This window comes from Tardiphaga sp. P9-11, from assembly GCF_008329525.1.
In the GTDB taxonomy this organism is placed as follows: Bacteria; Pseudomonadota; Alphaproteobacteria; order Rhizobiales; family Xanthobacteraceae; genus Tardiphaga.
In genome coordinates this window covers 115,344-230,686 of the sequence record NZ_NPKQ01000008.1, presented here as the reverse complement: position 1 = coordinate 230,686, position 115,343 = coordinate 115,344, and the positions used below count along the sequence as shown (strand labels likewise).

Genomic DNA, 115,343 nt, shown 5'->3' with positions numbered 1-115,343 from the left:
CAGCGCGTGATCCAGGTATGATGGCGCTGCGCGGCCGACGTGAAGAGCAGTTTCAGCGGCCATCCGAGCGCCTTCAGCAAGACGCCGACGATCATCTCGTTGTTGCGCCGCGCGTGCCAGATCACCGGTTTGCGGCGCAGCCACAATTTCATGAGGTCGCCGGTCTCCATGCGCGCAATGCCGGCAGGCGCGTCGGATCCGAGCCATGTTGCGTCGAACATATTCGCAAGTTTCGGCGCCACCATGCGATTGGTCGCCGTCACACCGGAGTAGCGCCAGTGCAGATTCGTGACGATCAACTGCAATTTATCGGCCATTTTGCCCGCAATCGGCACAGGTGACTCCATTTCGCCCGATTTCCTATACGCAACATTAAGCATAGTGGCCAGTTGCCGGCCGTCGAAACCCACTCTTCATCCCGGGCGGGATAGCGTTCCCAAAACGGGAGAGTGAGCAAATCCAATGACCGTCCTTGTCACCGGCGGCGCCGGTTATATCGGAAGTCACATGGTCCATGCGCTGGTGGAAGCCGGCGAGAGCGTGGTCGTGATCGACAACCTTTCGACGGGCTTCTCGACCTATCTCCCCGAAGGCGTTCCGCTGTTCATCGGCGATGTCGCTGACGAGAATCTCGTCGAGGGCGTGATCGTCGCGCATGGCATCGATGCCGTCATCCATTTCGCCGGCTCCGTCGTCGTGCCGGAATCGATGCGCGACCCGCTCAGTTACTATCGCAACAATACGATGACGACGCGCAACCTGCTCAGCGCGGCTGTGAAATGCGGCGTCAAGAAGTTCATCTTCTCATCGACCGCAGCCGTCTACGGTAATCCCGATTTCACGCCTGTGGCCGAGGATGCTCCGACGCGTCCGCTGTCACCTTACGGCTCATCGAAGCTGATGACTGAGATCATGCTGCACGACATCGCACCGGCCTACGGTATGGAGTTTGTCGCGCTGCGTTACTTCAACGTCGCCGGCGCCGATCCGCAGGGCCGAACTGGTCTCGCCACCATGGGCGCGACGCATCTGCTCAAGATCGCCGTCGAGGCCGCGACGGGCCAGCGCAGCAAGATCGACGTGTTCGGAACCGATTACCCGACGCCCGACGGAAGCTGCATCCGCGATTTCATCCATGTGAGCGACCTCGCTCAGGCCCACCGCGCCGCATTGAGCTACCTGCGCGAAGGCGGCACATCGACCACCCTGAATTGCGGTTACGGCCGCGGCTATTCGGTGCTGGAAACGATCGAAGCCGTGCGACGTGCATCGGGCCGCAATTTCGCCGTTCAACACGCGCCGCGACGCGACGGCGACATCATGACCATGATCGCCGATACGTCCCGGATCCGCGCGACGTTGGACTGGACGCCCCAATACGACGATCTCGAAACCATCGCACGCCACGCGCTGGCTTGGGAAGAGAAGCTCGCCCGCGAGCGCCATGGGATCGAATTGATGGCGAAATCGGCCTGAGTAGTCAGATCAGCGCCGGCACTGCGTCGGCGTCTCGCCGAAACGCCGACGAAATCGCTGATTGAAGTATGAGATCTCGTTGAAACCGCTGGCCAGTGCGATTTCACTGATCTTCAGCCGATCGCCCTGCTCGCTCGTCAGCAAACGCATCGCATGTTGCAGACGGCGCTCCAGAAGGCGTTGGGTGAAGCTCGATCCGGTATCTTGCAGGAGGTCCTGGAGATAGCGCGGCGACACATCCAGCCGGCGCGCGACCTGCCCCACCGAGAAACCCGGATCCGCGAAATGGCGATCGATCTCTGCGATGATTTCCTGCGTTCGCGACGCGCGTAGACCGCGCATCGACGCAAGTTGCGCAGCGTCGCCGCGGGCACCAAGTGCCAGCGCGGTGAGATCCAGCAAGGTCGTGCTGATATGGCTATCGAGCTGCGCATCCTGCGGATCACGCAGCAGATCGACCGAGATGTCGATATAGCGCCGCAAATGAGCCACAGCTGCGCGCCGTTCGTGGAGTGGGTGAACAAGGAGGTCATCGACATTGCCGATAAGGGGCAACAGGCGTTCCCTGCTGACGGTCAGCGTCGTCGACGAAAAATCCGCATTCGATCGCAAATCGGCCGGACGTCCGTTTGTGCCGAGAAACGCTCTGTCAGACGGCAAGGCCGTCTCGCGCCCGACCTGATCGACAACCAACGTCCCCTCGCCTCGATGAAACATCAGACAGAAATCATCGTCCGGCCCGCGCGAGATTGCCGTACTGGATCGCCGGATTCGACTGAACGTGCCGCCGAACCGGGTGACCCGCACATTCGAATAATCTGCCCAGTGCACGAAGGCCGAGAATGGCCGGTCTTCAGCACGTGTGATGTCCACGCAGCAGGTGAGCGCTTCCATATTTTCGCACCACAGCGCGAATTTTTGGTGATCCGGCAATTCCGGATCAAATCCATCTGAGACGAAACTGGCCTGATGCATGCGTCCAACTCATTTCCGAAAACAAGTGTAGCAGCAGCAGGCGACCACATCACCAACAAATATTCAGCATGACGACATCAGACGTCTGCAACCGCGCTTGTGTAGTGCGCATATATGCTGTTGCGACAACGCCACATCGACGCGAAGTTTAGTGGCAGTGCGCGAGAACTAAAATCTGTTACGCCCATGAACAAGACCTCTCCGCCAGCCGTGTCATTGTGCACGTGGAAGCCGCGAGTCCCGGCATCATTCGCAGATGCCTTAGCTCGACGACACTTCACATGCGATCGCTGATGATGGCGACGCATCGGACATCGCTTGCCGCGTGCAAGAAACTGAGGGGCCTGATCATGAAGAGAGTATTCGCCGGCGCAGCACTGCTTATCGGTGCAGCCGTTCCTGCCGTTGCGGCCGACATTTCCTATCCGGTGAAGGCGCCGGTCGCGCCCGTTCAGGCGTTCTCCTGGACCGGCTTCTATGTCGGCGCCAATGTCGGTTTCGGCGGCGACAAGTTCGACTATCCGTTTCAGGCTACACAGCGGCAGTTGCAGGCCGAGGCAGCCGCGCTCGTTGCCGGCACCGAAGGAAAATTCAGCCTGACCTCAAGCGGTTTCTTCGGCGGCGGACAGGCCGGCTACAACTATCAATACAATGGCGGCTTCGTCGTCGGCATCGAGACCGACTTCCAGTGGTCGGGCATCAAGGGCCGCTTCGAGGGCAATCAGACGCTGAACAATAACGGCGTGACCACGTCCGCGGCATTCGGCACCGGCTCCGAAGTCGAATGGTTCGGCACGATTCGCGGACGGCTCGGTCATGCATGGGACCGCGTGTTCCTATACGGCACCGGCGGCGGCGCCTATGGCCGGGTCAACACCAACGGGAACTTTACTCTGACCGGCCCGAATGGCGTGCTCGGCCAGGTTGCGGCGGTTTCCGTCGGTCAGACACAGTGGGGCTGGACCGCCGGCGCGGGCCTGGAATACGCATTCACCCCGCAGTGGTCGTTCAAGACCGAATATCTCTATGTTGATCTTGGCCGGAGCACGCTGTTCTCCACCGCCGTCAACGACGTCGCCAATGGCTTCTCCTCCAACTCCAGCATCTCGGTCGATACCAAGTTCCACACCATGAAAGCGGGCGTGAATTACCGGTTCTGATCGGGTTAAGTCCTGCCATCCGGAAGCACGGCGCGTACCCGTCGCGCGCCGCGCTTCCGAGAGATTCTGGGGCAAAATCGGCCCGAATCCGGCGGCGGACACCGCCGGGCCAACGGGTTAACAAAGTCTTGGCAAGCCCGAATTTGGCTTGAAAAACCGCGATTTAACGGGCAATCAGGCGGCTGTTTCGCAAGCTGACCCTGACGCCTCGGCAAATCCCTGCCCGGCGCCGTCGCTGGACCGCGGATGGCCAAGATTACTCGCAAAGTCACTGACGATCCTTACGGCGCCTGGGCGCTGATCCGCCGCTTGGTCGCCGAACAGGCGGTCACCTATTGGCGGCGCTACCTCCTGGCCTTCCTGCTGATGGCCGTCTCCGCCGCGACCACCGCGGGCGCCGCCTATATGCTCGGCGAGGTCATCAACCAGGCCTATGTGGACAAGAGCATCGAGCGTATCGCGCTGTTCTCGGGCTTCGTGGTCGTGATCTTCCTGATCAAGGGCGCGTCGACCTACGGCCATACCGTCATTCTGTCGAAGATTTCCAACGCCATCGTTGCCAACAATCAGCGCCGGCTGTTCGCCAAGCTGATGAACGAGAGCATCGGCTTCTTCTCGGAGCGGCATTCGTCGGAATTCCTGCAGCGGCTCACCGCCGGCGCCAATTCGGTGACGCAGGTGCTGAGCCTGCTGATCAACGCGGTCGGCCGCGACCTGCTCTCGCTGATTGCGCTGGTCGGCGTGATGGTGATGCAGGACCCCTATATGGCGCTGTTCGGCTTCCTCGTCGCGCCGCCCGCCATGCTGGTGCTGCGGAAACTGGTCCGCCGCATCAAGGGCCTCGCCCGCAACCAGTTTACCGGCACCACCGAGATTCTGGAAGTGATGCAGGAATCGCTCCAGGGCATCCGCACGGTGAAGGCCTTCACACTCGAAAAGACCATGCAGCAGCGCATGGAAGCGAGCATCACGGCCGTCGAGCAGAACGCCAACAAGATGGCGCGCGTCTCCAGCCGCTCCAGTCCACTGATGGAAACCCTCGGCGGTTTCGCCATCGCAGCGTCGCTGATGTATGGCGGCTATCGCGTGGTGGCGATGGGCGCGACACCCGGGCAATTCTTTTCCTTCGTCACTGCCTTCCTGCTGGCCTATGAGCCGGCGAAACGGCTGGCGAGGCTGAACATCGATCTCAACAGTCAGATCATCGGCGCTCATACACTCTTGGAGATCGTGGACAGTCCGGCGTCCGAGCCGAATGACGACCACAAGCCGGCGCTCAAACTGACCGATGCGCGCGTTGAACTGCAGGACGTGACGTTCCGCTATCGCCCCAATGAGGTGGTGCTCAACCGCATGAGCTTCGTCGCCGAGCCCGGCAAGGTCACCGCGCTGGTCGGCCCCTCCGGCGGCGGCAAGTCCACCGTGCTGGCACTGCTGCTGCGACTCTATGAGGTCAGCGAAGGCGAAATCACCATCGACGGCCAGTCGATCGGCCAGGTCTCGCGGCGCTCACTCCGCGGCCAGACCGCCTATGTCGGCCAGGACGTCTATCTGTTCCGCGGCACGATCCGCGAGAACATCGCCTTCGGCAAACCGGGCGCCACGGAAGACGAGATCGTCGCGGCAGCCAAGGCCGCCTGCGCCCATGATTTCATCATGGGCTTCCCGCTGGGCTACGACACCCCTGTCGGCGAGCATGGCGCACAACTCTCCGGCGGCCAGCGCCAACGTATCGCCATTGCGCGCGCGCTGGTGAAGAACGCACCGGTCATCCTGCTGGACGAAGCTACCGCAGCGCTGGATTCCGAATCCGAAAAATCGGTGCAGGAGGCCATCGAGCATCTCTGCCAGAACCGCACCACGATCGTCATTGCGCACCGGCTGCACACCATCATGCACGCAGATGCGATTCTTGTGGTCGAGGGCGGCGAGATCGTCGAACGCGGCCGCCACGACGACCTGCTGCGCCGTGGCGGACGCTACGCATCGTTCTTCCGCTTGCAGCATCGTGATGCCTCGCCGCTGGCACCGCTCGACGCGTCGGCGTAAGACTTGCTTCTGTTGTCTGCCGCGCAAGCGGCATCCGTTTTGATCCCAGCCTTCACAACCAGCCCGAGAGCCGTCCATGACCGCATCGTTCGTTATCACCCCTCCGCCGCAGGCCGCCGTCGCCGTTCAGGGCGAGACTACGAAATTCCCGGTGCGCCGCGTGTGGTGCGTGGGCCGCAATTATCTCGAACACATCCGCGAACTCGGCAATGACGAGCGCAACCCTCCCTTCTTCTTTGCCAAGCACGCCGACATGATCGTTCCGGACGGCAGCGAGATCCCCTACCCGACGCTGACCAAGGACATGCAGCACGAAGTCGAACTCGTCGTCGCGCTGAAGAGCGGCGGCCTCAACATCTCGCCGGAAAAGGCGCTCGACCATGTCTGGGGCTATGGCGTCAGCGTCGACCTCACCCGCCGCGACCTCCAGACCATCTCGCGCAAGAAAGAGCAGCCCTGGGAGATCGGCAAGTCGTTCGACATGTCGGCGCCCACCGGCGCGCTCGCCCCCGCTTCGAAGGTCGGCCATCCCTCCAAGGGCAAGATCTGGCTCTCGGTGAACGGCATCGAACGACAGAAGGGCGACCTGTCCGAAATGATCTGGAACATCGCCGAGATCATCTCCAAGCTCTCGCTGCAGGTCGAACTCGGCGCCGGTGATGTCATCCTGACCGGTACACCGGCCGGCGTTGCGGCGCTTCAGCCCGGCGACAAGGTCGAATGCGGCGTCGACGGCATCGGCTCCTTGAAGTTCGAAATCACCGCACCCAAGTAAGCCAGGCACACCTTTACCGCGAAAGGCCGCGCGTCACGCGCGGCCTTTGTCGTTTCAGCCTTCCCGGAGGAGAGCCCACGATGCAGCTTGAACTCGGCCTCGTTACACCACGTGGGGCTACGGATGATCTTCACGTAAGATCCAACGACGCTATAATCGTAAGCTCGACTGCCTAGGCCCGCACGCGGTGCGCGTGCGAATGTTCCACACCTTCCCTTACGGCACGCCGAGGACTACGAGCCGCTTTTCGGCTTCTTCTCCCATAGTCCGCACTTCTTCTGCCCACGCAATTGCCCGGCCGCTCGTCGCATCGATGATGTTCGAAAGTTTCTTGTCGTCGATCTTGATCCCCTTGCTTCCAATCGTATTCATCAATGACTCCGCTTTTCATTCGATGGCCGCAACGTTCGCGGCCACGCAAAAATGCTGAATGCAATTTTTGCAAGGCACAAGTCCCTCAATCCGATCGCTTTAATTTTCCAACGCCGCGATCAGAAAGTCGCGACAAGGCCAGAGGAACGCGATTTGTAAATGCCGTAGCAGCGGCCAAAGCCTCAGCCATCATCTTGAACACGCCATCGATTTCCATCCCGTCGTGATCGGTCTCACAGAGCCAATGATCGGCCGAGATGCGTACAGCGTCAGCTCGCAACGTAAGCCCCTTGACCTGATTACGCCGGAAGCCGCGACAATCCCGTCATCTTCGGCAAACATTCGGCGACCACGATCGAATTCATCCGTGACGTAACTCCATCACGAACCAGGCATCACCTCGATCGCGCCGTTCTCCTTCCGAGAGCGACGACATACTGCATCGATCGGATACCTTGCGCGAAACGCGGCGCGGATGGAGAACAAATCGAAGCAAAAGGATTCACAGCAAACGTGCGTTCACAACAAAGAAATGAAATGAATGCCCTTTTAAGGACTCGGGCTGATCTTCAAAGAATTGAGTGATCGCCATAAGGATTCGCCACGCGCCAAGGAAACTGCGATTGCAATCCCGATAACGCGAGGCTTTGTTGACTGACAAGGTTCGAATTCAACCGTGTTGTAGGGGAACACGCAGCCTGCCTGACAAGTAGCGGTAGTCCTGAAGCGATGCAGGTTTTCGAGAACGGCTTCGGCATAGCTTGCTGCGTCTCGGCGACAGCCGTTCCGCCTCTTCCGGATGTGAAGGCGCCGCGCCCGTCCGTCAGGGCGGTTCGGAGAAGCAGGCGCCGTGCGACCGGCAAGCAGTCGCTGCCTTGATAGGTGGCGATGACCCGAAACCTCCGAGGGGCTCGCTGCCACATCCCTCAGTCTCCTCCAGCGCCTATACCTATTTTTTCATCATGGACGGAATCAACTGATCAGCTCGAGGTGGCGGCACCTCGTTTTCGACATCTAGTAGTTCAGTCGAGAGGTGTCCGGCATGTAGAAACTACCGATTTCGACATCTAGTATGCCGTCCGATGTGCTTTCGACTTTGTGCTGCCCGCGGCGCAGCTAAGCGGCGAACCTGCAGGACGAGCATCCGCAATAATTTTTGCCCCGAACAACACTTAAATCACGTCGTCTATACCGGAATGCCTTGATGCAAAGGCCTCTAGCTCACCTTTTCAGGAAGCATTTTGAGTTTTTAGTTGTTCGGCTGTGAACCGGTGTGAATCTTCACCCCCGCGCATCCCGCTAGCCGCGAATGCCTGCCTCTCCACGTCCTTGCGACAAAGCGATCCGGTCTTCGCTCGAGCCTTCCGGATTGCTTCGCTACGCCCGCAATGACTGCCGAGCGGTCAGCGCTTACACCGCAAGCGAAAACATCCGAATAACAAAAAGCCCCGGATCGCTCCGGGGCTTTTCTCATTCAAACCATCAAGCCGAACTCAGTAGCGGTAGTGGTCCGCCTTGAACGGGCCTTCGGTCTTCACACCGATATAGGCAGCCTGTTCCTTGCTGAGCGTGCTCAGCTTGACGCCGATCTTGGCGAGATGCAGACGGGCCACCTTCTCGTCGAGCGACTTCGGCAGCACGTAGACTTCCTTCTTGTACTTGCCGTCCTTGTTGTTGGCGTAGAGTTCGATCTGCGCCAGCGTCTGGTTGGTGAAGGATGCCGACATCACGAAGGACGGATGGCCGGTCGCATTGCCGAGGTTCACGAGGCGACCTTCCGACAGCAGGATCATGCGCTTGCCGTCCGGAAAGGTGATCTCGTCGACCTGCGGCTTGATATTGTCCCACTTCAGGTTCTTCAAGGTCGCGATCTGGATCTCGTTGTCGAAGTGGCCGATGTTGCAGACGATGGCACGATCCTTCATCGCGCGCATGTGCTCGATGGTGATGATGTCCTTGTTGCCGGTCGCGGTGACGAAGATGTCGGCGCGCGGTGCGGCGTCTTCCATGGTCACGACTTCATAGCCTTCCATCGCCGCCTGCAATGCACAGATCGGATCGATTTCGGACACCAGCACGCGGCAGCCGGCCTGACGCAGCGAAGCGGCCGAGCCCTTGCCGACGTCGCCGAAGCCGGCGACCATCGCGACCTTGCCGGACATCATGACGTCGGTGCCGCGGCGGATGCCGTCGACCAGCGATTCACGGCAGCCATAGAGGTTGTCGAATTTCGACTTGGTGACGCTGTCGTTGACGTTGATCGCGGGCCACAGCAGCGTGCCGGCCTTCTGCATGTCGTACAGACGATGCACGCCCGTTGTGGTTTCTTCCGAGACGCCCTTGATGCTCTCAGCGATCGCCTTGAAGTAGCCCTTCGGCTTCTCCTTGAGCTGCTTCTTGAGCAGCGCGAAGAACACTTCCTCTTCTTCCGAGCCGGGCTTGTCCAGGAATGCCGTGTCGCCGTTCTCCGCCTTCAGGCCGAGATGGACATACATGGTGGCGTCGCCGCCGTCGTCGAGGATCATGTTGGGATGGCCGCCGCCGTGCCAGTCGAACAGTTTTGCGGTGTAGTCCCAATATTCAGTGAGGCTCTCGCCCTTGATCGCGAACACCGGGATGCCGGCCGCCGCAATCGCGGCAGCGGCGTGATCCTGCGTCGAATAGATGTTGCACGACACCCAGCGGATGTCGGCGCCGAGCGCCTTCAGCGTCTCGATCAGCACACCGGTCTGAATGGTCATGTGCAGCGAGCCGGCAATGCGCGCGCCCTTCAGCACCTGCTTCGGGCCGAATTCCTCGCGGGTGGCCATCAGGCCGGGCATCTCGGTCTCGGCGATCGAGAGCTCTTTACGGCCGAATGGCGCGAGATTGATATCCTTGACGATGTAGTCGGTGAAACCGTTGGGGGCGGTCATGTTTTAATCCTTGATGAGAGAGTGACTCCGCAGCGCTCGCGCCTTCGCGAGCGAACACGGAATCTCGATGTGATAGTCACTTCTGGGTTCCGGGTTCGTATGCGCGAAGATGCGCTCACGCTCCGGAACGACGAATTTGTGGTTAAACGTTGCGCTTCAGCGCATCGACGAGGTCGGTCTTCTCCCAGGAGAAGCCGCCGTCGGCGTCCGGCGTGCGACCGAAATGACCGTAGGCGGAAGTACGAGCGTAGATCGGCTTGTTAAGGTCGAGATGCTTGCGGATGCCGCGCGGCGTCAGATCCATCGCTGCAGCAACGGCCTTCTCGATGGCATCGTCAGCGACCTTGCCGGTGCCGTGGGTGTCGACATAGATCGACAGCGGGCGCGCTACGCCGATGGCATAAGCGAGCTGCAGCGTCGCCTTGTCGGCCAGACCAGCGGCAACGATGTTCTTGGCGACGTAACGCGCGGCGTAGGCAGCCGAACGGTCCACCTTGGTGGAGTCCTTGCCCGAGAATGCACCGCCACCATGCGGGGCTGCGCCGCCGTAGGTGTCGACGATGATCTTGCGGCCGGTCAGGCCTGCGTCGCCGTCGGGACCGCCGATGAAGAACTTGCCGGTCGGATTGATGTGCCAGATCGTCTTGTCGCTGATCCAGCCGTCCGGCAGCGCCTTGCGGACGTAGGGCTCGACGCGTTCACGCACCTGGTTCGAGGTCATGTCCTCGACGAGGTGCTGATGCGAGACGACGATTTCGCGCACGCCGACCGGCTTGCCGTTTTCGTACTGCACAGTGACCTGGCTCTTGGAGTCCGGACCGAGCACCTTTTCGGTACCGGCATGACGGGCTTCCGAGATCAGGCGCAGGATCTTGTGCGCGTAGAAGATCGGCGCCGGCATCAGCTCGGGCGTTTCGTTGGTGGCATAACCGAACATGATGCCCTGGTCGCCGGCGCCTTCTTCGGCATTGGTCGGCTGCTTGGCATCGACGCCCTGTGCGATATCGGCGGACTGCGGATGCAGCAGAATCTCGACGTCGGCGGTCTTCCAGTGGAAACCGTCCTGCTCGTAGCCGATGTCCTTGATAGCGGCACGGACGACGGCTTCGATGTGGTCGTTGGTGACGGTGGACGGACCGCGGGTCTCGCCGGCGATCACAACCTTATTGGTAGTGGCGAGGGTTTCGCAGGCAGCGCGAATATCCCATGGATCAATGCCCGCCTTCGGGCCTTCGCGGAAGAACAGATCAACGATCTCGTCGGAGATCCGGTCGCAGACCTTGTCGGGATGGCCTTCGGAAACCGATTCACTGGTGAAGAGATAAGACGCGCGCATCAACTGGTCCTCTTTATTTGCGCCGGGTACGGCAGCCTCGTCAGATTGTTCCGGAAATGTCAGTCGCGACGCCGCGAGATGACGTAGGATTCGTCGTAGAACCAGAGACCGTTGTGCTTGCGCAGAACCTCTCGGGTGGCATCCAGGTAACGGCCGCTCTGGGTCACTTCCGTCAAACGGTCATCCTCGATTTGAGCCACGTAAACCGCCGCGTTCCACGCCGCAAAAGCCGTCGAAGTTCCGATCGATCCGGTCACCTCGTTCGGCAGCGCCTCCATGGCGTAGCGAAAGATCGACCGCTGGTCGGAATAGGCATTGAAGTTCAGATCGCGGCCGGCTGAGCCCAGCTCGTATTTCACTGCGCGCAATAGCTCATGACGGCTCACGGCGAAAGGGTTTTCTTTGGGCCAGACGGCTTGGACGATCTCCATACCGGGGTCCTGCCCATGCGAGTGGATACCGATCAGTCGCCCACCGGCCCGCAGCGCCCGTGCCAGCGGCGCCATGATCCGTTTGGCCCGAAATTGCACCGAAGACTTCGCCCGATAGGGCTGGGAAGCGATAATCAGGTCGAAATTGGCCTCCGTGCGCCCTGCCCGCGGGATAATCGAATCCAGCAGGAACCGGTGATCTTCGCGATAAACCACCAGCGCCACAGGCCGTTCATAGGTCGGCATGCCTGATCGGGGGTTGATGCTGGCCCGCCAGTTGTCCTCAAGAAAAGCTCCAAGTCCGGCAATCTGGTCGGCGAATTCGCCGGACGAAGCCCCCCGCAGCGGAACTTCGTGCCAGATCATGGCGGCTGCGGCGGCCGGCGATGCCGGGGTCAGTGTGGGCGCCTCGGCATAGTGCATGTTGGTCAGGACGAAGACCGTGGCCGGATGTTCGAACAGCCGATCCGGCACCTTGTCCAGCGTCAGCCGGACGTCCTCAAGGCTGAGCTCCTTGCCGGCGATATAGAACGGCATATGCGGAAAACGGCCATGCATCGAGCGCATCACCCGCGCCAGCACCGTACCGTCGCCGACGCCCGCATCGAACACCCGCAGCGCCGGCGGGCGCGGATGGATGCTGGCCAGTTCGAGCCCGACGCGGTCGGCAATCACCCGCTTTTCCGAGCAGGTATGCACGAACAGCAGGTATTTCTGCCGATTCTCGAAGAAGCGGAAATTGCTGCGCGGATCGCGCCGCTCGATCGGAGGCTCCAGTCCGCGTGGCGGCGGCACGCCCTCCGGCATCGACTGGGCGATGAAGGCCTGGATCCGCTCCAGCGTGTCGATGGTGATACGTTTGCCCTCACGCAGCCGATTGACCAGCTTGCCGTCATTGACGGCCCGGCGACCGAAGGTCGACTCCGCCATCTCCGCCTGTCGGCAAAAATCGGAGATGATTCCGAGGATCTGATCGTTCTTCATGTGCGGAGATGTGACCGGAAGTGGGCAGAATTATGCTTGGCCCACTGTTTAGCACGGTCTGCCCACAGATGAAATACCCCCTCGGTCCGCCTGCCGTCGTGTGAAAGTCGCGCGCTTCTGTTAAGACGCGGCAGCTTCAACTTCTCGTCTTTCGACCACTCAGAACGGGCTATCTCCATGCGCATTGCGATGATCGGAACCGGTTACGTCGGCCTTGTGTCCGGCGCCTGCTTCGCCGATTTCGGCCACCACGTGATCTGCGTGGACAAGGACGACACCAAGATTGACGCTCTGCTCCGTGGCGAAATCCCGATCTTCGAGCCTGGCCTCGACGCACTGGTGGCCGGCAATGTGAAAAGCGGCCGGCTCGGCTTCAGTCTCGACCTCAGTGAAGCGGTGAAGACGGCGGATGCCGTGTTCATTGCGGTCGGCACCCCGTCCCGCCGCGGGGACGGCCACGCCGATCTCAGCTACGTGCACGCCGCCGCGCGCGAGATCGCCGCCAACCTGCGCGATTTCACCGTCGTCATCACCAAGTCGACCGTGCCTGTCGGCACCGGCGACGATGTGGAACGCATCATCAGGGAAACCAATCCGGACGCCGACGTGGCCGTGGCATCCAATCCGGAGTTCCTGCGCGAGGGCGCGGCGATCCGCGACTTCAAGCATCCCGACCGCATTGTCGTCGGCACCGATGACGAGCGCGCACGCACGGTGATCTCCGAGATCTATCGCCCGCTTTATCTCAATCAGGCGCCGATCATGTATACGGGCCGGCGTACGGCCGAGTTGATCAAATACGCCGCCAACGCGTTTCTTGCGACCAAGATCACCTTCATCAATGAAATCGCCGATCTGGCCGAGCGGACCGGCGCGGATGTCCAGGACGTCGCCCGCGGCATCGGGCTCGACAACCGCATCGGCGCGAAGTTCCTGCATGCGGGTCCCGGCTTCGGCGGCTCGTGTTTTCCGAAGGACACCCGCGCGCTGGTGAAGACCGGACAGGACTACGACGCGCCGCTTCGGATCGTCGAGGCAGTCCTCACCGTCAACGACAACCGCAAGCGCGCGATGGCCCGCAAGGTGTCGGCCGCGCTCGGCGGCAATCTGCGCGGCAAGACCGTCGGCGTGCTCGGACTGACATTCAAGCCCAACACCGACGACATGCGCGAGGCGCCGTCGATCCCGCTGATCACCGCCCTTCAGGATCTCGGCGCGACCGTGCAGGCCTACGATCCCGTCGGCATGGAACAGGCCAAGCACGAACTTCCGGATATCGCCTATTGCGACGATGCCTATGCCTGTGCGACCGGCGCCGACGCGCTCGTGATCGTCACCGAATGGGAGCAGTTCCGCGCACTGGATCTGGCGCAGCTGAAGGCGAAGATGAAGCAGTCGGTCATCGTCGATCTGCGCAACATTTACCGGCCCGAGGAGATGGAGAAAGCCGGCTTCGCCTATGAGAGCATCGGGCGCGGAAAGAGGTAGCACGACGTCACTGCATTGCCGCCGGACCCGCTCTCAACGGCTCGGGATGGTCCGACAGGTAAGGTCCGGTCGTCACCAGCTCCTGGATTTCGCGTTCGCGGGCGAGTGGAGCGACCGGCGAACACCTGTCCCTTCCGGAACATCGTCGTCTTAATCCGGCGCAACGCATCGTCATCTCGTGGAAGACGAACCGAGCTCGAAGCCGTTGCGCTATTTTGATTCAAACGTCGATATGGACGATTCAAAATCCATTATTTGCGTTGCAGACCCGACGCTGAGGATTCAAAACCGAGGAATATCGATTCAAAGTCCCGGATGAGCGTTACATTTTCAAACGGTGTGGGTTCCGGCCCCATTTACAGAGATCGGACGATCGCAAAGCGCGCATCGCGTCTCCGACCCATTGCGTGACTATGCTTCAACATCGTCTCGCGTTCCCGCAATCTGAATCACGTTGCACGAACGTCGAACCAAGTTGTCGCTCACACGAAAGCAGTTGCGCATTTTTGATTCAAACATCGAATTTTTCGATTCATAGCCCGATATCTTCGTTGCAATCTTCGAGATCGGTGTTGCGGAGTTCGAATTATTCGATTCAGAGAGGACGTGACGGCAACGCCGGTGAAGACTGTTTTGATCGGCATGCGTTTTCGAAACGATGAACGGACGAGGCGGGATACCGATTTCCAATGCCGCACTCCCTCGTGACAACACGTCTCCCGGCAGCGAGCGCGCGTCCGTGATTCAGTTGTCCGTGCTTCAGTCTCAGCCGACCCGCCAAACGGGCGAGCGTCCGTACCGTCATCCGGATCCATCTCGTGCGATGCAACGGTGAGCGCAGCTGCGATCGGCCCCGTTCACTGTGTCGTCGCCCCGAGCACTTCTGAAATTCCGTCCACGCCATCGCGTATGCCGCCGCGATCGGGTTTCGCACAGATCGAGCAGCATCGACCGTTTCCGTTACGAGCGGACGGATTGTGACCGGCGGGAGTTGTATCTTGCGAAGCCCAATCCCTGACTGGGAGGGCCGACACATATGCGTCGTGTTGGGCGGCGTAACCGGCATCACGGGAGGACAGGGAATGCGCAAATCGAAAGCTAAGCGCCTCAGCGAACAGGCAGATTATCAACGTGCCTATCGCATGCAGCAGAAGGCGCTGCGCAAACCGTCTCGCGACGACGTCGCGCGCGTGGCGCTGCACTTGATGATCGGTGAAGCGCTGAAACACAATCAGGATGGGAAGCTCGACGAATGGTGTGCGGCCCTTGTCGGCCGGTTGGCCGATCAGGGCTTCGACCGGGATGCCGCGCACCGGCGGGTGGACGAGCTTATCGAGCGCTACGCCGACGGCTGGGCTTTTCAGCGCAAGCCCCATCTGGATCTGCCCCAGGGCGGATCGATGCGCTCGCAGGGTCATCGGTTCCCCCCATTACTGCGCTAAACGGCGTTGACGATTGAATCGCTTCCGGATCTCTTTCGAAAACAATTTCCGGAGTGTCGTTTCGATGGTGACAGTATCGCTGCCTCGCGGAAGCGCTTCCCATCGGGTCCGAGAGAGGTCGAGAGCGGCCGACGCGATTGCAGATCGGACGGCAGCGTGCACGTCCGGAAGGTGGACATCGCCCGGATTGTTGACCGGGTCCGGCGCTGTCCCAAGATCCTGCCGGCTGTGGTTTCACGTCGGAAGGGCGGTACTGATGGGCAAAGCTCCACGCCGAATTTCGACCGCATCGTCGCGTCAAGGCCGGCCCAGCGCCGACCCGCCACATTTCTGGTCGGTCGACCGATCCCGGATTGGAATGTGCGGGGGCATGACACGATCGTCACCGTTCTGAAGAGCGCGGAACAGTTCGAAGATGACAAACTGTCCGGATGGCTGACGGCGATGCTGCAAGGCACGTCCGGAACATCAGCCGTTGCGCCGATGTCCGTATTTCCTTGCCGCTGTCATCGCTGGGAGCGGCGGTCGGCAGCAAGGGTCCATTTTCAGTACTTGGAAAAAACCACCACCTCGACCATCGACAAATGTCACGTTCCACAGAAAACGACCTCGACACATCCGCTCGGTTCAGTCATCGACCGGCCGAACAAGCTACCGACAGATCCCAAGTTCATAATTTGCCGCCGATACCAGGATTTGTGGTCCGGTCGTTTTGCCGGGTCATGAGAGATCATCCGAAAATCACCTGCGATCGAATGCCGACCTCGTCGTGGGTCCGGTTCTTCCCGCTTTTGCGCGTCTCAAGTTCGGACTATTCCGCGCGCAGTCTGCAGCGATCCCCCCAATGCACCGGACGGCACGCACGGTGCGATAAATCGCGGCAAGGGCGGCTCAGCGGGCGGCTTGTCCGCATCGAACGGTTAAGCCATGGTCGCGGGGCCGTCCCGTTGAAAAGACTTAGATGCCTTCGAGATCAAGTTCGCCGCCCCCTAAGGCCGTTCCTTCAGCGCAGCGCTCATGGAACATGTCCCGGGTGGGTTCCAAGCACACCGCGCCCGAGTTGAGGGTCCGGAAGGCCTCTCACGCCTTGGGCCTCCGACATCGCCTCCACAGGAGCGATCTTCCGGGTACACCCGATCTCGTCTTCCCGGGGCGGGCGATCGCGCTGTTCGTCAACGGCTGCTTTTGGCATCGTCACGATTGCCCTCGTGCAACGAACCCGGTGACGAATGCAGAATTCTGGAAACAGAAGTTCGAGCGTAATGTCGCCCGCGACAAGCGTAATGCTGCCGAACTCAAGAAGCTCGGATGGCATTGTGTCACCGTGTGGGAATGCGAGACCAAGGACGATCAGAAGCTCAGGGCGATCCTGAAGCGCAAGGTCTACGTCCGGAAGCCGAAAGCCGCTTGAATTTACGATCACGTCCCGCCTGTCACTCGACGCTCTTCCTGAGCGGTGCGAACTCGCCGATGAGAGATGCTCCGATCCAGGCTCCGGGTGCCGTCCGCCATCACCTTGACGGCATCCTGCACGGTCACGTCACATTTGTACGGCGCTGCGGACCTCTCGTAATGAAGGCTTGGCGTCGATCTCCGGCAATCTGCTGAATGCGGGCGGTGACTGCATTCGGGCCGGTGAGGCGCCGAGCAACGTCAGTCCATGTCCGGAAGTTCGAATATGTGCAATTTATGTGTGCCGCGACCCGAGCATCGCTCGCCGGCCGCGTCCGGCGCGCGTCAGTGAGCGCCTGCGGTCCGACGATCGGCGGGCCGATCCCCTTTTCGCCCAGCGTCGGTCACTTCCGGAGATCGAGATCGCAGGGCTGCATGCCCGGCTTGGCAGTCCCGAGTTTTTCAGTTCGAAGCGACAGTCATCTTTGCTCGAAGTCGTCCTTCGTCGTTCCGGACCGTCGTCCCTCGCTACGAAAAGCGTCTTCTGCCGGAAATGGTCCGCTTCAACGCTTCGGGCACAGGCGCCGCGCATTCTTGAACAATTCGCAGATAGCGGTCGGGATGCCTGCAGTCTTCTGTCGCCTGAGCATATCGACGGTTCGGGCACAGATGCGAAAAGTCGCGATCAGCGACTCACCTTCTTGCGGTGATCGCGATAGTGCGCTCCGATCGCTTCGCCGAACACTCTGGCCATCGCGACCGGCACGGCATTGCCTACCTGGCGTCCCGTGGACCCCAGGCTGCCGAGGAATTCAAAGTCCATCGGGAAATTCTGAAGACAGGCCGCTTCCCGAACACTGATCGCCCTGTGTTGTGTCGGATGTCCGAAACGGCCGTTCGACAAACTGATGCAGCGCGTCGTAAGCGCCGATGAAGGGGCGTTTTTCGCCATTCTCCCGTAAACGTCGGTGTGGCCGTCAAAGGTTCGGTGGCAATCGAGGACAAGCGCTTCCGGCCAATCCGCACGACTTCCGCCGACGCGTGTCGCTTTGATCCGCCGAAGATTCAGCTCCGAGAGATTGGCTGCTTGATGATTGGGGACCTCCGGATGAATCTCGCCGGCGGCGATGGGAGGCAGATGTCCGATAGCTTCCCAAACCGACGGCAACTTCTTCCGAGCAGATTTTGGGCCGTGCGTCGGCTTCGGAAACTCGATCGGGCCAAGTCGGCTCGCGATCAGCACGAGACGCCGACGATGCTGCGGCACGCCGAAGTGCGAAGCGACTACGATCTCATGCGCGTGCCAGTATCCAAGCCTCGTAAGAAGCCTGATAAAGCGAGCAAACGGCCCCTTCTTTTCCTCCACTGACTGTAGACCAGGTACATTCTCGATAAAAACGTACTCTGGAAGATAAGTCCGAACGAACCGATGAAATTCGCTCAGAAGATCCTTGCGTGCGTCACCTTCGGCGTGGCCGCGCCGCTGCTTCGAAAAGGGCTGGCAGGGAGCACAAGCACCGAAAACGATCGGACGCCGTTTGCTGCTGCTGCTCACGTAAGGCTCGATATCCTTCGCTCGGAGCATCCGGATGTCTCGTTCGATGAACCCGGCCTTGGGAAAATTCTTCCGATAGGTGCAGGCGGAATCGCGGTCCAGATCAATCCCGAGCTTGATCGTAAGCCCTGCCTCCCTCATCCCCTGGCTTGTGCCGCCGCAGCCGCTAAAGAAGTCATAGAAAATCATCAGTTTTACTCAACGCATTACGCCGCCGGACGGGATGATCGAGGCATGCTACCGTCGCGTGCGGCGGAGGCCAAGCGGCTGCTCGGAGGGAAGGCTCATCGTCCAGCTTCTTACGGGATTTTTCCAATCAATTGATTACCAAGGCAAACAATCCGCGAGCGCTTTCATCCCTCCGGCGCGCCCGGTCAGCAGTCAAGAGGCGGCCGATCCTGGAAGTCGGCGCGAACCGGGTCAAAGGGACGAGCGTAGCCGCTCCGGCGGTTCCGCGTCGTTCGAGGTCCTCATGCGCTGGCCGAATTTCGCTGAGGACGCGTGCGGTCCGCGTTCGTAAGGTCGCTCGTGTTAGGATGATCGATCTGCGAGGAAGCAGCTGCAGATCGAAGGAACCGGCATATCCGGAAGCCCTTGCGCAGCTGATCACCATTCCCTTGGTTTGATCCGATCCAGGTGATTTCAGGAACGCGCGTACGTCGTCGTGAATTACGTATGCTCCCGTGCCATTGGCGCGGCGCCGCATTGATGTCCCCACCGCCTTCAAGACGACGACCTCGGCGCGATATGTGTGTCTCCTCCGATCCCCGGCAAAAGACCGGTGCGGAGCCGGAGCGCCCGGCCGGCCCGCTAAAGTGCCGGCCGCTTTCGCGGAAAGATCTGTCTCGATCGCCCTGAACTGGTTGGAGCTTCATTCCTCTGACTGCTTATCCTCTTCGCTCAGGTCGTCGTCTCCACCCCGGAGCTGCCCTCAGGGTCAAAACGCTTTCAAGCCGCTTCGTAAATGATTCCTGAATCCCCGAAGAAATAACGTGCGGGACTCGCGGGATGGAATCGTCTGAAACTCATTGCGCGATGAGGATGATCGACCAAATCCGGTGCAAAAGAATTCAAACCGCGCTTGCGTTCGCGCAGCTGTTCGCGTGCGCCGTCAATCTTACGCTGCTCTGTGGAAGACTCTGATATCTTCTGCTTCCGGCGGGGAGTCGCTGCCGCGATGCTGCTGCGCGGGGTATGGCACATTATCTTTTGCCACGGCTCTCAAGCCGAAGGCTTGGCTACCTGCTTCTCCATCCCGACGTGGGCGGGATTGGCATTGTCCTCGGTCAGCTAGCCCGGACCAACGCGATGCCGGTTGCTCTTAATACTGCCGCAGCGCCTTGTCGCAGTGACCGGCGGCTTCGAACACCACGAACACGTTGCTGCCGGCCCAGCCGGCGATCAAGGGATCAATCGCATCCGAGGCGATATCAAGACGGCAGACGGTTCAGATACCGCCGTCAAAAACATCGAGATGCCGTTTGGAGATGTCGATTCCGATGAAGCCGGGATGTATCGTCATGAGGCTTATCCCTGTGCTGCGAGGTCCGGTGCAACCCAGCCTCGATCAACTGTTCAGGTTTGGGTGGATGGAAGCGCGGGCGGGTGCCGAGCCCGCTTACGGTCTTCGCGACCGGAGACCCCATGTAGAATGGCAGCAAAGGGCCAAAAGTCGGGCATCTGAGCGCGTCGCCTGGCATTCCGAGGCGGCCACTGCGGCCGTGGCACCTTACGACTCCGTCAGCAGCGGTAACGGCGTCATGGGGCTCCACGGCGAATGCACACGCCGAAAAACAAAGCGGCGCGAGCTTTAATCGGATTGATCCAGAACCGATTGGACTTCTCGGATTCGGCAGAGCGATGAGATCCGGATCGCGGAAGCCGCTGGCGGCGGTTAAGCATGAGACAGTATACCCCCGATCGGGCGGCACTGCTTCGACCGACTTCGGCGGGTCTGTGTTGAACGGCTTGACAGCATTCGAAAACCCGCCCGACCCTTGTTACAGAAACAAGGAAAGCCCAGATGACAATCGCCCGCCGCTCGGCTCCGACCGAGGTCTTCGATATCAAAAACCAAAGCTTAAAAGCCGTTCTTGACGACATCCATCGCGGACGAATCCGGTTGCCGCTCTTTCATCGAGATTGGTGCTGGCCGAGCGATCACATCCGGAGCCTGCTGGAATCGTTCGCGGAAGGCCATCCCATCGGCTCCCCCACGTTCGTCCCAGCTACGTCTCCGGATCACCGCGCCTTTGATGGAGCCGCTCCAGTTGCCGATCCGAGCGCATCACCTCTGAACTTGGTCCTCGATGGTCAACAACGACTGACTGCCGCGTATCAGGCCTGCTACAGGGCCGCGCCGGTGAGAATCAGATCCGGCGAAAGCCCCGAGTACCGTTTCTATTTCTACAATATGAGGAAGGCCGTCTTGTCGGGAATTCCCGTAAAGGAGTCTATTTTCTCGATCGCAACGAGGCCGGACGGTACGCCTCTGTATGGCGGGGGCATCAACTACACCGATCCCTTTGTCCAGTACGAGCGAGGAATCTTCCCCACCAATCTCGTATTCGACTTCGACGCGTATCAGCGTGCATACTCTGAATTCTGGGACGAAAAAGAACCGGGCCTGATGCGGTCCGAGTCCTTGCGGGCCGTCAGGGACTTCCGTTCGGTCATCGTGGCTTCCTTTGAATTTTACAAGATTCCGGTACAGATGTTGAGGCGCCCGATGCAGCCCGCTGCGCTCTGCCGAGTTTACGAGACGCTCAATTCGTTCGACGTCGCATGCGCAGCTCCGATCTAACGCCCGGGTGGATTACCAGCCTGGCGCCCTGGGCGATCCGGATCCAGGGCCACGAGATCGAAGCCGTGAGCTTTATAGGGCGACCCGACGCGTGCCTCGAAGGAGTGCTAAATTATGAGAAGCCGTAGAAATAGGCTCGTTTTCGAGCAGTGCAGAACTTGGATGTCTCACCACCACGAGGTGTCCCACCAAAAGGTGGTTGTCGGCCGGTGATGGTCGTCGTTCTAAATTTTGCGCTGCCGTAATTCAGTCTGATCTCGTCCGCCGCGCTCGCAGCATGCGAAGTCGTCGCCAGAAGAAGACATCTGCCTCTTGATCGGACAGGGGTGAGATCCGGGAATGCCGGCTGCAATCACATGGCAGCACAAAGCGTAAGTTCCGGAGAGATGCAGACGACGCCGCGACCTAAAGCGCTGTGACGCCGCTTCCTGCGAACATAGGTCGGAAAATTGGGCCGTTCGCGGATTGTTCAATCTGAAATTCTCCCCCCTCCGACGCCGGTTCGATTTCCTCAGACTTGGAGCACTTCCGAACCGCGACGACCGTGAATACGGACGGCTGCCGTTTTCAATTCCTGTCCACGGCTATGGAGGGGCTGGCGATCATATCCGCGATGACCCCTCGCCGTGAAAGGATGTGTTCGCGCATTGCAGCCTGGGCTGTTCGTTCCCGCCCCAAACGCATTTCTAAACGGTATTTTCGTCGAATGCGTCATGATAAGTCAAGACCAGCGCGGATGCAGTTGCGCAAATCCGTTTCAAACATCCACCAAAGCGATTCAAAGCTCGATAGTTCCGATTCAAAGTCCTGAACCGGAACCGCCAGATCGAGCGGTTGATGCCGGCGATCTGATTTCATCATTTATGGAGTCTGCAGTTGCAGAAAACCTGTGTTGCGTAGCTGACGCGTCGCCGCGACATGTCCGGGCATCGTCCCACGTTCTCGAGAACCTGAAACAAGTTCCGTAAACATCGCTTGCAGTTGCCCCGAGCGTAAGAGCAGTTGCGCATTTTTGATTCAAAGATCGAAATCGGAGATTCAAAGCTCGAATCTTTCGTTACGAATGTCGAGATCGGTGTTTCAAAGTCCGATATTTTCGATTCAGTCTGATGCCTTGCGCGGTGAACAGCTCCCCGCCGGCACCGTCGGGGGCCTTGGCGATTTGCGCGGCGCGGTGATGTCGATCCGGGCGAATTCCCGAAACGCATCGGCACATCCGGTTGCCTGCTGGCGTCCGGCTCTCCGCTTCGGATTGACGGCGTTTCACCGGCGCGGGCTGATCGCTTGGAACACCCGTCCTCAGACCGGAATCGCTGAGATCTGTGTGCGGGAGGCGGAAGCGTCGTCGGGGTAATCCGGAAGGAGAAGCGACGCGAACATCGAAACGGCGTGCCGGAGCGAACGAGCCCGTGAATCACGAGCTGCGGCGCGATCCTGTTGGCGAACTCTGCGTCCGGTGCGAGATCCTCGTCGTTCGCACGGTCGATCAGGCTTTCGACCGGAACGCGTATCGCCGCGTTGATCACTTCGCCTAGCGTTAAGCCGATGGGCGGACGCCTCAACGCAAGCCCCATTCGATGATGCCGAACCTCGATTGACGCCTTGCCCTATCTGCGCCGTTCCCCCCATTACATCATCAAACGCCGTTGACGTTTGAATCGCTCCGCGCCTTTTCCTAAAACCGCTTTCTTTTGGAGGCGGCTTCGAGTTGATCAGCGCAGCGCTTCAATCATCCGGCAAAGATCGAGCACGAACATGAAAGAGCGTCGTCGCGTCTCGCTCAGGGCCTGCCGGCGCGGATAAATTCGATCGGACGCCGATTTGGCTGCGAATCTGCCCCGTCTTTTCGATGATCTCGCCGGCGCTCAGTCATCCGGAACGAGAGTTTCGCGACGCACGTCGAGCAACGCTCGCGCTGCATAATGTCGGTCAAGGCCGTGAACAAGGATGGTGACGCGTCGCATCGGCGTCGATCAAACGTCGCGCCGATTGCCCGGCGAACTTTAGCGGTCGCAGACCTGGGATAGAAGCAAGGAACTGCCGGCAGTCTGCCTGACATCGGCCACCGAGGTCGATGTCTTATTTCTGCGGCCCTCCCTCTTCCCGGCAGCGCATCTCGAACGAAAACACGGACGGGTTGCGGCCCCGATATCTTACGCGACGCCGAGCCGTCCTTGCACAGCCGGGCAAGCTCAGGTGTTCAAGACAGCTCAATGATCGCCGCGAACCCGTGCTCTACCGGATCCCCCTCCGAAGCGCGCCGAATGTCCTGCGGTGACCGACTGAACTCACCGGGATTTCCGGATTTTGAAGAGGGCAATCCTCATCCGGATCGTATCGCAGAACGTGGGCGGCAGTCCGAAGCTGGCATCGCCAAGATCGTTGACCAAGCTCGCCGGTCAGAGGGCAAGTCCACAAATTGGGAAATAGATCCTAGACATGATTCCGAGATCCTGCCAGGTTGCAGCCGTCATACTGGAAGGAGAGCCGATGTCGCCCAAACCTACCGCCGATCTCATCGACCGAATTGTCGCATTACGCCCGACCCTGCGCCGGCATGCTGCGTTCCTGATCGGCAAACGAACACACATCGGTTCGCCTGATGACCTGTTACAGGACACGATCGTGACCGCTCTGCAGAGTTTGGATCATTTCGCGGATGACAATCTGTCCGGCTGGCTGATGGCGATCCTGCATGGCCACGTCCGAAACGCGAGCCGCCGCATGCATGTCCGCACATCGGTTTCCTTGTCGCGTCCAGCAGCCGCCGCGGAGGGCGACGCGGATATGATGGACTTCCCGGTCGCGGCAACCCAGGAATTGCGACTCGAGGTTGATGATGTCGTCGGTGCGCTTGAGAAATTGTCGGCGGCCGACCGGGAAATCATCTGGCTCGCTCGCGTCGATGAGCTGTCGCATGAGCAGATCGCGGTGCGGCTCGGCGTGCCGCTCGGGACCCTGCATTCGCGCCTTTCACGTGCAACTGCCAGGCTTCGAGATGCCTATGAGGCAGGACCGGAGGTGGGAACTGCATTCGCGCCGATCCGTCCTCGTCGAGCTGCGTGAGGATTCGGGAATGACCGCACGGATTTATCTGGTCGGCGGCTGGAACGGCGGCGCCGGACGCACGCTGACTGCAGCGCTCCTCGCCTATGGATTGCACCTCCAAGGTCGCCGCCCAGCTCTGGTGAGACAGACCCATCACGGTTCGCTCGCAACGATCGGCCCGATCGAAACAACGCTGCCGCTGCCGTGCTGCGAGCTGGAGCTGCCTGACCCCTATTCACTTCCTGCTGATCTTGCCGCCGGATTGGCGACGATGATCCATGGCGCTGATGCGCGGTTCATGGACGCTTTGCACGAGCTTGCGCTGACGGAGGTCGGCACCGACGGCGATGTCGTCGTTGATCTTTGTTGCAACGAGCGCGCGTGGAATGCAGCCACCATCCGCGATGCCGCGGTCATTCTGGTGCCGGCGCGAGAATCCATATTCGAGCTCGACTGGGCGGTGCGCGGTTTTGCCCATGCCCGCGATACCCAGCGTTATCGTGACCTCCTTGTGCCGACATTGGTTGCGACCATCGCTCCGGAAAGCGGTCGAGCTCGGCAGAGGGAGCAATTGAGCGGCCTGCTGCGGGACTGCGATCCGGATTGCGACATTCTGCCGGGTGACCCGTCTGAGGTCATTGTGCAGGTTCCATTTCTGGACGAGGCGACACTGGCCGCTCTCTTTGACGAGCGTCCGATCTGGCAGGATCCGGAACTGCAGGCGCGGTGTCTCGCCTTTGCGACGGCAGTGGCCGACCGCGCCGATGCATTCATGGCGATGATGCTGGAGCATGCAGATGAATGTTGACCCGCCCGCCTCCCTCGTGATCTGCGGCACCCTGAAATGCTGCGACGACGGCCGCAGCCAACGCAGTGCTGGGCCAAAAGCCTCTTGCCAGGTCGGACCGATCTTCCCCCGGGGCATCGGACCAACGGAACGAGGGTCGCTCCGCCATGTGTCAGCCGGTGACCGAACCGGAGCTTCCGGAATGCAGCGCAATCGGAACATTCGCGTTCGCCGTCCGCAAACTCACATATTGGGCATCCCGCAACACGACTTGCGCTCATCGCGGCGACGCCGCCGCGTTGGTTCGCCGGAGCGTCGGAACATGGGACCGACACAACGATGCGACGATGTCACATCGGAACGTCGGACCGGGTTTCCACACCTCGGCGCCAACCAAACGCAGGTGCGGCCACCGCCATTCGCGATCTGCCTTCAAGTCCGCTCGTCGGCTCGCCGATTTCGGTCAGCCCCACCCGTAAGAGTCCGTCCCTCATGTTGATCCGCGCCTTTCCGTTTCTCGACCCTCGTCGCATCACCTCCGGCGTCTCAGAGCGCCTGCAATCGCTTGCAGCAGACTGCGCACTTCTCGAACGTGACGCTGCATTCGTCTCCGCCAGGCTGCGAACGGCGCCTATTCTCGATCGATATTTCCCTATGCTCAGTCCGCTCGGTCTGCAGCTTGTCGGCGACGTCACGGGACACCCGCGGCTGGGGTCACGGAGAATCGTCACTTCCCAGGTGTGGTTCGCCGATCCCGAAAACCGTTGGGTACGCACCCTGTCGCGCTTTTACCGTCTTGGTCGCGCGGCAGAGAACGATCCCGCTTCATCGTTGTCCGCGTTGAGACCGGACGCCGATAATGATGACGGATGGCCGGGAGCCGGTCTTTGATCCACGATGAAGACGACGCATGGACCGAGGCCGTGGCCGAAGCGGCCCTCCTGTCCGAGGGCGCGGCAGCGGATTCAGCTGATGACCAGTACAAGCGGCTCGAAGGCCTGCCGCGGATTCTGCGCTATGCCTTACTTGCCCGGGACGAATTCGCGAGCGATACAGCTTTGCGCCTCTTCGCGGAGATCGATGCGATCTGTCCCGACCTTGCGCAGGCCACCACGTGGGCGCTTGTCGTCAATGAAGATACCGGCCTCCCCCTTGCCGACGAACTGGATCGTCTTGCCGTGGTTCGTGACCTGCCGCTCCTGCGCTCGCTCGGCGACTGCGTCCGCATGCTGTCGCTGACCCTGCCATGCGGCGCGGAGCGCTTCGAAGCATTCCGGCGTGTCGGCCGCACCATGCTTCTTGCCTTCGATCAGGTCGCCTCGACGCTTGACGATCAGCAACGCCTCGAACTCGAGCAGGTCGCGTACGGCTGGGCCGCGTGTCCCGTCGCCACTCGCTTCGACGGCGCCGGCGGCTCATGGCCGGCCGCGAAGAGCGCGATGGATCTCGGCCGTCAAATGGTGCGGTACCGGATCAGCGCTGCCAAAATCGATACCGCACGCCGCATCCGGGAAAACATCGAACGGCAACAGGAGGCAGCGCGGCCTCCAGAGCGTTCCGGGCCTTCCGGAAGCGATCCGACATCGTCCAACGTAATCGTCGAGCCGGTTGCGCTCCATCATGTCGTAGTCGGCTGCATCGACGACGCCGCGATCAAGACCCACAAATTCATTCAGCCCGTCGGGAAGATTCTCAACTCCGCACTGCCGCTTGTCGAGACGCCGGCTCTCGATCAGGTCCGTAATAGCCTGGCGGCCGAGTTTCCATATGCGATCGACGTGATCGACTTTGCGCTTGCCGACCTGATCGGACGGCCGACCGCGCATTTCCGACCGCTTCTGCTCGTCGGCGACCCGGGCGCCGGAAAATCCTACTTTGGTCGCCGTCTCGGCGAAGTCCTTGGTTTGACGATCTGGCGTATCGACGCCGCACAATCGGACGGCAATTCTTTCGGGGGGACCGATCGGCGTTGGCATTCGGCAGAGCCCTGCCACCCGCTCCTCGCGATCGCGCGTGGCGGAAACGCCAATCCGATGATCCTGATCGACGAACTGGAGAAAGCCGGCACGCGAAGCGACTACGGCCGGCTGTGGGATTGCCTGCTCGGCCTGCTCGAGCCCGAAACCAGTGCTCGCTATCCGGATCCTGCCCTGCAGATCACACTCGACCTAAGCCACGTGAGCTACGTAGCGACCGCAAATACCCTGGATCCCATACCATCTCCGCTTCGCGACCGCTTCCGGATCGTCTCCTTTCCGAAGCCCTCCCGCGCTGACCTCGACGCACTGCTGCCGGCACTGCTCCGAACCTTTGCCGGCGATCGCGAGTTGGACCGCCGCTGGATCGCTCCGGTCGGCCCCGATGAGCGGGTCGTCATCGCCGAGGCCTGGCGCGGAGGCTCGGTGCGTCGCCTGCGTCGCATTCTTGAAGCGATCCTCCGGACGCGGGATCAAAGTGCAAGAAGGCACTGATCAGATCAGAGTAAAGACGCTCCGTCCAAACCGCTCGACACGATTTTGGTCGCGTTCAACCGCTGGGAATTCGATGGCGAAGGCGTATCCGGAAGATCGACGCGTTGTTCACGTCGATGAGACGATGGTCGCTTTCAGGCGGGCCCATCCTTTCGATCATGACCGTCTGTCGGGCGCGATCACACTGAAGACGATGAAGTCCAGCGAACGATACCGCCCGTTCGGCCAAGCTATCCGGAATTAAGATCAAAGGAATGAGTTCGCACCGACATGAACTCATGGGATCAAAGGGCAGTAGATCGATGACAAACCTGCATGCGCAGCCATCAATGGACCATATGACACCCCACGGACTATCCGTGAGCTTATCCCCAATGCCTGAAATTGTTCGCTCGCTATCGCCCTATGCCGTTGATGCGGTGAATCTGCTCGGTCGGCTTCTTCAAAAAACACGTATTGAGAGCAAGCTGAAAACGACGGAGGTGGCGGAGCGGCCGGGGATTTCGCGCGGTCGTCCGCGCCGTTTGGAGACCGACCATCCGCGCTGCACGATCGGTGCGGCATTTGAAGTGGTGACAATCGCAGACTTCCCCCTTTTCAACTCCGATCAGGCGACCGTGTCGCGCATAGTGGCTTCCAACCGTGAAGTAATGGCACTCATTCCGAAATCAGTGCGAACGTCGCGTATCGAGATCGATCATGATTGCTGATCCTCAATACAGCCGGGCCTATGTATGGACCTGGCTGCCGGGTCACACGCAGCCTGTCGTCGCAGGCCTCGTCACCCCGAATGATCGGCAACTGCTTTTTCAATACGGGCGGAGCTATCTTGCACGAAAGGACGCCATCCCGCTGTACGAACCTGAGCTGCCGCTGAACAGCGGGGTCCGGCCGCTTTCGAACGGCCTCTATATTCCCAACTGCATTCGAGATGCGGCACCTGACGCTTGGGGACGTCGCGTGATACTCAATCGGAAATTCGGAGCACGCGGAAAGGACATCGACCCAGGGGATATCGACGAGCTGACTTTCCTTCTGGAATCCGGTTCGGATCGTATCGGCGCGCTTGACTTCCAGGCGACCTCTTCAGACTACCTCGCCCGCGAAGGCCAAGGTGTGTCGCTCGAAGAGCTGTCGAATGCGGCCGCGCTTGTAGACAAAGGAATGCCTCTTACTCCGGAGCTCAACTACGCCTCGTTTGATGGAAGCTCCATCGGCGGCGCGCGCCCGAAAGCGACGATTACATCGGATGACGCCAAATTCATCGCGAAATTTTGTTCGGCAACCGACCTTTACAACGTCGTGAAGGCAGAATTCATCGCAATGCGGCTGGCGTCCAAGGTCGGCCTGACGGTCGCACCCGTCCGCATGGAGAAGACAACAGGCCAGGATGTGCTGCTTATCCGACGCTTTGATCGTGAAAAAGACGAGAACGGATGGCTCCGCAAGGCCATGGTCTCCGCTTTGACGCTGCTTGAACTCGATGAGTTGATGGCGCGCTACGCAAGTTACGAAACCCTTGCGGCAATCATCCGGCATCGGTTCGACACGCCGAGCGAAACACTCCGGGAGCTATTTTCCCGTATGCTCTTCAATGTGCTTTGCGGTAACACTGATGATCACGCACGAAACCACGCGGCGTTCTGCACGGGCAAGAGGCTGTCACTTACGCCGGCTTACGACATCTGTCCGCAGAACCGTTCAGGCGGCGAAGCCACGCAGGCCATGTTCATTCAGGGACAAGATCGCAGGAGCCAGATTGCCGTTTGCCTGAATGCTGCGCCAATGTTTTTGCTTTCCGAGATCGATGCGCTGGACATTGCCGTCAAGCAAATCAAGACCATCAAGGAGCAATGGTCCTACGTGTGCCATGAGGCGCAACTCAGTCAAGTGGATCGGCATCTCCTGTGGCGCCGTCAGTTTCTCCACCCCTTCGCGTTTGTTGGAGCTCCGGAAGCGATAATAAACCTTGTCGAGTAATACGGCGTGCGCAACACGATCATTCTTCCCTGAGCAGGAGAGCCGTAGAAGCGCGCAAGAATGGCGGGCCTTCGACCGAACCGCCGGGATCACTCCGATCTCGACTGGAGATGGTGCACCCAAGACGATGCATCTGGCTTAGTATCGGACACTCGTTAAACCGCGCTGACGCCGCCTCGCCATGCATGACTCCGCACGCGCATCTTGCTCGAACAGCTCGGCCTCTCCGGACCAAGCCGTCACCTCATGAAGATGATAGCTGCGCTTGCGGTTGATCCGCGCCACTTAGACCTTACCCCCAATCACTCTTTGTGATTTCGCGCCCCCGTCTTTGCAGCAAGTGCATCTCTCGTTGCCGTTGAGGTCCCGGCCCTTGCGCCGGCCGTTTTTTCGATAAATCATTTTTGTGAGGCCGAACGACTTTGCCCTCATCGAACTGGAAATAAGGAAAAACCTGCATGACACATTCATCAAATCCCATCGCCGGATACTCGTCTGACGCAAGGGAGGAAATCTTCGGCGCGCATGATGTCGACGCCGCGTCCATCTCGGCCGCTCCGGACGAAGCGGTGTTTTTTGCTCGCCCATTTTTTGGCGCGCCATCCATACGTGTCGGAAGCTTGCCGATCGCACAAAGGCGCGAATCTTCTGCCATTCCTCGGCTTTCTGAGGCAGACGCGCACGCGCTTTATCAATTCGACCAGGCCTGCGTTGTTCTTCTGCAGGAAGATCTGTCGCTTCTGGGGTTCGCCTTCACCGTTATCGAGACGGTGCAAAGTTTCCTGGACGACTGCGACATCCAATCGCCTGTCTCGCTCGAGGAGCGACTCGATGAAGATCAACGGTGGTGTAGCCTGGTGCTGTCCATCACAGGAGATCCCATCAAACAAAAGCTGTGCGAGGCTGTACGCGACATGGAACTTGACCTCGCACGGGACAGGATTTCATGGATGCTGGACGGAGGCCGCACGTACTAGTCGCTTCTCTTGCACTCTCGTCCGGCGGCGAGCAATCTTCGGCGTGGAGCGCTTTCACCGGCGCGTTCAAACATGCCGTCAATCCTACAATCTCGCCGCCGACAATGCCGAATCCGCACGTTCATTCCGAACGGCGGCGCAGTTCGTCACCACCATTCGACACCTCAACCGCTTCCGGACACCAGCATCATCAATATTGATCCGCCGAATGGGTCCGAATTCACATCAAGGTTCGTCATTCTCAGCGCGACAACAACAAGTGGGGCACTCCAAGGTGGTCTGGCACCCGGTCGAAGACAGATGCTCAAGGCCGGCTTCACCTATGAACGCGTGGGACGCGACAGGTCCTGCGAGTTCATCGTCAGGAGACCAAATGCAAATGCCCGGCAAAGCCGGGCATTTCTGTTGGCGAGCCGCCGGTCAGGCGACAGCGAGCTTACTTGCCCCAAAGCTCGTTCGCGACATCGACCGCGAGCTTCAGCTTGGCCCACTGCTCTTCCTCGCTGAGGATGTTGCCTTCCTCGGTAGACGCGAAACCGCATTGCGGCGACACGGCCAGCTGCTCGAGCGGCGCGAACTTCGAAGCCTCTTGCAGGCGCGCCTTGATGTCTTCCTTCTTCTCGAGCTCACCGAACTTCGAGGTGATGACACCGACCACGACGACCTTGTTGCCCTTCGGCAGGAAGCGCAGCGGTTCGAAGCCGCCGGCACGATCCGAATCGTATTCGAGGAAGTAGCCGTCGTAATTGGTACCGGCGAGCAGCGTTTCAGCCACCGGCTCGTAGCCGCCCGACGAAATCCAGGTGGAGCGGAAGTTGCCGCGACAGACATGGGTGGTAATCACCATGTCGGCGGGGCGCTCGGCGATCGCGTAGTTGATGATGCGCGAATAGATCTGCTGCAGATTGTCGGCATCCTCACCGCGCGCACGGACCTTGTTCAGCTCATCTTCCGAGCAGAGATAGGCCCAGACGGTGTCGTCGAACTGCAGGTAGCGGCAGCCGGCATCGTAGAACGCCTTCACTGCCTTGCGATAGGCCTTGGCGAGATCCTCGAAGAACACTTCGATATCCGGATAGACCTCCTTCGAGATCGCCTTGCGACCGCCGCGGAAATGCAGAACTGCCGGCGACGGGATGGTCATTTTTGCGGTGACGCCCGCCGTGTCGCAATGCTTCTTCAAGAACTTGAAGTGCGCAAGCATCGGATGATCGTCGGGAAAATCCACCTTGCCGATCACGCGCACCGAGTCGTGACGGGTCTCGACGCCGGTGAACTGGATGCCTGTGTCGGGATGATAGAGTTCGCAGCCGGTCAGCTTGGCGAGGAAGTCGAAATGCCACCACGAACGACGGAACTCGCCGTCGGTGGCGAGCTTGAGGCCGGTCGAGGCCTGGCGATGCACGACCTTCTCGATCTCGATATCTTCGACCTTGCGCAGGTCTTCGGCCGAAATCTCGCCCTTCTCCAGTTTGGCGCGTGCTTCCTTGATCGATGCGGGCCGCAACAGGCTGCCGACTTCGTCGGCACGGAACGGGGCTTTGGTTCTCTGCATAGTCGTTACTCCAGGATGCTCGGTTAGCAGATGAGCCGGCTGTGCCGGCCTAGTGTTTGTTCTTGCTGCCGGCCGCGCCGGCGACGCCCAGGAAATGCTCCAGCACGGCAGGATTCGATTTCAATGCGGCACTCGTCGCATCGTGCACGATGGTGCCGCGCTCCAATATCACGACACGATCGGCGAGCCCGAGTATTTTTTGAGCATTCTGTTCCACGATGATGGAACAGATGCCGCCGGCACGCGTGATTTTGCCCAGCGCTCCCAGCAGTTCATCGACGATGATAGGTGCCAGGCCTTCGGTCGGTTCGTCCAGCAGCAGCACCTGCGGATTGAGCGTCAGCGCACGGCCGATCGCCAGCATCTGCTGTTCACCGCCGGAGAGCTGATTGCCGAAATTGTTCTTGCGCTCTTCGAGCCGCGGGAACATCTCGTAGATCTTCTTGACGTCCCACGGTCCGGGCTGCGCGACCGCCGTCATGTTTTCTTCCACGGTGAGCGAGCGGAAGATATTGCGCTCCTGCGGCACCCAGCCGATGCCGGCGCGGGCGCGCTGGTCCGGCCGCAGCGACGTGATGTCCTTTCCGCCGAGCTTCAGCGAACCGCTGAAGCGACGGGTGACGCCGACGATGGAATTGATCAGCGTGGTCTTACCGGTGCCGTTCCGCCCGAGCAACGCCAGCACCTGGCTCTCGCCGAGTTGCAGCGTCATCTTCGGAATGACCACGGCTTCGCCATAGCCCGCGCGCAGGTCATCGATGTCAAGAAGATCAGACATCGGCGCCCTCGCCAAGATACACGGCCTTGACGCGCGGATCGCGCGCGACTTCATCCGGCGGGCCTTCCACGAGCATCGCGCCCGCGACCAGCACCGAGATGCGATCGGCAAAGGAGAACACCAGATCCATGTCGTGCTCGATCAGCAGCACCGTGACGTCGCGCGGCAGGCCGGCGACTGCGGAGAGAATATCGTGGCGCTCGCTTTCCGGAACGCCTGCAGCCGGCTCGTCGAGCAGCAGCACGCGCGGCTTGGTGGCGATGGCGACGGCGATCTCAAGAAGACGCTGCTTGCCGTAAGGCAACGTCGCCGTCGGCTCGTTCATGACGTCGAGCAGATGAAAGCGCGCGAGGTTTTCGGCGATCGCGTCATTGACGTCGCTGCGGGTGCCCATGCGACGCCACCAGTCGCTGCCATGGCCGAGATGTTCGGACGCAGCGAGACCGACGGTCTCCAGGGGTGTCATGTCGGGATAGAGCTGATTGATCTGGAATGTCCGCGACAGGCCGCGCAGCACTCGCTTGTGCACCGGCAGGCCGGTGATGTCATTACCTTCGAGCAGGATGCGGCCGGAATTCGGCTTCAGTACGCCGGTCAGAAGATTGATCACCGTGGTTTTGCCGGCACCGTTCGGGCCGATCAGCGCGTGACGCGCCCCGGCCTCGATCTTGAGCGACAGATCACGGGTGACCCGGAGACCACCGAAGGATTTTTCGAGATTGACGGTTTCCAGCGCGATCGTCATGGCGCCTCACCTTCCGGGGCCATGACCGGCGCTTTGGCGCGGCCGAACTTGCTCGCAATCAGGCGCGGCAGGAACATTGCCCAGCGATGCATGCGGTCGCGGCCGATCAGCACGATGACCACCAGCACGGCGCCGATCCAGAACTGCCAGTATTGCGGCGTCAGTGTCGAAAACAGCTCCTGCAGCAGCTTGAAGATCACCGCACCGATCAACCCGCCATAAAGATAGCCCGTGCCGCCGATGATCAGGACCAGCATCAGGTCGGCCGAGCGATCAAAGGCGAAACCATCGAGCGAGGCCAGCGCCGTCGTCTGCGTCGAGAGTGCACCGGCGACACCCGCATAGAAGGCAGCAATGGTGTAGATCGCGATCAGCCGGCGATTGACGGGAATACCGATCGCCGAGGCGCGCAGCGGATTGTTGCGGATAGCCCGAAGCGACAGGCCGAACGGCGAATGCACGATGCGGCGTGCCAGCAGGAACAGGACGAACAACACGCAGAGGCAATAGATGAAGCCGACCTTGCCGAAGATATCGAACGAGAACTGGCCGAGGATCGGTTGCATCTCGATACCCTGAAGGCCGTCGGAACCGCCGGTGATATTGGAGAAGCGGTTGGCGAGTTCGCGCAGCAGCAGCGCAATGCCCAGCGTCACCATCAGCCGCGTCAGATCTGACCCGCGCATCACGAGGAAACTCGTCACGAAGCCGAGCACCATCGCCGCGAGGCCCGCGACCACCAATGCGATGACCGGTTCGGTGACGATGCCGTGCAATGCGAGCAACCCCGCAGCATAGCCGCCGAAGCCGAAGAATGCGGCGTGGCCGAGCGAGACGATGCCGGCATAGCCGAGGATGAGGTCGAGCGAGAGCGCGAACAATGCGAGCCAGGCGATCTCGGTCAGGATCAGGTAGCGATTGGGAAACAGCAGGATGCAGCCTGCGGCGGCGAGCCAGAACACGACTTCCGGCCAGCGCCACTGCGCGCGCGCCATGGCGAATTGGCCTACTTCCGGATGGGTGGTGCTGTTCGCTGTCATGACGCCCTCACCGCGCCGCGGAACGGCCGAACAGACCGTTCGGGCGCCAGATCAGGATCACGATCATCATGGTGTAGATCACGAAGGCGCCGAGCTTCGGCACGTAATATTTGCCGGCGACATCGCCGATGCCCAGCAACAACGAGGCGAGGAACGGCCCGGTGATGCTGGACGACCCACCGACGGTCACCACGATCAGGAAGTAGATCATGAACTTCAGCGGGAAATACGGATCCAGGCCGAGAATCTCGGCGCCAAGCGCGCCGCCGAGACCAGCAAGCCCGCAACCGAACGCAAAAGTCAGCGCGAACACCTGCGGCACGTTGATGCCGAGACCCGACGCAGCGCGCGGATCATCGACCGCGGCGCGCAACCTGCTGCCGAAGCGAGTCCTGGACAGGATCATCTGCAGCGCCACCGTGAGCAGTCCGCAGATCACGATGATCATCAGGCGATAGCGGCCAACGCCAAGGCCGAAGAGATTGATCTGCCCCTGCAGATAGTCCGGCAGATGAATGAAGGTCTGAGACGACCCCATGAAGTAGTCCACCGCGGTCACCGACATGAAGACGAGACCGATGGTGAACAGGACCTGATCCAGATGACTGCGTGTATAGAGATGCCGGTAGAGCGAACGCTCGAGCAGCGCGCCGATGGCCGCGCTCGCCACAAAGGCGATCGGCAAGGCTGCAAAGAATGGCAATCCCGACCGGTTGACCAGAATGGCGCAGATATAACCGCCGGCCATGGCGAAAGCGCCATGAGCAAGATTGACGAAGTTCATCAGCCCCAGCGTCACCGCCAGCCCGCACGCCAGCACGAACAGCAACATGCCGTAGGCGACGCCGTCGAACAGGATGGTGAGAAGGGTCATGAAACGATAGGTGCTTTCTATCTTGGCTCTCCCCCTTGCGGGGAGCGTGGCCGACCGTCAGGCCGGTCGGGTGGGGGGTCGCCACCTGGAGAGCGGCGCGTGTGCCCCCAACCCTACCCCTCCCCACGCAAGCGCGGGGGAGGGATATTGCCGATGACGGAGCTTACTACACTTCCGAAAAAGTGTCGCTTACTTCTTCGTCTTGCCCGGATCCTTCACCGCCTCGAACGTGGCGAATTCGATATTGTAGAGTTCGCCGTCCACCTTCTCGACCTTGCGGATATAGATGTTCTGCACGATGTCGCGGGTCTCGGGATCGATCGAGATCGGGCCGCGCGGGCTCTCCCACTTCATGCCCTTCATCGCTGCGATCAGACTATCGCCGTCGGCCTTGCCGCCGGTCTTCTTCAGCGCTTCGTAGACGAGATGAATGCCGTCCCAGCCACCGACCGCCATGAAGCCCGGACGCGTGTTGTAGGCCTTCTTGTAGGACGCGACGAAGTCCTTGTTCATTGCTGAGGGATGCGCCGCCGAATACAGATGCGCGGTGACGGCGCCGAGCGCCGCATCGCCCATATTGTTGAGCAGGTCGTCGTCCATCACGTCGCCCGGCCCGATCACCTTGATGCCGGACTTGTCGAGGCCGCGCTCGGCATACTGCTTCATGAAGTTGCCGCCCTGGCCGGCCGGCACGAACACGAACACCGCGTCGGGCTTGCTGTCCTTCATGCGCTGCAGGAACGGCGCGAAGTCCGGATTGGCCAGCGGGACCTTCACTTCCTCGACGACTTCGCCGCCACCGGCCACGAAATGCTCCTTGAAGGCGGCGAGCGCGTCGTTGCCCGGCGCGTAGTCGGAGGTCAGCGTCGCGACCTTCTTGATGCCGTTCTTGGCGGCCCAGTCACCGATGATGGTGGACGACTGCGCCAGCGTGAACGAGGTGCGTACGATATAGGGCGAACGCTCGGTGATGATCGAGGTGCCCGCAGCCATCACGATTTCCGGCACCTTGGCCTGCGTCGCGAGCGGTGCAGCAGCGAGCGCTGCCGGCGTCACGCCGAAACCCGCGATGATGTTGACCTTCTCGTTGACGATCAGTTCCTGCGCAATGCGCTTTGTGTTGTCGGGCAGCGCGGCGTCATCCTTGAGGATGACCTCGATCTTCTTGCCGGCGACGGTGTCGCCATTCTTCTGCATATAGAGCTTGATGGCGTTGTTGATCTGCTGGCCGGTCGAAGCCTGACCGCCGGTCATCGGCACGATCAGGCCGATCTTGACGGTCTCCTGCGCCTGCGCAATTGCGCCGACTGACAACACGCCGACAGCAGCCACGGTCGCGGAAATGAAATTCCTCAGCATTAATTCCTCCTCTGTATGTGATGTCGGCTCTTCAGGGCCGCAAACTCATAGTCCCCATACGCTGTCGCCCGCGATGACGGTCGCTCGCGATAACGGAGCCATGTTGACCTGTCAACGGCTGGGTTGACAACACAACGCGGTCTGTTGAACTGCGTAATTCCGACGCATCGTGGCATGCTGCTAAAGTCTAGCCAAGCATCCTTGGGCAGCTCAATTTCCGTTCATTTCAGATTGCAGATCGTATCAAGATGACAAAGCCGGTGATCAATCATGGACGATATGTACCGGCGCTGATCAATTTCCTGGGCAACAAGCTCGCTGCAGGTGCCTCGAGCGCCTATCGGCGCGAATTCGGCGTCGGGGTCACGGAGTGGCGCATTCTTTCGAAACTCGCGAGTGAGGACGCGTGCACCGCACAACAGATTTGCCAGTATTTCGATCTCGACAAGGGACTCGTCAGTCGCACGCTTAAATCTCTGGTCGATAACGGCAGCGTGACAGTGACCGATCTGGCCGGCGATAACAGGCGCGTCGTCATCCTGACCAAATCCGGGCGCGCGCTGCATGACCGGATCATCGAACTGGCGCTGGACCGCGAACGGGTCCTGCTGGACTGCCTCGATGAGAAGGAAGTCGAAAAGCTGATCGACATGCTGGGCCGCCTGTTGGCACAGGCGCCCGCGGTCAACGCGGTGCAGGTTCGCAAACCCAATCCAGCGCGACGAAAGAGTGCGGTCTGAGGCAATATCCGCAGCAATATTTGACCATTGATTTGCCTTCAATTTTGGGCAAATGACGTCGCAGATCTGTTATATTTCGCAGATTGCCTCCAACGATGTTGCCGCCATGCCAGTAGCCCGCCGCGTCCCCGCCCTCGTCTGTCTGGTGCTGCTGTCCAGCAGCCTTGGCGGCTGCGGCTCGATCAGTTCGTTCATGGCCGGCGGCATGGCCGACCTGATCCCGGCATGGGCCGGCGGGCTTCCTGCTGACGCTCCGCCGCGGCCCGGTTCGCCTGAGTACGATGCCTATATGAAGCGGCGCGAAAACGCGGAGCAGAGCGCTGGGCAGACTGGTCTCGATCCGACCACGTCGTCCTCGGCAAGCGCTGTCCATTGACAAGCCCCACGCTTGTGGTCACCCGGCTTGATGTTCGGCCCGGGTAGATCACTGACAGGGTGACTCAGTGAACGCTGCGGCCGGCGATCATCTCTGACGATAACGTCTACTGGATCGCCCGTCCAAGCGCGCGATTGCGCGCCAGGCCGGGCTATCCAGTCCGATGTGAAATCAATTCATGAAAACGACTGTCTTCTTGCCGTTCAGAATCACGCGATCCTCAAGGTGATAGCGCATGGCGCGTGCCAGTACGCGGCGCTCGATGTCACGGCCCTTCGCCACCAGTTCTTCCGGCGTGTCGCGGTGGCTGATGCGCTCGACGTCCTGATCGATGATCGGGCCTTCGTCGAGATCGCTGGTCACGTAGTGCGCGGTAGCGCCGATCAGCTTAACGCCGCGGGCATGGGCCTGGTGATACGGACGCGCGCCCTTGAAGCCCGGCAAGAACGAGTGGTGGATGTTGATGCACTTGCCGGAGAGTTTCGCCGACATCTCGTCGGAGAGGATCTGCATGTAACGCGCCAGCACCACGAGCTCGGTCTCGGTCGTGCCGACCAGATCCCAGATCGCCTGCTCCTGCTCGCGCTTGGTCTCCTTGGTGATCGGCATGTGATGGAACGGGATGTCGCCGAAATCGAGATCCTTGAAGGCTTCGCGCGGATGGTTCGAGACGATCGCGGTCGGGATCATGTCGAGATCGCCGGTGCGCCAGCGATACAGGATATCGACGAGGCAGTGATCGGACTTCGACACCAGCAGCATGACGCGGCGACGAGTCGCCCGGTCCCGCATCTGCCAGTCCATCTTGAAGCGCTCGGCGATGGCCCCAAAGCCGGTTTTCAGCGCCGCCAGCTCGACATTCACATCCGCGGCGTTGAACACGACGCGCATGAAGAAATGACCGGTCTCGACATCGTTGAACTGCTGGGCATCGAGGATGTTCTGGCCATTCTGCGCCAGGAAGGTCGATACCGCGGACACGATGCCGGGGCGGTCGGGACAGGACAGGGTCAGGACAAATTGATGGGACATGGCTTGAACGGACATGGGCGGGCTGATCTGCTTCAGGTGAACCGGAAATGGAGGCCCTGCTCTATCATCCGAAGCAAGCTTGCGCCAATCCAATTGCGCACTGCAATATGGACGTCATTGCCAGCGGATTAACGAACGAAAACAGGCAGAAAACGGATATGGCTGACAAGCTCAACGGTTATCGCATCCTGATTCTGGAGACCCGCGAGGAAGCGCAATTCTCCCGCCTACTGACCGAACAGGGCGCCGATGTGCTGCAATGTCCGATGTTCACCATCGAGGACGCGCCGGATTCTGCCCCGGTCGAGGCCTGGATTGGCCGATTCATCGCCAACCCCTTCGACGACCTCGTTTTAATGACCGGCGAAGGGCTTCGCCGGATCATGAAAATCGTGCGTCGACGCGGCATCGAAGAAGAGTTCGTCGCCGCGGTCGGCAAATCACGCAAATTTGCCCGCGGCCCGAAACCGGGGCGCGCCCTGCGCGAGATCGGACTCGAGGCGGACATCACCACCGAGAAGCCGACCTCCGAAGGCGTAGCCGAGATGCTGTCGCGGCTCGATCTCAAAGGCCATCGCCTCGGCCTGCAGCTCTACCCTGAGAAAGATCACAGCGTTCTGATATCAGCGATCACCGCCTGCGGCGCCGAGGTCGATACTGTGTTTCCCTACGTCTATGACTCAAAGGCCGCTGAAGCGAATATCCTCTCGGCCATCGACGAGATGCAAGCAGGTCGCGTCGATGCCATTGCGCTCACAAGCTCGGGTCAAGTGCGTCGTCTCGTCGATGCTGCGAAAGCGCACGGCCGCGAGGATCAATTGCGCAGTGCACTTGCGAAGACGCCGATCGCGTCCGTCGGTCCGGTCGTGTCCGACGAATTGAAATCATACGGCCTTGAGGCAGACATCACTCCCGCAAATGATGCATTCTTCATGAAGCCGCTGATCTCGGCGATGTCGATCGCGCTCAGCAAATCTGCAGCGCGCGCCGAATGACTTGACGCCCGCACACATCTCGACATGATGCCCGAACACATAAAAAAATGATCGGGCGGAAATGCCAAACTTGCCATTGTCGGATTTGCGTGTCGCGGAAATCGGTTCGGGCGACACGCTGGATTACTGCGGCAAACTGTTTTCGGATTTCGGCGCAGAAGTCATCAAGATCGAACCGCCGGGCGGCGATCCTGCGCGGCAATATCCGCCGCTCGTCGATGCCGGCGATGGCCGCCGCGAGAGCGGATATTTCGCCTGGCTGAATACCAACAAGCGTAGTGTCATCGCCGATCTTGCGAATGCCGATGATGTCGCGCGTGTCCGCGCATTGCTTGCGACATGCGACCTAATGATCGACGCGCGCGCGCCTTCGGAGATTCCGAACTCACTCCTGACGCATGACGATCTGCGCAAGGAGCAACCCGGCCTCGCCATCACCGCGATCTCATGGTTCGGCGAACATGGGCTCTACAGCAACTATCATGCAACGGACTCCGTCTGCCGCAGCCTGTCCGGAAGCGTGAAGCTGGTCGGTGCGCAGGAAGGCCCGCCCGTGCTGCCGCGCGACGGCCAGATCGCCGTCATGGCGGGCCTTACCGCTTTCATTCCGACCCTGGCCGGCATGTATGGTCGCGCCAACGGCGCGCGGCGCTTTGCTGTCAGCGCGCATGAGGCGATGCTGCAGATCAGCGAATTCGACACAGGACTCGCGCTGGAAGTCGGCTTCACGCGGCCGCGCATGGCTATCAACCGGTTCGGCCGCGGCTATCCCGTCGGCAATTTCCCGACCAAAGACGGCTGGCTCGGCATCACTGTCGTGACGCCGGCGCAATGGGCCGCATTCTGCGTGATGCTCGGCCTTCCGGAACTGGAGACAGAGCAGCAGTTCAACGACGGCCTCGCACGCACCAACAATTCCAAGGCGCTTTTCGATATCTTCCAGCCGATCCTGATGCACAGGAGCGCACACGAATGGTTCGAGATGGGCATCGAACTGCGGCTTCCGCTCGCCGTCGTGCCGGATATGGAGACCCTGCTGAAGCAGCAATACTACCGCGATCGCGGTGCATTCGCAAAAGTCGAGCTCGGGACGGCGTCATTCGATGCGCCGGTGCTGCCGCAAACGCTGACTGGTTCTCGGCCGAAGCCGAACGGCCGCGCGCCGTTTGCGGGCGATGACACGATCGACGCCCTGCCCGCGCATCAGCGCATGGCGACACGGCAGGCGACGCCGGATGATCCGCAACCGCTGAAGGGGCTGCGGATTATCGATCTCACTATGGGCTGGGCCGGGCCATCGGCAACACGGCAGATGGGCGATCTCGGCGCCGACGTCATCAAGGTCGAGTCGTGCCAGTATCCCGACTGGTTTCGCGGCACCGACCCTCGTGGGCCTTATTTTCCGGAACGCACCTACGAGAAAATCTACTGGTTTCAGCAGATGAACCGCAACAAGCGCGGCATCACGCTGGATCTTACCAATCCCCGCGGCAAGGAGCTGCTCAAGCAGTTGCTCGCCGACGCCGATGCGGCGATCGACAACTATGCCGCCGATGTGCTGCCCCGCATGGGTCTCGACGCCGCAGCGATGCACAAGATCAATCCGCGTCTCGTTGTCGTGACCATGCCGGCTTTCGGCATGAGCGGACCATGGAGCGGCGTACGCGCCTATGGCTCGACACTCGAACAAGCCTCCGGCCTGCCCTCCGTCACCGGCCGCGAAGGCGATCCGCCGACCATGCTGCATGCGGCACTCGGCGATCCCTTTGGCGGCGTCAGCGCCGCGGCAGCATTGATGCTCGGCTTCATGCATCAGAAGAATACCGGCCTCGGCCAGCACATAGACCTCAGTGCGACGGAAGCCCTGCTGCCGCTGGTGGCGCCATCCGTCATCGAACAGTCCGCCACCGGCAAATCCGGCCCGCGCATCGGCAACCGGCACCCGCGCTTTGTACCGAACGGTTGCTTTCCATGTCTCGGCGAAGACCAGTGGATCACCATTGCCGTGCGCAGCGACGACGAATGGCAGGCGCTGTGCAAGGTCATGCATCGCGCGGACCTGGCCGAAGACCCGGCACTTGCCACAGCCGAAGGCCGCCGCGCCGAAGAAGACCGTATCGAGGTCGCGATCCGGCATTGGACGACGACTGTGCGGCCTGACCTCGCGATGGTGACGCTGCAGGACGCCGGCGTGCCGGCCGGTACTGCGCGACTGCCGCTGGATCTGGCCGGCGATCCGCATCTGCTCGCGGTCGGTCACTGGCAGCCGGTGACGAAGGTCTTCATGGGCCCGCACCTGCTGCCCTCCGTTGCCTATCGCGAAGGCAGTGCCAGGCTGCCCTACCCGATCACCCGGCTGGCGCCGACGCTTGGCCAGCATAATGAGGAAGTCCTGCGCCACGTCCTCGGCCTCAGCGCCACTGAAATCGACGAATTGCGCGCCGCGGAAATCATTGGCGACGCTGCGATATCCAAGAAGGCGAAGGCCGCACCTACGACCAAGTGAGGCTGCAAGTGAGGCTTGCAGCTTCGGCGGCCATGGCTCACACTCCCGGCATAAGGCCAGCGACGGATGGATCAAAAGATTCGGTGTCGCGACAACGGCCCGCACAAATACTTTCAGGGAGAAACACCATGCGCAAACTAGCCCTCATTGCGTCCATCGCACTGCCGATGCTCGGCGGTACGGCGATGGCGCAGGAAACTGTCAAGATCGGTTACATCGATCCGTTGTCCGGCGGCGGCGCCAGCGTCGGCGAAGGCGGACTGAAGACCTTCCAGTTCCTGGCCGAAGAATTGAATGCCAAGGGCGGCATCCTCGGCAAGAAGGTCGAAATTGTCCCGCTCGACAACAAGACCAATCCGCAGGAGAGCCTGATCCAGGCGCAGAAGGCGATTGACAGTGGCGTGCGCTACCTCACCCAGGGCAACGGCTCGTCCGTCGCCGGCGCGCTGACCGACTTCGTCACCAAATACAACGAACGCAATCCGGGCAAAGAAGTCCTGTACTTCAACTATGCTGCCGTCGATCCGGTCCTCACCAACGAGAAGTGCAGCTTCTATCATTTCCGCTGGGACGCGAGCTCCGACATCAAGATGGAGGCGCTGACCAACTACATGAAGACCACGCCGAGCATCAAGAAAGTGTACTTGATCAATCAGGACTATTCTTTTGGTCAGTCGGTGCGCACGCAGGCGCGCGCTATGCTCAAAACCAAACGCGCTGATGTTGAGATCGTCGGCGACGAGCTGCATCCGCTGCTCAAGATCACCGACTTCGCGCCCTATATCGCGAAGATCAAGGCGTCGGGCGCCGACAGCGTCGTCACCGGCAACTGGGGCCAGGACATCGCGCTGCTGCTGAAGGCTGCGGCTGATGCCGGCCTGAAGGTCAACTGGTACACCTATTATGCCGGCGGTGCCGGCGGCCCGACCGCCATCAAGCAGACGGGTCTCAACCATCAGGTTTTCCAGATCACGGAAGGCTTCGCCAATATCGACCACAAGACGTCGGCGGACTTCGAAAAGACCTTCCGCGCCAAGGTCAATCTTAGCCTGTGGTATCCGCGCGCAGTGAACGAAATGCGGATGTTCGCAGCCGCTGCCGAGAAGGCGAAATCGCTTGAGCCGGTGAAGGTCGCGCAGGCGCTGGAAGATGCGAAGTTCGAGGTCTTCAACGGCGGCGATGGCGTCATGCGCAAGGACGACCACCAGTTCTTCCAGCCCATTTACATCTCGTCCTTCGGCGAACGCACCGAAAAGGAGCCGTTCGACGAGGAAAACACCGGCTGGGGCTGGAAGCTCGCCGCGAAGGTCGACACCAAGGACACGATGCTGCCGACCACCTGCAAGATGGAACGGCCGTAAGGCCCCGGCTGCGATGAGATGGGACGGCGTTGTTGAAACTCCGTCAGGCCCGGGCTTGACCCGGGCATCCATCTAAAGCGGCGCAATCGAAAAGATGGATGGCCGGGTCATCCAGCGAAGTCCCGCTTCGCGCTTCAGCCCGGCCATGACAGCGGATCTGCACGCGCCCCATCGAATACGTCCCGAGGTCCTTTGTGCTCGAACTCATCGTCATATCTACGCTGAACGGCATCCTGTTCGGCATGCTGCTGTTCCTGATGGCTTCCGGCCTGACGGTGATCTTCAGCATGCTCGGCGTGCTGAATTTCGCCCATGCCAGCTTCTACATGCTCGGTGCTTTCTTCGGCTTCCAGATCTCGCGCTGGTTCGGCTTCTGGCCGGCGCTGATCATCGCACCGCTCTTGGCCGGCGGCCTCGGCGCACTGGTCGAGCGCTTCGGCCTGCGCCAGGTGCACAAGAACGGTCACGTTGCCGAACTGCTGTTCACCTTCGGGCTTGCCTTCGCGATTGAAGAGATCGTGCAGATCATCTGGGGCAAGAGCCCGGTGGATTTTCGCGTGCCGCCGCTGCTCGACTTCCCAGCCTTCACGATCTTCTCCACCAACTACCCCGCCTTCAAGATGTTCATGCTGCTGGTGTCGGTCATCATCTTCATCGGGCTGCTGCTGGTGCTGAAGCGTACACGGATCGGCCTTATCGTACAGGCAGCGCTGACCCATCCGCATATGGTCGGCCATCTCGGCCACAATGTCGGGCGCATCTTCATGCTGGTATTCGGCGTCGGCACCGCACTCGCCGCCGTCGCCGGTGTGATCGCAGGCCCTGCCCTTGTCACGCAGTCCAATATGGCCGGTCTACTGGGGCCGATCCTGTTCGTGGTCGTTGTGGTCGGCGGCCTCGGCTCGTTGCCCGGCGCATTTATCGCCTCGTTGCTGATCGGCCTGATCCAGACTTTCGCGGTCTCAATGGACGGCTCATTGGCCGGCGCTTTCGGCCCGCTGAGCCCTGACTACGCCGCTACATGGCTGTCCGACATCTGGAACGTCACCATCGCCCAGATCGCGCCCATCATGCCCTATCTGCTGCTGGTGCTGATCCTGATATTCCGCCCGATGGGCCTTCTGGGAACACGCGACACATGAGCGACGCAACCGCAACCATCGCGCCGCCGCGCCCTGCCGCGTCCGACCGGCTGAAATTCTACGGCATCTGGATCGCCACGGCCCTGGTGCTGCTGGTGCTGCCGAAGCTATTCTCGTCGGGCGGATCGCTGACCACTTTCAGCCTGATCGGCATCTCGATCATCTTCTCGCTGTCCTACAATATCCTGCTCGGCCAGACCGGCATGCTGTCCTTCGGCCACGCGGTCTATTACGGCCTCGGCGGCTTCCTCGCGATCCACGCCATCAACATCATCGCCAAGAACAAGTTTGCAATCCCGCTGCCGCTGGTGCCGCTGGTGGGCGGCGCTGCCGGATTGCTGTTCGCCATGCTGCTCGGCTGGGTGTCGACGCGGCGTTCCGGAACGGCCTTTGCGATGATTTCGCTCGGTGTCGCAGAACTCGTGGCGTCGTCAGCGCTGATCCTGCGCACCTTCTTCGGCGGCGAGGCCGGCGTCTCTGCCAACCGCACCAAGGTATTGCGCCTGTTTGACTGGAGCTTCGGTCCGCAGATCCAGATCTACTATCTGGTCGCAGCCTGGACGCTGATCGCCGTCATCGCGATGTATGCGCTCACCCGCACACCTCTCGGGCGCATGTGCAACGCCGTGCGCGACAATCCGGAACGCGTGCAGTTCGTCGGCTACGATCCGCACATCATCCGCTACATCGCCTTCTGCTTCTCCGGTCTGTTCGCAGGTATTGCCGGCGCGCTGGCCGCGATCAATTTCGAGATCGCCAATTCCGCCTATCTCGGCGCCGTACAATCCGGCACCGTGTTATTCGCCACCTATATCGGCGGCGTCGGCTTTTTCATCGGCCCGATCGTCGGCGCCATCTTCGTCACACTGCTGTCTCTCGGGCTTTCCGATCTCACCCAGGTTTGGCAGCTCTATTTCGGCCTGATCTTCATCGCCGTCGTGATGTTCGCACCCGGCGGTATTACGGGCTTGCTGATGATGCATCGTCCGCTGTTGAAAGGCGGCACGCTCAGCCGCGTGCTGCCGAGCTATCTCCTCGCGTTCATACCGACGCTGGCCATGGTCACCGGCCTGATGCTGGCGATCGAAACCATCGTCCACTACACCGTCAATCCCAATGAGGATTCCCACATCAAGGCCTTCGGCGTCCCGTTCGATGCGGCAAACCCTGCGATCTGGGCCGTAGCCGGCGTGCTTCTGATCGGCGGCTTCATCATCGCGCGCAAGACATGGGCACGGGTCGCAGCGAGCTGGGACGACGCCCTCACGGCCGCGCGCGAGAAGGGAGTGGCCGCATGAGCACCGCCATCGAACTGCGCGGCGTCGAAAAGACCTTCGGCATCACCTCCGTGATCCGCAACGTCAATCTCTCGGTGGCTCAAGGCGAACGCCATGCGCTGATCGGCCCCAACGGCGCCGGCAAATCGACGCTGTTCAATCTCATCAGCGGCTACATGAAGCCGTCAGTCGGCAGCATCCTGCTGCGCGATGAGGTGATCTCCGGCCTGCCGCCGTTCCAGATCAATCGCCGCGGACTGTCGCGCTCGTTCCAGGTCACCAATGTATTCGCCAAGATGACCGTGTGGGAGAACCTGCGCTGCGCAGTCTTATGGGCCACCGGCCATCGTTATGCGTTCTGGAAGAATGTCGACAACCTGCCCGAGGTGCGCGACCGCACCGCGCAGATCCTGCAGGATATCAACCTCGTCTCACGCCGCGACGTGCCCGCCGGCCTTCTGACCTATGCCGAACAACGCGCGCTCGAAATCGGCATCACCATTGCGGGCGGCGCTGATGTTATCCTGCTGGACGAGCCCACGGCCGGGATGAGTCACGCCGAGACCGAGCGTGCCGTGGCACTGATCCGGCGGCTGACCGAGGGGCGAACGCTCCTGATCGTCGAACACGACATGAGCGTGGTGTTCGGCCTCGCAGACCGCATCTCAGTTCTGGTCTACGGCCAGATCATCGCCTCCGGGACGCCGGAGGAAATCCGCGGCAATCCCAAGGTCAAGGAAGCCTATCTCGGCGAGGAAGTGGCGTGATGCTCCAAGTTCAGGACCTGCACGCCTATTACGGCAAGAGCCACATCCTGCAGGGCGTCGACCTGCATATCGATGTCGGCGAAGTGGTCTCGCTGCTCGGCCGCAACGGCGTCGGCCGCTCGACCACCGTCAAGGCGATCATGGGCGAAGTGCCTCCGCATGGCTCGATCAAGTTCAAGGGCAAGGACATCGCTGGCCTGCCGAGCTTCAAGATCGCGCATCTCGGCCTCGGCTATGTGCCCGAGCATCGCGATATCTTTCCGGGCCTGACGGTGCGACAGAACCTGATGCTGGGCATCAAGGATCCCCGCAAGCCGGGCCAGTGGAAGCTCGACGACATGCTCGACATGTTTCCGAACCTCGCGGCGCGCGCCGACACGGCGGCGGGCGTGATGTCGGGCGGCGAGAAGCAGATGCTGACGATCTGCCGGACGCTGATGGGCGATCCCGAACTGGTGATGATCGACGAGCCCACCGAAGGCCTCGCGCCGATCATCGTCCAGCAGGTCGGCGACCTCATAGCGGAGATCGCGCGGCGCGGCGTCGCAATCCTGCTGGTCGAGCAGAAGCTGTCGATCGCGCTACGCATCTCGCACCGGGTCTACGTGATGGGCCACGGCCGCATCGTATTCGAAGGCACGCCCGCCGAACTCAAGGCCAATGACGCTGTGCGCAGGGAATGGCTGGAAGTCTGAGCGTCGCTCAATCGCCGTAGCTGCCCAGCCTTTCAAGATCGACCACCGTCACGCCGCCATATTCCAGGCGCAGCAGCCCCTCCTTCTCCAGGGTCTGCAGGCATTGGTTAGCCTTCTGGCGCGAAATTCCGGTGATGGCACCGAGCTCTTCCTGGGTGATCTCCAGATGGCGGGTCGCGTCACGATAGAGGATCGGGTTGAAGAGCGAGGCAATGCAGCGCGCGAGACGCCCGGTGGCATCGAGCCTGCGGCCATATTCAGTCAGAGCGATGAACTGACCGAGCCGTTCGTTCAACAGCGAGACCAGAAAGCGGTTGAAGCCGACACTGTTCTCGAACAGCCACATAAATGCTGAGCGCTCCATGAATGCGAGCTTGGAGTCGCGTAGCGGGACAATGTCGTAACGTCGCGGTTCGTTCTTCAGCACGCTGCCCTCGCCGAACCACGCGCCCGCCGTCAGGCCGGTGATGCTGACCTCCTTGCCACTGCGCGAAATGGTGCCGATCTTCGCCAGACCACTGACCACGCCGGTCCAGTATTCGAACTGGTCACCGCGCATGCAGACGAATTCATTCGCCTTGAACGACTTCTCGACGATGCCCGCGCGCGCGACCTCGATCTCCTTCTCGTTCAGGTCCCGCGCCCAGGCCGCGATGCGCTTGAGATGATCTGCAGCAATCATAGGTCCGGCTTCACTTCGAATGTTGCGCCGCAAAAGAACGCCCGCGCGACAAATTGGCAGGCAGATTGTCCGCCGCGAGACATTTCAGGATACCGATTTGACGTAGGGAAGACCACCGCGAAAGGTCATTAGTAGAATGGCTTAGCGTGACCGGGCGATATAGGCTCGGGACTATCCGAGGAACGTGGATAAAGAGCGCGACAAGCGCCGTATCTGGGAGGATTTGAGTGGCGGTTGCTCTGGACGTGCGCGGGGTATCACTGCGCTTTGGTGGCGTTCGCGCGCTCACCGATGTGAGCTTCGCTGTCAATGACGGCGAGCTGTTCTCGATCATCGGGCCGAACGGTGCCGGCAAGACCTCCATCGTCAACTGCATCTCCGGTCGCTACCGCCCAACCGAAGGCCAGCTGTTCTATCACGGCACGGACATCACCGGGCTCAATCCCAACGCCCGCCCCGGTCTCGGCATCGGCCGCACCTTCCAGAACCTCGCGCTGTTTCATCATATGAGCGTGCTCGACAACATCATGGTCGGGCGCCATCACCTCTTGAAGAACAACTTCCTCACCGGCTCGCTGTACTGGCTGACCGGCGCGCGCAAGGAAGAGCTGGAGCATCGCCGCAAGGTCGAGGAGATCATCGACTTCCTCGATCTGCAGAGCGTGCGCAAGGCGACCGCCGGCACTCTTCCCTATGGTCTCCGCAAACGCGTCGAACTCGCCCGCGCGATGGCGCTGGAGCCGAATCTTATCCTCCTCGACGAGCCGATGGCCGGCATGAACTTCGAGGAGAAGGAGGACATGGCGCGCTATATCGTCGATCTCAACGAAGAATACGGGATGACGGTGATGATGATCGAACACGACATGGGCGTCGTGATGGACATCTCCCATCGCGTGATGGTGCTGGACTTCGGCCGCAAGATCGCCGAGGGCGATCCCGCTGCCGTGCTGGCCGATCCACACGTCAAGCGCGCCTATCTTGGTGAAGAAGACGAAGCCCTCGTCGATCCCGACCATGCGCCTATCGCTGCGGAGAGTGCCGCATGATGGACTATGCCGGCCGCGTCAAGCAGGCAGATACCTATCCGAAGCTGTTGCGCCTCAACGCCAAAGAACATGGCCAAGAGATCGCGCTGCGCGAGAAGGATTTCGGCCTGTGGCGGGAGTTCACCTGGAAGGATTACCATGCACGGGTGAAGGATTTCACGCTCGGCATGGTCGAGCTCGGCATCGCCCGCGGCGACGTCATCGGCATTATCGGCGACAATCGGCCCGACTGGGTCGCTGCCGAGATCGCCGCGCATGCCATCGGCGGGATGAGCCTCGGTCTCTATCGCGACATGCTCGATGAGGAAGCCGCCTATCTGCTGAACTACGGCGAAGCGAAGATCGTATTCGCCGAGGATGAAGAACAAGTCGACAAGCTGCTCACCCTCGCTGACCGTGTGCCGGCGCTGAAGCACATCGTCTACAGCGACCCGCGCGGCATGCGGAAATATGACGACCCGCGGCTGTTAGAGGCTGACAGGCTCGCCCAGATGGGCCGCGACCGCGCGGCGCGCGAGCCGGGCCTCTACGATCAACTGGTGGATGCGACCAAGGGCGAGGACGTCTCTATCCTCTGCACCACCTCCGGCACCACGTCACATCCCAAGCTCGCGATGCTCGCCGCAGGCCGCGTGCTCGGCCACTGCGCCGTGTATCTCTCCTTCGATCCCAAGGGACCGGATGACGAATATGTCTCGGTGCTGCCGCTGCCCTGGATCATGGAGCAGGTCTACGCGCTCGGCAAAGGCCTCCTGAGCCGGATGAAGGTCAACTTCGTCGAGCAGGCCGACACCATGATGAACGATTTTCGCGAGATCGCGCCCACCTTCGTGCTGTTCGCGCCGCGCGTCTGGGAAGGCATCGCGGCCGATGTGCGTGCCCGGGTAATGGATTCATCGCCGCTGAAGCAGAGCCTGTATGAGCTCGGCATGAAGTCGGGCCTCTCCGCGCTCGCCAACGGCAAGCGGTCTGCCGTTGCAGATACTCTGCTGTTCCGCGCGCTGCGCGATCGCCTCGGCTTCACGCGACTGCGTTCGGCCGCCACCGGCGGCGCAGCGCTCGGCCCCGATACGTTCAAGTTCTTCCGCGCCATGGGCGTGCCGCTGCGCACGCTGTATGGCCAGACCGAAACGCTCGGCGCTTTCACGCTGCACGAGCCCGGCGCCGTCGATCCCGACACCACCGGCATCGCGATGGGCGACAACATCAAGATCGAAATCCGCGATCCCGATGTGCAGGGCGTCGGCGAGATCGTGGTCAGGCACCCCAATATGTTTCTTGGCTACTACAAGTCGCCGGAGGCGTCCGCCGCCGACCTGCGCGACGGCTGGATGCATTCTGGAGATGCCGGCTATTTCAATGATAACAAGCAGCTCGTCGTCATCGACCGCATCAAGGATCTGGCGCAGACCGCGCGCGGCGAGCGCTTCTCCCCGCAATATATCGAGAACAAGCTGAAGTTCTCACCCTATATCGCCGAGACCGTGGTGCTCGGCGACAACCGCGACGCGCTTGCGGCGATGATCTGCATTCGCTTTTCGATCATCTCGAAATGGGCTGAGAAGAAACGCATCTCGTTCACGACCTATACCGACCTCTCCTCACGGCCGGAGGTTTACGAGATGATCCGGAAGGAAGTCGAGACGGTGAATGCCACACTGCCGCCGGCCCAGCGGATCGCCAAGTTCCTGCTGCTCTACAAGGAGCTCGACGCCGATGACGGCGAGCTGACCCGGACGCGAAAGGTCCGCCGCAGCGTCATCAACGAGAAATACGCCGATATCATCGACGGCATCTATGGCGGGGCACGGGATATCCCGGTCGACACGACCATCCGCTTCCAGGACGGCAGCTCCCAGCGGATCCGAACGAGATTGGTTGTGGTGGACATGGCGCGAGATGGCGCGCGCATGCAGGCTGCCGAATGAGACCGCAAGCATGAACACGCAGTTCCTCCTCCAGCTTCTCGTCAATGGCCTCGTGGTCGGCACGTTGTATGGCGTTGTCGCGATGTCATTCGTGCTGATCTACAAGGCGACGCAGGTCGTGAATTTCGCCCAAGGCGAATTGCTGCTGATCGGCGCCTGGGTGTGCTGGACGCTGCTGACCAAATATCAGGTCCCGTTTTGGCTCGGCATGCCGATGACGCTGGTGTTCATGTTCGCCTTCGGCATCCTCATCCAAGTGGTGATCCTGCGACCGATGGTCGGCGAGCCGGTCATCTCGGTGATCATGGTGACCATCGCACTGTCCACCGTATTCCAGGCAGCGCTGAAGTGGATCTATGGCGTCAGCCCGCAGCCGTTCCCTCGCGTCTTCACCAGCCAGTCGGTCAACTTTGCCGGCCTGCAGATCCAGACCGTCTATGTGATGAGCCTCGTCGTGTCGGTCGCGATGATGATCGGCATGGCGTGGTTCTTCAAGGTCTCGAAATGGGGTCTGGCGATGCGCGCCACCGCCTTCAACCAGCAGGTGGCGCAGTCACTCGGCATCTCCGTGAAAACCGTGTTCGCCATGGCCTGGGCGATCTCGGCGATGGTGTCCGCTGTCGCCGGCGTGGTGGTTGCTGTGGTCAACGGCGTCTCATCCGGCCTGTCGATCTACGGCATCAAGGTGTTCCCCGCCGTGATCCTCGGCGGCCTCGACTCCATCGGCGGCGCCGTGGTCGGCGGCATCATCATTGGATTGCTGGAAAACTTCGCGCAGTTCATCGACAGCGAATATCTGCACTGGGGCAATCTCTATGAAGTCGCCCCGTTTTACGTGCTCATCATCATCCTCATGATCAAGCCTTACGGCCTGTTCGGCACCAAAGACATCGAGCGGGTATAAGCATCATGGCCAGCCCCTCCCTCATTCCTGCCGGCGACTTCCGCAGTTCTTATGCGGTCGACACCACCATTTTTCCGACCAAGACCAGCCGCAACGCCGCGATCCTCGGCGTGGTGCTGATCTGCTTCGCGCCGCAACTGCTCAGCGAATACTGGCTCAGCCAGCTGATCGTGATCGGCATCTACGGCATCGCGGCGTTGGGGCTCAACATCCTGGTCGGCTTTACCGGCCAGATCTCCATCGGCCATGCCGCGTTCTTCCTGTTCGGCGCTTTCACATCGGCCTATATTTCCAACAAGACAGCAATCCCGGTGTTTTTCGCCATCCCACTGGCGGGGCTCGTAACCGCCATGGTCGGTCTCATCTTCGGCCTGCCGGCGGCGCGGCTGAAGGGCCTTTACCTCGTCATCGCGACGCTAGCCGCGCAATACATCCTGCTCGACTTCTTCTCGCGCGCCGAATGGTTCTCCGGCGGCTCGGTGCCGGCGATGGCCAAACCGTTCTCGATCTTCGGCTATGAGTTGCGCGGCGACCGGCATTATTTCTACGTGGTGCTGGCCTATGTCGTCGTGAGCTATCTGCTGGTCACCAATCTGATGCGCTCGCGCGACGGCCGCGCGCTGGTGGCGGTGCGCGACCATTATCTCTCCGCCGAGATCATGGGCATCAACCTCACGAAATATCGGACGCTGTCATTTGGCCTCGCGGCATTCTTCGCAGGCATCGCCGGCGCACTTTACGCGCATTACCAGCTTGTGGTTTCCAATGAAGGCTTCGGCATCGAGCGCTCGATTCTCTTTCTGGCGATGGTCATCATCGGCGGCACCGGTTCCATCATGGGCACGCTGATGGGCACCGCCTTCGTGGTGCTGCTGCCGGAGAGCATGGAGTGGATCTCAGCGGAGTTGAAAGGCAGCGCCATCGACCGTGCGCTGCAGCTCAACAACAATCTCACCTTCCTGCGCGAGATTGCCATCGGCCTCATCATTATCGCGTTTCTGGTGTTCGAGCCTGACGGGCTCGCTCATCGCTGGCGGCAGATCAAGACCTACTGGAAACTCTACCCGTTCTCACATTGAGAACGGGACGGACTAGACGAAACGATAAAATATAAAATCCAACGGGAGAATGCTCATGACGATGAAATCATATCTTGCGTCCGCGTCCATTGCCCTTCTTATCGCGGGCGCGTCCGCCAGTGCGCAGGCGCAGATCGCCGTCGGCCATCTCGCCGATTATTCCGGCGGCACGTCCGACGTCGGCACACCCTATGGCCAGGGCGTGGTCGACACCTATGCCTGGATCAACAAGAACGGCGGCGTCGGCGGCAAGCAGGTCAATCTCGACAGCAACGACTATGGCTATCAGGTGCCGCGCGCGATCGCGCTGTACAAGAAGTGGTCGGGTTCCGACAAGGTCGCGGCGATCATGGGCTGGGGCACGGCTGATACCGAAGCGCTCACCGGCTTCCTCGCACAGGACAAGATCCCGGATATCTCGGGCTCGTACTCGGCGGCGCTGACCGATCCCACCGGTGCCGGCGGCAAGGCGAAGCCTGCGCCGTATAACTTCTTCTATGGCCCGTCCTATTCAGACGCGCTGCGCGCAGAGCTGACTTGGGCAGCAGAAGACTGGAAGTCTAAGGGCAAGTCGGGCAAGCCGAAATATGTCCATATGGGCGCCAACCATCCCTACCCCAACGCGCCCAAGGCCGCAGGTGAAGCGCTCGCTGCCGAACTCGGCTTTGAAGTGCTGCCGCCATTGGTCTTCGCACTCGCGCCCGGCGATTACTCCGCACAGTGCCTCAGCCTGAAGAGCGCCGGTGCTAATTACGCTTACTTGGGCAACACCGCAGCCTCGAACATCTCGGTGATGAAGGCCTGCAAGGCCGCCGGCGTCGACGTGCAGTTCATGAGCAATGTATGGGGCATGGACGAGAATGCCGCAAAGGCCGCCGGCGATGCTGCCGACGGCGTGATCTTCCCGCTGCGCACGGCGGTGAGCTGGGGCGGCAACGCGCCCGGCATGAAGACGATCATGGAGATTTCCAAGATCTCCGACCCGTCGGGCAAGATCTATCGCCCGGTGCACTACATCGCGGCGGTCTGCACCTCGCTCTACATGAAGGAAGCGCTCGACTGGGCCGCGAAGAACGGCGGCGCTACCGGCGAGAACGTCGCCAAGGGCTTCTACCAGAAGAAAGATTGGGTACCGGCCGGCATGGAAGGCGTCTGCAATCCCTCGACCTGGACCGACAAGGATCACCGCCCGACTACGAAAGTCGATCTGTATCGCTCGAAGGTCTCAGGCGCGACCGATGGCGATCTCAATGACCTGATGGCCAAGGGCACGATCAAGCTCGAGAAGGTCAAGACGGTGGAGCTGCCGCGCAAGCCGGAATGGCATGGGTGGTAGTCCTTACCTTCTCCCTGCCTGCGGGGAGAAGGTGGCGCGGACGCGGTCCGCGACGGATCAGGGGTGAACCTCCGCAGGCTTGGAGCACGTAGAGAGTCCCCCTCACCCGCCCGGCTTCGCTGCGCTACGCCGGGTCGACCTCTCCCCGCAAGCGGGGAGGTTAGCACCAGCCGATCTCAGGAGCGTCATTGATGCAGACAGCTATCGACACCAGCGCACAAGTTTCAACAGCGCCAGCCACCGCCCCGCTGCTCGACATCCGCAACATCGAGGTCGTCTATGACGACGTGATCCTCGTGCTGCGCGGCCTGAGCATGGAGGTGCCGAAGGGTGCCATCGTCGCGTTGCTCGGCGCCAATGGCGCAGGCAAATCGACGACGCTGAAAGCGATCTCCGGTCTGTTAAAAACAGAAGACGGCGAAGTTACGCGCGGCGAGATCCTGTTCGACAGTGAACGAATCGACGGTATTGATCCCGACAAGATCGTTCGCCGCGGCATCTTCCAGGTAATGGAAGGCCGTCGGATCGTGTCCGACATGACGTCACTGGAGAACCTGCGGCTCGGCGCCTTCACGCGCAGGGACAACGAGGTCTCCACCGATATCGACATGGTCTACGATTACTTTCCGCGGCTGAAGGAAAGAACAGGCTTGGCCGGCTATCTCTCGGGCGGTGAGCAACAGATGCTGGCGATCGGGCGCGCGCTGATGGCGCGGCCGAAGATGATCCTGATGGACGAACCGTCCATGGGCCTGTCGCCGCTGCTGGTGAAGGAGGTCTTCGCCATCATCAAGAAAATCAACCGCGATCTCGGCGTCACCATTCTGCTGGTGGAGCAGAACGCACGTGCCGCTCTCTCCGTCGCGAGCCACGGCTATATCATGGAACAGGGCAAGGTGGTGCTCGACGGCACCGCCGACGAGCTGCGCGACAACGAGGACGTGAAGGAGTTCTATCTCGGCGGCGCCGGCGACCAGCGCAAGAGCTTCAAGAACCTGAAAAGCTTCAAGCGGCGCAAGCGATGGCTCTAGCCGCTGACAGCCCCGCACGCGGCGATGCCCGTTTTCCGGGCCAGGATCATGCGAATGCGGCGCGACACGAGCAGGAGGATAACCAGTGCGGTGACCAGCGCCATCGCGATCAGCATGCGATTGAGCGGCATCGGTCCGTCGTCCAGCAGCAGCGCGCGCCCGGACGCACCGAGATAAGCGTAGAGCACGATCTGCGGCAGCGTGAACACGAAGGTGATCAGGGCGAACGGGAGCAATCCGATATTTGTCAAACCGAACAGATAGCTCTGCGCCGAATTGGGCAATGGTCCACCGAACCGCATCAGCGCGACGATGCGCCAGCCCTCGTCATCGACCGCCTGGGCAATCAATCGCCAGGCTGCGCGTTTGGCGGTCTGCCGCTCCACCCAACCGCGCAAAACCGAGCGCGACAGCATGAAGGCCAGAACGGAGGCCGCCGTGGCGACAGGCACGATGATGACCAGAGAGCGCAAGCCGAATGCAGCGCCGGCACCGAGCACGATGAAGGTTCGCGGCACCGGCACGAAGGACGCCATGACGATCAGCGCGGCGAGCATCCCTGCAGCGGGCAAATCAAGCTGGCCGCAGCTTTCGAGCCACTGGACGATACGTTCTGACGACATGATTTCCCACTGGCACGATGCCACAGCCTAGCGGAACAACCGCGACGACGCCAAACGACCAGGACACACCCAGATGCGCCACTTCGACACACTCGAAAATTGCGATCCGTCGCAGCGCCAGGCCAATCTGTTCTCGCGCCTGCCGGATGTGCTGCGCCACGCGATGCAGGCGCCCGCCTATGCGGAGCATCTCAAGGGCATCGATCCCGCTGCGATCGTCAGCCGCGCGGCGCTGGCGCAACTGCCGGTGCTACGCAAATCCGACCTGCCGGTCCTGCACAAGGCCAGCCCACCGTTCGGCGGTTTCGTATCAGGTGCGACCGGCTCGTTCGGCCGGTTGTTCACCTCGCCGGGGCCCATCTTCGAGCCGGAGTCGAAACAGGCCGATCCCTGGCGCGGCGCGCGGGCGCTCTATGCCGCAGGTTTCCGCGCGGGCGACGTGGTGCTGAATACTTTCAGCTATCACCTGACCCCCGGCGGCTTCATCTTCGACGGCGCTGCGCGGGCGCTCGGCTGCGCCGTGATCCCTGCGGGTCCCGGCAATACCGAACAACAACTCGAATTGATCGAGGCCTATCGTCCATCAGCCTATAGTGGCACGTCGGATTTCCTGAAGATTCTGCTCGATGCCGGCAAGGCCGCCAATCGCGACGTCTCGTCTATCAAGCGCGCCATGGTATCCGGCGCTGCCTTCCCGCCATCGCTGCAGGTCGAGATCGCCTCGCGCGGTGTCGAGGCCTATCAGGCCTTCGCCACAGCAGATCTTGGTTTCATCGCCTATGAGAGCACCGCCCGCGATGGCCTGATCGTCAATGAGGACCTGATCCTGGAAATAGTGACCCCCGGCACCGGCGAGCCCGTGGCTGAGGGCGATGTCGGCGAGATCGTGGTGACGTCGCTGGATCCGCACCACCCGTGGATCCGGCTGGCTCTGGGCGACCTGACTGCCGCCCTGCCCGGCCACAGCACCTGCGGCCGGAGCAATATGCGCATCCGGGGCTGGATGGGCCGCGCCGACCAGGCCACCAAGGTCAAGGGCATGTTCGTGCGGCCCGAACAGGTTGCCGAAATCGGCAAGCGGCACCCGGAACTCGGCCGGCTACGGCTGGTGGTGTCCAGGGACGGTGAAAATGACGCCATGGTGCTGAAAGCAGAAGCGGCAGCGCCGGACAGCCCCGGGCTGCAGGAGGCCGTCACGGCCACGCTCAGGGCCGTCAGCAAGCTCGGTGGGACCGTAGAGCTGGTGGCGCCGGCCTCCCTGCCCAATGACGGCAAGATCATCGCGGACGAGCGCGGGAACTGACCGCGCAGGACTCCCGCGGCGCATCATAAAAAGCCGGACTTCCCCGGACGATCCTGCTATGCAGCCGGCCAGATCGAGGACGTCTGCTGCCGTGAGATTGATTTTACCACAAATTGTCGAGACTTGGCTGTCGCGCCCCACCGTGTCGAAGATGATCAGCTTCGGCGTGATCGGCCTCGGCAACACCCTCATCGATCTCGCCGTCTTCACCCTCGCCTATCAGGTGCTGAAGCTGCCGCTGGTGCCCGCCAATGTCATGGCGTGGCTGGTGGCCGTATCGTGTTCCTACGTGATGAACACCATGATCACGTTCCGCGCCGAATCCGGCCGCGTACTGCGATGGAAGGATTATCTCAGCTTCGTCGCCTCCGGTGTATTAGGCGTGATCGCGACCACCACCACGCTCGTGGTGTTGTCGCATTTCATGCCGGTCTATGCCGCCAAGCTTCTGGCCATTTTGGTCAGCTTCATCGTAAATTTCACGATGTCGCATTTTGTGGTGTTTCGGACCAAGCCGGCCGATCCGAACGAAGCCATCCGCTAGATCGCACACGCAGTCAGGCGCCGAGCACCCGTTCGGCTTCGGCGACCGCGCATAGAATGTGATAGAAGGACGACGCCGGGATCGTATCGACTAGCGAGCGTCCCTCACCGTCGAACTGATCGTACCAGCTGCCTTTGACGGGATGCTGCAAATAATATCTGTCCAGCCGCATCAGCGCCGCGCGTGCCTCGTCGGCCGCGCCGTCGACGCCTGACTCCGCCTGCGCGACAAAGGCCTTGATGATCTCGGTCTGCGGCCAGCAGCGCCGTGTTGCCTTGACGATATTGCCCTGAGCGTCGCCTTCGTCGACCAGACAGCCGGTGGCGTCGCGATAGCGCAGCGCGGATTCGAGCAACGTTGCGCGCTGCTTGCCGGTCGGGCAGCCGGTGATGCGTTCGAAGCCCTTGAGCAGCCACACCCATTCGGCCTGATGGCCGGGCTCGACGCTGACCGGCTCGATCCGCGACCAGTCCTGTTCGAAATATTCGCCGAGCACGCCCTTCTTTGCATCGAACAGATTCGACGAGAACAGACCGAACAGATCGCCGGCCCGCGCCTGAAACGCCTGATCATGGGTCGCGTCAAAACCCGCGATGAAGGCCTCCAGCAGATGCATCTGCGGATTCTGCCGCCGCGGCATCGAAGCCGGCACGCCCTCGAGATAACCGCCGTCTGGTGAGCGCAGTTGCGTATCGATGAACTGCATCAATTCGCCGATCTCGGCGCGCACCTTTGCATCGCGATCCAGCTGATAGACCGTCGCCAGTGCCAGTAGGACGAAAGCATGGTCATAGGTGTCACGCAGCGGGTTCAGCACCGAACCATCGGGCGCGAGAATATGCACGAAGCCCGGCTTGCCATCCGGCACCTTCGCCTTGGCCAGCATGTAGTTGAGACCCTTGCGGGCAATGTCGGCGCCCTGCGGGTACCAGCCGAGCTGCGCAGCCTTGGCGAAACAGTAGATCTGGCGGGCTTGGACACGGACCCGGCGCGGCGTGGCCAGATCGGCATGACCGTCGCGATCTAGCCGTTCGACGAACCCGCCGTTCGACCGGTCCCAGCCGCGTTCCGCCCATAGTGGCAGCGCATGATCCACCATCAGGACCTTCAGCGTCCCGACGATGTCGTGAGAGTCCTCCCTGTCCCTTCGCACGGCGCAGCCTTCTTTGGTCATCGGGTCACCCGGGATATTTGTTGCTGGGTACATTTGACCTCACCTCATACCACGTGCAACCGTCCACTTCATAGAATCTGGCGGTATCGCCTGTCAGTCGGGTTGAAATCATTCGTTACCGACAATTTCAACGCGTTTTTTTTGAGAAGACAAGTATTATCCTCTTCTCTAACTTCGCTTATCCGAGCTTCCCCAGAGGTTCTTAATCGCGTATCGCGATGATCGGCGCCGACCCATGTCGGCACCAGCTATGTCAGCATCGTGTGCGGCACCTGTTTTGCCGATTTCGGCGCCACATCACCTGCGTGCATAAGCGCGACGGCACGGTCACGCCCATCCAGCGAGATTCCAATTTTCGAACCGAGTAAATGTTTGTGCTGTCGATCCCGATTTCACAAAATGCTTATCCGACGTTTCGCTTTCGTTCAGCGAAAGCCCACTAACGCTCAGCGAACGGTGAGTATTTTTTTCACGCGCGCTTGTGATTAGATAACGCCCGTCGCGCGTACCGGTTTATTCTACAAATTCCACCGCAACCGTTTCAAATTCGAAGGTATTTTTAGCCTCGTTCGCTCTGATGATCCATACCGAATGTTTCACGACCCCGATACGATACAAATCGATGGTACGTGCCGCTCCGGTTTACATCGGCGACGAATGGTAGACCGCTAAAGCGGCAAGTCGAACCGCGGATAAAACGCCCTCGGGTTCCAGCCGAAGTCTTGCACCGCGGGCCCGGCGTCGAAAACCATATCCTTGTTCATGCGCATTCCCATCGCCGCATTCGCATTAGGCAGCAGCGGATGGGCAATCGCAAAAGCCGCTCGCCAGAGGAAGGGCGACACGGCGAAAACGCGGCGCGGCCGTTTCATACCATCGAAAATCCGGCCGACCATTTCGCGATAGGGCAACACCTCGGTTCCGGGTAGCGAGTAGATCTTGTCGATCGCGTTGGCACTCCCCGCGGCAGCCAGAGCGCCAATCGCTAGATCTTCTGCATGCACCGGCTGCCGCAATCCTATTCCGCTTCCGGCCAATGGAACGAAGCCGTAACGGCTAATGAAGCGTGCCAAGCGCGTGATGTTGGCATCGCGGCCTTCGGCGTAGATCAACGTGGGGCGAAGGATGGTCCAGCCGATCCCAAGCTCTCGGCAGGTCGCGATCAATTCCTGTTCGGCCGTCGCGAGCTGCCGAAGCATCGTTCGCTCCGTTTCGATTTCCGAGTCGATCTTAGTGAGGATGCTAGTGGAGGTAAAAACAACAACCCTTTTCAGCGACGTATCATGGAGCGCACGCAAGGCCTTAGGGAGTGGGCCAATATTTGCCGTGCAATAGAGTGTTTCGAAAGGTGGCAGTTTAAGGCTGTGGAGCGAGGACATCTCTCCCTGGAACCAGACCTGTTTCGCCGTGCACTCACGCGGTGATCGGGACAGCGCAAACGGGCATTCGCCCATGCGGACGAGATGTTGCAGAATATACCCGCCAACAATCCCCGTGGCTCCAACAACGAGGCTCTGTCTCATGTCATCCGAATGAATACGGGTCGCGATTCACGATTGCGGTTGAACCGGACCGATTAAGGTCGATGAATCGTTTAAATGCGGGCCAACGTCGGAGCTGTTCCCGAGCGTCACGATAAGTACCATTTCATCCAACTTGCAGCAATAGGGCTGAGACCGTTTCAGAATAGTGGAAAAACCTCGCTTCTGAGAACTAGCACTACTTTGGCAGATTTTACTGAAGGCGATCTGCGAGCAGCCTCTTACAGTGCGTACATCGTAGGGATGGAGGCCGCATGAAAAGGTCGAGGATGGCTTCTCTGATGACCTTATGTTGGGTTGTGGCGGTGGGACCGCCGCTGCCGTAAGGCGGAGGGGTTGAAGGAAGACCCAGGCGCTCATTGTCATTAAGGCATGTCGGTGTAACCCGGCCCACGACCTGCCTTCAAAATGGTCGAGCCTGAGCTTTTCATTCAATTGCTGACGCGCTTATTCACAGATCCACCGCGCCTTGACGGCAGCTGCCAGCGTCTTAAGCGAAGCGTCAGCGGACAAATTCGAGATGAAGTACTTCTGCTCAGAGCTCGATCGTCGTTCGCCTAGGATCCAAACTTAATCGCCAGGCACACGCTCGACACCGTTATCGAACACGGTGCTTGGGGCGCCCGCGATGCGGACGCACCGTGCAGCAAAAAGGCATGACAGCGGGCCTTTCGTGCCCCAGCGCCAGTTGATCTCCGCCACTTTACGCCGACCAGCATTGTCTCGGCTGAAACTGGTGACATATCCGGGATATGGTGTTTGCGCAGCTAACGGGCTTTCTCCGTCGGAAAGATCGTGATGACATCGCTCGGAAGACTTTCTGGAGTCGCGACGTGCCGACTGCCCACAAGAGGCCACGTTCGCTCAGAGCATGACGGAACGGCGCGCTCGATCCGTATCCCGCATCCGCCAGCACACAGCCGAGGCGAACAACGGCGCGATCGCGCGATCGACCTCAGCCAGTGCGATCCCTGGCTTGGACCGCACCGTGCGATGCTCGATTGGAACGCCGGCACGCTTCAGACATACCGGATCGCTCGTCCAACTCTCCGGAATAAGGAGACCTAGCGGCACCTCACCGCGCGCAAGCGTCAGCGACACCAACGTCTGGCAATTCGCCGTCTTACCGAGAGTTGATACATATTGAGGAGCTACGGCAACCGAGCGATCGCCCTTCTTCGGCATCGATGTATCGTCGATTTGCCGCCGACAAGCCAGTCGGCCTGGACGAGCATTTCTGCTTCCAACGGCGCCGCGTGCCAGACGCCATCAGCGATGAAATGGTGCAATCGGTCATAGTCGTTCGGCGTCAACCGCGCCGCCATTAGCTGGACGCTCCTGCGATGACCCGGTCCAATCCGTCCCGAAATATATAGTGGACACATCCACCGCCGGCCTTGTGACCTAAACGATCCCGGAACGGCTCGAGCCAGCGTCCAAGTTCATCTTCCCACCTCAGCGTCGTGTCCACCATGGTCAGCCCTCCAAGAAGCCGGCCACCCATGATCATTGAAAACCTGGTTCGGCAATCCTGCCCCCGATCAACTCTAAAATCTGCCAAAGTGCTCAAATATCAGGCCTTGAAGCGGCCCCTCACCAAAAGAGCCCGTCGAACGATCGCCACTATTGCAATGACAAGCTGATCCGGCACATCCGTTACCGCCTGGGACACAAGAGGCAGTTGAAATTATTCGCAAATGCCTCTACCGAACGGGGACATTTAAAAGCAATCCGACGTCTCTAATTTTGAAGCAGCCGCCTCCATGACAAACACCGCTAAAGTTGCGCTCATTACCGGCATCACCGGTCAGGACGGCGCTTATCTGGCTGAGCTATTGCTCGCCAAGGGATATGAGGTGCATGGCGTCAGGCGCCGGACCTCTCTATTCAATACCGACCGTATCGATCACCTCTATCATGATCCGCATGACCAGGGCTTCAATTTCAAACTCCACTACGGCGATCTCACCGACTCCTCCAGCCTGATCCGAATCGTCCAAGAAGTGCAACCGGACGAGATTTATAACCTGGCGGCACAAAGCCATGTCGGCGTATCGTTCGAAGAGCCGGAGTATACCGCAAACTCTGACGGGCTCGGCACGCTGCGCATGCTCGAAGCCATCCGGACGCTAAGATTGGAAAAGAAATCGCGCTTTTATCAGGCTTCGACGTCCGAGTTGTACGGGCTGGTGCAGCAGGTCCCCCAGACAGAAAAGACGCCGTTCTATCCGCGCTCGCCCTATGCGGTCGCAAAGCTCTATGCGTACTGGATCACGGTCAACTACCGCGAAGCCTATGGTTTGTATGCCTGTAATGGAATCCTTTTTAATCACGAGTCCCCGATCCGCGGCGAGACTTTCGTGACGCGGAAGATCACCCGCGCGTTAGCGCGCATCAAGCTCGGTATGCAGGACCGGCTTTATCTCGGAAATCTCAACGCCCTCCGCGACTGGGGCCATGCCCGCGACTATGTCGAGATGCAGTGGATGATGCTGCAGCAAGACACGCCCGAGGATTTTGTCATCGCCACTGGCGTGCAGCATTCGGTTCGCGATTTCATCACGCTGGCCGCAAAGGAAGCCGGCATCGCGGTGCGTTGGGAAGGAACCGAGGCGAACGAGAAGGGCTATGATGCCGCCAGCGGCAAATGCATCGTCGAGGTCGATCCACGTTATTTCCGTCCAGCCGAAGTCGAAACCTTGCTAGGCGATGCAAGCAAGGCGCGCATTAAACTGGGCTGGACCCCGAAGACGCCGTTCGCCGATCTCGTTTCCGAAATGATGCGCGAGGATCTTAAGACTGCAAAGCGGGACAGCCTTGTGAAACAGCACGGCTTCAAATATTTTAACTACAACGAATAGAGATCGTCAAAGCGTGCGAACTTTAAAGCAGGTCTTGCGAGCCGATCACCCATGAAAAAAAGCGCTCTAGTGACTGGAGGCGCGGGCCAGGACGGCTGCTATCTGGTAGACAAACTTCTCGCTGACGACTATTCCGTGCATGTGCAGAGCCGCCACGCCGGGGCCAAGCCGACACGAGAAGGTGTGCATTGGCATATCGGCGACCCTACCGACTATCATTTCATGGAACGGCTGGTCTCGTCGGTCCGGCCCGACGAGATTTTTAACCTCGCGGCGATCTCGCGGCCGGCAGCTTCATGGAACGAGCCTCTTGAAACGGCTATGCTCAATGCGGTGATGCCTCAACAGCTATGCGATCTAATGCGCAAGTTGTGTCCCAACAGTCGGCTGTTCCAAGCGTCCTCATCCGAAATTTTTGGTGAGATGTCGCAGGACTCGTCGCAAAATGAGGAAACGCCGTTCAAACCGATGTCGCCCTATGCGATCGCGAAAGCATACGCGCATCGGATTATTGGTGCCTATCGGTCGCAGTACGATCTTCATTTGTCGGCGGGCATCCTATTCAATCATGAGAGTCCCAAACGTCCGCTGAGCTTCGTGTCACAGAAAATCGCCCATGCCGCTGCGGCCGTATCTTTGGGGCTGTCGCAAACCACCGATCTCGACGAACGCGGGCGTCCGATCCTGCAGGACGGAAAGGTCATGCTCGGTGATCTCAGCGTGCGCCGCGATTTCGGTTATGCCGGCGATTATATCGAAGCCATGCTGCTGATAGTAAGGAGTGATCGGCCCGACGACTATGTCATCGGCAGCGGCGAACAGCATTCAATCGCGGAATTTTGCGAAACGGCGTTCCGCGTTGTCGGCCGCGACTGGCAGAACCACGTCATCAGCGATCCCGGCCTCATCCGCAAGACCGACAACCGCTACACTCGCGCAGATCCTAGCAAGATTCACACGCAATTGGGATGGCGCGCAACGACCTCGTTCGAAGATCTTGTTGGGATGATGGTACGGTCGCGGATTGAAGCGATCACCTTGGCCACGGCGGACTAGACCGCGGCTCGATCGACCCAACTGAACGTTAACTGAACAGATTGTCGGTATTCTCGTGAAAGTCGTTCACGCCTACAAGATTTATCGGCCTGATGTCGAAGGCGGCATTCCGCAGGTTATCGCCATGCTGACCGGCTCCCGCGCAGAAACGATGACAAGCCGGATTCTGGTTGCACGCTTTCGGGGATGGTCCCGCCACTTTGTCATGGATGGAACGCCCGTCACTGCGCTAGCGTCGCTGGGTACGCTATTTTCCACGCCGCTAGCGCCGACCTATCCATTCGTCCTGCGACGCTTTGCGCGCGAGGCCGATGTGCTAGTGCATCACGCGCCATTTCCGCTGACGGATATCGGCATCGCGGCCGGATTGGGCGAGCGCACCGCGCTGGTAGTGTATTGGCATGCCGAGATTCTCGGGCGGGCCTTGCTACGCAAGCTGCTGACGCCGGCAATCAAGTCTGCGTTGTGCCGCGCCGACCGGATTGTGGTGTCCGACGGGGCCATGATCGACAATTCGGACTTCCTGAAGCCTCACAGGGACAAGTGTAGCATCGTCCGCTACGGGCTCGACATCGACTACTGGAGCAACGTCGGCGAAGCCGGCCAGACAACCGTCGCCAAACTTCGCCAGCAGTATCCACGGTTAATCGTCGCGGTCGGCCGCCTAGTCGGCTACAAAGGGCTTGACGTCCTGCTGAATGCCCTGCCCTCCGCAGAGGCACAACTAGTGATCATCGGCGACGGTCCGCTGCTGGAGGACCTGAAACAGCAGGCGAAGCGCAACGGAATCGCCGATCGCGTCTTTTTCAAGGGACGCGTGACGGCCGATGATATCAAGCATCATCTCCACGCCGCCAAGATGCTGGTCCTGCCGTCGGTCACGGATGCCGAAGCGTTTGGACTGGTCCAAGTCGAGGCCATGGCCGCGGGTTTACCAGTGATCAACACCAGTCTGCCGACCACCGTTCCCAACGTCGCCCGTCACGACCGGGAAGGCCTCACCGTTGCCGTAGGAGACGCCTCGGCGCTAGCACAGGCCATGAACCTCTTGCTGGAGGATTCCGCACTGGCCCAAAGACTGGGATACGCGGGGCACGGCCGCGCGCGATCGGAGTTCAGTCGTGAAGCCTATAGCGCCAGGATCGCGCAGGTTTTGGATCAGGCACTTGCGCATCGCCGAGCCTTGTCGGGACAGCCGCTATGATTATTGGCGTCGAAACACTCATCCTGCACCGATCAATGACAGGGGTCGGCAACTACCTCTACAATTTATTGAAGGCGCTGGTCGAAAGTGAGACGAACATCGAGTTCCGCGGTCTCGACTATGTGACCTGGCGCAAGCTCGACCGGCAATTTTTCGGCGAGATTGCCCAAGCGCAAAAAAAAGACGCGGCCAAGACGACCAGCGATGGCGAGCTGCAGCTGAGCGCGCTGAAACGTGTGCGACGATTCGCGCATCAGAGCGCCATCAATGTCGATGTCTTTCGGCACATCTATCGCAGCATTCGTCCGTTCCAGTTCACCATGTCCGCCAGGCGACAATCGCTAGATCTGTTTCACGCTTTCAACTACCTGCCGCCGGCCGACCCGGGCGTGCCGGTATTGCCAGTGATCTACGATCTGTCCTTTGTGCGGTTTCCAGAAGCCCATCCCGACGATCGGCTGCGGCAAATGCGCCCGCTGGCAAAAACTGTTGCGCGCGCGTCGCAGATCCAGACGATCTCGGAATTCACCCGGCGAGAAATCGCAAGCGTCTACAACTATCCGATCGAACAGATTTTCGTCGCTCCGCCGGCGGCGAGCGAGATATTCCGTCCGCTCGGGGCAGACATCACGACCACTGGCATCACCGGTTTCGAGCTGAAGCGAGGCAACTACCTGCTAGCGGTCGGAACGCTGGAACCACGTAAGAATCTGAAGACCTTGATCGCCGCCTATAGCCGTGTTGCCACTGCGGACCGCGCTCGCATGCCGTTGGTGATTGTCGGTGGAGCGGGATGGGGCGACCTCGCGCTACCGAAGGCAACCGAGCAACTCGTCAGTAGTGGGCAACTGCGGTTCCTCAAGGGCGTGAGCGATGCCGAATTGCGCAGCCTCTACGAAGGCGCGCGGCTGATGCTATTGCCGTCGCTCTACGAAGGCTTCGGTATGCCCGTCGTGGAAGCCATGGCCTGCGGTACGCCGGTCGCCCATAGCGCGGACACCGCAATGGATGAAATCTCTGGCGACCTCGCGACCCGCGTCGCTATGCTGGATGTCGATGCTTGGACCGAGGCAATCAACGCTGCGATCGCCACCGACGCCGTGGTGAACGACACGGCAAGAGAGAAGCTGATCAGCCGCGCTGCGCTGTTCGGGTGGCACCGGAGCGCCGGGGCCGTGAACGCCGCATACCGTAAATTCGCTTGATTCTTGACGCCTCCGAAAGGAGAGATTCTGCGGCGCGGTAATTCGCTACATCACTCATTTGGGGCGTTTTGCACGGACCACACATGTCAGTTTTGCGGCAGAAAACGTTTTGTTTGCTGGCATATTTGCCCTAAAAGGCGTCGCGTAACTCCTCACTGGCAAACACAAAATCATGAGCCGACCTGTCACCATCGAGATAGAGCTTCCGGACTTTCAATACGAAAAGCCCTCCCAGGGGCGGCTGGCTGCCAAGGATATGATAGATGGCCTGCGCGCATGGCGGCTCTGGTCGACACTTGGTTGGAATGACATCGTGCAGCGCTACCGCCGATCGATGCTGGGCCCGTTCTGGCTAACCGCAAGCATGGCGATCATGGTACTTGCGCTGGGGATTGTTTACTCTCGGCTGTTCAAGACCGAACTCCACGACTTCCTACCCTTTTTATGTGTCGGCCTGTTGCTGTGGGGTTATGTGAGCGCCACGATTTCGGAAGCAGGCACGCTGTTCACAGGTTCGGAATCCTACATCAAGCAGATCAGGCTGCCCTATTCGATTTACGCGTTTCGTTTTATCTGGAGCCGAATTATCATTCTAGCCCACAACTTCATCATCTATTTCGGTGTATTGATCTACTTCCAGTTTTCGCCAGGTCTCGGCGTGTTAATGGCTATTCCAGCGCTGGTCCTGCTTACCTTCAACTTGACATTGACCAGCCTGTATCTCGGAATGGTGTCAGCACGATTTCGAGATATCCCGCAAATCGTCGGCAGTGTGGTACAAATCGCGTTTTTCATCACACCCGTGATGTGGAAACCCGAGCTGCTTGGTGTCGATTCAACGATCGTCCTTCTCAATCCGTTCTTTCATCTGCTTGAGATTGTACGTGCGCCTTTGCTCGGGCAATCATTTCCCGCAGAAAGCTATATCGCGGTCCTAATCCTAACGATTTTCAACTCAGCGATTGCCGCAGCATTCTTTACAAGGTTCCGCTCTCGGATATCGTACTGGATATGAACGGCATGTCGGTCGCACAAGCATTTTCTACTCGTGAAACCGTGCTCGAAGTTCGGCACGTCAACGTGTCGTTTCCGATCTACCATGGCGGTTCGCGCTCGCTGAAGAAGAGCCTTCTGTTTAAAGGATCCGCCGGCCGGTTGGCACATGACGGCAACCACCGCATCACCGTTCAAGCTCTGCGAGATATTTCGCTGTCACTTGCCACCGGTGATCGCGTAGCCCTGATCGGGGCGAACGGCGCCGGCAAGACAACGCTTCTTCGCGTCATGGCTGGAATCTATGAACCCACGACCGGCGATGCCATCATCCGGGGACGCATCTCGCCGATGTTCGATATCGGGCTTGGAATCGACACCGATCTTAGCGGCTACGACAACATTCGCATTCGTGCAATGATACTAGGTCTTTCAAACTCGGAAATCGACAAGCGCATGGCTGACATTGCGCATTTCACAGAACTCGGCGAGTACCTCGAAATGCCGGTGCGGACCTATTCGTCCGGCATGATCCTCAGGTTGACTTTCGCTGTCGCAACGTGCTTCGAGCCAGAAATCCTATTAATGGATGAATGGATCGTGGCCGGTGACGAGTCATTTATGGCAAAAGCCGAAAAGCGACTGACATCGTTCGTCGATCGCGCCAGCGTTCTGGTGCTAGCTTCGCATAATATTGAGATCTGTCAGCGCTGGTGCAACAAAGGGCTGTGGATGGACCAGGGTCGGATCAAGGCATATGGCGATATCGGAGACGTGATCGAGCAATATCGGCGCTCGATCGAAGCCGTATGATGTCCAGATATTGCCGCGAACTCCCTTAACCAGCCCACCGCAACTGATACCCTCAAGACGCATTATATTGAACGGAATTGCAACAAAACTCCCTTTGCCTCAATTAAAACGGGTCCGCCGGGCTTGGCTTCGGCCTTGCTCGGAATTTTTGGTGTCCCCTTGTCGCCGACCAACCACCATCGGAATTCTAGCATTTGCTGCAGTCGCAGTCGCTTTGATGGTACGCCTAACTCAAGGCCTCGACCTGGGCGATGAGTCCTACTACGCCGAATTTGTAGTGGAATGGCTGAGGAGCGGTGTCGCTCAATCGCCCTTCCGGACTCTGCATCAGACATCGGCCCTAATCGTTTTTCCCGCGAGCTGGGCATTTGCCGCACTTCGGGACTCCACCGATGGGCTTTTCCTGTTCCTCAGGTTTCTGTTTTTTGCGGGGTCGTTGATCGCCGCGCTGCTTTGGTACGGCTTCATGCGCACGCTCGGGTACCGTGCGCTAGCATGGTCGGGATCTATCCTCATTCTGGCCTTCATTCCGTTCGGGCTTCCTGCACCATCCTACAACACCACTGGGATGCAGGCTGCGGTGGCAGCCATTGCCTGCCTCGGTACTGCGATGAGATCCCGTGCCAACTCTGCTAGACGGTTGCTGGGCGAGATCGGATCTGCCGCGGCCTGGGGTGTTGCCGCGGTCGCCTATCCGCCTCTGGGCGTTGTCGCTGCGGCGCTGGTGTTCGGCGTGCTGGCTGGCGGCGAGCGCATCTGCGCGATCGGCCGACGATATGCCGTCCTGGTGATCCTAGCCGGGTGCATCGGCCTCGGTGCCATCATCGTAACCCTGTCCCCAGCGTCAACGCTGGAGAGCATTCACTATCTAAATCTGATTAACAGGGTCAACGGCATCGGATTGAAGATCGAAAGCACGGCAACCCTGCTCCGCCCCTATCCAGGATTCTGCTGCCTGGCGCTCTCCGCCGTCTGCGCCGGCGTGTTCCGCAATTCGCTTGGCTCGCTGTATCACCCGCTCATAGTTATTGCGCTCCTGCTGGCACTTTTCATGGTTCAGCCTGCGCTCTATATCCGGTCGCATGACGCCATCACCATCGCAGGACTGGCCGGGTTTGGAATTCTGATGGATCTCCGGCTGACGGCGCCTCGCCAACAGCGGATAATGGCCCTATGCTATCTCCTGGCGCTGCTGGTTGCCGCTACCACCACGGCCAGCGCGCTGCATACCTTCTACAATTTCTGCATTGGCGGCCTGCCCGCAGCCGCCATCGCCCTCAGCGCGCCGTACGCCCGGCCAGACCGCAGGTGGCCACGCCAGTTCGCCATGTCGGTCCTGGTGCTGATCGTGCTATCGACGTCGCTGCTGTTTCGCTACGGTCAGACTAGTCTCGATGCCGCCGCGCCAAGAGAGCTCGTCCGCACCGGCATATTCAAGGGCATTTACGCGCCTACAACCCTGACCGAGCTGCTGCAAGTCATCCGGCGCGACGTCAGTCCGAGAATCGGCCATGCTACGCTGGCGATCTTTTCGGAATCGCATCCCGGCATCGCGCTCGAACTCTCCGCGCGACTCAAGATGCTCATGACATTTCCGCTCCCGGTCAGCATATCTAGCGAAGGCCTAGCCTACACTCACGCCTATTATACCGACCTCGCGAACCGACCGCAGTTCGTGCTGATTTTCCGCGAGGGAGGCATTGAACCAATCAACCCGATGCAGCCGAACTTCGAGTCGTGGTACACTTCGGATACTGATTTCAAAACGTCGCTTGGCGTGCTGTCGCTATACCGCAGGCGATGAAGGTGCTCCGCCACGCTAGTTTGTTGCAATGGCCCGCGTCGGCACGTTCCTGAACACTAGGCGGACGTTGACGAAATGGGTCAGCACAATCACCGTCAGCAGGCAGATCAATTGCGTGATGCCTACTCGAAATATTCTTCTTGCATTCAACGGGGGGGGTCCACAGATGTCTCTGGCGTGCTGACGGGGGCACCGAACGTCAAGCATGCGGCCATCCGCAAGACCCACGCGGGCACTCAGCTACGATCACTACGAGATATTTAATCGCTCCCGCTCGATCACCAACGGTCCTCGTCTAACCTGGGAGTGCGTCGATGTCACGTATTCGCCCAGCATCCCGATGAAGATGAGCTGTATTCCCGAGAGAAAGAAAATTGAGAAGATGATCGTCGTGGTACCGCGTGGCGCCGTGTGCGGTAATATTAAATAGCTAACCAGCGAATAAGCCGCAAAAAGCAGGCAAATCGCCGCCAGCGCAAATCCAGCGAAAGTGCAGAAACGCATCGGCGCATTGGTAAATGAGAATATGCCGTTCAGCGCCTGATCGACAAGCCTTGGAATATTATTCTTAGATAGGCCCCGCTGCCGCGTCCGCCAGGTGTATGGAACGATCAGGCGCTTGAACCCGCAGGACGCGATGATACCCCGAATGTAGGGATAGTGGTCTTGGTGAGACATCACAGCCTCCCAGACCTTGCGATCGATCAGCTGAAATTCACCAACATCTGGTGGGATTTCAAAGTCGGAAAGCCCGTTGACGATGCGGTAGAACATCCAGCGACAAGCCCGCAACAGGCGCGTCTCGTCCCGATTCACCCGCGCGCCCGCAACGACCTCGATACCATTTTCCCAGTGCTTAACGAATTCGGGGATCAGTTCCGGCGGATCCTGCAAATCCACCGGCATGAAGACGACGATGGCGTCGCCGGTAGCGTAACGCAGGCCGTTGAACAGCGACCTGAACGGCCCGAAATTACGCGCATTCAGGATCACCTTGACGTCGGTATCCTCCGCGGCGATCTCGCGCAGGATGTCCTGGGTTTTGTCCTCCGAGCAATTGTCGGAGAAAATGTGCTCGCGCTGATAGCCGGCCAGTTCGGTGTCGAACAGGCGCTTGATCGCCTCGTAGCAGGCGCGAACATTTTCCTCTTCGTTGTAGCACGGCGAGACGATCGTGATCTTTTTCACAGGCTCTTTTCCTTGAAAACGAAGCTCCGCAAAGCGACGAAAGTCATGACCGCGGCGACAGGCAGCAGCAAGAGCTGGCCGAGCAGCGGCGGCACCATCAGCAAGGACAGGCCGCGCAGGGCGGCGGCGTTGAGCAGATAGACGACACCATAGACGGCGATGAAGCGTAGAATGCGATTGCGGTCGCGATTGCCGAACACGAAGCGACCGGTGGTGGCGAAGTTGAAGATCACGCCGAGCACGGTGGCGACCAGCAGCGCCGCTTCCGGCGGCAGCCCCAGCACGACAAGCCCCGCAAACAGTCCGTATCCCACGGCGCTGTTCAGGGCGCCCACCAGCAGGAAGCGACCGAACCGCCGCGACGCCGGGCTCCCGATGTGGGCCAGCGCGCTATCCAGCATGGTCGCTCCCTTGCGTATTCGTGGCTGCGAGGCGCTGCGCGCGGTGCCAGCCGACGGTGGCGGCGAGGCCCGCATCGATGTCGACGCGCGGGGCCCATCTGGTAAGCGCCTTGAGGCGCGCGACATCCGCCTCCATGTGCCAGACCTGATCCGAGCGGTACGGAATCTCGCCGAACACCAGCTCCATGCCGGGGCTGGCGAGGTCGCGGATCTTCTCCACAATGGCGCGCACCGGCAGCGGCTGGCCGGAGCCGAGATTGAAGATGCCTTCGGCCGTCGGCATCATCGCCACCGCCACGGTGGCCGTTGCGATGTCGTCGATGAACAGACAGTCCCAGAGCTGTTCGCCGAGCGTGGTCTGCGGCCGCCGGCCATCCAGCATCTGGTCGATCAGCGACGGGATCAGCCAGTGCGGATTGTCGCCGGGCCCATAGGTCGAGAAAATCCGCAGCCACGCATAGGACATGCCGGACTGCGCCGCGAGTTGCCGGGTCAGGTAGTGCACCGCCAGCTTGGAGGCCCCGTACAGCGTGGTCGGATGCGGCAGGTCGGTCTCGGCAATCTTCCGGTCGAGCGGACCGTACTCGCCCTGCGAGCCCATACCGATGAATTTCGAGACGCCGCACTCCGCCCCGGCCTCGAGCAACTGGCAGGCGGTTTCGATATTGTCGGTGATCTGCAGCCGGTCCGACCGCGCCTTGTTGCTGACGCCGCTCCAAGCGACGTGAATAATCACGTCCGGGCGGTGGGTGCGCATCATCGCCCTGACCTCGCCGGCATCCCGCAGGTCGAGTCCTACAACGTTCAGCCGCGACCCGCGAGTCGCCAGACGGCTGCTGCTGCTGCCCGGCCGGACCGTGCCGACGACATCATGCCCGGCACGCAATGCCTCACCCGCCACGGCGGCGCCGACAAATCCGCCCGCCCCGGTGACCAGAATCTTCATCGTGCCGGCCTATCCATCGATACCGACAAGCGCTTGCAAATGGGCAGGCCGCGGATAGGCAACAAAACGATTGCCGCTCTCATATTCGTCCTGCGGCAGATACGGGTACTGGTCGTTGATCGGCCGGCCCATCTCCAATTTGGGCTCGATCAGGGTCTGGTCCGACAGCACCACCTCGATCAGGATCGGACCGCGGCCGAACAGCTCCGGCGTCAGGTCCGACATCTGCTCCACGCGCTGGAAGTCGAGGCCGTAGGCCCGCGCCACCGCGCCGAAGTCCGGCGTCGAATAGCCGTCCTGGGACGCGGTATAGCGGCTCTCCATGTAGCTGTCTTGGAACTGCTTGATGATGCCATAGGAGCTGTTGTTCATCACGACAATGGCGATATCCAGCCCGAGGTGCTTGATGGTCTGCAATTCCTGGATATTCACCTGCAGGCCGCCGTCGCCATTGTAGCTGATCACCTGGCGCTCGGGCCTGGCCAGTTTGGCGCCGATGGCGGCGCACAGCGCGTAACCCATCGGCGAGTTGCCGCCGGCGGTGAACAGGTTCTGCTTTTTGATACTGAAACTCTGGTGCAGCCAGCACACGGCGGCGCCGGTATCCGCCGCAACGATGGCGTCCTCGGCGACGATCTCGCTAAGGCGGCGAACCACGTCGTAGGGCGATAGCGAGTTCAGCCGCTTGGCCGTCGAACTAGTCTCGCGCCCGCGATAACGGCCGCGCATGTCGGCAACGTATTCGCGCCACACGGCGCCGACCGTGGTCTCCGGCAGCGCCCGCAGGATCGACGGCAGCGCCTTGAGGTCGACGGACGTGCCGGAATAGCGGCCGTCGCCGTATTTCCTGATCTCCTCCGCATCGACATCCAGCACATGAACCTTGGCCCCGACAGCAAAGTTGTCGGCATTGCCGGAGCGCTGGCGGTTGTCGAGACGGCTGCCGAGAACGAGCACGGCATCCGCGTTCTGCAGCACGAAGTTGGCGCCGCGATTGCCGTAGACGCCGATCTGGCCGACAAATCCGGGATGATCGTGCGGGAACGCCGAGAGACCGGCCCAGCTCGCGACAAAAGGCACCTCGTTGCGGGCCAGCCATTGCGCCAGTTCGGCCTCCACGCCGGCCATCGCCACGCCGCCGCCCCACACCACCACCGGGCGCTCGGCGTCGCGCAGCAGAGCGGAAATCGCGGTCACGGCATCGCCGACCAGTTGCCCATCGGCCGCATCGGCGGCCACCGTCAGCGCCGGAAACACCGGCGCCATCTCGGCCTGCTGGATGTCCATCGGCACGTCGATCAGCACCGGGCCCATGCGGCCGGAAATGGCGATCACGTAGGCCTTTGCGAGTTCGTCGCGCAGTTCGTCGACAGTCGTGACGAGCACCGCATATTTGGTGATCGGACGCACCATCTCGACGATCTTGGTTTCTTGGAAACCGGCCTGCCGCACCTTCGCGCCATGAATGGCGCGGCTTTCGCGCTGGTTGACCTGACCGGTGATGTGCAGCGACGGAATCGAATCGAAGAACGAGCAGGCAATGCCCGTGATCAGGTTAGTCGCGCCGGGACCGGACGTCGCCATGCTGACACCGATCCGGCGGTCCACCCGCCACACCGCGTCGGCGGCCATCGCGGCCGCCTGTTCGTTCTGCACGCAGATGACGTCGAGGTCGGGATGCCGTCCCACCGCGTCGATCATGAACGCACAGGCACCGCCGGTCAGCGTGAACACGTGCTTGCTGCCGACCCGTGCCAGAAACTCCGCGATATACTCCGCACCCGTCATCGCCACGATCCTTAGGTCAGAGTCAGTGCTGCAGAAGGCGCCAGACGATGGTTCTTGAAATAATCGGTAAGGCTCTCGATGACATAATCGAGATGGTCTTCGGTCAGGCCAGGATAGACGCCGAGCCAAAACGTGCGGTTCATCACCAGATCGCTGTTGTCGAGCGATCCGACCACCCGGTAGTTGCGGCCCTTCATATAAGGCTGACGCAGCAGATTGCCGCCGAACAGCAGTCGCGTCCCGACCTTCTTCTGGTCGTTCAGATACTGCAGCATGTGTTCGCGGTCGAACGGCGCTTCCCGACGCAGGGTCAGGCAGAAGCCGAACCAGGACGGTTCGCTGTGCTCGGTGGGCACCGGCAACAGCAGGATGTCCTCGAGATGCTTGAGGCCGTCCCGCAGGTACTGCCAGTTTTTCCGGCGTGCCGCGACGAAGTCGTCGAGCCGCTCCATCTGGGCGAGGCCGATGGCGGCCTGCATGTCGGTGATCTTCAGGTTATAGCCGAGATGCGAATAGGTGTACTTGTGATCGTAGCCGAACGGCAATTCGCCGAGCTTCCAGCCGAACCGCTTGTTGCAGGTGTTGTCCTTGCCGGGCTCGCAATAGCAGTCGCGTCCCCAATCGCGGATCGATTCCACGATGCGTTTGAACGTGGTGGAGTTGCACAGCACGGCGCCGCCCTCGCCCATCGTGATGTGATGCGCAGGATAGAATGACAGCGTGCCCAGTTCGCCGAAGGTGCCTACCTTCTTGTCGCGATAGGTGGCGCCGAGCGCGTCACAGCAATCCTCGATCAGGAACAGGTCGTGCTTGCGGGCGAACGCCGTGATCACGTCGAGGTTGAACGGATTGCCGAGCGCGTGCGCGATCATGATCGCGCGTGTGCGCGGCGACAGCGCAGCCTCGAGATGCGTCACGTCGATGTTGTACGTGCCCATCTCCACATCCAGGAACACTGGGATCAGGCCGTTCTGGATCAACGGATTGACCGTGGTCGGGAATCCGGTAGCGCAGGTAATCACCTCGTCGCCGGGCTTCAACGCCTTGTCGCCCAGCACATGGGAGGTCAGCGCCGTCGCGGCCAGCAGGTTGGCGGACGACCCGGAATTCGTCGTCAACGTGCGACGGGCGCCGGTCGCCTTTGCCAGCACGGTTTCGAACTTGGAATTGAAGCGGCCGGTCGTCAGCCAGAAATCGAGGCAGGAATCGACCAGGAACTTCATCTCCTGGCTTCCCAGCACCTTGCCGCTCGGCGGCACGACACTGGTTCCCGCGACGAACGGCTTTGCGCCATGCGCAAGCTCGGCGTAACGGCCGGAGAGCGTGAGTATCTGCTCGCGCAATGCCGCGAGTTCGGAAGCGTCCGTCATCCTAGTCTCCGCTCATTCATCAGGTGACAGCCGTCGTGTCATGATTCACGGCCTCGAAGGCCGCGATCTGGGCGCGCGTGAAATCCACCATATCGCGCCCCTGATGCCAGGCCGCATACCATTCCGCGGTGAATTGGATTGATTTATCGAAATTCAACCGCGGCCGCCAGCCAAGTTTCGATCTGGCCTTTTCGCAGTCGAGCTGCAGCAAATTGGCTTCATGCGGCCCGTTGGCGACTTCCTCGCACACCACCTTGCCGGTGCCAAGGGCTGCCACCATGGCTTCGGCCACTTTGACCACAGGGCGGTCGTCGCCATGTTCCGGACCGATGTTCCAAGCCTCGTCGATGCCGTCGGGCGCCGTGGCCAGCCGTTCCGCAATGGTCATGTAGACACCCAAGGGGTCCAGCACGTGCTGCCACGGCCGAACGGCGTTCGGGCTGCGCAACCGCACCTCTCCCCTCGCGCCAAGACACCCCCGCACGATATCGGGAATAAGGCGGTCGTCGGACCAGTCGCCGCCGCCGATGACATTGCCAGCCCGCGCCGTGGCAATCCGCGCCGGGTGGCCGCCCAGCACGAAAGGCGCGAAGAAGCTCATCTGCATGGACCGAGCGGCGATCTCCGCGCACCCCTTGCTTGCACTATAGGGGTCACGCCCGCCAAGCCGATCGTTCTCGCGATATCCCCAGACCCATTCCCGATTGTCGTAGCACTTGTCGCTGGTGATAACGAGGACGGCCCGGACCGAAGGAATGCGCCGAACAGAGTCGAGCAGCGTCACGACGCCGCCGACGTTGGCCGCAAATGTCTGGACAGGATCCTGGTAGGATTCGCGCACCAGCGCCTGCGCGGCCAGGTGAAAGACGATCTCTGGCTCGCTCGCGCGCAGCGCCTGGTCAAGCGTGGCTTGGTCGTTGATATCCGCAATCTCCGATGAAACCAGGTCGGCAACCTTGGCCAGTTCGAACAGATTCGGATGGCTCCTGGGTGCTAGAGCATACCCGGTGACGACGGCGCCCATTTCGGCCAGCCAGAGCGATAGCCACGCTCCCTTGAAGCCAGTGTGTCCAGTGACGAAAACCCGCTTGCCGCGCCAGAACTCAGAACTCACGACCACACCTTCCAGGGCGCGTTGCCGGCAGTCCAGAGCTCCTCAAGATAGGTCTTGTCGCGCAGGGTATCCATAGGCTGCCAGAATCCATCGTGGCGGAAAGCGTGCAGCTGCCCCTCGTGAGAAAGCCGTTCGAGCGGCTCGCGTTCCCAGATGGTTCGGTCGTCGGCGATATAACGTCCAACTTCTGGAGACAGGACAAAGAACCCGCCGTTGATATATCCGCCCTCCCCGTCCGGCTTCTCCTTGAAATCCTTCACAAGGGTATCGACGATTTCTAGCTGACCGAAGCGCTTCGGAGGATACACGGCCGTTACAGTCGCGAGCCCGCCGTGATCGCGATGGAATTTCAGCGTGGCGCCGATATCGACATCCGAAACGCCGTCCCCATAAGTCATGCAAAACTGTTCGCCCTGAACGTGATCCATGACCCGCTTGAGCCTTCCGCCGGTCATGGTAGATTCGCCGGTATCGATCAGCGACACCCGCCAGTCGTCGGCGTCGTTGCGGTGAATCTTTACGCTGCCCTGTCGCATATCGAAAGTCACATCCGACATGTGGAGCCCGTAATTGGCGAAATACTCCTTGATCACGTAGCCCTTGTATCCGAGGCAGACGATGAAATCATTGATGCCATGGGCGGAGTACATTTTCATGATATGCCAAAGAACCGGTCTGCCACCGATCTCGATCATCGGCTTTGGCCTCAGCGTGGTTTCTTCGGAAATCCGCGTACCAAGTCCGCCAGCAAGAATCACAGCCTTCATCTTAAGCTCGCTTATTTTAGGTAGCGGCACAGCGCTCCTGCTATTGGTTTCTTTTGCAACCCATTGCAGATTCCATATCGGTTAGCCATTCCACATACGGGCTGAAGTGTCAAAATAAGACGTACTGCTCTTTATAGGAGCCCTCTGATGTTTAGAATGCTGATCATGCTCTGGCGAGGCTGCGCGCGAGCAACTTGACGCTGATGATCATAAGTCACGCTTCGGCGCTCGCGATCGTTGCCTCGAAGTCCTTTTGCAAGACGACGGTTGCGGTTGAGCCAAACGATGGTTCGCTCGACGAACCCAGCGACGTGGGAACAATTTGAAGCCTTCGGCGGCATCGGATCGTTTGACGATCTCGATGGTCCAGCCGCCGATTGAGGCAAGCGGCTTTTTAAGTTTCGGACCGGCATCGCCACCATCGGCGAACACATGACGTAACCAGGGGAAAGCACTTCTGATCAACTGGAGATTCGCGGGTGTGTTCTCGCGATCTTCTACGCTGGCATCGAACCTGCGGACCATCAGCCTCGGTGTTCTTAATCGACTGGCTGTCGATCACTTCTGCGGTAGGACTTGCGTCCCGGCAATCGGCTTCACGCGCAAGCATGATACGATGATGGTTAATCTTCCACCAGGTGCCTCCGTCGCGCCACCGGCAGAATACCGCTCCACCGTCGTAGAAGGCGGAAACTCTTTCGGTAACAACCGTCACTGGCAACCACTCTAAGCGACGAAAGATCGAATCCACCCGCATAATTCGCGAAACCTGTGGGACAGTCGAGATTCTTGACTGCACAAAGCATAGGTCCCGGAGGCTTTTGCGCAGGCCAGCACCACCACACCGGCGCCCAGCGGACGTCTATGGTACTTCCGCACGGCTCCCGCGATCGCAGCCGCGATCAGAAAATAACCGAGAGGCGAGAACAGCCGGCCGAGGCGATGCTCGACAACGCTATGTTGAAGTATCTCAATAAAAAAAACGATGACGCCCGGCGCGAAGCGACAAGCAATGGCTCACCTTCTTCAGGTTTCTAGGTTAGCCAGCCTGCGGCGGCGTGTGCGGTGATCGGCGCAGATCGGACGTCGCTATGATTCTGCAAGAATGGAACTTGAAGCAGGAGGGAACCGCGGTCCAAAATACGAAGAAGTAACAAGATCGGTCAGGCGGGCAACAATATGAGCACCACAAGCATCATTGACGGCAACAAAAGGCGATGTTCATAGCTCAATCGCCCAATTTGTAACTTTGAAGGCGGTTCGGGGCGCAGTTATGTGAAAGCTACCGTTTGGTTTGGACGGTGTCAGCTTACGTCCCCCCATCTGTACCATCGGAGTCTTGTGCGGAACGTCACGAGTGAATAACGGCCACTACGCATGCCGATGTCCTGCGATGAGCGCTGTGATGAATGATCACTAATCACGATTTTGCCGACCAGCATCTCTGTGAAATGAGGGTATCAAACGGACAGCTTTGATCATACAAAGCCCTCTCGAACGCGAATTAAAGCGCGCCGCGGTCAAAAGCCATTCGATCACCTTAGAGCAAAATTTCATCGAAATCGTACCACATTAAAAATGGTAACAAGAGACCGCGAAGGATGCTTTAGAAGGAGAGGATATTGGCTAGACTTCCAACAATCCGAGGTTGAACTCTCGATCCGAGTCGAAAACACAGGTGGTGATTGAGTATCATGCGAAATTTTATAACAAATGATCCAGGATTTTGATTTGTCAAAGAAATCTCCCCCGACTAAGCCGAAGTTTGTCAGAAGCTCGATTTTGAGCGGGATGATGGTTGCGTTGCTCGAGCGCAACGGTAGTGGCGGGCGGGGACGAAGTGAGGATCGGCGCGCGTCGCTGCTATCAGCAGGCTCGGGCGGGATAAAATCGTACGTCGTCCGCCGCCTTCGCGTCATTTTGACTCCCATCATGCATCGCATCGAATTGCGCGTTCGTAGCGCAATCGAAAAAACCGGCCTGGCAGCCAACATTTTCGACGTTAAAACCAACGTCGCAGCGATGCAGCGGGAAATCGAAAGCCTGCAGGAGACCTGCGATCAAATTCTTCACCGCCTCACGGCGGAACCGCCAAGGGTTGCTGGCGCAGTCGGCAAGGCCTCTTATTTCGCGAATATCACGCCGCTTGGCGACGGGCTCGTTGGCGTTCAGACACCATTCGGCTATCTCGTTATCAATCGGTCAAATCCCGCGCTGCAGGATTTTTTGGTGGATGGGGTCTCGCCCGACCGAGGAACTATCTCTGTCATCCAGGAATTCCTTGAGCCCGGCGACCGCTTTGTGAGCATCGGCGCGGGCGCCGGAGTATTGGAAATGGCTGCGGCAAGGCGATTGGGAGATTCCGGTTCGGTCATCATTTGCGAATCAAATTCTGACTCGGCAAAAGCAATACGTGTCGCGGCATCGATCAACCGAGTCGGCCATATCGTCGATATTCGCGACCTAGCCAGCGGCAGTATAGCGGGCCGTGCGGGCGCCAGTGACGACAAGCACGGTAATGCGGGACGGATGCTCGATTCAATCTTCTCGACGGGAGACAGGATCGCTCTGGTCAAGATTGAGATGGATGGCGGCGAACTTGAGGTGTTGCGCGCGCTACGTCCCGTTCAATACGACAATCCGCAAATGGCGGTCATCGTCAAACTTCCCTCGGGCATAATCGATCGATCGAGAGCCACCGCTGAGACTTGGCTTCAAACCGTTCGGGAATTTGGATTTATTGCCTGCAAGATCGATGATGTGAATTTTATCGCCCGCCGAATTCATAGTTCTGATTTCGATCATGAGCGCCCCATGAATATTTTTCTCGCCCAAAAATCTTCGCAATTTCTGACGCGGCTGCTGCCCGACGCTGGTCAACCGTGAATACCTTTGCCAATCGAGTCTTGATCGTGGGTGGGGGCGGCCATTCCAAGGTGATCATCGAAGTTTTTCGCGCTATGGGTTGCGAGCCTGCGGGCATACTGGACCCGCACACCAGCGATCGAGATATTCTGGGCGTCGCCGTGTTTGGCGGCGACGACTTGATGGAAAGACTTTTTGAAATGGGCTATCGCCGCGCCCATGTGGCGATCGGACAGAATTCGCTTCGTCGGCGCTTGGGTACGCAACTGAAGAATTTAGGTTTTGAACTCGTTAACGCAATTCATCCAAGCGCGGTCATTTCACCGAGCGCAGAATTGGGCGAAGGCATTTCCGTCATGCCAAACGCAGTTATCCATACCAAAGCCCGAGTGTCGGCGCTAGCTATCGTGAATACGGGGGCGATCATCGAACATGATTGCTTCATCGGTGTAGCTACCCACGTCGCACCGCGTTCGGTAATGGGGGGAAACGTCGTCATCGAAGACGAAGTTCTATTTGGCATCGGCGCCGTGGCACGCCCGCTGTCACGCATCGGGGCTCGTGCAACCATCGGGGCCGGAGCCGTCGTGATTGGAACCATAGAACCGGATTTGGTGGCTACGGGAGTTCCGGCGCGCCCTGGCAGCCCTTAAGAAGCGAAAATACAAAATGAAAATTGCTCTCGTCTCTTCGGTTGTTCCGTTCACCAACGGGGGTTACCGAAACATCGTCGATTGGCTGGCTCCGGAATTGAAAAAAGCCGGACATCAGGTAGAAACTATCTGGCTGCCGTTCGACGAGACGCCGGACCAGATTCTACCGCAAATGATCAACTATCGCCTTCTCCGGCTCGAAGATAGTTGCGACCGCGTGATTACCTTTCGCCCTCCAGCGCATCTCGTCTTGCATCCTAACAAAGTGGTCTGGTTCATTCACCACCTGCGTGTGTTCTTCGATTTGTGGGGAACAGCCTACTCACCATATCCAGACACCCTGCGCTGGAGAAGCTTGCGCGACAGTATTCGCGAAGCGGACACGCGCGGGCTCCAGGAAGCCCGCGCCGTGTTCAGCAATTCCAAAATCGTGAACAACCGGCTTCAGGAGTTCAACGGCATCAGCAGCGAGGTCCTGTATCCCCCAATTGCTTCACCGGAGCGCTTTCATAACGAGGGCTACGGTGACGAGTTGCTGTTTATCTGCCGCATAGAACACCACAAGCGACAGCACCTCGCTCTCGAAGCAATGAAACATACCAGGACTCCGGTGCGACTGAGAATTTGCGGCACAGCCAGCGATCCTCATTATATCACATCACTGAAGCAGACCATTCGCGACGCGAGCCTGCAGGACCGCGTCACGCTGGACAACCGGTGGATCAGCGAAGATGAGAAGGTTCAGTTGCTGGCGCGGACCCTCGCCAACATCTATCTGCCGATAGACGAGGACAGCTATGGCTACCCGACGCTAGAAGCCGCGCATTCCGACAAGGCAACGATCACGGTTCAGGACGCGGGAGGCGTCGGTGAGTTCGTCGTCGATGGCTATTCCGGCTCCATCGTTCCGTGCGACCCACGGGCACTCGGAGAGACGTTCGACCGGTACTGGACAGATCGCAATTTTGCACGCAGCACCGGCGCCGGCGCCCACGTCCGCGTGAATGAATTGGACATTAACTGGGACCGGGTTGTGAGGGCGTTGACCGCCTCCCCGGCTTCGACGACCTGACATGAAAGTCATCGTTCTCAATAATATGGCACCCTTCACTTGGGGCGGCGCGGAAGAGCTGGCGCATCACCTCGTGAAGAAACTTCGAGCGATCGGCGTCGACGCTGAAAATTTGAGAATTCCCTTCTCCTGGGACCCCGCGGAATTGCTGATCGAGCAGATCCTGATGTGCCAGTCGTTCAGAATCGCCGATACTGACCGGGTCATTTCTCTGAAATTTCCGGCCTACTACGCGCAGCATGACAACAAGGTTTTCTGGCTGCTGCATCAGTACCGGCAGGCCTATGACCTATGGGACGCCGGCCAGGCCAATATCCCGAACACACCTCGCGGAGAGGAGATCCGCCGCTTGATCCACGAGGCAGACAATCAAGTGTTTAGGACGGCCAAGCACATTTACACTAATTCGATGACTACCGCAGAGCGACTCAAACGTTATAATGGGTTCAACTCCGACGTTCTTATGCCGCCGCTCAACGATCCCGAAATCTTCACCGGCGGGACGGACGATGGCTATTTACTGGCGCCTGGCCGGATCAACGCGACCAAGCGCCAGTTCATGCTGATTGACGCGATGCAGCATTTGCCGTTATCGGCCCGGTTGGTTATCGCGGGACCTCCAGATGGCCCCAGTGACGCGGAAGATCTGCGCCGTCGCGTTGAAGAGGCGGGGCTGGAGGATCGCGTGACGCTCGACCTTCGTTTCCTCTCGAGGGAGGAACTCGCGGATTATGTTAACAAGGCCCGCGCAATTGCCTATCTTCCGTTCGACGAAGATTCGGTTGGCTACGTGACAATGGAGGCCTTTCAAGCCGGGAAGCCGGTCCTAACAACGACTGACTCCGGCGGATTGCTTCAGATCGTCCGCGATCGCGAGACCGGCGCCGTGGTGGCGCCGAATTCAGAGGCATTGGCCGAAGGGATGACTCGATTCCTCTCCAGTTCAAACCAGGCGGCGGCCCTCGGACAGGCCGGGCACCGACTGTGGCTGTCGCTCGGCATAGATTGGTCATCGACCCTTACCAAACTGCTGGCGTGAACCGATGCGACTAGCGTGGGCAACACCTTTCAACATCCATTCCGCGATCGCGATCTACAGCCGCGAGGTCTGCAACGAGTTGGTCCGGCAAGGCGTCAGCGTCGAGATTTTGCGGATCGAGGACGCTGAGTCCGGGGCTGTCGAAGCGTTGGAAAGCTCACTTGTGGTGCATTCCGCCTCGGTGCTGTTCACCGCTGAATTTCTTCAAGACTATGACGCAATCATCGTGAATATTGGAGATTATACGCAATTCCATCTTGGCGCGCTTCGGCTGATGGCCGTAGCGCCGGTAGTTAGCGTGATTCACGACTCAGACCTGCGGAACTTCGTTCATGGAGCCGTCCAGCGCGGCTTGTACCTTGACGACCTTGCGTCCTGTTTGCCCATGAAGGGGCGCGATGGAATGGAAACCGATCTGCGCGCCTCGGAGTTAGCGCTCTTTGCCACGCTGTCGTGCGCCTGTATTGCTCACGGTTCTCACTACGTCGATCTGCTTCAGATGGCTTGCCCGGGTCCAGTCGCGGTTCTGCCCCTTTGCTATCCTGACCTTGGAGCGACTGTGCCAAAGCCAGGTAAGGACAGTGCTTTCGTGATTACTACGTTTGGCCTGATCAATTCGAACAAACAACCGGAACGGGTTATGAGAGCGATCGCATCTTCGGAGGGTTGGAAAGCCAACGCGATCTATCGCCTAGTCGGTCCTATCGAAGATGTCCAGCGAAGCTATTATGAGGAGCTCGCAAAAGAACTCGGCATAGGAACGCCGCAGATTTACGGCAGGGTCAACGACGAAAAGCTTTTCGAACTTCTGTCTACATCAAATGTAGTCTGCTGTTTGCGCTATCCGGTCAGCGAAGGTGGATCTGCCAGCCTCATCACCGCGCTGTTTAGCGCCCGACCGATCATCGTCCCAAATTTCGGTTCGTACGCCGACCTGCCGGACGATCTGGTCTGGAAGGTTAGTTATGGCGAGGACTTGGATGACCTAGCCGCAGTTTTATCGGCGATCGAGAGCAATCGTGCCGCCGCCGAGCAGCGCGGCCACAAAATGAAGACCTGGGCGCAGACCACCTACTCTGCGCAGACCTACGTCGAGAAGCTCCTGCCGCTGATCGGCTCAGCGATCAAGGCCACACCGAGAATCGAAGCCGGGCGCACGATCGGCCGCTCGCTAACCGCGCTGGATGTCGCACCAGACGATCCGGTCGTGGAACGACTCGAAACTCACATCAAAAATTTATTCGACCAAGCAGAGAACTTTCAATGATCAAAACAAGTTCTGAAATTGTGCCGCAGCAGTCCATCCTGCGGGCCCTGCCAGCTTTGCCGATCTATCGGCCAGACCTGTCCGGCAATGAGAAAAAATACGTCAACGAATGCCTGGACACGACCTGGATCTCTTCGATCGGATCATTCGTCGATCGGTTTGAAGCTTCATTCAGGCAGGCGACCGGCGCGGCCCACGCGCATACAGTATCAAATGGCACCGTCGCCCTGCATCTGGCCCTGCACTGTCTCGATATTGGCCCCGGCGACGAGGTCATCGTTCCGGCATTCACCTATATCGCTTCGGTCAACACGATCGCGCAGACCGGCGCAAAGCCAGTTTTCGTGGATTGTCGTCCGGAAGACTGGCTGATCGATGTCGAGGACGTCGCGCGCAAGATCACACCGCGGACCAAGGCGATTATGCCAGTACATCTTTACGGGGCTGTGTGCGACATGTCTGCGCTCGGGGCGCTGGCTTCTAGCCACAAGCTGAAGCTGATCGAGGACTGCGCCGAAGCGCTAGGATCGTCGATCAACGGTCAGCACGTCGGCAGGTTCGGCGATGTCGGCACCTTCAGCTTTTTCGGCAACAAGACCGTCACGACTGGCGAGGGCGGCATGGTCATCGCGGCCGATGACGAACTCGCTGCGCGCCTTAAGCTCGTGAAAGGTCAGGGGCAATCCCCCACTCGCCGCTACTGGCACGTGGAGCTCGGCTTCAACTACCGCATGACCAATATCTGCGCGGCTATCGGGCTGGCACAGATGGAGCGGCTGGATGCAATCCTGACGCGCAAGCGCGAGATCGCAGCATTGTACCGCCGCCTGACTGCTGGAATGGCCGCCGAGTATCAGCAGCTCCGTGAAGGCGCCGCGAGCTCTGACTGGCTGGTCAGCCTGCTGCTGCCGCGGGGCACCGACCGGGACGGCGTGATGAGCTTCCTGAAGGACAATAGTATCGAAACCCGCCCCGTCTTTTACTGCGCTCATCAGATGCCGATGTTTCTGACTGGCGAAACCTTCGCGATCGCGGAAGATGTTGCCGCGCGCGGAATCAGCCTGCCAAGTTATCCTGGCCTGTCGGACCAGGATGTGGAGCGAGTGGTTGATACGCTGCACAGGGGCATCAAAAAATTCGGGGCTGCATAGCCGGACGGTCCGACCGGTTTGCGTGTCCGCATTGCAGAAGCTCGGTCTCTAACACCAGGACATTCTGCCGCAACCGTGCGACCGCTACGGCAACGTAAGGTCACGAAACAGATATTCGTTTCACTACCGGGCGAGACGCCCACGACCTTCTTCCACCGGATGTATCATGCGAGTTCAACGGCCGAAGCGACTGATGTGGATTGTAAATCACAAGACACTGCTGCCGGCAGAGGTGCCGATTTTCCGGGACCTCGGCTATGAAGTATTCATTCCAAAGAGCATTCCCAACGACCCGGGCTACCGTAGCGGTGTGGTGACCTATGAATACGATCAAAGTCTTACAATATCTGCGGCGGCGCTCGACGTCTTGAACGCTCACGATTTTTACGGTGAGCTGCGGCATTATCGGGCGTGGAGCCCCACCCTCAGAGGAGTCATCAACCGGGAATTTGATGTAATCGTGTCGTCGATATCGGCGTTCATATCGCCGTTGCGAGAAGCGATTCGACATTTCGACGGACTGGTCTGCGCCCGCGCGTTCGGTTTAACCTCCCCCGATCGTTATATCGAGCTGCTGGAATGGCTCCGATTGGGTGATCTGCCGGATGAGATGGCTAAACGAGGCTCGAATTATACGTTCGTTCAGGGATACGCCAATCTCGCCAGCATCGAGCCGCCGACCTTGGCTGCAAATCCCCACACAGTGACGGTTCCGCTACCGGCAAGCTTTTTTCTCCACCAAGCTTCATGGCAAGGCGGCGGGAAAGACTTGGTGTTCGTTTGTCCCGGCATTGAGGCGAAGGGATATTATCGAACCGTCTATGAAGGCATCAAACGCAATTTCGGCGATCTTCCTCATCGAATCTTCGGCCGCCAGATCGCACCGATTGATGATCCGGCGATCTTGCCATTCCTGAACGATGACGACTTGGTCAACCTTTACGTAAACGCGCCAGCTTTCGTTTATCCCTCCACCGAGGCCCGACACATTCACTATTCGCCGATCGAAGCCATGATCGTCGGAGCACCGGTGCTCTACCTACGCGGTTCGCTGAGTGACGTGCTGGCTGAAGAGAAGCTGGCAGGCGCCTGCGACGACATCACTGAAATGCGGGCGAAGGCTAATCGCTTGCTGGCAGGGGATAGGGCTCTGTCGAACCGCATCAGAGCCGAGCAAACACGGATCATCGATGCTTTCCGGATGGAGCTCGCGCATCGGCAATGGGCAGATATTCTACTACCCGAGAATCTTCCACCCAGGCGATCATCTGCACGCAGGACTTCGGCATGTTAACCGCCCTAATCAAGAATATTCTTCGGCCTCTGCGGCGGGCATATCGCGACTTCACGGGCATCAGCATGATCGAGGCCCGGCTCGACAATATCCGGCGTCACAACGAGGTCATTGGCGTTCACTTCCATCTCCTGAACGAGAAGATGAGTTTAAACTCTTCAAACATTCTGGATCACGAATCCTCACATATCGCCGATCAACTCGGCCGGCCGGCCGAACTTCCGGCGAAAAGCGGGAGCGTTCTACTGGCAGCACGGACCCGGACCTATGACGCTGCTCAGCAAGTCCCTTGGGACGTCCTGTACGCCATCTCCGAGAAGCTCGATGTGCTTCTGCATCATCGCCATTCGACCGACCGGACAGATCTGCTGATCTCCCGCGAAACCGATCGTCTCGACGGATATCTGCAATATCATGTCGAAGTGATCCGAGAAGATCTGCGCCGTCTGATGGAGAAGCAAAAACCGGACGACGCAAAGTGAAGGAGGACGCCTTGCATCAGCCTGCTTGCCAGCAGGGCTCGCACCGCGCGACCTTAATTGCATCACACTTCACTGGCCCCCGAGGCCGCATTCGATAGGACCGCATTTGGCACAAGCCTCATTCACCAACGCAGGCTGATCATGCCAAAGTTCTTCCGCTGGCAATCGACTTATAGTGTGCAACAAGCAGGACCAGGCAGGCTCCCCTGGGCACTGAGGAGTATTTTCATGTCGCGAGTTCAACCTAGAACGCTCAGCATCTTGGCTGTTTTGGCGTTATTTGGGGCTGGAATTCTATTCTTGGGCTCGCGCGATTTTAGTGGTGGCGTGGACGCAGGCATCCACTACGCGATTGCGGAGCAGATCAATCAATACGGTGCTTGGCCCCTGCCAAAATCTTCATTCCTCGGCGCGATTGCCCATTACCCCCCAGCGGCACATATTTTGGGGATCGTGGCAGGTGCCCTTGTTGGCTCAACACTGAAGGGCTTGTTTTTTGTCGCAGCGGGCGCGTTCTTGCTTATTTATCTGGTCGCTGCCGATCTAATGAAGCGAGACTCGCCTGTAGAAACAATCGCTACACTCCTTGTCTTCACCGTTCTTGCGGTCATATTCCGCAAGTATCGATTTATCGTCGGGAATGAAGTTGTAGCTAATTTTTTCTATGCGCAATTGGCTGGAACAGCGGCCTTAATGGCCGGCTTCTACGCTGCATATCAACTGTCCAGTTTATCGTTTGGTTGGTGGCTTGTACTGTGCGCCATTATTTCGCATTTGATCAGTTGGTTCTTTCCCCTTAATGCAGTCCAATTTGCGTTGGCCGCGTCTGTCTTACGCGGTGCTCCTCTCGTGGATCCACGCGAAAACACAAAACGGCGTATTTTCGAGACATTAGTTACAGCAGGACTTGCCGGTGCAGTTGCAGTAGTTCATCCGGCCATGATTGATATGGCCGCGATTTCCAGCAACGATGGCGGAATTACTATATCCGACGGCGTCATGCTTTATATAGTAATCGGCGCCATCGTTCTGCTTCCGACGTTTTATCTCAAGATGAGAGAGCCAACCTCGTTACGCGCGAATGCAATTCTCTCTCTCGGCATAGGGGTATCGATGCCATGTCTGTTGCTATGCGCGCTATTCTACGTTGGCGGTTTCGGCTCACTTTACGCAGTCAAAAAGTCCGGATTTCTCCTAGGTACGCTAGAATGCCTACTTTTATCGACCCTCGTTGTGCAATGGATTTTTACTAAGTTTCCCGCCAAGGGACGCACTCGCAGTTTCTCACCAGCCGCGACGGCAGCGAGTTCGTCCCTTTTCTTGGCCGCGGCGATCGCTTTCGTCTTTGCTGGAAGGCCCAGTGAAGCAGTCAGTAGCTTGGCTTCCTATGATCGAGATGTCAGACAATTGTTGTCTCAAGAGGTGTCTAGGACATTCGATGGCATTACCGTTTCGATGAACTCGACTATTAGCCCTCACGCGAACTACCTCATTGGGTACGCTCTACTTCGGCCTACGTCCTCAGCTTTGGCGGCTCAGCATGGATTGTTTCTTTCAGCACAGCCTAATCTGGGCAGCGCCAAGTTTGTTCTCGGCAGTGAGATCGATGGTAAAACTTATGCCAGCCGGTGCCTGATCCAGAATTCCGATAGATTAGCGATTATCTTGTCTGAGTGCGCCTCGAAAGGCCGGTGAATTTGACCATGACCCGGTTGATCTGGCCGCGACCGCCGGTTTGGATGCCCCATAATCGAATCAGCTCGATAGCCTCCGGGTCATTCAGAACTTCCGCTTGCTGCTAGATTTTGTCCACGACCAGTTCGCCAATGTTCGCCGCCGGATATCGTCCTACATTATTGCGAGTGTTATCCCGAAGGCATCGCGCAAACGCTTCCGATCACCGAGATACGGAAAGAGAAATCTGCCGCACTCGACGCCGCCGTCGAGAGAGAAGCCACGCGGTGCTTTGACGCCATGAAAGCTGAGGCGCTGCAGATGCAAAAGTCCGGAAAGCTCCCGAAACGATAAACCCGGCTGCGGCTCCCTCAGGTCCACGTTAGCGGCCACACGCTATGCGAGTCGGGGGACAACCGCAGATTCGTTGTGCCCCGGATTCGCGTGACTCACCTTGCCGGATTCGGGGGGCTCAAAAATGTTCTACTGCACGATCTATCGCAGCGACGGACGGACACACATTCTCTCAAGCAACCAGTGGGAAAAGCTGCGGCTGGGTGTCTCTGCCACGCTCAGAAAGCAAAGGGACGTGAAGTAGGGCGCCCTTCACGACGATCATGGTTTTTACGTTGGTCGCATCCGCCGCCCTATGTCGAGCTACCCCAAGCCCCGACGAGTACCTTCCCGACCACAAGCTGCTAAAGCTGGTTAGCCAGCGACTATCCTGGGCTTGAGGGCTGGATACCGTCTTGCCGCCCCAGGGTTTTCCAACCGATGGACAGGCGCCAGATCGCGAAAGCGCCATGACGGCGTTTAAAGCAATGCGGCATTTGCCCAGGATGCATGGTCGAAGCGACTGCGCGCACTATAGGCGATCATGAGCCATGCACGCTGGCGCCTGTCCACGGGTGATGGTGAAGGATGAAAAGGGTTGCTGACTCCATCGGTTCCCGTTAGCCACCGACGATGCGTAAACTGACTTTGATATTGGTGTCACTCTCGCTAGCTGGATGCTCCATCGATCCCGGAGCAACATGGGCGCCAGACGCCTTAAAAGCCCGAGCTCGAGTTGCCCCGGTCCCTGAACAGCCACCCGACCTCCGAGTCATGCTTCAAACTAGGATGGGGGAATTCTTCTTGCCTTCAGCCAGCGCATCGAACGTCAGCTTTTCAACACCGCGTCAGGCCTCAATGGGATGGACAGCTTGCGTCAGAGCAACAGTGAACGGAATGGCAGGCGGCTCGATAGGAGAGCAGACCTTTCTCATCAGCATCGAAAACAGCAAGCCTGTCCGGCAGGAGAACGTAAGCGCATCGCACTGGTGTCACCATGAGAAATACGAACGGCTGGATTTGAAAGTTCATTGACGGATCCGCAGCCCCTTGTGCTATTGACAACATTGACGAGCGTGCATAAAAAAAAGTCACTACTTTGTCAGATTTGAGACACAATCTGAGTCTGTTGAAGTTTGGAACTGATGGGACTTCTCGCGGGTCACCGGCGAAAATTTCGCGCAATTGCTGTACGGCTTTTGCGTTATATCTTCGGCTCGTCGATGCACGTATATCGGCGTTTTTCTGGAGCCACGCGTCTTGAAAGTCAGATCGGGGCCTTGATTTACGAACTACGTCTCAACCGCGCAGTGACGGCGCTACCGGATGTCCCCAATAAGGCTTTATTGGAAAGTGCGGCGCAAAGCGTCCACAATAGCTACCTAGTGGGAGCTAAATTGGACGCGCTACACGCCGACGTGCATGGTCTGGCGCACAAAGTCGACATCTGTTCGGAAAAGCTCGACATACTGCTGCATGAACGTAAGTCGCTGGAAAAGACCAACCTCCTCATCAGCAAGGAGATCGACCGCCTCGACGGCTATCTCAATTTTCATGTCGACGAGCTGAAGTCTGAGATGCGAGAACTCGCCGAAAGCTCCTCTTTAATTCTGGCTTCCGTCTCGTCAATGCGCGGCGACAAGGCGGTCGGATCTACGACGGGAATACCCAACCGATCACCGGAAGTGACCGTCGAGCCAGTGGCAATAGCTATCCTGAACGAACCAAGGATTGGATTTGACGCGATCCATCTTACGTCGCGTAAGCTAGGTGTAAAATAAAAGCGGCCACCCACTGAGGCGGCCTCTCTTTCTCTAACGACCTGCCGGATGGCATGACACCGGGATTGTTGCCGCCTCGGCAAGCCCTATCGGTCGCCCTCTCGGGCTTCGGCCGCGCGTAGGTCAGGAAGGTCAATGTTTCGGGCTTGGCGTGCGACAGGAAGTTCGTCAGCGCTTCAAAGCGAGGATCATCGGCACATGAGGCCAGGATAACGCCTAGTTTGGAAAACCTTATGCAACGCAACGAAGCTCTGGACGGCCTCCGAGGTTTCGCGGCGCTCAATGTTGCGATCTTCCACACGATCCTGAGCATCGACGAAAGTCTAGTCCCTAGAATTGTCTACGGGAAGTACTCCGACCTTTCTGATGCCTACAGTTGGGCCACAAAGATCATCCTGAAGATATTCAGCGGTGAAACAGCCGTTTTCGTGTTCTTCGTAATAAGCGGCGCAGTGCTCTTTCAGAGCCTGATGGCTAGCAAAACCGCTCCTTTCATCGAAACAGTTACGCGGTTCACAATTCGTCGGATATTTCGCATTTACCCCGCGCTTATCGTTTGTCTGCTTTTCATAGCTGTCCTAGCAGCGGTTACAGGAAAGGCAGTAAACCTAACAGATCTTGCGACCAATGCGGTGCTGTATGCATTTCCGATCAACAGCGTGACCTGGACGTTGAATGTCGAAATGGTGGCGGTCGTGTTTATACTGCTCGCGTTTTTTGGGTGGCGAAGTGCAGGTGTTGCCGGATTGTTAGGAGCTGCAATTGCCATTTGGATATTTTTTAGAATCCCCGAGCTTCCAATAGCCGTACTGTTCAAGGACTTCTGGGGGTATTTTGTTTTTGGTATGCTGATCCCGACCCCCGCCGGGAACTGGGTTGGTAGTCGTTTGCCCATATGGAGCTGTCTTGCGTCCCTGGTGGTTGCTATCGCCTTCAAGGGCACCATTCAGACCATAGCAATAGCGCTATTGGTCACTTCGATCTACTACGGCCGCTCAGGAGCTATCGGGGAGTTTTTAATGCTTCCCATTTCTCAATTTCTCGGGCGCATTAGTTACAGCTTTTATCTCTATAATTATATTGCGTTGGTCTATCTCGGGCAGATCCTCCAAAACGATACTTGGTTTAAGTTGCGCCCCATAGAAGCAGGCCTTCTCGCTTCAGTGTTCACTGTGTCACTGACGGTGCCAGCCGCCTACGCTTCGATGCGATGGGTCGAATTGCCCGCGATCAGGCTCGGCCGTCTTTTGACAAGTTGGCCTGGCTTTACCTCCAGAAGAGTTCCAAATGGTGCCTGAATATCTTAGCCCGGTTCCGCCCAGCCAGCGACCGTTGTGGATGTGAGATGGCTGCTCGTCATCCAATGCCATTTCCGCCTGGTCTCCCTGCCTAGGAAAGCCCGCTTAAACATTCGCTGCCAGCATCACGTGCCCCCGCTCCACCGTTTCACAAGCTGATCGTGTGGCACCGTCACCGCTTCCAGATACAGCCGCACTGTTGTCAGTCCGAGCTGCCGGCAACCGACGCCGCCGGCACGTCATGCCACCCGCCTGTAGCCCTATGCCGAGCGATCGTCGCTAGCACCGCCTGAGCAATCGTGGTCGCGATCCGGAAGTCGGGCACCCACATCACATCCTCAACCTCGATTGGCACCGGTGACGTTCGCTGGAAGCACTGGATGGCTGAGGATTCGGCGATGTAGCGGTTTTTCTCGTCGAACACGGCTAAGGCGTATGGCCCCTCCACCGACTTCATCAGGGCTTCCCAACGGCTCGTCTCAAGGGCGGCTTATGCCGCCGAATTTGGCCTTCCAATTATACAACGTTGCTTCCGAGACGCCGTGTTTGCGCGCCAGATCGGCGGCCTTCGCTCGCGCCTCATGCTCGCGCAAAACGCCGATAATCTGCTCTTCCGTAAATCTGGCCCGCTTCATCTGTCCGTCCTTCAGAAGGCCGGACTCTAACTTCAACTGGAGGAAATCGGCAGGGGCACGTCAGATCTCCATCGCACCCCATAACTGCGTCTGCACAGCAACAGTCAAGTGAAGCCGGACAGATAGAAGCTCTGCGTTTGGCAAGTTAAGCTTGGAGCAAGACACCTTTACGGTGATCGCTCATGCGAGGTAAAAGCCAATATGGAACAGAACAGCTATTTTGTAGGCCTCTCCCGGCATGACCCGATCCTTGATGCAATCCGGTCGACGACGGGCCCCCTCTTGCTGCGAGTGTATTCTGCCTTCTATTTTGGCGCCGCGATTGTTATTTTCGCAGCGATCTATCGCTATTTCTACAAGCCTACAACCGCAATGAGGAATCTTTGGAGCGCTCCTCGCCGGCCCCCTGTGGCCATCGCGCAAACTTCATAATGCGATCATGCAGCTGGATCACAATATTTCATACTCAACCTCCCCTTCCACGACTATCGAAAAAGCTGGCCATCTGCGTTTGGCTTGCGTTGAACCCGGGATCTATCTTGCAGGCTTATTCGTCTGTCTTCTGCTTTTGGGGTTCGGCTCAATAAGGCCGCTCTCAATGCTTTCGTTCGGCGGCGATAGTCTGTTCACGTGGAATTACGCAAAGAGCTATATTGATGGCTTTGGCTTCAGGATCAATCCGAACCTCGGGTTTCCTGGAGTTCAAGACAACTCGTTCTTCCCTTCGTTTGACTTCAGCTATCGCGCTTTTCTGCGCATACTCGGACTCTTCGTCAATCAGGCCGCAACCTCATACTACCTGATGTATCTGATTGGCACCTCCGCGATGTTTGCATCATCCGCCTACGCGCTGAGTTCTCTCGGTTTCCGGCCCTGGCTCAGCGCAATAGGGGCTGTTGTCTATGTCGTTTCTCCATATTTTGCCTTTCGCTCACTCGTTCATGATTTTTTGGCGCTCTACTACGCTGTGCCGTTGGGAGCGGCATTGGCTCTCCGCATCGGAGTTCGATACACACACCAGCCTCTTCTCATCATCCAGAGCGTGGGGGGTCTCGTGTCGCTCGCCGTGATCGCAACTTCCGGCCTGTACTACGCTTTCTTTTCATTACTCTTTGTGGCCTTTGCCGCGGCGACCGCTTCGTTGTCTAATTTCACATACAGGCCGTTGCTGATCGCTGTCATAGTCTCAGCAATAGTTGTGCCTGTGCTCATAATTACCGGCTTCGGCACTGGGCTGCTTGATGTGCTCTCAGGCTCTACACCTACGGTGAAACGGGCTGCTGGTTCGCAGCTAGTGTTCGGTTTGAGCTTCGCGGAAGCGACCCACCTCTTCAAAAGTATCCCGTCGCTTCAATGGGCGCACCAAGAATATACAGGTTTTGCGCCATACGTCTCCACGATCCTAGCCCTGGAAGATTGGCCAGGCATCTTTCTAACGATGATTATCTTTGCTTCGCCGCTTATCATCGCTTCGGTCGGTGCTTCACGTTGCGGCCGATCTAAATGGACTGCTCTGGTTTTTATGTCTTCAGCCTGCATCATATTTGGCGTCTTCTATTCTATGAACGGAGGTTTGGCTTACTACTTTAACCTCTTTGTTAATCCGTCGATCCGCGCAACTGGAAGGATCATTCCCTTCCTTAGCTTTTTTGCCCTCGTTGTCGTGCTTGCTGGCATAGAAATGCTCGTGCAACGGGGGGGCCGCCGTAACGCGCTGCTCTGCGGTGCGACATTTTCGCTTTTATTCCTATCTATGTTGCCCAGCATTGGATCGCTGGCGTGGCGACAGAAAGTGATAATGTCGATGCAGGCGGAAAATCTGCCGAGTGTCCGCGCGGTCATAGCGGCGAAGGATCGGGCTGGGATTACTACCATCCTACAACTTCCGCACGTCCCGTGGCCAGAATCTGCGCCGATGCGAGGATTCGACATCTATTCACTTCAGGACTATTATCTTATTGACAGGAAACATTCCCCCACTAGGTGGAGTTATGGCGGCACATCCCAGCAAGGGAGTTACCTTCTCGTCGCCAAAGCAATCGAGGAAAATAGAAACCATGGACTCGTAGCTGCTGCGAGTACGATCGGGTTTGATGGCGCCTTGCTGGAGAAGCGGCCTTTCGAAGAAGCTGAATGGCGGAGTCTTTCTGAAAATCTCGGTGCCAATGCTTGCAAGGTCTACGAAGACCAATTTCGGGCCCTTTTTGCATTCAGAGCTTGCCGCTCGGCGGGCGACCGCTAAGGCGCGAAAATCGCGTCGGCACGCTCCTGCGTCAGCGGCCCGCCACTCACGATCGCGGCCTTTGCGACCGCTTGCACGATCGGAGGAGGCGCGCTGGGTCATCATGCGGATGCAGAATATACGATGATCATGCCGGCCTCGGCGCAGCTTGCGGCGAGCTATGGCAAGTCGGCTCCCGGCGGCTTGATATCACCTGTACCGGCGGGAGGCAGCCGAACGCCCCGCAGATAGCGCCGGATGGTGGCGAACCAAGACGGTGCACATGCGAACCGGCACGGTCTCAGTTCGGCCGGCTGAATTCTCCATGCAGCACGTCGGCACGCCGGCCATTGTCCGCATTGGCAGTGCATAACCGAACGCGAACACAACAAATTCGCCAAACGGATGGAATTCGCCATGCGTTTAGATCGCCGTGTGACATTCGGTCGCTGAATAGGTTCATGTAGTCAGCCATCATTATTTCCGAAACGGCCGGGCAGTGGCCGCAGGACATGACAAGACGTCCGGTTTGCGCGAAAAGTGGGCCGCGCCCTTTGTCCCTCCCGCCTCCCCCGGAGCCCTCTGAATGCCCTTCCCGCGCGCCTCGCAGGCCCTCTCCCGTTTTACCGTGCTCGACCTCACCCGGATCCGCTCCGGCCCGACAGCGGTGCGGCAGTTCGCGGACTGGGGGGCCAATGTCATCAAGATCGATGCGCTGAGCGATGACGCCGGTTCCGAACAGCCCGGCGGCCCCCGGCAGGGCTCGGACTTCCAGAATTTGCACCGCAACAAGCGGGCCATGACCCTGAACCTGAAGGACCCCCGCGGCCTCGCGGTGTTCAAACGGCTGGTCGAGAAGGCCGATGTTGTGGTTGAGAATTTTCGCCCGGATGTAAAAGCCCGGCTCGGCATCGATTACGAGAGCCTGAAGGCGATCAATCCCGGCATCGTCTACGGCAGCATTTCCGGCTTCGGCCAGGATGGCCCCTATCACAAGCGGCCGGGTTTCGATCAGATCGCCCAGGGCATGGGCGGGTTGATGTCGATCACAGGAGCCCCCGGCGAAGGCCCGATGCGGGTCGGTATTCCCGTGGCTGATCTCACCGCCGGGCTGTTTTGCGCGCTGGGCGTGCTCACAGCCCTGCTGGAGCGCGACGTCTCCGGTCAGGGCCAGTGGGTCCAGACCTCGCTGCTGCAGGCGCAGATCTTCATGCTGGATTTCCAGGCCGCGCGTTGGCTGATGGAACAGGACGTGCCGAAACAGGCCGGCAACAACCACCCGACCAGCATTCCCACCGGCGTGTTCAAGACCTCCGACGGCTACATCAACATCGCCACCACCGGCGGCAAGATCTGGGAACGCTGCGCTCAGGCCATCGGCGCCCCCGAACTGATCACCCATCCCGATTACGCCACCGGCCCCGCGCGCTCGAAGAACCGCGACGCGCTCAATGCCGCGATCAGCGCCTGCACCGAAAAGCGGTCGACCGAGGAATGGGTCAACGACCTCAATGCCGCCGGCGTGCCCTGTGGTCCGATCTACTCCGTCGACCAGATGTTCGCGGACGCGCAGGTCAAGCATCTGGGCCTCGCTCAGGACGTACCCAACGACCAGAACCGCAAGATCACGCTGGTCGGTCAGCCCTTCACGCTGTCGCGCACGCCGAGCCACATGGCCGCTCGGCCGCCGGAAGTCGGCGAACAGACCGAGGAGCTCCTCGCCGAGTTCGGCTTCGGTGCCGAAGAGATCGCCGAATTACGACGGGGCAAGGTTGTCTGAGGCGCCGCGCTGTCAAGGACTGTGAAATCAGTGCCAGATGCCGCATTGGTCGGGAGCACATCTACGTCCGGGTGCAGTCGATCGGAGATCGTGCTGCGCCTCGAACCCGCCGGAAAGTCCATGACCGCGCCGCGTCTCTATCCTGATCCCCTGCTTCAATGAAGAGATCGCAGTCACAACTGTCGTGAGCGATTTCCGCAGGGCGCTGCCCGCCGCCACGATTTATGTCTACGACAACAACTCGACAGATCGCACGGGTGAAGTAGCCTCGCAGGCGTGTGCGATTATTCGCAGCTGTTAAATGATCGCCTCGACATGGTCGCGGGCCGCCGTATCGAGCAGACGGTTGCCGCCTATCGCCTTGGCTACCGCACCGGCAACTCACCGCTCACCGGCTTTCTGTCAATGACGTTCGGTCAGAACTTCAAAGATGTGCTGTCAGGCTACCGCGTATTCTCGAGATACTTTGTCAAATCCTTCCCGGTGCTGTCCGGTGGTTTCGAGATCGAGACCGAACTGAGCGTTCGTGCGCTGCGGCTCGCACTACGCCGAGCACGACTTATGTCGTCACCGGCGTCGGACGCCAGATGCGTGCAATGATCGTAAGGACTCGATTGATCACTGGCCAAAGCATCAGCGAGATTATCCGCGTGTGATGATCGCCTCTCTAAAGCAAACCAAGGTGGTGTGGCGCGGTGTGTCGCCCCCACCCTCAATCATCTATTCAGTAGTTGGCTTCGCTGTTTCCGCCAAGCACCGCGACCCGCCCTGCAGGGCGCACGTGCTGTCCCGCTCGGTGCGACGGTGTGAAGCAAACGACTTTTTTGCGTCCGGGCGCGAGATGGAAGTAATTATCGTCGGGCACGAAGTTGTCGTCCACGATCTCGACGAATCGCGCTGTTGTGTCCGTCTGCAGTTCCAGGAAGAAGCCGCCGCGATCTTCGCCTAGCACCGCGTTGATCGCATTGTTGGCTTCGACCGTGGGCATCCCAATAAAATGGAAAGCCTCGACAGGCTGGCCCGCGGTCGGCATCTCGAACGTCGCATGAACCACATCATGCGCGGCCGGTCCAAACCGATAACAGTGGCCTGCGTCGAAGAAGCGATCAAACAGATCGAACGCCCCGATGGAGAGCCCTGCATGGGCCGCGACCGTCAGGTCACGTGCCGCTTCGATCACCGATATCGCACCGTCTTTCAGGCAGCGCAAAGTGAGCCTGCCGGTGACGGCGTGCGGCGTGTCGTTGACGAGATGTAGGTAAAGCCCATTGGTGCCCTCGTCGGTGATGGACAGTCGCAACGGCAAGGAAGCCCGCCGAAGGGCGTAGAATGCAGACTTGGGGCGCCCGTCCGAATCCACCAGACCCCAGCCTGCACCAGGCCACAGGTCGCGCCACAGCCATAGCAGTGCGCCCGCTGTTGCGGACGCGGGGCGTCGCCATTCATCGATGGTGCGTTCGATCACCTCGGCGACGGCCGCTCGGGACAATCGGCGCCAGCGCATGGGATCGCTGTGGCGCAGGCTGCGGCCGTCGCTATTCCAAAGCGAAGTTAGATAATACTCGCGGATGTCCTCGAAATCCCAGGATGCGCCGCCATCGCGGGGCACACGCCTCAGCCAACGGACCGGATCAGCGCTCGGATCAAGTTGGTAGGATGCAAATTGGCGATCGTCCGGTAAGTTGGCAAAAGCCAGGCATTCGGACGCAAAGCGGACATTGGCTCGGCGTGCGTCGGCGAGTGGCCGCATGTAGGCGCCGACACCGTAGTAGTGCGACGGCCCCGCTTCGGACACGAACGGAAGTGCTCCTCCCAACGGCGAACCGGTCACGTAGGCGGCGTCCGACCATTGCGCAACAATTTCTGGCACAACGACATCTGCGAGCGGTGTGTCGCGCATCTCGCGCGGCAGGCCCATCATCGCTGCCTGCTGGCCGACTTCGCTGCCTCCGCAGACGACCACCAGTGACGGCGATGCGCTCAAGCGGCGAATGAGCGTCGTGACTTCGCCGCGGATGACGTCGGCGAAGGCCGGATCTGACGGATAATCGAAATTGGCCATCATGACGTCCTGCCAGACCATGATGCCGAGCCTGTCGCAGGCGCGATGGAATTCGGGAGCTTCGTAGAGCATGGTGCCGCTGAGGCGAACCATATTGAGGCCGGCGCTTTTCATCAGCCCGAGGTTTCGGGCGTAATCGGCATCTGTCGCTTGCAGATTGACGACGTCGATCGGAGTCCAGCAGGCGCCGCGGCAGAAGATTCTGACGCCGTTGACGTACAGCGTGAAGCCGCCCTCGTCCGCGCCGCGATCGATCTCGATTCGGCGGAAACCGACCTCGCCGAGATCGATATGGACGTCGCCGATGACAATTTCGACGCCGTGCAGCGTCGGGGCGCCATGGCTGTGCGGCCACCACGGCGTCATCGCAGGGACGTGCAGCGCGCCGCGCCACGTCATGCCGCCGGCGTGCACCAACGGCACGTCGGCGCCGGCGCATTGCAGAATCGGGCGCACGCCCTCCGGAATGCCCACCAGATCCAGTGAGACCGTAAGCACCCCTTCGGTCCCTTCGAGCCGGGTGCGCAGATCGACGTCGAACGCGTGGACCGCGCCCTCCTCGATCAGCGTCACGGCACGATACGGCCCGACCACATCAACTGGCGGACACCATCCCGGCATGTGCCCGATCAGCGTGGTGCGCAGGAACCGCAGGCGCGGCTCCTCGATCATCATGGTCTTCCAGCGCGCCCGTGGGCCTTTGGTTTCCGCCAGCACTCTGCGGAGGCTCCTGAAGGCGATATGGACCCAATGCTCACCGCCGAGAACGATATCGGCCTCATACGGCTCGAACATCGAGCTGCTGGTCAGGATGAGGGTGTCGTCGAGGAAAACCTCAGCTGACGTCGCGAGCCCCTCAAACCGCAGCTTGCGCTTGCCCTGTCCTCGGATGCGGACCCGGTACCAGACGTCTTTGTCGTGCAGCGGCTGAGGCTCGTCGAAACTCCACTGACCCAGGGCGCGCAGCGCGCCTGCCGCCGTTCCAGGGACGATGGCGGGCAACCAGACGGCCTCGCTCAACGCGCCAGGCTCTTGCCACGCCTGAGGGAGTGACAGTGCCAGTTCCCAGCCGCAGTCGAGCGGCTGAACATTTCGTCCCGTCATGGCGCGGATGTCGGTCATGGTGATGAACAGGCCGATGATATCATCTGGCGATCATGCCGCAGCGCCGCATGAAGCGAAACGGTCCATGAGACTATCGAGGACGATGTCGTAGTCAGTCGCGAGCTGGCGGATGGCATCGGCGACGTCAGGAACCTTGCGGCGCGCCGAGGCGCGCGCGAACTGAAACTGCATCACCTTGGCGCCGCCGGCAATCGCCTCCGCGGCCAGCCGGGCGCGCTCCAGCTGCGGCTCGCCTTGCTCCTGCAGCCAGGCCAGATAGCTCGCAAGCAGTTCAAAATTCGCGCCGGCCTGACGCAATGTGCTGAAAGCATAGGTGTGAAACCACTCGGGAGGCCGTTCGATCAGCCGTGCGATGTCGGCGCCGATCACCTCGCCCCATGCCGTGAATGGATTTTGCTGCGGACGACGGCGCAGATGTTGCGCGAGCAGCGTGCGTGATGTCTCCAACTGCGTGTGCGCAGACGGCGCGGGACCGAACTTGATGAACTCGACATAGGGGAACAGCGGCAAGCCGCCGTCACCCGGGGGCCGCAACAGGGCGTCGAAATCGTCGCCTTCGAGACGGAAGTAGCCGGCATTGTGAAAGTAATCGAGCCGGCGATTAATCGAATCCAGCACGTTGACGCCGATCGTCGTCTTGGAGTGGTTTTGGCGATAGGTGATGCCGCGCGTATCCGGCAGGTAATGGGAATCGACCTCGATCAGCGGCAGGCGGCCACGCGCCAACTGCACGCGAACATGATCTTCCAGCCTATCGAAGATCGCGAGCTCCAGAATCTCGACACCGTAGAGCAGCGCGAGATCGACGGGCGGAAACTTGAAGAACGTGAACTGATCGCCCTCGTAATCCTGCGCCACCGTGAAAGCCAGGGCGGCGCGGGGATCGTGCCCTCGCTGGCCCAGCACTTCAATCAACAGATCGACATAGCAGTTGGTCTCGGGCCAGTTGCGCGCGAGATCATGCAGCCCGTGCCGAGCATAGGTTACGGGATCCAGTCCGTCGATGGCGCAAGCGGTCGGCAAGGCCTAGCCCCACAACACGCGGCGGACATCGTCGGGCCAGGCATCGACCTTGGTGCCGTGGTGACGAAATAGCGCGAGCGCCGTCCGCTCCAGGCCGAAGCCGACGCAGGCCGAATGTGCGGCTTCGCCGTTTGCGAAATTCATGCCCCAGAGGCTGCCGAAGTGGTTCTGGTGATAGTTGAACGACAGGCACGCTGTCGGATTTTCATCGCTTGCGACGGGGATCAGCAATTCAAATTTCAGGCCTTGCTCGCGCTGGTTCGACGCCAGCATGCGGCCGGGGCGCCCGAAGAACGGATCATTGGCCAAATCGATGACGCAGGGCAGACCCAGCGACTTGATCAGCTGTTCGCCACGCTCCAGCCATGTGGCACGGAACGAGGTCACATCGTCGGCGGTGCCGATGCGGACGAATTCGCGCATGCGAAATAGCTGCATGCGGCCGGGATCCTGCGAAGGCTCATGGCGGAAGCAGTATGACTTGAGATCGAAAAGCCGGCCGTCGTCCGGCACCGGGCCCGCTGCGGCCACGGTGGGATAGAGCGGGTAACAGGCCGCCGGCGTCAGCGCGACTTCCGTCGCATCCTGCATCTCGGTCCAGTCTTCGCCGCGCTCGATCATGCCGACGAGCTTCATATGGTCGGCATTGTCGCCCATGAAGGAGTGGACGCAGCCGGCCAGCTGCGGAAAGCTCTTCAGGTAACCGGCCTTTTCGAGATTCTTGCGCGGCATGCCCGGCGGAAAATGAATGCGCGTGGCCTGATCGCCGACGGCAATTTTCGTCACCGCGTTCTCGAACCGGTCGATGACCTCCTCGAACACGCCGGCGCGGCCATAGAGACCATCGACGCCGGTCTTGATCAGGATCGACTCGTCAAACAGGGCGTTCAGAAATGCTTCGGGGCTTTGCACGGCTTTGGCGGGCACGTTCATCACTCTCACTCCAGACCTGGATCAAATCGGCTCGCGACCACCAGACCGGCGGTGTTGGCGAGAATACGGTCATTCGCCACCATCAGCGGGGCGGACAGCACGTCCCTGAGATGGCGGCCGACCGAGAACGCGCCGTCGTTGCGATAGCCGGCGATGCCGGTCACCATCAGCGCTTCACGCACGACGTCGACGGCCATGGTCGAGGCCATGATCTTGAGATTGTTCATTTCGACCGTGAAGCTGTTCGAACTGAGATCGTCTTCGTCCCGCTTCGCCGCCTCGAACCGCTCGATATGGGCGATGAGCGTGGATTTAAAGGTCTGCAGTTTCGCCGTGGCCTCGGCCAGTCGCGTCGCGCCCGGCAGCGGACCGGCGAAATCGGACGGCATGCGCCGCGCCGTTGCCCGGACCGAGGCATGTGCGCGCGACAGCGCATCCGCCGCGATTCCAAACCAGACGCTGGCCCACAGCACATGCGCCGTGGCCAGCATGGATTGCACGGCGATCTCGTGGAACGGCTTCGGAAAGATCTGATCGGCGCCGGCCGTTACCGTCAACACGAAGCCCTCGGAGCAGGTGCCGCGCATGCCCAGCGTGTTCCACTCGGCAATGCGTTCGAGTTGATAATCGTCACGCCGCAGCGCGATCAACACCTGGTCGGACCCGGCGGATGCCGGATTGCGGCGCGCCGTCGCCATGATGATGTCGGCTTCGGTGGCGTAGGACAGCACCGTCGCCTGCTTGGTCAGCGACACCCGGTCGCCGGCAGTTTCGATCGCGCAATTCGAGACGCGCATGTCGCCGCCGATGCCGGCTTCGGTGGTTGATGACGCGATCAGCAGCTGCTTCGTCGCCACATCGCGCATCAGGGCGCGATGATAGTCGGTGTCCATGCCGTGGGCGACAAGGCTCGACAGCTTGATCTGATGCATGGCGTAGATCATGCCGCTGGCACCGCAGGCGCCGGCGAGAATCGCGCAGAGATCGGCGATGCTCCGCAATCCCAGCTCCTGACCACCAAGACTTTTGGGCACCATCAGGCCCAGCATGCCGTCGTGGCGAAGGGCGTCGAATGTCCGCGTCGGAAATGACGCGGTCTGGTCTGCGACAGCCGCGTTCGGCGCAGCGATATCGGTGGCGACCCGCCGCATCACGTCACGCCAGGGCGTAGCTTCGGGCACGTCGACGTCGGACTTCACCGCGGTCGGGGCCATCGCATCAGGCTTTCTGGGAGACGAGTTGCTCGACCGCGGAATTCAACCCGTCAAGGGTCGCGAATGTCTTGCGCGTCAGCAGGCTGTTGGGGAATTCGATGTCGAATTCTTCCTCAATCGCCATCATCAGCTGGACCGAACCGAACGACGTCATGCCGGCGTCGAACAGACTGTCCTGGTCGGACAAGCTATCGACCGGAACGGGAAGAAGGTTCATCGATCCGACAATGGCGCGCACACGATCACGCATTCATTTCCTCCAGAGCTGTTGAATTATCGACGGCCGCCTTAAAGCGACCGGCCGTCGTCAGAGTTGGTCGGGTGATATCAGATAAATGACGCGTGAGTCGTAAACAGCATCGAATGCAATGGGTCGTTCCGGTGTAGAGCCCAATGGGTTGCAAAATTGATGTTAGCGAGCGGTTAAATACCCGGATACGATTCGAGCCGAACACGTAATTAATGATGGAACGCGATATCGCATGACACATTCCTCGACCGTCAGCTACGAAATCAAACTCCAACGGGGCCATGACTTGGCAGATAACTGCCCGCTTTTCTGGATATAACGAACCGGTTCAACGATGATGGTTTCCAGATCATGAATTTTCGATATGGCGTCCCGGTCACGTTTGATACGTTCGGGGGCTTCTATCACGCAGGCAGCATTGACCGGCCCCCCCGCAAGGCCGTGCTGTTGCTATCGCCTATCGGATACGAGGAGTTGTGTACCCGCGCCACATGGTGCGCTTTGGCCGAGAAGATTGCTCAGGCGGGCCATGCCTGCCTCAGGTTCGATTATCCCGGCACTGCAGATGCGATAGATATCGCCGGCGAGCCTGAAGGCATCTCCGACTGGCTCGTTGCTGCGCGTCAGTGCATGGCGTTTTTGCGAGACCTCCATCCCGGCGCCGAACTCGTCCTGGTCGGGCAAGGCGTTGGCGCGAGTCTGGCCGCTCAACTCGGACCGGAATGTCCCGGCATCGCAGCGACGGTACTGATGGCGCCGGCCGTAAAGGGCCGTTCCTATCTTCGTGAATCGCAAGCCTGGTCACGTATGGTGACCGAGAGGATGGGGATCGGACCCGATCCCTTGGACCACAGCGGCTACACCGTCGCCGGTCTTTCACTCGCAAGCAGCCGCGCCGCGGCCATCAAGGCGATCGATCTCACCAAGGCCACTCAGCGTCCTGCCGCACAAGTCCTGCTGGTTGAGCGCACGCAGATGTCTCGCGACAGCTCGCTCGGCAACCATCTGAAGACGCTCGGAGCCGATGTGTCGTCGATCGACTACGCGGGCTATGAAGTGATCATGCAAAACCCAACTGTGGCCGGACCACAGCTCGGCACGCTGGCACGCATCGTGTCATGGATCGACGATCTCGTGACCGCTCCAATGACAGGCGTCAAATTGTCTGCCAAGGAGCTCACGCCTGCACGGCCGATCGCCGGCCCTCACTATGAAGAATTACCGGTTCGGTTCGGGCCGGACGACCGGTTGTTCGGCATCCTGTGTCATCCGCTCGGTCGAAGGCCTGCAGCTATTGCGGTTCTGGCTAATTCGGGGCGGGACTATCACATCGGCTGGGGTCGCGCGGCCGTCGAACAGGCTCGTGCCCTGGCGGAGCGCGGGGTCGCCTCGTTCCGATTCGACGCCGGCGGCATCGGCGACAGTCCGGCCTCGGCAGGCGCGCCAGCCGAAGTACTTTACTCGGACGAGCAACTTGCCGACATGCGTCACGCGATCGATTATGTTGCGAAGCTCGATGCCGGCCCGATCGCGCTCGTCGGACGCTGCAGCGGTGCTTACGCCTCATTCCAGGCGGCTGTGCAGGATGAGCGCGTTCGCACAGTCGTCGTCATCAACAATATGCGTTTTGTCTGGGATCCCCGGGAAACTGTTGCAGAGGCGCTCCAATCAGCCCATCGAACCATCGGTGGTTCCGTATCGCTGTTGTTCAGTAAGCGAAGCCTGAGACGACTGCTGTCAGGCAACTTGCGTCTCAAGGCTCCGATCGCCTTCGTTTCCAAACGTCTGCTTCAAATCTTCTCGTTGAGACCGAGCCAAATCCTTGCACGCCGGAAGCTCTATGGCGAAGGCCATCGCCGTTTCCAAACTCTCGCAGATCGTGACGTTCGCCTGGCGATGCTGGTTTCGGAAGGAGATCACGCGCTCGGTGAATTCCAGACCTATATGGGACGAAAGGGCGCGCGGCTACGCCGCTATCCGAACGCGTCGATTTCGATCATCCCCAATGCTGACCACGATTTCACGCATGCAGATGCGCGCGCGCGACTGACGAACGCCTTGTGCGACGTGCTTGCAGCATCCCCACGGTAGTAACATCGCGAGAAAAACTGCTGAATTTTCTAGAGCGAACGATCGCTTAGGAGGATCACATGCTCTTGAGGGCCAGACGGTACCTCATGGTGTTTGAGCCATTGGCCGCAACATCCGGCCTACCCCACTGAACGCCTTGTCGATCACCGGCCAGAACAGCAGCGTAATTGCCAGCGTGGTGATGGTACCAACCAGACCGTTGGACCAGAACACGCCGACGCTGCCGCCGGAGCCTATCATGGCAAGACGGAACGCGTCTTCAGCACGGCTGCCGAGCACCAGCGCCAGCGTGAACGGCGCGAGCGGAATGCCGATCTTCTTGAAGACATAGCCGACCACGCCGAAGCCCAGCATCAGCCAGATGTCGAACATCGCGTTCTGGATCGCATAGGCGCCGATGGCGCAGGACACCACGATCATCGGGGCGACTGCCGCAAACGGCACGCGCAGGATGGAGGCGAAGATCGGAACCGTGGTCAGCACGATCACGAGGCCGACGACGTTGCCGAGATACATCGAGGCGATCAGGCCCCACACAAAGTCCTTGTGTTCCACGAACAACAGCGGACCGGGATTGAGGCCCCACACCATCAATCCGCCCAGCAGGATTGCCGCAGTGCCGGAGCCCGGAATGCCCAGCGCGAGCATCGGCAGCAGCGCCGCGGTGCCCGACGCGTGCGCCGCGGTTTCCGGCGCGAACACGCCCTCGATGCGGCCTTTGCCGAAGCTCTCGGGATCCTTGGAGAAGCGCTTCGCGAGGTTGTAGCCCATGAAGGACGCCGCGATGGCGCCGCCCGGCGTGATGCCGAGCCAGCAGCCGATCACCGAGGAGCGCAGCAGCGTTGCCCAGTATTTCGGAAGGTCCATCCAGACCTTCAGCACAGTGCGCAGGCTGATCTTGGCGGCGTGGCCGCGCAGCGCGAGGCGTTCCTCCATGGTCAGCAGGATCTCGCTGATGCCGAACAGGCCGATCACCGCGACGAGGAAGTTGATGCCGCGCAGCAGGTCCGTCGAGCCGAAGGTCATGCGGAGCGTGCCCGACACTGTGTCCATGCCGATGCCGGCGATCAGCAGGCCCAGTGCCATGGAGATGACCGTCTTGTGCTTGGCCTCGCGGCCGAGGCCGACAAAAGAGCAGAACGTCAGCAGATAGACTGCGAAGAATTCCGGCGGCCCGAATTTCAGCGCGAATGACGAGATCATCGGCGCGAGGAACGTGATCAGCAGCACGGCCACGAGCGAGCCGATGAAGGATGAGGTGAATGCCGCCGTCAGCGCTTCCGCAGCCTTGCCCTGCTGCGCCATCGGATAGCCGTCGAAGGTGGTGGCCACCGACCACGCCTCGCCGGGAATGTTGAACAGGATCGAGGTGATGGCGCCGCCGAACAGCGCGCCCCAATAGATGCAGGACAGCATCACGATGGCCGATGTCGGGTCCATGGTGAACGTCAGCGGCAGCAGGATGGCGACGCCGTTGGGGCCACCGAGGCCCGGCAGAACGCCGACAAAAATACCAAGCACGAGACCGACGACCATCAGCGAGATGATCTTCCAGGTCATCAGCACGGCGAAGCCGTGCATCAACAGTCCGAAGGCTTCCATAGCTAAAGTCCTAGCGACCGAGGGCCGATTCGATCGGCCCCTTCGGCATGATGACGTCGAAGGCGACATCGAAGGTGACGAACATGATCGCGGTGAACACGAAGGCCGTGAGCAGCGACTTCCACAGCGCGATCTTGCCGACCATGCGCATGAAGCCGGCAATCAGTACGAAACTCGCCACATAGATGCCGAGGAACTGCGTGGCTAAGCAAAACAGAGCCGTGGGCACGAAGACCAGCGCCACACGCCGCAATTGCGCGCGGGTGACGAAAGTATCAGCCCCGCCGCTGCGCGCGAACAACGTCGTGATCAACCCATAGAGGCTCGCGCCTCCGAGAATGACCGAGAGATAGAACGGGAAGTAGCCCGGTTGAGGCCCGGTAGAATCCCAGGCGATACCGGTACGCCAGTTGTCAAAGCCGAGTGCGATCGCCAGCGCCAGCAGCACCAGCGAGACGATGATCTCGATGGTGTGCGTGCTGACGACGGAGGGAGAGTCGTCCTCCGGGGCGGTCGGATCTTCGACGATGATTTCGAGGTCGGTGTTGGACATGAAATTGTTCTTTCCCTTCTCCCATAATCGGAGAAGGTGGCGCGGACGTAGTCCGCGTCGGATGAGGGATAATGCTGGGTGCGGGGTCTGCGGCTACCTCTCACCCGTCCGCGCTGCGCGCGCCCCTCTCCCACCTAAAAGCTTCGCTTCGCGCGGGGGAGAGGGAACGTAAGAAAGCATCTACTTCGCGACGAATCCCGCTTCGGTCATCAGCGACTTGTTGAGCGCATCGTCCTCTTCGAGGAACTTGAGCATCTCCGGCCCCTTCAGGAAGATCGGCTTCAGCGCCTGCTTCTCCATATAGTCCTTGTATTCGGCCGTCTTGGTCACCTTCTCGAACAGGTCGACATAGAAAGCCTGCTGCTCGGGCGTCACCTTGCCGGGCAGGAACATGGCGCGCAGCATCAGATACTGCACGTCGAGGCCCTCTTCCTTGCAGGTCGGGATGTCGTTCCACGATTGCGTCTCGGTGACCTTGGTCTTGTAGGAGATGCGTTCCTTGTCGAAGACGCAGAGCGCACGCACCTGACCGGCGCGCCAGACCTCAAGATTCTCGCTGGGGTTATTGACGTTGGCTTCGGTGTGATTGCCGACCAATTGCGTCGCCGCCTCGCCGCCCGACTTGTAGGGCAGATAGGAAAACTTGGCGCCGGTCTGTTTTTCCATGAACACGGTCAGCACGTGGTCTTCACGCTTGGAGCCGGTGCCGCCCATCTTGAACGGCGACGATGCTGCCTTGGCCGCCGCGATGAATTCCTTCACGGTCTTGGCGCCTGACGCATTGTCCCACAGAACGAACTGATCCATCGCAACGACGGAAACCGGCGTGAGATCGCGCCAGTTGAACGGGATCTTGGCGGACAGCGGCAGCATGTAGATCAGCGAATAGGCGATCAGCACCTTGTTGGCGTCACCGTCGCTGGACTTCATGTAGATCAGCGCTTCCGCACCCGATGCGCCGCCCTTCAACGACACTACCACGGGCGCCTTCATCAGGTTGTTCTTCTGGATCGCGGCCTGCATCATGCGCGCCATCTGGTCGGAGGCGCCGCCGGCACCCGCTGCAACCACGATTTCGACGGGCTTCGTCGGCTCCCAGGCCATGGCCGGCGACGTGGCCGATGAGAGGATGGGCGCGCTGGCGAGCACGGCTGCAAGCGCAGCTGTGGCCCTGATCGACTTGGACATTGGTTTCTTCCCTGTAGACGCAAGCGAACGTTGGACGTTGCCGTTTTTGTTGGTTCTATTCCATTGTGCGAGGATTTGGATGTGAGTTCAAGCATGCCCCGCGCATGCCCATGCCGACTTTGGTCAGGGGTCTCCCCGCCGAATGGTCAGGCGACGGAATTTGGACCCCGTCACCCGCCCCTTGAATTTGACTGTTATTTGCCCTGCCAGTTCGGCTTGCGCTTGTTCAGGAAGGCATCCATGCCCTCGCGGAAGTCCTCGCTCATATAGGCCTTGAGCACGAGATCCTTGCCCTCCTCACGGGTCAGGGTCGGGCGCAGCCGGCGCACGGCTTCCTTGGTCACTTCGAGGGTGATCGGCGCGTGGCCGGCGACCAGTTGCGCAAGTTCCAGTGCGCGGCGCTGCAGTGTCTCGACATCGGGCACGATCTCGTTGACCAGACCCAGCGCCAGCGCCTCATCAGCCTCAATGAGGCGCGCAGTGAAAATCATATCTTTGGTGCGGGCCGGCCCCACCAGTGCCATCACGCGGCTGATATTGGACATCGACAGGCAGTTGCCGAGGGTGCGCGCGATCGGGAAGCCCATGCGCGTGGCAGCCGTGCCGATGCGCAAGTCGCAGCAGGCCGCGATGCCGGCGCCGCCGCCCGTGCAGGCGCCCGCAATGGCGGCGATGGTCGGCACCCGGCAGGTCTCCAACGCGGTGAGGACACGGTCGATCCGTGCTTCGTAATCGAGCGCATCCTGCGCCGTCTTGAATTCGCGGAACTGCGAGATGTCGGTGCCCGAGGCGAAGGCCTTATCGCCGGTGCCGGTCAGGATGATCGCCTTGATCGTGCGATCCTCATTGGCGGCCTGGCAGATCTCCGCCATGCGCTCATACATCGAGAACAGCATGGCATTGCGCGCCTGCGGGCGGTTGAACGTGATCTTCGCAATCCCGTTCTCGACGGAATACAGCAGGTCTTCGGTGGCGGGAGTCGGCGCGTTCATATGATTCGTCCTCTGGTGCAGCGTTCCGCCGCAACATGTTGAAAAGGCTGGAGCGATTATGCTCCAGCCTCCAATGGATTGTTAGGCCTCAAAGACGGGAATTCGTGGGCTTTAGGCTACCGCCGCTTTGGTCATCGGCACCACGCTTTTGCCGGTCAGCACATCCATCGCCGCCATCACGCCTCCGGCGCGATGCGGGACCTTGGCGAGTTCGAGACCCATCTCGACGCCGGCCAGCGTGCCCATCAGCATCAGATCGTTGAAGTGACCGATATGGCCGATGCGGAAGATCTTGCCCTTCCACTTGTTGAGGCCGGTGCCGAGCGACATGTCGAAGTTTTCGAGCACCACCTTGCGGAACTTGTCGGCATCATGCCCGTCCGGCATCAGCACCGCGGTCAGCGCCGGCGAGTGATCATGTGACTCGATGGAGACGGTCTCGAGACCCCAGGCCTTGACGGCCGCGCGGGCGGCGGCGCCGTGGCGCTTGTGGCGCGCGAACACGTTGTCGAGCCCCTCCTCCTCCAGCATCGCCACGCCTTCCTTCAGCGCGTAGAGCAGATTGGTGGCGGGCGTGTAGGGCCAGGAGCCGAGCTTGTTGGCGTTGATGATCTCTTCCCAATCCCAATAGGACCGGAACGAGCTGTTGGCCTTGGAGGCGGCCAGCGCCTTGTCGGACACCGCGTTGAAACCGAGACCCGGCGGCAGCATCAGGCCCTTCTGAGAACCGGCGACGGAGACGTCGATGCCCCAGGCATCGTGTTCATATTCGAGCGAGCCGAGACCGGAGACGGTGTCGACCATCAGCAGCGCCGGGTGCTTCACGCGGTCCATGATCTTGCGGACATCCTGCGGATGGGTGACGCAACCGGTCGAGGTCTCGTTATGAACGATCATCACGGCCTTGACGGCGTGCGACTTGTCGGCGGCGAGACGCTTCTCGATCTCGGCGAGATCGGCGCCGTGGCGCCAGTCGCCCGGGACGAAGTCGATGTCGAGCTTGAACTTCTCGGCGAGGCCCCGCCAGAGCGTGGCGAACTGGCCGGTCTCGGCCATAAGCACCTTGTCGCCCGGCGACAGCGTGTTGACGATGGCCGCTTCCCAGGCGCCGGTGCCCGAGGACGGATAGATCATCACCGGCTGCTTGGTCCGGAACACACGCTGCATCGCAGCAATGACATGGAGGCCAAGCTCGGCGAATTCGGGACCGCGATGGTCCAGCGTGGGCATATCCATCGCCCGCAGCACCCGGTCGGGTACATTGGTCGGACCAGGAATCTGCAGGAAATGCCTTCCGGTATGCACGGTCATGTCTCGTCCTTCCCAGGGAGTCCATTTTTATTGAAGTGCCCGGATAGCACCTTTCAAACGGCTTGTCCCGTGCCTGGTATACCAGAGCGCCGAAGAAAAACGTGGGGCAGCCATGAGGAATTCTTATCCCTCCCGTATCCCCTTCTTGCCCCCGTCGGAGTGCGGCACCGCCGGGTTGCCAAGCCGAAATCCGAATGCAAGACAGGACCATAGAGGGACGAGGCGGGTATCCATGGCGAAGGCGGCAATCATTCGGAGCACGGCGGCAGACAGCGCGCTGGCGACCAAGCTGTCGCGGGAAGTCTCCGGCGACGTATTCTTCGATCCTTTCAACCGCGGCCGTTATGCCACCGATGCCTCATTCTACCAGATCGTGCCGTTCGGCGTGGTCGTCCCCCGCACCGTCGACGAAGCCTTGCGCGCAATGGCGATCTGTCGCGACGACGGCCGCATCGTCACGCCGCGCGGCGGCGGTACCTCGCAATGCGGACAGACCGTCAATGACGGCATCGTCATCGACCTTTCCAAGCATCTCAACAAGATCATCTCGATCGATGTCGAGAACCGCACCTGCATCGTCGAACCCGGCATCGTGCTCGACGATCTCAACCGCCAACTGAAGAAACACGGCCTCTGGTTTCCTGTCGACGTCTCCACGGCATCACGTGCCACCATCGGCGGCATGGCCGGCAACAATTCCTGCGGCGGCCGATCGCTGCGCTATGGCACCATGCGCGACAACACCATCGCGATAGACGCCGCGTTGGCCGACGGCAATCTGCTGCATTTCGGCGAAGTGAATTCCGGCGACGATGCACCTGCCCTGTTTCGCGACATGCTGGCGCTTGGCGAGCGCGAAGCCACCGAAATCGCCGAACGCTTCCCGCAAGTGCAGCGCCGCGTCGGCGGCTACAATCTCGATGCGCTCACACCGCGCAACACCGCCAACAACATGGCGCATCTCCTCGTGGGCTCCGAAGGCACCCTCGCCTTCACCACGCAGGTTGAACTCAAGCTGTGGCCGCTCATCGGCAGCAAGGCGCTCGGCGTCTGTCACTTCGGCAGCTTCTATGAAGCGATGGATGCCACTCAGCATCTGGTCAAGCTGAAGCCGATCGCCGTCGAGCTCGTCGACCGCACCATGATCGCGCTCGGCCGCGACATCGCGATGTTCCAACCGATCATCAAGAGCGCCGTGCGCGGCGATCCCGATGCGCTGCTGATCGTCGAATTCGCGGAGGAGGATCAGGCCGCGAATGCCGCCAAGCTGAAAGAGCTGGGCGCATTGATGGGCGATCTCGGCTTTGGCTGGAACAACCCGCCGCGTAAATGGGGCGGTGTGGTCGACGTCACCGAGCCTGCGCTGCAGACCGGCATCGCCGAGTTTCGCGCGGCCGGCCTCAACGTCATGATGTCGATGAAGCAGGACGGCAAGCCGGTGTCCTTCATCGAGGACTGCGCGGTACCGCTGCCGCATCTCGCTGATTACACCGAGCGCCTCTCTGCGATCTTTAGGAAGCACGACACGACCGGGACCATGTATGCGCACGCATCGGAAGGCTGCCTGCATGTCCGGCCAGTGCTGAACCTGAAGCTCGACAAGGACGTCAAGGCAATGCGCGCCATCGCCGAAGAAGCCTTCGCGATGGTCCGGGAATACAAGGGCTCGCATTCCGGCGAACATGGCGACGGTCTCGTGCGTTCGGAATTCCATGCCGAGATGTTCGGCCAACGTATCATCAGCGACTTCGCCGAAGTGAAGCATCGCTTCGATCCCGGCAATGTTCTGAATCCCGGCAAGATCGTCGATCCGCCCAAGATGGATGATCGCTCGTTGTTTCGTTACAAGCCGGACTATCGCGTCGGCGACCTCAAGACCGCGCTGGACTGGTCCGCATGGCCCGGCGCCGGCGGCGGCTTCCAAGGCGCCATCGAGATGTGCAACAACAACGGCACATGCCGGAAGCTCGAGGGCGGCGTGATGTGCCCGTCCTATCGCGCTACGCGCAACGAGAAAGACGTCACCCGCGGCCGCGCCAACACGCTGCGCCTCGCAATTTCAGGCCAGCTCGGCCCGGACGCGCTGACGTCGGATGCGATGGTCGATACGATGAAACTCTGCGTGTCCTGCAAGGCCTGCCGCCACGAATGCCCGACCGGCGTCGACATGGCCAAGATGAAGATCGAAGTGCTGGCGGCGCGCGCGACCAAACATGGTCTCACCTTGCGTGATCGGCTCGTCGGCTATCTCCCCCGTTATGCTGCCCTGGCCGCACGCGCCGCACCGCTCGCAAATCTGCGCAACAAGAGCCCGCTGCTGCGCAACCTGCTGGAGCGCTATGCCGGCATCAGCGCCAAGCGCAGCCTGCCGGAATGGCGACGCGATGTGTTTCATCGCGACGCAGACGCCGTCGGCCCCGCGGAAGGCCACGAGGTCGTGCTGTTTGCCGACACCTTCAACCGCGCCTATGAGCGTGAAAATCTCGATGACGCGCTGCGCGTTCTCATCGCCGGCGGCTACCGCGTGCATCTGCCGACGCCCGTGGATCGCAGCAGCCGTGCCTTGTGCTGCGGCCGTACGTTTCTCTCCGCGGGCCTCGTCGATCAGGCGCGCGCCGAGCTGGATCGTCTGGTCGCAACCTATGCACCTTTCGCCGCGCGCGGCGTGCCGATCGTCGGCCTTGAGCCGAGCTGCCTGCTGACGCTGCGTGATGAATTGCTGTCGCTGCGCTCGGACGATACGGCCAAGAGCGTCAGCGCCCATGCCATGCTGTTCGAGGAATTCCTGGTGCGCGAGGCCGAGGCCGGCCGGCTGCAATTGCCGCTTAAGCCGATCGCGCCGAAGGCGATGGTGCATGGTCACTGTCATCAAAAATCGTTCGGCGCTTTCAAGCCGGTCGAGCAGGCCTTGCGCCTGATCCCGGATCTGAAGGTCGAGACCATCGAGTCCAGTTGCTGCGGCATGGCGGGCGCGTTCGGCTATGGCGCCGATACCTACGATGTCTCGATCCGGATGGCCGAAGCATCGTTGCTGCCAGCCGTGCGCAAGGCCGACGCCGATACGCTGATCGTCGCCGACGGCACGTCCTGCC

The 115,343-nt window shown here is 59.9% G+C and carries 93 protein-coding genes and 4 pseudogenes (2 of these 97 cut by a window edge); 57 read left to right on the top strand and 40 right to left on the bottom strand.

All coding sequences use genetic code 11. From position 1 onward, the window contains the following. Window positions 1–347 carry the 5' portion of a glycosyltransferase family 4 protein gene (locus CIW50_RS23020; protein WP_149533497.1) on the bottom strand. Its footprint begins 712 nt before the window's first position, so only the first 347 of its 1,059 coding nucleotides appear in the window; its start codon is at window positions 345–347; the stop codon falls past the left edge of the window. A gap of 115 nt (window positions 348–462) precedes the next feature. Here CIW50_RS23020 and galE point away from each other — a divergent pair, with 115 nt between their 5' ends. Continuing rightward, window positions 463–1,476 (top strand): UDP-glucose 4-epimerase GalE, encoded by a 1,014-nt coding sequence (galE, locus tag CIW50_RS23015; protein WP_149533496.1) that lies wholly within the window; start codon window positions 463–465, stop codon window positions 1,474–1,476. Window positions 1,477–1,485: 9 nt separating this feature from the next. Here the strand turns inward: galE and CIW50_RS23010 are convergent, their stop codons facing one another. Then, the gene (locus CIW50_RS23010) at window positions 1,486–2,370 is read right to left on the bottom strand and encodes an AraC family transcriptional regulator (protein WP_246664424.1); all 885 of its coding nucleotides are present in this window, start codon (window positions 2,368–2,370) and stop codon (window positions 1,486–1,488) included. Window positions 2,371–2,801: 431 nt separating this feature from the next. Between CIW50_RS23010 and CIW50_RS23005 the strand changes: the two genes are divergently transcribed. The 3 genes from CIW50_RS23005 to CIW50_RS22995 all read left to right on the top strand — a co-directional run bounded on the left by CIW50_RS23005 (window position 2,802) and on the right by CIW50_RS22995 (window position 6,435). Then, the gene (locus CIW50_RS23005) at window positions 2,802–3,611 is read left to right on the top strand and encodes an outer membrane protein (protein WP_149533494.1); all 810 of its coding nucleotides are present in this window, start codon (window positions 2,802–2,804) and stop codon (window positions 3,609–3,611) included. Between the two features lie 246 nt (window positions 3,612–3,857). Then, the gene (locus CIW50_RS23000) at window positions 3,858–5,660 is read left to right on the top strand and encodes an ABC transporter ATP-binding protein (protein WP_149533493.1); all 1,803 of its coding nucleotides are present in this window, start codon (window positions 3,858–3,860) and stop codon (window positions 5,658–5,660) included. A 76-nt stretch (window positions 5,661–5,736) separates the two neighbouring features. Further along, window positions 5,737–6,435, top strand: a complete 699-nt coding sequence (locus tag CIW50_RS22995; protein WP_149533492.1) for a fumarylacetoacetate hydrolase family protein — start codon at window positions 5,737–5,739, stop codon at window positions 6,433–6,435. A 216-nt stretch (window positions 6,436–6,651) separates the two neighbouring features. Here the strand turns inward: CIW50_RS22995 and CIW50_RS29190 are convergent, their stop codons facing one another. The 4 genes from CIW50_RS29190 to CIW50_RS22980 form a co-directional block, all read right to left on the bottom strand. Next, on the bottom strand, window positions 6,652–6,807 hold the full coding sequence (locus CIW50_RS29190; RefSeq protein ID WP_172980435.1) for a hypothetical protein: 156 nt from the start codon (window positions 6,805–6,807) through the stop codon (window positions 6,652–6,654). A 1,493-nt stretch (window positions 6,808–8,300) separates the two neighbouring features. Further along, window positions 8,301–9,722, bottom strand: coding sequence for an adenosylhomocysteinase (gene ahcY / locus CIW50_RS22990; RefSeq protein WP_149533491.1), 1,422 nt, complete (start codon window positions 9,720–9,722; stop codon window positions 8,301–8,303). Window positions 9,723–9,864: 142 nt separating this feature from the next. After that, window positions 9,865–11,058: a methionine adenosyltransferase gene (gene metK, locus CIW50_RS22985; RefSeq protein ID WP_089268239.1), complete on the bottom strand. Its 1,194-nt coding sequence runs from the start codon at window positions 11,056–11,058 to the stop codon at window positions 9,865–9,867. A 59-nt stretch (window positions 11,059–11,117) separates the two neighbouring features. Next, entirely contained in the window at window positions 11,118–12,473 is a 1,356-nt protein-coding gene (locus CIW50_RS22980; RefSeq protein ID WP_068738171.1) for a hypothetical protein, read from the bottom strand. Window positions 12,474–12,650: 177 nt separating this feature from the next. Here CIW50_RS22980 and CIW50_RS22975 point away from each other — a divergent pair, with 177 nt between their 5' ends. The 4 genes from CIW50_RS22975 (at window position 12,651) to CIW50_RS22960 (ending at window position 16,814) form a co-directional block, all read left to right on the top strand. Continuing rightward, window positions 12,651–13,961, top strand: a complete 1,311-nt coding sequence (locus CIW50_RS22975; RefSeq protein WP_149533490.1) for a UDP-glucose dehydrogenase family protein — start codon at window positions 12,651–12,653, stop codon at window positions 13,959–13,961. A gap of 1,082 nt (window positions 13,962–15,043) precedes the next feature. Continuing rightward, window positions 15,044–15,403, top strand: coding sequence for a hypothetical protein (locus tag CIW50_RS22970; RefSeq protein WP_149533489.1), 360 nt, complete (start codon window positions 15,044–15,046; stop codon window positions 15,401–15,403). A 171-nt stretch (window positions 15,404–15,574) separates the two neighbouring features. Next, window positions 15,575–16,129: a hypothetical protein gene (locus tag CIW50_RS22965; protein WP_149533488.1), complete on the top strand. Its 555-nt coding sequence runs from the start codon at window positions 15,575–15,577 to the stop codon at window positions 16,127–16,129. Between the two features lie 235 nt (window positions 16,130–16,364). Continuing rightward, window positions 16,365–16,814: a very short patch repair endonuclease gene (locus CIW50_RS22960; protein WP_149533487.1), complete on the top strand. Its 450-nt coding sequence runs from the start codon at window positions 16,365–16,367 to the stop codon at window positions 16,812–16,814. Window positions 16,815–17,480: 666 nt separating this feature from the next. Here the strand turns inward: CIW50_RS22960 and CIW50_RS22955 are convergent. Further along, the gene (locus CIW50_RS22955) at window positions 17,481–18,539 is read right to left on the bottom strand and encodes a DNA cytosine methyltransferase (RefSeq protein WP_149533486.1); all 1,059 of its coding nucleotides are present in this window, start codon (window positions 18,537–18,539) and stop codon (window positions 17,481–17,483) included. A gap of 1,834 nt (window positions 18,540–20,373) precedes the next feature. Here CIW50_RS22955 and CIW50_RS22950 point away from each other — a divergent pair. Beyond that, window positions 20,374–21,153, top strand: coding sequence for a DUF262 domain-containing protein (locus tag CIW50_RS22950; RefSeq protein ID WP_149533485.1), 780 nt, complete (start codon window positions 20,374–20,376; stop codon window positions 21,151–21,153). Between the two features lie 711 nt (window positions 21,154–21,864). Here CIW50_RS22950 and CIW50_RS29185 read toward each other — a convergent pair. Continuing rightward, on the bottom strand, window positions 21,865–22,014 hold the full coding sequence (locus CIW50_RS29185) for a hypothetical protein (RefSeq protein ID WP_172980434.1): 150 nt from the start codon (window positions 22,012–22,014) through the stop codon (window positions 21,865–21,867). Between the two features lie 1,629 nt (window positions 22,015–23,643). Between CIW50_RS29185 and CIW50_RS22945 the strand changes: the two genes are divergently transcribed. From CIW50_RS22945 to CIW50_RS22915, 7 genes are all read left to right on the top strand, one after another. Further along, window positions 23,644–24,219 (top strand): RNA polymerase sigma factor, encoded by a 576-nt coding sequence (locus tag CIW50_RS22945; RefSeq protein WP_149533484.1) that lies wholly within the window; start codon window positions 23,644–23,646, stop codon window positions 24,217–24,219. 10 nt (window positions 24,220–24,229) lie between these two features. Beyond that, window positions 24,230–25,009: a P-loop NTPase family protein gene (locus CIW50_RS22940; protein WP_149533483.1), complete on the top strand. Its 780-nt coding sequence runs from the start codon at window positions 24,230–24,232 to the stop codon at window positions 25,007–25,009. 471 nt (window positions 25,010–25,480) lie between these two features. After that, window positions 25,481–25,879: a DUF6634 family protein gene (locus CIW50_RS22935; RefSeq protein WP_149533482.1), complete on the top strand. Its 399-nt coding sequence runs from the start codon at window positions 25,481–25,483 to the stop codon at window positions 25,877–25,879. Continuing rightward, window positions 25,876–27,459, top strand: a complete 1,584-nt coding sequence (locus CIW50_RS22930) for an AAA family ATPase (RefSeq protein ID WP_246664419.1) — start codon at window positions 25,876–25,878, stop codon at window positions 27,457–27,459. The genes CIW50_RS22935 and CIW50_RS22930 overlap by 4 nt, the downstream gene beginning before the upstream one ends. Before the next feature lie 374 nt (window positions 27,460–27,833). Continuing rightward, a complete protein-coding gene (locus CIW50_RS22925; protein WP_149533480.1) occupies window positions 27,834–28,169 on the top strand; it encodes a transcriptional regulator in 336 nt (111 codons plus the stop codon). Continuing rightward, window positions 28,159–29,439, top strand: coding sequence for a type II toxin-antitoxin system HipA family toxin (locus CIW50_RS22920; RefSeq protein ID WP_149533479.1), 1,281 nt, complete (start codon window positions 28,159–28,161; stop codon window positions 29,437–29,439). The genes CIW50_RS22925 and CIW50_RS22920 overlap by 11 nt, the downstream gene beginning before the upstream one ends. A gap of 458 nt (window positions 29,440–29,897) precedes the next feature. Next, on the top strand, window positions 29,898–30,416 hold the full coding sequence (locus tag CIW50_RS22915; RefSeq protein WP_149533478.1) for a hypothetical protein: 519 nt from the start codon (window positions 29,898–29,900) through the stop codon (window positions 30,414–30,416). 436 nt (window positions 30,417–30,852) lie between these two features. Here the strand turns inward: CIW50_RS22915 and CIW50_RS22910 are convergent, their stop codons facing one another. The 6 genes from CIW50_RS22910 to CIW50_RS22885 all read right to left on the bottom strand — a co-directional run bounded on the left by CIW50_RS22910 (window position 30,853) and on the right by CIW50_RS22885 (window position 36,767). Then, complete coding sequence (locus CIW50_RS22910; protein ID WP_149533477.1) at window positions 30,853–31,971, bottom strand: cobalamin-independent methionine synthase II family protein; 1,119 nt, start codon at window positions 31,969–31,971, stop codon at window positions 30,853–30,855. A 49-nt stretch (window positions 31,972–32,020) separates the two neighbouring features. Beyond that, on the bottom strand, window positions 32,021–32,749 hold the full coding sequence (locus CIW50_RS22905) for an ABC transporter ATP-binding protein (protein ID WP_149533476.1): 729 nt from the start codon (window positions 32,747–32,749) through the stop codon (window positions 32,021–32,023). Further along, complete coding sequence (locus tag CIW50_RS22900; protein ID WP_149533475.1) at window positions 32,742–33,494, bottom strand: ABC transporter ATP-binding protein; 753 nt, start codon at window positions 33,492–33,494, stop codon at window positions 32,742–32,744. Before CIW50_RS22900 ends, CIW50_RS22905 begins: the two co-directional genes overlap by 8 nt. Beyond that, a complete protein-coding gene (locus CIW50_RS22895; RefSeq protein ID WP_149533474.1) occupies window positions 33,491–34,534 on the bottom strand; it encodes a branched-chain amino acid ABC transporter permease in 1,044 nt (347 codons plus the stop codon). The genes CIW50_RS22900 and CIW50_RS22895 overlap by 4 nt, the downstream gene beginning before the upstream one ends. Before the next feature lie 7 nt (window positions 34,535–34,541). Continuing rightward, entirely contained in the window at window positions 34,542–35,408 is an 867-nt protein-coding gene (locus CIW50_RS22890; protein WP_149533473.1) for a branched-chain amino acid ABC transporter permease, read from the bottom strand. Window positions 35,409–35,597: 189 nt separating this feature from the next. Then, the gene (locus CIW50_RS22885; protein ID WP_149533472.1) at window positions 35,598–36,767 is read right to left on the bottom strand and encodes an ABC transporter substrate-binding protein; all 1,170 of its coding nucleotides are present in this window, start codon (window positions 36,765–36,767) and stop codon (window positions 35,598–35,600) included. Between the two features lie 248 nt (window positions 36,768–37,015). On the opposite strand from CIW50_RS22885, the gene CIW50_RS22880 reads away from it, so the two are divergent. Both CIW50_RS22880 and CIW50_RS22875 read left to right on the top strand, forming a co-directional pair. Then, a complete protein-coding gene (locus CIW50_RS22880; protein ID WP_149533471.1) occupies window positions 37,016–37,507 on the top strand; it encodes a MarR family winged helix-turn-helix transcriptional regulator in 492 nt (163 codons plus the stop codon). A 106-nt stretch (window positions 37,508–37,613) separates the two neighbouring features. Beyond that, a complete protein-coding gene (locus tag CIW50_RS22875) occupies window positions 37,614–37,883 on the top strand; it encodes a hypothetical protein (RefSeq protein WP_149533470.1) in 270 nt (89 codons plus the stop codon). 171 nt (window positions 37,884–38,054) lie between these two features. Here the strand turns inward: CIW50_RS22875 and purU are convergent, their stop codons facing one another. Further along, window positions 38,055–38,915 carry a formyltetrahydrofolate deformylase gene (purU, locus tag CIW50_RS22870; RefSeq protein WP_149533469.1) on the bottom strand — a complete coding sequence of 287 codons (861 nt, stop codon included), beginning with the start codon at window positions 38,913–38,915 and terminating at the stop codon, window positions 38,055–38,057. Window positions 38,916–39,073: 158 nt separating this feature from the next. Between purU and CIW50_RS22865 the strand changes: the two genes are divergently transcribed. From CIW50_RS22865 to CIW50_RS22835, 7 genes are all read left to right on the top strand, one after another. Next, entirely contained in the window at window positions 39,074–39,910 is an 837-nt protein-coding gene (locus CIW50_RS22865; RefSeq protein ID WP_149533468.1) for a uroporphyrinogen-III synthase, read from the top strand. Between the two features lie 61 nt (window positions 39,911–39,971). Next, window positions 39,972–42,416, top strand: a complete 2,445-nt coding sequence (locus CIW50_RS22860) for a CaiB/BaiF CoA-transferase family protein (protein ID WP_149533467.1) — start codon at window positions 39,972–39,974, stop codon at window positions 42,414–42,416. A gap of 128 nt (window positions 42,417–42,544) precedes the next feature. Beyond that, on the top strand, window positions 42,545–43,777 hold the full coding sequence (locus CIW50_RS22855; RefSeq protein ID WP_149533466.1) for a branched-chain amino acid ABC transporter substrate-binding protein: 1,233 nt from the start codon (window positions 42,545–42,547) through the stop codon (window positions 43,775–43,777). 194 nt (window positions 43,778–43,971) lie between these two features. After that, on the top strand, window positions 43,972–44,919 hold the full coding sequence (locus CIW50_RS22850; protein WP_149533465.1) for a branched-chain amino acid ABC transporter permease: 948 nt from the start codon (window positions 43,972–43,974) through the stop codon (window positions 44,917–44,919). Beyond that, window positions 44,916–46,217 (top strand): branched-chain amino acid ABC transporter permease, encoded by a 1,302-nt coding sequence (locus tag CIW50_RS22845; RefSeq protein ID WP_149533464.1) that lies wholly within the window; start codon window positions 44,916–44,918, stop codon window positions 46,215–46,217. The genes CIW50_RS22850 and CIW50_RS22845 overlap by 4 nt, the downstream gene beginning before the upstream one ends. Beyond that, complete coding sequence (locus CIW50_RS22840; RefSeq protein WP_149533463.1) at window positions 46,214–46,963, top strand: ABC transporter ATP-binding protein; 750 nt, start codon at window positions 46,214–46,216, stop codon at window positions 46,961–46,963. Before CIW50_RS22845 ends, CIW50_RS22840 begins: the two co-directional genes overlap by 4 nt. Continuing rightward, window positions 46,963–47,658 (top strand): ABC transporter ATP-binding protein, encoded by a 696-nt coding sequence (locus CIW50_RS22835; RefSeq protein WP_149533462.1) that lies wholly within the window; start codon window positions 46,963–46,965, stop codon window positions 47,656–47,658. The genes CIW50_RS22840 and CIW50_RS22835 overlap by 1 nt, the downstream gene beginning before the upstream one ends. 7 nt (window positions 47,659–47,665) lie before the next feature. Here the strand turns inward: CIW50_RS22835 and CIW50_RS22830 are convergent, their stop codons facing one another. Continuing rightward, on the bottom strand, window positions 47,666–48,340 hold the full coding sequence (locus tag CIW50_RS22830) for a Crp/Fnr family transcriptional regulator (RefSeq protein WP_149533461.1): 675 nt from the start codon (window positions 48,338–48,340) through the stop codon (window positions 47,666–47,668). A gap of 227 nt (window positions 48,341–48,567) precedes the next feature. Here CIW50_RS22830 and CIW50_RS22825 point away from each other — a divergent pair, with 227 nt between their 5' ends. From CIW50_RS22825 to CIW50_RS22800, 6 genes are all read left to right on the top strand, one after another. Beyond that, window positions 48,568–49,389, top strand: a complete 822-nt coding sequence (locus tag CIW50_RS22825) for an ABC transporter ATP-binding protein (protein WP_120290615.1) — start codon at window positions 48,568–48,570, stop codon at window positions 49,387–49,389. Then, entirely contained in the window at window positions 49,386–51,317 is a 1,932-nt protein-coding gene (locus CIW50_RS22820; RefSeq protein WP_149533460.1) for a long-chain fatty acid--CoA ligase, read from the top strand. Before CIW50_RS22825 ends, CIW50_RS22820 begins: the two co-directional genes overlap by 4 nt. Before the next feature lie 10 nt (window positions 51,318–51,327). Continuing rightward, window positions 51,328–52,221, top strand: coding sequence for a branched-chain amino acid ABC transporter permease (locus CIW50_RS22815; RefSeq protein WP_149533459.1), 894 nt, complete (start codon window positions 51,328–51,330; stop codon window positions 52,219–52,221). A gap of 5 nt (window positions 52,222–52,226) precedes the next feature. Then, window positions 52,227–53,300, top strand: coding sequence for a branched-chain amino acid ABC transporter permease (locus tag CIW50_RS22810; protein WP_149533458.1), 1,074 nt, complete (start codon window positions 52,227–52,229; stop codon window positions 53,298–53,300). Between the two features lie 55 nt (window positions 53,301–53,355). Continuing rightward, window positions 53,356–54,636, top strand: coding sequence for an ABC transporter substrate-binding protein (locus tag CIW50_RS22805; protein WP_149533457.1), 1,281 nt, complete (start codon window positions 53,356–53,358; stop codon window positions 54,634–54,636). Between the two features lie 191 nt (window positions 54,637–54,827). Next, window positions 54,828–55,667: an ABC transporter ATP-binding protein gene (locus CIW50_RS22800; protein ID WP_149533456.1), complete on the top strand. Its 840-nt coding sequence runs from the start codon at window positions 54,828–54,830 to the stop codon at window positions 55,665–55,667. Here the strand turns inward: CIW50_RS22800 and CIW50_RS22795 are convergent. Beyond that, window positions 55,664–56,290: a TVP38/TMEM64 family protein gene (locus tag CIW50_RS22795; RefSeq protein WP_149533455.1), complete on the bottom strand. Its 627-nt coding sequence runs from the start codon at window positions 56,288–56,290 to the stop codon at window positions 55,664–55,666. The genes CIW50_RS22800 and CIW50_RS22795 overlap by 4 nt on opposite strands. A 73-nt stretch (window positions 56,291–56,363) precedes the next feature. Here CIW50_RS22795 and CIW50_RS22790 point away from each other — a divergent pair, with 73 nt between their 5' ends. Then, on the top strand, window positions 56,364–57,593 hold the full coding sequence (locus CIW50_RS22790; RefSeq protein ID WP_149533454.1) for a phenylacetate--CoA ligase family protein: 1,230 nt from the start codon (window positions 56,364–56,366) through the stop codon (window positions 57,591–57,593). Between the two features lie 91 nt (window positions 57,594–57,684). Continuing rightward, window positions 57,685–58,137 (top strand): GtrA family protein, encoded by a 453-nt coding sequence (locus tag CIW50_RS22785; RefSeq protein ID WP_149533453.1) that lies wholly within the window; start codon window positions 57,685–57,687, stop codon window positions 58,135–58,137. A gap of 13 nt (window positions 58,138–58,150) precedes the next feature. Here the strand turns inward: CIW50_RS22785 and CIW50_RS22780 are convergent, their stop codons facing one another. From CIW50_RS22780 to CIW50_RS22770, 3 genes and pseudogenes are all read right to left on the bottom strand, one after another. Continuing rightward, complete coding sequence (locus CIW50_RS22780) at window positions 58,151–59,311, bottom strand: AGE family epimerase/isomerase (protein WP_149533529.1); 1,161 nt, start codon at window positions 59,309–59,311, stop codon at window positions 58,151–58,153. A 668-nt stretch (window positions 59,312–59,979) separates the two neighbouring features. Next, the gene (locus CIW50_RS22775) at window positions 59,980–60,834 is read right to left on the bottom strand and encodes an SDR family oxidoreductase (protein ID WP_149533452.1); all 855 of its coding nucleotides are present in this window, start codon (window positions 60,832–60,834) and stop codon (window positions 59,980–59,982) included. Between the two features lie 333 nt (window positions 60,835–61,167). Further along, window positions 61,168–62,362: pseudogene (locus CIW50_RS22770) on the bottom strand (IS701 family transposase); the annotation flags it as partial. Between the two features lie 253 nt (window positions 62,363–62,615). On the opposite strand from CIW50_RS22770, the gene gmd reads away from it, so the two are divergent. The 7 genes from gmd (at window position 62,616) to CIW50_RS22735 (ending at window position 70,788) form a co-directional block, all read left to right on the top strand. Further along, window positions 62,616–63,713 carry a GDP-mannose 4,6-dehydratase gene (gene gmd / locus CIW50_RS22765; RefSeq protein ID WP_149533451.1) on the top strand — a complete coding sequence of 366 codons (1,098 nt, stop codon included), beginning with the start codon at window positions 62,616–62,618 and terminating at the stop codon, window positions 63,711–63,713. 51 nt (window positions 63,714–63,764) lie between these two features. Next, complete coding sequence (locus CIW50_RS22760; protein ID WP_149533450.1) at window positions 63,765–64,769, top strand: GDP-mannose 4,6-dehydratase; 1,005 nt, start codon at window positions 63,765–63,767, stop codon at window positions 64,767–64,769. A gap of 55 nt (window positions 64,770–64,824) precedes the next feature. Next, window positions 64,825–65,973: a glycosyltransferase gene (locus tag CIW50_RS22755; protein WP_149533449.1), complete on the top strand. Its 1,149-nt coding sequence runs from the start codon at window positions 64,825–64,827 to the stop codon at window positions 65,971–65,973. Further along, window positions 65,970–67,178 carry a glycosyltransferase family 4 protein gene (locus CIW50_RS22750; protein WP_246664417.1) on the top strand — a complete coding sequence of 403 codons (1,209 nt, stop codon included), beginning with the start codon at window positions 65,970–65,972 and terminating at the stop codon, window positions 67,176–67,178. Before CIW50_RS22755 ends, CIW50_RS22750 begins: the two co-directional genes overlap by 4 nt. Before the next feature lie 172 nt (window positions 67,179–67,350). Next, window positions 67,351–68,193 carry an ABC transporter permease gene (locus CIW50_RS22745; protein WP_172980433.1) on the top strand — a complete coding sequence of 281 codons (843 nt, stop codon included), beginning with the start codon at window positions 67,351–67,353 and terminating at the stop codon, window positions 68,191–68,193. A 5-nt stretch (window positions 68,194–68,198) separates the two neighbouring features. Continuing rightward, a complete protein-coding gene (locus tag CIW50_RS22740) occupies window positions 68,199–68,984 on the top strand; it encodes an ABC transporter ATP-binding protein (RefSeq protein WP_149533526.1) in 786 nt (261 codons plus the stop codon). A 217-nt stretch (window positions 68,985–69,201) separates the two neighbouring features. Then, the gene (locus CIW50_RS22735; RefSeq protein ID WP_149533448.1) at window positions 69,202–70,788 is read left to right on the top strand and encodes a hypothetical protein; all 1,587 of its coding nucleotides are present in this window, start codon (window positions 69,202–69,204) and stop codon (window positions 70,786–70,788) included. Between the two features lie 249 nt (window positions 70,789–71,037). Here the strand turns inward: CIW50_RS22735 and CIW50_RS22730 are convergent, their stop codons facing one another. From CIW50_RS22730 to CIW50_RS29600, 8 genes and pseudogenes are all read right to left on the bottom strand, one after another. Further along, window positions 71,038–71,976, bottom strand: coding sequence for a glycosyltransferase family 2 protein (locus CIW50_RS22730; protein ID WP_149533447.1), 939 nt, complete (start codon window positions 71,974–71,976; stop codon window positions 71,038–71,040). Beyond that, entirely contained in the window at window positions 71,973–72,377 is a 405-nt protein-coding gene (locus CIW50_RS22725; protein ID WP_149533446.1) for a GtrA family protein, read from the bottom strand. The genes CIW50_RS22730 and CIW50_RS22725 overlap by 4 nt, the downstream gene beginning before the upstream one ends. Further along, window positions 72,367–73,323 carry an NAD-dependent epimerase/dehydratase family protein gene (locus tag CIW50_RS22720; protein WP_149533445.1) on the bottom strand — a complete coding sequence of 319 codons (957 nt, stop codon included), beginning with the start codon at window positions 73,321–73,323 and terminating at the stop codon, window positions 72,367–72,369. The genes CIW50_RS22725 and CIW50_RS22720 overlap by 11 nt, the downstream gene beginning before the upstream one ends. A gap of 9 nt (window positions 73,324–73,332) precedes the next feature. After that, a complete protein-coding gene (locus tag CIW50_RS22715; RefSeq protein WP_149533444.1) occupies window positions 73,333–75,111 on the bottom strand; it encodes a thiamine pyrophosphate-binding protein in 1,779 nt (592 codons plus the stop codon). Between the two features lie 11 nt (window positions 75,112–75,122). Beyond that, on the bottom strand, window positions 75,123–76,481 hold the full coding sequence (gene rfbH / locus CIW50_RS22710) for a lipopolysaccharide biosynthesis protein RfbH (protein WP_149533443.1): 1,359 nt from the start codon (window positions 76,479–76,481) through the stop codon (window positions 75,123–75,125). Between the two features lie 19 nt (window positions 76,482–76,500). Then, window positions 76,501–77,595, bottom strand: coding sequence for a CDP-glucose 4,6-dehydratase (gene rfbG, locus CIW50_RS22705; protein ID WP_172980432.1), 1,095 nt, complete (start codon window positions 77,593–77,595; stop codon window positions 76,501–76,503). Beyond that, the gene (gene rfbF / locus CIW50_RS22700) at window positions 77,592–78,362 is read right to left on the bottom strand and encodes a glucose-1-phosphate cytidylyltransferase (protein ID WP_149533441.1); all 771 of its coding nucleotides are present in this window, start codon (window positions 78,360–78,362) and stop codon (window positions 77,592–77,594) included. The genes rfbG and rfbF overlap by 4 nt, the downstream gene beginning before the upstream one ends. Window positions 78,363–78,576: 214 nt before the next feature. Next, window positions 78,577–79,073 (bottom strand): annotated as a pseudogene (locus CIW50_RS29600) (transposase); the annotation flags it as partial. Between the two features lie 1,002 nt (window positions 79,074–80,075). Here CIW50_RS29600 and CIW50_RS22695 point away from each other — a divergent pair. The 12 genes from CIW50_RS22695 to CIW50_RS22640 all read left to right on the top strand — a co-directional run bounded on the left by CIW50_RS22695 (window position 80,076) and on the right by CIW50_RS22640 (window position 93,271). Continuing rightward, complete coding sequence (locus CIW50_RS22695; protein ID WP_149533440.1) at window positions 80,076–81,248, top strand: hypothetical protein; 1,173 nt, start codon at window positions 80,076–80,078, stop codon at window positions 81,246–81,248. Continuing rightward, the gene (locus CIW50_RS22690; RefSeq protein ID WP_149533439.1) at window positions 81,245–81,880 is read left to right on the top strand and encodes an acetyltransferase; all 636 of its coding nucleotides are present in this window, start codon (window positions 81,245–81,247) and stop codon (window positions 81,878–81,880) included. The genes CIW50_RS22695 and CIW50_RS22690 overlap by 4 nt, the downstream gene beginning before the upstream one ends. A gap of 16 nt (window positions 81,881–81,896) precedes the next feature. Next, window positions 81,897–82,952 (top strand): glycosyltransferase family 4 protein, encoded by a 1,056-nt coding sequence (locus CIW50_RS22685; protein ID WP_149533438.1) that lies wholly within the window; start codon window positions 81,897–81,899, stop codon window positions 82,950–82,952. Between the two features lies 1 nt (window position 82,953). Then, window positions 82,954–83,991 carry a glycosyltransferase family 4 protein gene (locus tag CIW50_RS22680; protein ID WP_149533437.1) on the top strand — a complete coding sequence of 346 codons (1,038 nt, stop codon included), beginning with the start codon at window positions 82,954–82,956 and terminating at the stop codon, window positions 83,989–83,991. 4 nt (window positions 83,992–83,995) lie between these two features. After that, window positions 83,996–85,258 (top strand): glycosyltransferase, encoded by a 1,263-nt coding sequence (locus CIW50_RS22675; RefSeq protein WP_149533436.1) that lies wholly within the window; start codon window positions 83,996–83,998, stop codon window positions 85,256–85,258. Then, complete coding sequence (locus CIW50_RS22670) at window positions 85,255–86,409, top strand: DegT/DnrJ/EryC1/StrS family aminotransferase (RefSeq protein ID WP_149533435.1); 1,155 nt, start codon at window positions 85,255–85,257, stop codon at window positions 86,407–86,409. Before CIW50_RS22675 ends, CIW50_RS22670 begins: the two co-directional genes overlap by 4 nt. Window positions 86,410–86,602: 193 nt before the next feature. Further along, entirely contained in the window at window positions 86,603–87,703 is a 1,101-nt protein-coding gene (locus tag CIW50_RS22665; protein ID WP_172980431.1) for a glycosyltransferase family protein, read from the top strand. Continuing rightward, window positions 87,631–88,185 carry a hypothetical protein gene (locus tag CIW50_RS22660; RefSeq protein WP_149533433.1) on the top strand — a complete coding sequence of 185 codons (555 nt, stop codon included), beginning with the start codon at window positions 87,631–87,633 and terminating at the stop codon, window positions 88,183–88,185. Before CIW50_RS22665 ends, CIW50_RS22660 begins: the two co-directional genes overlap by 73 nt. A gap of 228 nt (window positions 88,186–88,413) precedes the next feature. Beyond that, window positions 88,414–89,880, top strand: coding sequence for a hypothetical protein (locus CIW50_RS22655; protein ID WP_149533432.1), 1,467 nt, complete (start codon window positions 88,414–88,416; stop codon window positions 89,878–89,880). 1,116 nt (window positions 89,881–90,996) lie between these two features. Continuing rightward, window positions 90,997–91,227: a hypothetical protein gene (locus tag CIW50_RS22650; RefSeq protein WP_149533431.1), complete on the top strand. Its 231-nt coding sequence runs from the start codon at window positions 90,997–90,999 to the stop codon at window positions 91,225–91,227. Between the two features lie 110 nt (window positions 91,228–91,337). Next, entirely contained in the window at window positions 91,338–91,973 is a 636-nt protein-coding gene (locus CIW50_RS22645) for a hypothetical protein (protein WP_149533430.1), read from the top strand. Window positions 91,974–92,206: 233 nt separating this feature from the next. Further along, the gene (locus CIW50_RS22640; protein ID WP_149533429.1) at window positions 92,207–93,271 is read left to right on the top strand and encodes an acyltransferase family protein; all 1,065 of its coding nucleotides are present in this window, start codon (window positions 92,207–92,209) and stop codon (window positions 93,269–93,271) included. A 202-nt stretch (window positions 93,272–93,473) separates the two neighbouring features. Here CIW50_RS22640 and CIW50_RS22635 read toward each other — a convergent pair whose 3' ends face one another. Both CIW50_RS22635 and CIW50_RS22630 read right to left on the bottom strand, forming a co-directional pair. Next, the gene (locus tag CIW50_RS22635) at window positions 93,474–93,728 is read right to left on the bottom strand and encodes a hypothetical protein (RefSeq protein WP_149533428.1); all 255 of its coding nucleotides are present in this window, start codon (window positions 93,726–93,728) and stop codon (window positions 93,474–93,476) included. 34 nt (window positions 93,729–93,762) lie between these two features. Continuing rightward, window positions 93,763–93,906 (bottom strand): annotated as a pseudogene (locus CIW50_RS22630) (transposase); the annotation flags it as partial. A 439-nt stretch (window positions 93,907–94,345) separates the two neighbouring features. On the opposite strand from CIW50_RS22630, the gene CIW50_RS22625 reads away from it, so the two are divergent. The 3 genes and pseudogenes from CIW50_RS22625 to CIW50_RS22615 all read left to right on the top strand — a co-directional run. Beyond that, on the top strand, window positions 94,346–96,148 hold the full coding sequence (locus CIW50_RS22625) for a hypothetical protein (RefSeq protein WP_149533427.1): 1,803 nt from the start codon (window positions 94,346–94,348) through the stop codon (window positions 96,146–96,148). Window positions 96,149–96,713: 565 nt separating this feature from the next. Next, entirely contained in the window at window positions 96,714–97,907 is a 1,194-nt protein-coding gene (locus tag CIW50_RS22620) for a CaiB/BaiF CoA transferase family protein (protein WP_149533426.1), read from the top strand. 139 nt (window positions 97,908–98,046) lie between these two features. Then, window positions 98,047–98,453, top strand: a pseudogene (locus CIW50_RS22615) (glycosyltransferase family protein); the annotation flags it as partial. A 178-nt stretch (window positions 98,454–98,631) separates the two neighbouring features. Here the strand turns inward: CIW50_RS22615 and CIW50_RS22610 are convergent. The 5 genes from CIW50_RS22610 to CIW50_RS22590 are packed head-to-tail and all read right to left on the bottom strand — an operon-like array spanning window position 98,632 to window position 104,514. Next, the gene (locus CIW50_RS22610; RefSeq protein ID WP_149533425.1) at window positions 98,632–101,091 is read right to left on the bottom strand and encodes a beta-mannosidase; all 2,460 of its coding nucleotides are present in this window, start codon (window positions 101,089–101,091) and stop codon (window positions 98,632–98,634) included. A 33-nt stretch (window positions 101,092–101,124) separates the two neighbouring features. Continuing rightward, a complete protein-coding gene (locus CIW50_RS22605) occupies window positions 101,125–102,117 on the bottom strand; it encodes a DUF1839 family protein (RefSeq protein WP_149533424.1) in 993 nt (330 codons plus the stop codon). 3 nt (window positions 102,118–102,120) lie between these two features. Further along, complete coding sequence (locus CIW50_RS22600; protein WP_502707531.1) at window positions 102,121–103,029, bottom strand: amino acid--[acyl-carrier-protein] ligase; 909 nt, start codon at window positions 103,027–103,029, stop codon at window positions 102,121–102,123. Window positions 103,030–103,055: 26 nt separating this feature from the next. Continuing rightward, complete coding sequence (locus CIW50_RS22595) at window positions 103,056–104,264, bottom strand: acyl-CoA dehydrogenase family protein (protein ID WP_149533422.1); 1,209 nt, start codon at window positions 104,262–104,264, stop codon at window positions 103,056–103,058. A gap of 4 nt (window positions 104,265–104,268) precedes the next feature. Beyond that, window positions 104,269–104,514 (bottom strand): acyl carrier protein, encoded by a 246-nt coding sequence (locus tag CIW50_RS22590; RefSeq protein WP_149533421.1) that lies wholly within the window; start codon window positions 104,512–104,514, stop codon window positions 104,269–104,271. Between the two features lie 351 nt (window positions 104,515–104,865). Between CIW50_RS22590 and CIW50_RS22585 the strand changes: the two genes are divergently transcribed. Continuing rightward, the gene (locus tag CIW50_RS22585; RefSeq protein ID WP_149533420.1) at window positions 104,866–106,605 is read left to right on the top strand and encodes an alpha/beta hydrolase; all 1,740 of its coding nucleotides are present in this window, start codon (window positions 104,866–104,868) and stop codon (window positions 106,603–106,605) included. Window positions 106,606–106,689: 84 nt separating this feature from the next. On the opposite strand, the gene CIW50_RS22580 is transcribed toward CIW50_RS22585, so the two are convergent. The 5 genes from CIW50_RS22580 to CIW50_RS22560 all read right to left on the bottom strand — a co-directional run bounded on the left by CIW50_RS22580 (window position 106,690) and on the right by CIW50_RS22560 (window position 112,251). Next, window positions 106,690–108,207 carry a tripartite tricarboxylate transporter permease gene (locus tag CIW50_RS22580; protein WP_149533419.1) on the bottom strand — a complete coding sequence of 506 codons (1,518 nt, stop codon included), beginning with the start codon at window positions 108,205–108,207 and terminating at the stop codon, window positions 106,690–106,692. A gap of 10 nt (window positions 108,208–108,217) precedes the next feature. Further along, the gene (locus tag CIW50_RS22575) at window positions 108,218–108,760 is read right to left on the bottom strand and encodes a tripartite tricarboxylate transporter TctB family protein (protein WP_149533418.1); all 543 of its coding nucleotides are present in this window, start codon (window positions 108,758–108,760) and stop codon (window positions 108,218–108,220) included. A gap of 180 nt (window positions 108,761–108,940) precedes the next feature. After that, the gene (locus CIW50_RS22570; protein WP_149533417.1) at window positions 108,941–109,948 is read right to left on the bottom strand and encodes a Bug family tripartite tricarboxylate transporter substrate binding protein; all 1,008 of its coding nucleotides are present in this window, start codon (window positions 109,946–109,948) and stop codon (window positions 108,941–108,943) included. A gap of 194 nt (window positions 109,949–110,142) precedes the next feature. After that, window positions 110,143–110,940: an enoyl-CoA hydratase/isomerase family protein gene (locus CIW50_RS22565; RefSeq protein WP_149533416.1), complete on the bottom strand. Its 798-nt coding sequence runs from the start codon at window positions 110,938–110,940 to the stop codon at window positions 110,143–110,145. A 111-nt stretch (window positions 110,941–111,051) separates the two neighbouring features. After that, window positions 111,052–112,251, bottom strand: a complete 1,200-nt coding sequence (locus CIW50_RS22560; protein WP_149533415.1) for a pyridoxal-phosphate-dependent aminotransferase family protein — start codon at window positions 112,249–112,251, stop codon at window positions 111,052–111,054. 232 nt (window positions 112,252–112,483) lie between these two features. Between CIW50_RS22560 and CIW50_RS22555 the strand changes: the two genes are divergently transcribed. Continuing rightward, window positions 112,484–115,343, top strand: the 5' portion of a protein-coding gene (locus CIW50_RS22555) for an FAD-binding and (Fe-S)-binding domain-containing protein (protein WP_149533414.1). 110 nt of this gene lie beyond the right edge of the window; only the first 2,860 of its 2,970 coding nucleotides appear in the window; its start codon is at window positions 112,484–112,486; its stop codon lies off the right edge, out of view.

Coding starts and splice junctions, on each gene's coding strand:
- CIW50_RS22620 (WP_149533426.1), top strand. CDS start 96,714: ATGCCCTTCCCGCGCGCCTCGCAGGCCCTCTCCCGTTTTACCGTGCTC.
- CIW50_RS22670 (WP_149533435.1), top strand. CDS start 85,255: ATGATCAAAACAAGTTCTGAAATTGTGCCGCAGCAGTCCATCCTGCGG.
- CIW50_RS22780 (WP_149533529.1), bottom strand. CDS start 59,311: ATGACCAAAGAAGGCTGCGCCGTGCGAAGGGACAGGGAGGACTCTCAC.
- galE (WP_149533496.1), top strand. CDS start 463: ATGACCGTCCTTGTCACCGGCGGCGCCGGTTATATCGGAAGTCACATG.
- CIW50_RS22995 (WP_149533492.1), top strand. CDS start 5,737: ATGACCGCATCGTTCGTTATCACCCCTCCGCCGCAGGCCGCCGTCGCC.
- CIW50_RS22775 (WP_149533452.1), bottom strand. CDS start 60,834: ATGAGACAGAGCCTCGTTGTTGGAGCCACGGGGATTGTTGGCGGGTAT.
- CIW50_RS22625 (WP_149533427.1), top strand. CDS start 94,346: ATGCAGCTGGATCACAATATTTCATACTCAACCTCCCCTTCCACGACT.
- CIW50_RS22595 (WP_149533422.1), bottom strand. CDS start 104,264: ATGGCCCCGACCGCGGTGAAGTCCGACGTCGACGTGCCCGAAGCTACG.
- CIW50_RS22665 (WP_172980431.1), top strand. CDS start 86,603: ATGTGGATTGTAAATCACAAGACACTGCTGCCGGCAGAGGTGCCGATT.
- CIW50_RS22885 (WP_149533472.1), bottom strand. CDS start 36,767: ATGCTGAGGAATTTCATTTCCGCGACCGTGGCTGCTGTCGGCGTGTTG.
- CIW50_RS22860 (WP_149533467.1), top strand. CDS start 39,972: ATGCCAAACTTGCCATTGTCGGATTTGCGTGTCGCGGAAATCGGTTCG.
- CIW50_RS22570 (WP_149533417.1), bottom strand. CDS start 109,948: ATGTCCAAGTCGATCAGGGCCACAGCTGCGCTTGCAGCCGTGCTCGCC.
- CIW50_RS22680 (WP_149533437.1), top strand. CDS start 82,954: ATGAAAGTCATCGTTCTCAATAATATGGCACCCTTCACTTGGGGCGGC.
- CIW50_RS29190 (WP_172980435.1), bottom strand. CDS start 6,807: ATGAATACGATTGGAAGCAAGGGGATCAAGATCGACGACAAGAAACTT.
- CIW50_RS22890 (WP_149533473.1), bottom strand. CDS start 35,408: ATGACCCTTCTCACCATCCTGTTCGACGGCGTCGCCTACGGCATGTTG.
- CIW50_RS22720 (WP_149533445.1), bottom strand. CDS start 73,323: ATGAAGATTCTGGTCACCGGGGCGGGCGGATTTGTCGGCGCCGCCGTG.
- CIW50_RS22955 (WP_149533486.1), bottom strand. CDS start 18,539: ATGATTTTCTATGACTTCTTTAGCGGCTGCGGCGGCACAAGCCAGGGG.
- CIW50_RS22865 (WP_149533468.1), top strand. CDS start 39,074: ATGGCTGACAAGCTCAACGGTTATCGCATCCTGATTCTGGAGACCCGC.
- CIW50_RS22725 (WP_149533446.1), bottom strand. CDS start 72,377: ATGCTGGATAGCGCGCTGGCCCACATCGGGAGCCCGGCGTCGCGGCGG.
- CIW50_RS22980 (WP_068738171.1), bottom strand. CDS start 12,473: ATGAAGAACGATCAGATCCTCGGAATCATCTCCGATTTTTGCCGACAG.
- CIW50_RS22580 (WP_149533419.1), bottom strand. CDS start 108,207: ATGGAAGCCTTCGGACTGTTGATGCACGGCTTCGCCGTGCTGATGACC.
- CIW50_RS22675 (WP_149533436.1), top strand. CDS start 83,996: ATGCGACTAGCGTGGGCAACACCTTTCAACATCCATTCCGCGATCGCG.
- CIW50_RS22750 (WP_246664417.1), top strand. CDS start 65,970: ATGATTATTGGCGTCGAAACACTCATCCTGCACCGATCAATGACAGGG.
- CIW50_RS22920 (WP_149533479.1), top strand. CDS start 28,159: ATGATTGCTGATCCTCAATACAGCCGGGCCTATGTATGGACCTGGCTG.
- CIW50_RS22845 (WP_149533464.1), top strand. CDS start 44,916: ATGAGCGACGCAACCGCAACCATCGCGCCGCCGCGCCCTGCCGCGTCC.
- CIW50_RS22760 (WP_149533450.1), top strand. CDS start 63,765: ATGAAAAAAAGCGCTCTAGTGACTGGAGGCGCGGGCCAGGACGGCTGC.
- CIW50_RS22610 (WP_149533425.1), bottom strand. CDS start 101,091: ATGACCGACATCCGCGCCATGACGGGACGAAATGTTCAGCCGCTCGAC.
- gmd (WP_149533451.1), top strand. CDS start 62,616: ATGACAAACACCGCTAAAGTTGCGCTCATTACCGGCATCACCGGTCAG.
- CIW50_RS22740 (WP_149533526.1), top strand. CDS start 68,199: ATGTCGGTCGCACAAGCATTTTCTACTCGTGAAACCGTGCTCGAAGTT.
- CIW50_RS22910 (WP_149533477.1), bottom strand. CDS start 31,971: ATGCAGAGAACCAAAGCCCCGTTCCGTGCCGACGAAGTCGGCAGCCTG.
- CIW50_RS22830 (WP_149533461.1), bottom strand. CDS start 48,340: ATGATTGCTGCAGATCATCTCAAGCGCATCGCGGCCTGGGCGCGGGAC.
- rfbF (WP_149533441.1), bottom strand. CDS start 78,362: ATGAAGGCTGTGATTCTTGCTGGCGGACTTGGTACGCGGATTTCCGAA.
- CIW50_RS23000 (WP_149533493.1), top strand. CDS start 3,858: ATGGCCAAGATTACTCGCAAAGTCACTGACGATCCTTACGGCGCCTGG.
- ahcY (WP_149533491.1), bottom strand. CDS start 9,722: ATGACCGCCCCCAACGGTTTCACCGACTACATCGTCAAGGATATCAAT.
- rfbH (WP_149533443.1), bottom strand. CDS start 76,481: ATGACGGACGCTTCCGAACTCGCGGCATTGCGCGAGCAGATACTCACG.
- CIW50_RS22960 (WP_149533487.1), top strand. CDS start 16,365: ATGCCTTCGAGATCAAGTTCGCCGCCCCCTAAGGCCGTTCCTTCAGCG.
- CIW50_RS22685 (WP_149533438.1), top strand. CDS start 81,897: ATGAAAATTGCTCTCGTCTCTTCGGTTGTTCCGTTCACCAACGGGGGT.
- CIW50_RS22640 (WP_149533429.1), top strand. CDS start 92,207: ATGCAACGCAACGAAGCTCTGGACGGCCTCCGAGGTTTCGCGGCGCTC.
- CIW50_RS22560 (WP_149533415.1), bottom strand. CDS start 112,251: ATGACCGTGCATACCGGAAGGCATTTCCTGCAGATTCCTGGTCCGACC.
- CIW50_RS22855 (WP_149533466.1), top strand. CDS start 42,545: ATGCGCAAACTAGCCCTCATTGCGTCCATCGCACTGCCGATGCTCGGC.
- CIW50_RS22880 (WP_149533471.1), top strand. CDS start 37,016: ATGACAAAGCCGGTGATCAATCATGGACGATATGTACCGGCGCTGATC.
- CIW50_RS22925 (WP_149533480.1), top strand. CDS start 27,834: ATGCCTGAAATTGTTCGCTCGCTATCGCCCTATGCCGTTGATGCGGTG.
- CIW50_RS22575 (WP_149533418.1), bottom strand. CDS start 108,760: ATGTCCAACACCGACCTCGAAATCATCGTCGAAGATCCGACCGCCCCG.
- CIW50_RS22815 (WP_149533459.1), top strand. CDS start 51,328: ATGAACACGCAGTTCCTCCTCCAGCTTCTCGTCAATGGCCTCGTGGTC.
- CIW50_RS22940 (WP_149533483.1), top strand. CDS start 24,230: ATGACCGCACGGATTTATCTGGTCGGCGGCTGGAACGGCGGCGCCGGA.
- CIW50_RS23005 (WP_149533494.1), top strand. CDS start 2,802: ATGAAGAGAGTATTCGCCGGCGCAGCACTGCTTATCGGTGCAGCCGTT.
- CIW50_RS22905 (WP_149533476.1), bottom strand. CDS start 32,749: ATGTCTGATCTTCTTGACATCGATGACCTGCGCGCGGGCTATGGCGAA.
- CIW50_RS22935 (WP_149533482.1), top strand. CDS start 25,481: ATGTTGATCCGCGCCTTTCCGTTTCTCGACCCTCGTCGCATCACCTCC.
- CIW50_RS22945 (WP_149533484.1), top strand. CDS start 23,644: ATGTCGCCCAAACCTACCGCCGATCTCATCGACCGAATTGTCGCATTA.
- CIW50_RS23010 (WP_246664424.1), bottom strand. CDS start 2,370: ATGGAAGCGCTCACCTGCTGCGTGGACATCACACGTGCTGAAGACCGG.
- CIW50_RS22975 (WP_149533490.1), top strand. CDS start 12,651: ATGCGCATTGCGATGATCGGAACCGGTTACGTCGGCCTTGTGTCCGGC.
- CIW50_RS22820 (WP_149533460.1), top strand. CDS start 49,386: ATGATGGACTATGCCGGCCGCGTCAAGCAGGCAGATACCTATCCGAAG.
- CIW50_RS22695 (WP_149533440.1), top strand. CDS start 80,076: ATGATCCAGGATTTTGATTTGTCAAAGAAATCTCCCCCGACTAAGCCG.
- CIW50_RS22915 (WP_149533478.1), top strand. CDS start 29,898: ATGACACATTCATCAAATCCCATCGCCGGATACTCGTCTGACGCAAGG.
- CIW50_RS22840 (WP_149533463.1), top strand. CDS start 46,214: ATGAGCACCGCCATCGAACTGCGCGGCGTCGAAAAGACCTTCGGCATC.
- CIW50_RS22735 (WP_149533448.1), top strand. CDS start 69,202: ATGGTACGCCTAACTCAAGGCCTCGACCTGGGCGATGAGTCCTACTAC.
- purU (WP_149533469.1), bottom strand. CDS start 38,915: ATGTCCCATCAATTTGTCCTGACCCTGTCCTGTCCCGACCGCCCCGGC.
- CIW50_RS22950 (WP_149533485.1), top strand. CDS start 20,374: ATGACAATCGCCCGCCGCTCGGCTCCGACCGAGGTCTTCGATATCAAA.
- CIW50_RS22645 (WP_149533430.1), top strand. CDS start 91,338: ATGGGACTTCTCGCGGGTCACCGGCGAAAATTTCGCGCAATTGCTGTA.
- CIW50_RS22900 (WP_149533475.1), bottom strand. CDS start 33,494: ATGACGATCGCGCTGGAAACCGTCAATCTCGAAAAATCCTTCGGTGGT.
- metK (WP_089268239.1), bottom strand. CDS start 11,058: ATGCGCGCGTCTTATCTCTTCACCAGTGAATCGGTTTCCGAAGGCCAT.
- CIW50_RS22795 (WP_149533455.1), bottom strand. CDS start 56,290: ATGTCGTCAGAACGTATCGTCCAGTGGCTCGAAAGCTGCGGCCAGCTT.
- CIW50_RS22835 (WP_149533462.1), top strand. CDS start 46,963: ATGCTCCAAGTTCAGGACCTGCACGCCTATTACGGCAAGAGCCACATC.
- CIW50_RS22655 (WP_149533432.1), top strand. CDS start 88,414: ATGTCGCGAGTTCAACCTAGAACGCTCAGCATCTTGGCTGTTTTGGCG.
- CIW50_RS22970 (WP_149533489.1), top strand. CDS start 15,044: ATGCGCAAATCGAAAGCTAAGCGCCTCAGCGAACAGGCAGATTATCAA.
- CIW50_RS22805 (WP_149533457.1), top strand. CDS start 53,356: ATGACGATGAAATCATATCTTGCGTCCGCGTCCATTGCCCTTCTTATC.
- CIW50_RS29185 (WP_172980434.1), bottom strand. CDS start 22,014: ATGATGAAATCAGATCGCCGGCATCAACCGCTCGATCTGGCGGTTCCG.
- CIW50_RS22660 (WP_149533433.1), top strand. CDS start 87,631: ATGGGCAGATATTCTACTACCCGAGAATCTTCCACCCAGGCGATCATC.
- CIW50_RS22565 (WP_149533416.1), bottom strand. CDS start 110,940: ATGAACGCGCCGACTCCCGCCACCGAAGACCTGCTGTATTCCGTCGAG.
- CIW50_RS22800 (WP_149533456.1), top strand. CDS start 54,828: ATGCAGACAGCTATCGACACCAGCGCACAAGTTTCAACAGCGCCAGCC.
- CIW50_RS22745 (WP_172980433.1), top strand. CDS start 67,351: ATGAGCCGACCTGTCACCATCGAGATAGAGCTTCCGGACTTTCAATAC.
- CIW50_RS22895 (WP_149533474.1), bottom strand. CDS start 34,534: ATGACAGCGAACAGCACCACCCATCCGGAAGTAGGCCAATTCGCCATG.
- CIW50_RS22790 (WP_149533454.1), top strand. CDS start 56,364: ATGCGCCACTTCGACACACTCGAAAATTGCGATCCGTCGCAGCGCCAG.
- CIW50_RS22590 (WP_149533421.1), bottom strand. CDS start 104,514: ATGCGTGATCGTGTGCGCGCCATTGTCGGATCGATGAACCTTCTTCCC.
- CIW50_RS22715 (WP_149533444.1), bottom strand. CDS start 75,111: ATGACGGGTGCGGAGTATATCGCGGAGTTTCTGGCACGGGTCGGCAGC.
- CIW50_RS22875 (WP_149533470.1), top strand. CDS start 37,614: ATGCCAGTAGCCCGCCGCGTCCCCGCCCTCGTCTGTCTGGTGCTGCTG.
- CIW50_RS22810 (WP_149533458.1), top strand. CDS start 52,227: ATGGCCAGCCCCTCCCTCATTCCTGCCGGCGACTTCCGCAGTTCTTAT.
- CIW50_RS22635 (WP_149533428.1), bottom strand. CDS start 93,728: ATGAAGTCGGTGGAGGGGCCATACGCCTTAGCCGTGTTCGACGAGAAA.
- CIW50_RS22585 (WP_149533420.1), top strand. CDS start 104,866: ATGAATTTTCGATATGGCGTCCCGGTCACGTTTGATACGTTCGGGGGC.